The sequence below is a fragment of the Nocardia arseniciresistens genome (assembly GCF_046764875.1).
Lineage (GTDB): Bacteria > Actinomycetota > Actinomycetes > Mycobacteriales > Mycobacteriaceae > Nocardia > Nocardia arseniciresistens.
In genome coordinates, this window is record NZ_JBKORD010000010.1 from 113,867 (window position 1) to 223,280 (window position 109,414).

Here is a 109,414-nt window from a genome sequence, read left to right on the forward strand (position 1 = left end):
TGGTGATATCGGTCAGGTTGTCGCCGCCGCGCAGGCTGTTCTCCATGGTCCGGTTGGCGAGGACCACCGTGGTGGTCGCCGGGCGGCGCTCGGATTCGTATTCGGTGAGCGCAGTCTCGGCGGAGTGTTCCGGCAGTGCCCGCGCGAGTGCCTCGGCGTCCAGGATCGCCTGGGTGGCGCCGTTCGCGCCGACCGGATACATCGGATGCGCGGCGTCGCCGAGCAGGGTGACGCGCCCCCGCCCCCAGCGATCCAGGGGGTCGCGGTCGACCATCGGATGCCGCAGGATCTCCGGTGTCGCGGCGATCAATGCGGCGACATTCAACCAGCTCAGCGACCAGTGCTCGAAATAGCGCAGCACGTCGTCGGAGGACACGAGACTATTGTGAACGTCGGTGGCGGGCAACGGTTGCGGCTCGGCGAGCGGGACCATGGCCACCCAGTTCAACAAGACGCGCCCGTTCGCGCGGCGGCCGATCGGATAGGAGACGAAGCGCCGACCGTGCTCGTCCTTGCCGACGGCCATCGACTGCCCATCGAGGAACGGCTCACCTTCCACCACCCCACGCCAGATCTGCATTCCGGACCAACGCAGCGGATCGGGGCCTTGATGCAGCCGGGCACGGACGACCGAATGGATACCGTCCGCGCCGACGAGAGCATCTGCGGTGACGGTCTCGGTGTCCGCACGAAGGCGATCGTCCAGCTGTACCCGGACCACGTCGTCGGTCTGCTCGAAATTGCTCAGTCGCGCGCCGGTCCGGACCGCGGCGTCGCCGAGCCGGGAGCGGACCGCGGCCAACAGCAGCGACTGCAGTTCACCGCGATGCACGCTGTACTGCGGCAACCGGTGACCGGCCGCGGTCCCGCGCGGCTGCGTCGTTTGCACCGTCCCGTACCGATCGATGTACACGTGTTCGGTGGTCGCGACGGCCAGGTCGGCCAGTTCGTCGGCGAGGCCGAGTTCCGTCAGCACCGCCACCGCCTCCGGTTGCAGGCTGACGCCCACCCCGAGCGGACTGATGGTGCGGGAACTCTCGATCACCGCCACCTCGTGGCCCGCGGCGTGCAGAGTCAGGGCGGCGGTGAGTCCACCTATGCCAGCCCCGGCGATGAGTACAGAACGATTGAGCACGGGATCCTCGGAAGGTGCGTAGACGGTATTCGTTTCGATATCGCCCCGGCGCGTTCGAAATCCGCGCCGCGCAATTGTCGGCCCGTACACCGGGGTGGGCCAGCCTATTCGATTTTGCGGGCTTGCACGATGCTGTCCGGTGTCGCGGTTGGGGATGATGCGCACCGGTTCGAATCCGGTGGCCGCCAGCAGTGCACGGACGCACGGCGAATTCACCTTGCGCGGTCGTCGATACGGTCAACCCGAATGGACAGGTGTTACGGCTTCTGTGTCTGCCCCCGCGGGCATACACGATGTCGGAGCTGCCGCCTACGGTGATACCGAACGCGAGTCAGGAGAACAACATTGGCGAAGCTACATCGGCCTGGGCGTCCTGAGGACCTGCCCGACGCACGACTGCTGTGGGCGCGGTGGGCCGCCGTGGCGGTCGCGACCTACGACGGCGACGGAGAGCTCGAGCCGTCACACCATCGTTCGGGCTACTGGATCGATGACGACGGCTTGCACTGGGACGACTGCGGTTGCACCTGGTGGGTGCTGAAGTGGTTCGGCGACGGTCGCGCTGTGCTCGTCGGGGAGGATGAATCGAGCAAGGTCAAGGGGTACGAGCCCGCGATCGACCTGCTGGCCGGTGCGCCGGAATGGGTGCCACGGCATTACCTGCGAGGACTGATCGATGCCTATATGGTCGGCTGCGTCTACTGGTTCGACGAGGGAGCCTGGCACCGCGCGCCCTACCCGGACGATCTGGCCGACGACGGACTCGACTGCGGCATGTCGGCTTTGACGACCCGGGCGGGCGCGGTCGGTGAGATCGGCGAACGGCTGGAGTTCGACGCCACCGACGCCGGTATGCCCGAGTTGTGTGCGCAACTGCTCGACGACGCAGAGCGTGGAACTGTCACAGAGAACGTCCTTCGCTCCTTCGCCGAGACGATGGTGCGGTTGGCTGCGCAGCATTACCCCGAGAACGATCCAGAACCGCGCACCGGCGACGACCTTGCCGCCATGTTCACACTGTCCAGACGCGCCGGTCTCGACACCCATAACTGGACAGGCGCACTCGGCGCCCGCAGCTGAACCCGACGGGCATCAAGATGCACGGTTTTCGGCTACGTTCCAGCGGTGTTGGTGGCCAACCGGATCCGCGGCTCGCCACCATGGGCTCAGATCGCGCGCCATGCGGCTGGTGCCGATTGTGAGTTCGGCCGGGCACGCCCAGCTGATCTATCAACGTTGACGCCTCCGCGGAACGCCAGTCGATCCTGTACCGGGCGCACGGTATTCGGCAGAAGCGGAGGTTCGTCGATCTCGTAGTAGTCGTCCAGTCTGTCGCGGGTTGTCGACGGTTTCGAACCGGTCAGTGATCGGCACCGCTCCGCTCCATCAGTGGACATGGTCTCGCGATCGCGGAATACCGAGAGATCCAGCTGGTTGCCCCACGAGCTGCCCGGAATGGTCGACGCTCGACCTGCTCCTGTCGGTCCTCGGGCAGCGAAGTCGGAATCGCGGTGGTCGGCTGTCGTGGTGCACAATCCTCTTCATGGCACAGTCTCTGCCCGAGGGCGAATCGCTTCTGCTGCGGACCGACTTCACCGACGACGCGGCGTGGGCCCAGACCCTCGCGGCGGTCATCGCGTCCTACGACGAAGACACAGAGACGGGGCTGACGCCCATCGACGAGGCGGCCTTCGACGGGCTGACACTCGATGAACTGGTCGAGCTGGTCGACGGCCAGACCTACGTGTTCCTCGCCGACGCCACCACGATGACCGACTCCGAGCACCCGATCCTGGCGGTCGACACCAGCGACGAGGACGACCGCGGCGGCTACCCGGTGTTCCGGATCGCGCCGAGCGCGATGGCCGGGGTCGAGGTCAACTTCTTCCTCGCCAACATGGACTTCGGCGACTTCGCTGACAACGTCGACGACGACGGGGTATATCGCGGCTTCGACCAGTAAGCACGGGCACCATTCTCCATAGCGCCCTGACCGCGCAAACCGGCTTGGATGACGGGTAGCTGGCTGATGAGGTCGTGTACTCAGCTGTCACGGCCCCTGGACCCGACGCTCACCTGATGGCCAGGAGCGGCATCGAGCATGCGACCGTTAACGCCGACGGACTCATCACGAGCCCGCGCGCCCCACTGAAGGGGCTGTTGCCGCCAGAGCCCGCGACCGCACGTTGTCGGCCTATGTCTGTTGTCGGCCTATGTCTATGGCAATGCCCTCGCTCTCGCCTCTGTCGGCGATCGCGACGACCGCCACTATCAGCGACGGCACCGCCGCCGCACTCGGGACGATGTGACGGTTCGCGGTGAATCCTGGCTGTTGGCAAGCGAACCCGACGCTCAGGGTCATCCTGGGAAGGGCGCTATACCGCTACCAGCGCGGGTAGCGGCAGCGTCCCTATCGCAACGAGCGGGGCATTGGGGATGCCGAAGTACGTTAGCTCCCATCTATAGGCGGGGATTTCTCAGCCGGTGGTGTCAGATGCACCAGACCACGCTGCCGAGGGGGAAGCATAAGGCCAACGATCCCTGGACCGGCGTGACCGTAGCCGATGTCGAAACTGCAGACGTCGGAACCGAACTAGCCGAAGCCACCGGAGTTGCGATAATTCCCAGGGGCAAGGCAATGGCGGTGGCGGCTACGATCTTGATCATTGTGTGGGACATGTCTTGTTCCTTAATCGACGTAACTCGGTCGACGCGCGTCGAATAAGCCAACCCGTCTTCGCTGATCTATCGTCGGGCTGATTGCCGCCGAGCCGCAGATGAGCGGGTCGGTGCGAATCGTTATCCGGCAGGATGTGTCCACCGCTGCCGAGCGATTCGCCGACCCTGATGCGGCCCGTGACGTGCCTCGTTTTCGACCCTGACCCAGTTGTCTGGTTCTGATGCGTGGCGAGCTATGGCCACGCTGCGAGATTGCCGGACCAGATCCTGTCGCGAATTGATCCGGCGCCAGGCCCTGTCGCGGATGCGCCGACCTGGCAGCTCCGGCACCTATGCCTCGACCGAAGCGAGCCTTCTTCGCAGCGCTGGGAAAAAGGTGCCACACAGTTTACTACCGGCTACCAGAACCAGGGCCGAATTCGCCGCTGCGAACTTCGCCGGTGCGCGATGGCAGACGACCTAACCGATCTGCCGGATTACAGCCGCTGGCACGCCGGCCACCAAAGTTCCCGCAGGTACATCGCGGGTGACCACGGCTCCGGCGGCGACAACCGCGTTCGCACCAACGGTCACGCCCTGCATGATCATCGCAGAGGCCCCGATCCAGACGTTGCGCTCGATCCGGATCGGCGCCGAGGTTATCCCGGTACGGCGCTGCGCCGGTTCGACCGGGTGGCCCGAACTGATCAGGCTGACGCTGGGCCCGATCATTACGTCGTCGCCGATCTCTATCCCACCGATGTCATTGAATCGGCAGCCCTGGTTGACGAAGACGTTGCGGCCGATCCGGATGTTGATTCCGTGGTCGGAGTAGACCGGCGGGATGAGATGGAAAGTCTTTTCGACAGCTTGGCCGGTGAGCTCGCTCCAGCCTTCTTGGATCGCCTTTTGATCGGCGTACCGAAGCATGTTGAGCTCCTCGGTCAGTCGGATCGCACGCTGCACTTTCTCCACGAAACTCAATTTCTCCCTCTCGTCGAACAACCTTCTTCCAGAGGAGGAAATCAGTAACAGGTAGCGCTGGGCAAACAACCACAACAGCGTGAGCCACAACCCGCTGTTGTCCTGGGCGGTGACCTGCTCATCGGCCAACTCTGAACGCTCACACCAGAACTCGGCCGACCGATCAGCGACCCTGCCGCCTCGCGACCGGCGACAACTTCATCAACACCGGGGGTCGACGCACCCTCCTCCAGTGACCAGCAGATACGCGAACTTCGTTGTTTCTTGCGCCATTACCGCCATTTGTAGCTGACCTGACGTTTCATCGCGTCCTCCTGGTGGGCTTCATCGCGGCGGCCAGGGAGAAGCTGGTGTGGCTGAGTTCACGGTGTTCGCGTCGTGTTGGTGAGTAGCGTCTCGAGTATGGAAAATGAGGAACCCAGCCGGACAGCGCTCGTCACTGCCTACGCCCGTGCCTATCATCAAATTGTCGACCGGCCAAGGATTCTCACCGATCCACTGGCGGCACGTCTGCTGGGTGTCACTGTGGATGAGCTGACCGAATTGGGCCGGCCCGCAGCGGATCATCCCGGTAGCGGTGTCGGCTCGGGAATCCTGCGGCTGGGTGTCGGTGATCGGCCGCGCCGCCTGTTCCTCGCTGCTCGTGCCCGTTACGCCGAGGATCGTGTGGCCGAGGCCGCCGCTGCCGGCGTGCGACAGGTCGTGATCCTCGGTGCGGGGCTGGATACCTTCGCCTACCGCAACCCTCATCCTGGCCTGCGTGTATTCGAGGTCGACCATCCCGCTACCCAAGCGTGGAAACACCAACGCCTCGCCGCATCCGGTATCGACCTGCCCGAGCGGTTGACTTTCGTGCCGGTCGACTTCGAAACCGACACACTGGCAACACGATTGGAGGCCGCCGGGTTCAGCCGGACCGATCCGGCTGTGTTCGTTTGGCTCGGTGTCGTCTTCTATCTGACCCCGGACGCCGCCCGCAGCACCCTCGAATACATTGCTCGTCAATCCGAGCCGGTCGAGGTGATCTTCGACTACCTGCAGTCGGCAGACACCGACGAGGATCGTGCGCGGCTGCAGGCGCGCGCAAATCGAGCGGCAGCTGTCGGTGAACCCTGGTTAAGCTACTTCACTCCTGACGACATCGCCGCACAGTTGCGCGCGCTCGGCTTCACCGACATCGAAGACCGCTCCGCTGCGGACCTCATCGCTGGGTACCTCGATGGATCCGCGGAATTCGAGGGCGAACCACCCCAGGCACTGCGCCCGGTCCGCATACTGCGGGCGAGCCGCTGAGGATTCCCCTCGAGTTCCTTGCCAGCGCAGGCCCAGCCGCGGCCGGTCTCCGGTGATTCCGGAGGCCCCAAGTCGGTCGCGCATGCTTATTCGTCGTCGGCGGTGTCGCGCACCGGTCTGCGGATCCGCCGAAGTCGGGTAGGTGGGCGCTGTAGTGCCCGTCGACGCCGGTATGGGCGCGCACGAACGCCGACAAGCGCTCAGGAATACCGACTACTCGATCAATGGAGGTGCCAGTCCGGACCCCTTGTCGAACGGACGCCGCACGATCGGCCTCCTGCTGCTGCGCGCTGACGGGGCAAGCCCGGTCAGGGCTCCTTTCGATCTGTCGGCGACCGCCGACCCGGGTGATAGGACGACTCGATCTCCTTGGACACGATCCCTTCGAGGTGATGCTCGCCCGCCACCGCGATCATCCGATCCGCCGGAACGTCCAGCCGACACGGGGGCGTGCTCACCGCCGGCGCCGAGCGGAATCAGCATCGCTGACGGGATCGACACATCGCATACGTAGCTCATCGGTATGCGATCACCGCTTCATGATTCGCCATCGCATCTCTAGATCACGATGAACCCCGCTGGGGACCGATTTCAACCTGCAAACGTCGGCGTAATTCCCGATTCGGGCGCGTGCTCGCGTGCATGTCGCACCAGGTACCTACGTGTGTATTCACAAAGTATAGGAACATACTGATGCACCCGCGCCACCGAGGCGATAAGAATCGGAAAATCGGCAGATAGGCGAGAACACCCTCGTCGCGACACACAAACACCATCCCACCTGTCGGTCGCGATTCCCTGTGGCATACAACGAGGTAGCCGAGGTCGAGCAATGACGCTCGGTGGGGTCGGAGAAGTTTTGTGGCATCGCTGACGGAGCGTGGCCGCTGATCCTCAGTGTGCCATGTCCGTGTCCGCTCACGCACTATCCTGAAACGCGACGGCCGGTCGAGTCTCTTGGTAGCCGACTGGCCAGAACCGACAATTCGAATGACTACACTGTTACCTCTTGCCTACGGGTATATCCGCGAAGGTCTACTCCATGATCTCAACCAGCGCATGAGTGAAGACCAACTGCGAAAAATTATCAGCTCGCTCGGGTACGAGTTGGGCACCGTGTTCCGCGAACCCGCGCCAGAGAACGGCTTACTGCCTCCGGCGTTCGTCGATCTTGTCCAGGAATGTCTGCGGGCTGAAGTGCACGCCGTCATCACACCGCATGGACATATGCCAGATATGTCGGTATGTCGGATGGTTCTCGAAGTCCGTGCGCATGCCGCAGTGCATGAAGTGGAATTCTGAACGATTGGATTGCTCGCGGTACGCGGGCGCCGATTCAGATCGTATTTCCGAATCTGGATTGTATTCACATAATCCCCACGTATCCCGATGTCAAAAGATCAAAATGACCCTGTCCTACTTCGAACTGAATCAACGTCTTCGAAGGAGTTCGGGTGCATTTCGGACCAGACGCGAAACTACGCGTTGTCGCCGCACATCTGGATACGATGTTCAGTGACGCCACCGCGCATACCAGTGCATCTTGGCGGCATCTCGGCGATGAAGTCGCCAAAGGTGGCGAACGAATAGCGTGCTCCGATAAAAGCTTCCAACGGGGTTTTCCTCGCGATGGACAATTTCAATGGTTTCGCCCCACCGAAATCGAAACTTCGAACGAATCTGCCCGCAAGTCCTTTCGGACCGTCTCAATGCAACCCAAATATGTGGGGGAGCATCTTTCAGGTAATGCGGTCTTTCCTGGTAGGAAGGTCAAGTACGTAACCGATGTTGAGCAGCGGAAGAAATTTCAACTTCAAATAATTGATGGGAAGCTCTGTGATGCCAAGGGTAATCTATTCGATACCGGTGGCCGTGAAGCAATTTTCGTAATGGACAAATGGGGACGGATCTTCGCTTCAAAAATGAGCATGTCCGGTAAGTTTCATCATTCGAGCCTTATGGCTGGTGGACCGGTTGCCGGTGCGGGCGCCATGCGAGTCATACAGGGAAAACTGCAACGCTTGACCGATGAAAGTGGGCACTACCGTCCGCCGCGGTATTTTACACGCCAGGTTATCGAGTATTTGCGTGACCAGGGCATTGAAATGGATCGTGTGTCCGTCTTTCTGGCGGCTGAGAAATAATGTGAGGATCGATGAACGAAGATCGGCGCGCGGTTGTAAATGCCGTCCTCCATGAAGTGCAATTCGCAGCGAATCTGGATAAGCAGGAGGCGGAACGGGTAGCTTCGTCCTTGCTGGCCAACCCGCTTTGGTCGCTTACGCCGGAACAGGAGTATCTGGCGCTTGTCGAGGCGCTCGAAGTGGGTGCAGAACTCGGAGTGATCGATATACCCGGGCATGCCGAGGCTATCGTGCGAAATTTTCTGCAGCAGGTTGTCAGCAGCCTGGATGAACGCCGGCCGTGGCCACCCCTTCCGTTTCGGGAGCTACCGGACACTCGGTGGAGGGAATTTGCTGAGGCGCCGGTGATAGCGCGAGTGGAGGTGGACTGGCCGGAAATCGAGGCGAGAGTGGGGAGGATATTTACCGAATCTGTTCCGGATTCGCGGCAATTCCTATTGGTGCAACTCCGCTCGGGCGCGGAAATCGGATTCGTCTGGTCCGAACAGAATCACTATTCCCATACTCTGATAACAGTACCCGACACTCTCTTTTCGAGACGGCAGATTGTGCAAGAAATCGTGAGCATTACCGATCTGAGTTCGGAAGAGTTCGTTATCTTCGAAGAGCCTGTCGGGCACGATTCGAAAATCTGATCGGGAGAAATCACCTAGGAGACCAGCTGAAATACAGCGCCGCTTCGAACCCGCGGAATATGCTGTCGTACGACCGTCCGCATCAGGTGGGCGACGCTGCGTCACCTGTTTGCTGCTCGATACCCAGTAGGTGATCGACGGCGTTACGGGCGCGGGTCAAGGCGTCCTTGCGGCCGAGAAGCTGGCGATCGTGATTCGCCTGAAGCACCATGGCATGCAGTTCGAAGACGAGCTGCTCGACGTCCGTGTCCGACGGAAGCTCGCGGAGGCGCCGGGCAAGTTCGACGTCTCGTTGAAGCAGGGCGTCGGCCCGGGCGACGGCGTCCGCGACGGCGTCTCGGACGGGTCCGGACCGGCCGTCGAGTTCGCTTGCGGCAGCAACGAAAAGGCATCCGCCCTCAAATGTCTCCAGGTAGTCGATCCACAACGACATCAGCGCCCGCAGTCGCGGGAGTCCGGCGGGCTGCTGCTCGGCGGGCAGCAGAACATCGCGCTCGAAGACCCGCGATGCGGCAGCGACGATCGAGAGCTGGAGTTCCTGCTTGGTGCCGAAGAGGGTCTGGATGCCGCTCTTGCTGGTGCGCAGAACTTCCGCGAGGCGTCCGAGCGTCAGACCCTCGAGCCCTTCGACCGATGCGACGTGCATCGCGCGATCCACGATCGCGGTGCGGCGTGCGTCACCTGTACGAGTCATACGTACGATCATATCTAACTATACGACCATACGTATTGAAACGTACGATCGTATCCCTTAGTGTGGTGTATCCGACCTGAGGAGAGCCATGACAACCCCATCGACAGCCGAGGATCTCGCCGCGATCGCGAAGCCATATTTCGCCGCTTGGGAGGCGCACGACATTGATGCGATCGTTGCTCTGCATACCCCCGACTCGCAGTTCCAGGCCCATGGTCGCGGTGCCGCAGTCCATGGCCGTGAAGCTCTGCGCCGCGAGTTCGCGCATGTCTTCGATCTTTACCCGGGCTTCGGCTTCGAACAGCGGCGTCTGCTGTTCGGTAGCGGCCATTGGGTTCTGGACTGGACGCTGACTTTCCAGCGGCCGGGCGAAAATCGTCGGGGTGTTCATTGCCTCGACGTCGTCGAGGTGGCGTCCGACGGTCTCGTCGCGCGCAAGGACACTTTCTTCGACTTCGCCGAGTTGAAGGCCGCGTTCGGGGGTGCCTCGTGAGCGCCGTCGGCCCGACCACGCCATTGTTCGATCGGGCATTGCTCGATGTGTTGCCGGTCGAGCATCTTTGCGATCTCAGCATCGACCTGGAGCCCGCCCAGATAATCTCGACCCCGCTCGGCACCCGAATGGTCTTCGTGACCAAAGGCGGTCGATTCCAAGGGCCGGGCTTCCGGGGCGAAATGCTGCCCGGAGGTGGCGACTGGGTGTGGCTGGGAGCCGACGGGATCAGTCGTATGGACGTTCGCGCGACCCTGCGCACACATGACGGTGTCCTCATCAACTACGAGTCGAACGGAGTACTCCGGTTCCCGCCCGATGGTCGACAGCGTCTGGCCGCCGGGGAGCGACTGTCGGTCGATGAGAGCTATGTGCGACCAACGCCGAGGTTCGAGACCTCCGACGAGCGCTACTCGTGGCTGTGCGGACTCGTCGTGGTCGGCTACGGCGAATACGGTCAAGGCCGCATCGACCACCGGATGTATCGGATTCTGTAGCAGCAAGTTTGTTCGCGGCCGCCGACCATGAAGTGGAGCGTCATTTTCGGCGGCGCTGTGACCCGATCATAGATTCCTGATAGATGTCGGCGTAGGTCCGTGAATCTTTTACCAGGTCATCGCAGAAAGCCGCGACATCATTGCCGATGAGTTCTATGACTCCTTTGTTGGATGCGACCCCTTCCTCGAAGAAATCGACAATCCCCGAGAGCAAGCTCCCATCGACCAGTTCGACCGGCCCGATCTTGAAAAGATACTTTTGAATCTCCTTGTAGACAATCTGATAATCGGGTGGGAGCGCGTCGACCCGCGCTATGTGCGCACGCCACTCCCTCTTACCTTCGATGATGTCGCGGATGCCCACCCTATCCTCCTAGCCGGCTCAGTTTCCTTGCGACGTTCTTGTTCAACTGTTCACGCCACCTGTCCCGATAACTCTTGGCCCCATCTGCGCCGGCAATCGCGGCACAGAAGCCTTTAATGTCGCTGCCTAGTGCCTCATGGACACTCTGACCCTCCGACGCTGTTACCTCTATAAATCCTAGAGTGCCGTCAAGAATTGGCATCAAGTTGCGACCGGTGAAGCCCGAGTAGGGGGAGAGATGGATATTGATCTGTTCCCACGCCGCTTGATACTCGGTCGGAAGTGCCTTGGCTCTAGTTTCGAAGGCTTTGTATTCCCTGGTGAGATCGCTGCCTGTGATTGTCTCCCAGAAGTTCATTTCTTGGTTTCCTCGAGCTTATTGATGCGTGATGAGACGTAATTCCATTTCGTCCAGAATGTCGCGAGTTCTTTGCGTCCCGCGTCGTTGAGTGCGTAAAATTTGCGCGGCGGGCCGAATTCGGAAGGTCGTTTTGAAACTTCGACCAGTCCGTTTTTCTCCAATCGAAGCAGGATGGCGTAGACCGTCCCTTCGATGACGTCTGTGAAACCGAGTTCATTCAGCCGACGCGTGATGGCATAGCCATATGTCTCCTCGGTGTCGATGATCTGGAGGACGCAGCCTTCAAGCGTGCCTTTCAGTATCTCCGTCAAATTTTCCGTAGCAGCCTCCTTCGGTCGACATGTGCTATTCAGTGCTACTGACTACCACTAGACTGTAACACAGAGTAGTGGTGGAGATAGGGAGAGGTATGAGGGTCGAGGAGTTCAGCGACGGCATGGTCGACGTCAGCGGTTCTGCGGAGGAGTTCGAAGGGCTGGCCGTCGTGGTGGCCCGGGGCGAGGGGAGGTTCGAGACCGAGGATCTCGCGGCTGTCGAAGTCCGCTCGGACGCTGGTCCTCGGCTGCTTGTTCAGGTCGTTGAGCAGCGCAGCGTCCTGCTTCTGGTGAGGGACCGGGAGAGCCGAGCGCTCCTCGCGGAGGACCTCCGCAGTATGGGGTCCATGACGGACGGCGGGCATCAGCACATCGAGTACAACGAGGACTTCGGCTATCTGCGGAAGGGCTCGGCCCCTCTGGTGCTCAACAGTCCGCACGGGGGCATGCCACAGCCGTAGAGCCGATCCTCAGAGTCGGTCGGGGCGGTGGGTGGGTTTGCCGCGTTTCTGGGCGAGGTGCAGCAGGCCGGGGTCGTGGGCGTTGACGAGCAGTAGGTCAGGGTCGGCCGCATGCCATAGTTCGGTGAGTCGACGGTGATTGGCCCGAACCTGCTTCCAGTCGTCAGCGATGAAGCGTTCCATCGCGGTGAGAGCCGTCGGTGCTTTACCGGTTCCGTCGATCTGACCGCGGTGGTAGAAGGAGTCGCCGACGTGGAGGACCCAGTGGTCGCCGGCGTCGACGGCGATGGCGGCGTGGCCGCGTGAGTGTCCGGGCAGGCTGATGAGAACGATGCCGGGGGCGACGTCTGTGAGCTCCTTGGCTCTGGGGAAGCCACGCCAGGGCTCGCTCTGTGCAGGCGTGTGCTCGACGATGCTCGGGCCGTGCGCGCGGTGCGATGACAGGTACCGCCCGCGTTCGACGACTCCCCGGGGGTGCACAGCGGCGACGTTCTCGGCTGCGGTCAGGTGAACCATGGCCCAGGGGAAGTCTGCCAGCCCTCCGGTGTGGTCGGCGTCGAAGTGGGTGAGCACGACGTGGCGAACGTCGCGCGGGTCGAAGCCGAGTCGGGTCAGCTGGGTGATGGCCGCTTCCGCCTCGTCGAAGACCGGCCGGACGTAGAACCGTGCTGGGCCGAATCGGCCGGCCGGGTCGGCAGTGTCCTGCAAGCCAAGGCCGGTGTCGACCAGGACGAGGCCGTTCGGGGTCTCGACGAGTAGGACGTGGCAGACGAGCCCCGCGGGGGTCGCCAAGGGGTGCATGGTGCCGCAGTTGAGATGGTGAATTTTCATCCGAGCGCCTCGAGCATGGCGGCCTGCGCGGCGGGATCGCCGCCGATGAGGCCGGCGTCGATCTGCTGGATCGGGTTGCTTCCGTCCCAGTTGGCGGCGGCGATTTTGATGAGGTCGAAGATGAACTTCTTGGAGCCGCCGAGATCGGAGATCTCGATGACGGTGCCGGGGTGGTGCTCGGTCTGCAGGTAGGCGAACCGGCCGTCGGCACCCCCGATCTGGCCTTCCTGGCAGACGGTGAAGCCGACGGCCAGTGCTCGGTCGTAGAGCTGTTGGTAGTTCTCGGACCAGTAGGCGACATGCTGCACGCCCTCGTGGCCGGCTTCGAGGAAGTCGCGGTACATCGACGGGGCATCGTTGACGGGGGTGATGAGCTCGATCTGGATGTCTCCGCTGTTGGCGACCGCGACATCCATCGCCATGTCGGAAGGCTCACCCCGGTAGGTAAAGTTCGTCGGCTCGAGGCCCTCGAGGTAGAACCAGGGGCCGATGCCGCAGGCGGCGAAGTGCCGCATCGAGGATTCGATGTCACGGACGACGTAGCCGATCTGGGCGATGCTTCCCCACATGTTCGCGGTGGTGCTCGGCGTGGGCGGGGTGCCGGTGTGGGCGTCGGCGAAGGACAGGACGATTTTGCCGGTGGCTGCGTTCGCCCGAAGTCGGTCGGCTGCGGCCTTGGCCTCAGCGGCAGTGTGGACGCAATCGAGATGTGGGGTGATTCGACCGTCCTGAACTGCCGGGAGAACCTCGGGGATCAGCGCCTGGACAACGTCGCCGAGCTCTGCCCGGGTGCGGATGCTGAAGGTGGTGCCGATGAGTTTCTGTCGGCGGAAGGCGGCGGTGTCCAGGTTCATCTCGATCGCCGAGCCGGCGAGGCGCCCGATACTGACGATCCGTCCGGCGATGGCAGTCGCGGCGGGCAACTGGCTGAACAGGTCGCCGCCGACATGGTCGAGGGTGATGTTCGCTCCGTGACCGTTCGTCGCCTCGAGGACGGCGTCGGTGAGGTTGCCGGTCGCGGTGTTGACGGTGACGTCTGCGCCGACGGCCACCAGGGCAGCACGCTTGTCCTCGGTCGTGGTGGTGGCGATCACGGTGCCCGCGCCGAGCGCTTTGGCGAGCTGGATGCCGACGAGCCCGATCGAGCTGGTGCCGCCGACGATGAGAACGGTGTCGCCGGGAGTGAAGCCGGCCTGGGTAACAAGCGCGTCGTGCTCGGTGATGAGCCCGACCGGCAAGGTCGCGGCCTCCTCGAAGCTGAGATGATCGGGGATCGGGACGAGCATCCGCGGGTGACACAGCGCGTAGTCGGCGAATGCGCCCGCGGTGATGCCCATGACTCGGGTCCCCACCGCAAGATCGGGAGCGAGCAGGCTCGACCGTTCGACGATCCCGGCAACCTCCATGCCCGCGGTGAACGTGCCGTCGCTCTGACCGGCAGCGGTGTAGGTGCCGTCGAGTGCGTACAGGTCCGCACGATTGACACCGGCGGCCATCACCTGGATCCGGATCGCCCCCAGCTGCTCCGGACGTTCGATCTCCGCAACAGTCCATTCGGGGCCGTTGCCGCCGATCAGCGCGCGCATGGTCATGGTTGTGTTTCTCCTGGGTCGGTCAGATGTCGAGATCGGGGGCGACGGTGTCGGTCAGGCGCGGGTCCGGTTCGGCGCCTGCCATGGCGAGCGCGCCGGTCACGACGCGGGCGAGCGTGAGCAGGTCTGCCGGGTTCTTTTTGTCGAGACCGGCGACAAGTTGTTTGAGGATGGTGAGCTGGTCGAAGTAGATGCGCTCGACGACGAGGTTCTCGTCGGCATCGAAAAGGAAGTACGCGGTCATCCGGGTGCGGTGCCGGGAACCTGTCGGCGGGATCTTTCCCAGTGGACCCAGATGCGTGCCGAGCAACCAGAACTCGACGATCACCGCATCGCTGGTGTGGCGGAAGGCGATGATCTCGTGGTCCTGATCGGGGAAGGCCACGCGCGTGTCCTGGTAGTACTCGCGCACTTCGGCATCACCGTCGTGGACGGTCATCTGGGCGATGAGTTCGTAGTGTGGATGCGGAAACGTCGACAACGTCGCGTCCCAATCCTGGCGGACCTCGTCGTGGAAGTGATCCAGGACGAGCTTCTCGCGAGCGCGCAGAACGTCTTCGGGCGGCAGGATGAATCGTGACATGGCGGAACTCCTTCAGCCGTGGGTGATGTGGCGGTGCGCGAAGGTGGGTTTCGTGCCCGGATTGGTGCAGGAGCCGGTGAGTTCGCTGGAAGGGAAGAACTGCAGGAACTGCGCATCCCGCTGGCTGTGATCGACGAGGGTCTTCTCGAGGATGATCGAGTTGTATTGGTCGGCAGTGGTTTCGATGGTGTTGGCGTTGAGCACGACCTCCTGCTGCCAGGACCGGGCCCACTTCGCCAGGCTGGGAAGCGCCGAATGCTCGGGTGTGAGCGCCTCGGCGGCGATAACGTTCTCGCTGCTCACCCACCCGTCGACGGGAACTCGCGCCGAAACGCCAGTCCCTGGTCTCGGGCCACGCGTAACCGTGCCCCCGGCCCGCCGACCACGTCGGTCAGGGTGTTCAACGTATCGATCGAGTCGCCGATGCCAGGCAGATCCACCACTTCGGTCGAACTCCACGGAAAGCGCATCGCCAGCTCCTTTATCCACAGTGTGGGTTTATTTTGGATAGGCTATACCCACGGTGTGGATTTATGCAACGGTGTTCCGGCATGATGAGATTCATGACCGCCGACACCCCACGCAGAGGACGTCCACCCAAGAATGAGAGGCAGCTCTCCCGCGCGGCGATCGTCGAGGCGACACTGAAGGTCATCGACGCCGACGGCGTCAGTGCGGTCAGCATGCGTGCGGTCGGGCGGGTGCTCGGAGTCGACGCCAAGAGCCTCTATAACCACGTCGAAGGCAAAGACGGTCTACTCGACGCGGTAGCCGAGCATCTCCTGGGCTCCATCGCTCTGCCGGACATCACCGGCGACTTACGAGCCGATCTGTCGGCAATCGCCACGGCGTTTCGTGAGAGTGCGTTGGCCCACCCGGAAGCGGCGTCCCTCGTCCTCACGCGTCAGCTCGCTTCGTTCGAGGGCCTCGCCCCCATCGAGGCGGTCCTGGATGTCCTCCACAATGCCGGGTGCACTCCCGATGAGTCCGTCCACCTCCTTCGAACGTTCGTCGCCATGCTCATCGGCACTCTGCTCCGCGAAGTCAACGCCGGGCCCACCTATGGCACCATCGACACCGCCGTGATCGCCCAACGCCAGGCGACACTGGAGCGCAGTGGGCTCCCATCGGTCGCCGCCGCCGCGCGGCATCTCGCCCGATTCGAGGGCGCTGAAGAGTACGAATTCGCGATGAATTTCGCGATGAATGCGCTCCTCGCACGACTCGCCGATCAGTCGTGAAATGAGTGCGACTGCTCGCGCCGCGCTGAGCGGAGCCCCCTTGCTCGGCCGCTCATCAATGGAGCGGATAAATCCGACTGCAATCGCATCGACGACGATCCGCGCGGCCACTTGACCTCCGCGTGCTCTGTGCTGGCCGGTTGGGGCAGCACGATCCTGCGGTAGATCTAACAACGCTAGACAAGCTAGCGGATGAATGTTACTATCGCTCCAGTTTCTAGCGCTGCTAGAATTTAGGAAGGGAAGCTGACATCGAGATCGGCGGAGGTGGCCATCCTCCGCGACGTCGCGGTCCCGCTGAACCGTCGACGCAAGACGCACTTCCGGCTGATCGCCGGGGGCACACCTGATATCGAATTCGCTGAGGGAGTAATCGACATGACCTTCACCATCAATGAACAGCAGTTCCTTGCGGAGGCCGGGATCGGTCGGCTGGCCACGGTCTCGCCCGACGGCGTTGTGCAGAATAACCCGACCAGCTATCGGGTGAACGCCGACGGCACTATCGACATCGGGGGCATGCGGATGCGTGCCAGTCGAAAGTATCGCAATGTCGAGGCGGGCAGCCGGGTGTCGTTCGTCATCGACCAACAGGTTTCATTGGAGCCGTACGTGATTCGCGGCATCGAGGTACGCGGCACGGCCGAGGCGCTCGATGACGAGGAGCCACCGTTTCAACCCCAGGAGCGCGCGGTCATCCGAATTCACCCCGAACGGATCATCTCCTGGGGCATCGACGGCGGATCCTTCGACTTCGCCAGTCGCGGCGCCGAGTAGTCGGGTACCCAACTCGGACACACGGTGAGCTCGAAATTATCGACCGCAAGATCAAAGCCGCCGACAAGGAACTGCTGCGGTTGGTCTGCGACCGCGGCTCCACCTTGGCCGACCTGCACGGCATCGGATCCTCCAGTGCCGCAAGGCTTCTCGCCGACACCGGTGACATCCACCGGTGTCGTGACCGGGGTGAGCCCGGCTGGGCGTCTCCCCGCGACCTACTCCGTTCCTCCGATAATGCGCTCGAGGATCACCAGCGGGATATCCCGATCCGTTTGATCCCGGTACGTGTCGTAGAGCGGAAAGATCGACGTCATTCGTTTCCACAGCAACCGCTTCTCCTCGGCGGTGGCGGTGCGTGCTCGCGCGGTGAACTTGTCGCTGCCGACCTGGACGGCGACATCCGGGCTTGCGAGCAGGTTGAGATACCACCCGGGGTGCCGTGGCGACCCCGCGTTCGAGCCCACCACCAGGTAGCGATCACCGTCCTGGCCATAGATCAACGCGGTGCGCCTCAGCACGCCCGATTTCCGGCCACGGGTGGTCAGTAACAGTGACGGCCAGCCCTGGTACAGGTGGCCGTTCTCGCCATCGGATTCGAGGTAGGCGCGGACGTGGTCGGCTACCCAACCTGTCGGGCTGTCGCGGATCTCATCCACCTCCGATGGTGCCGGTGCCGCGGAAAGGCTGCCCAGCATGCTGTATCGCCGGAATCCACCGCTTTTCACGCCAGGGAAGTCCCTGACCCGCTCCCATCCGGATGCGGACCCCACCATGCCCTTGTCGGATCTTTCGAGGGCGTCGCGATGCGCCTGTTCGTCGGTCCACTCCGCGTAGGGGAGCACTCGGGTGCCGTCGGTGCTCACGTGGAAGTGGCCCGAGATACCCCCCGGCGCCGGCTCGGCTTCTTCCGCCATCGCCTCGAACACGGTGTCGACCCACCGTTGTTGCCGCTGGTGATCGGGTCCGTCGAACTCGACATCGAGGATGACCGTGCATCCTGGAACCGGCCGATCCGGCCCTACCTGGCTGCGATACAGCCGATACTCGATCGGCTCGGCGTCGGTGAATCCGGCCACGAACTCATGGCCGGATTCACCGCTCGCCCACTGCGTGTAGGTGAGCACCATCTCGCCGTCGTTACTCGAGAACGCGCTGAACGAGATCAGCCCTTTCGGCCACGGACCGTGCTCCAGCTCGGCGAGCAGCTCCTCCACCGCGACGCGCTGGTGCGCGGGCGATTCGGTGACCAGGACGGTGCTGGCATCCGGGCGAGTAATGTCGGGCAGCCGACTACGGCTGGCGATCATGTCTTTCTCCTCTGTCACGGGTCGTAATCAGGCGGCGTATGGGTGCTCGGCGCGCGCCGATCTCAGGGCGCGTCCCCACCAAATGAGCTGGGCGAGCAGTCGATCGGCGGCCTCCGCGGGCGCGGACGGATCTGTCAGGCGGCCCATGGAATCGAACTGTTGTTGGGCTCCATGAAAACCACGATCACCGCGAGTTGGATGGGGCTTCCCGACATGCCGATTCCTCTCAGGATGTTGATCAGTGCTACACCTGAAAGCATCAAACTTAAACATGTGTTCAAGTCAAGTTACTGTGATCCGCATGGCATCTTTACCGGCGGAGAACACCAAGATCACGATCGGTGAACTGGCCGATCGCAGCGGCGTTCCGGCTTCGGCATTGCGGTTCTACGAGCGACAAGGCTTGATCCACAGCAGTCGCACGACCGGGAACCAGCGCCGCTACGCTCGCGCGACGCTTCGCCAGGTCGCGTTCATCCGCGCCTCACATCACCTCGGCATCCCACTAACAGTGATCGGCGACGTCCTCGCTCTGCTGCCCGAGGCGGCAGAGCCCACTCGCGAGTTCTGGGTCAGGGCGTCGGAATGCTGGAGTGCCGAGATCAATGACCGAATCGAGCGGCTGGAACGGATGCGGGATCGATTCACCCAGTGCATCGGCTGCGGCTGCCTGTCCTTCGAGCAGTGCGCATTGGTCAACCCGAACGACAAGCTCGGTCACGAAGGCGCAGGCCCGCGGCGGCTGTTCAACTCCCCCGATTAGCTCGTGGCAATCGTCGCGGTGACGACCAGCCCGCCGATCACCCCGAGCACACCTGGCAGCTCATGGGTTGAAACTCGGGCTTCATGGGGTGCTGCCGCGGGATCCGGCCCATGCAACCGAATGGTCTGCTGCTTCTTCCTCCGCATCAGGGATCTGCAAATTATCGCCAGTGAGGATGGCGGCGGCGGCCAGGTCTCTGATGAGGTCGGTTTCGGCGGATCGGCGCCAGATCAGGGCCCAACGGGCGGGTGGTACATCGGGCATGGGGATGTAGGTGACGTCGGGTCTGGAGTAGTAGCGGGCGGCGTGGGCGTGCACCGGGGTGATGGCCTTGCCCGCCGCTACGAGCAGTATCAGGTCTTGGAAGTTGGCGGCGTGGGCGGTGCGGAGGATGGGGCGGCCGCTTGGGGTGAAGTAGGGAACGGCGGCGGCGGTCCAGTAGTCGGGGGGCAGGTTGACCGGGTCGGACGGGGGCACTCCGAAGACGCCGTAGTCGGCCAGATCCTCGTAGGAGGCCGATTCACGTTGTGCCAGTGGGTGATCCGCACCAACGAGCAGCATGAACGGTTCCTCATAGAGAGTCGGGCCCACCACCAGATCGGGCTCCTCGATGGGAAGCCAGCTCACCAGTGCGTCGATGTCGTCGCCACGCAGAGCGCCGAAGGGGTTGCCGAAGTGGACGTGCTCGATGTGCACGGTGCAGTGGGGATGCTGGGATTGGAAGGTGTTCAGCAGCGGGCGGACGTTGCCGAGGTTGCTACTGGTGATTCCCAGCCGCAGTATGCCGGCGTCGCCGTAGCGGGCTGAGCGGGCCGCCCGGCCCAGGCTGGCCCGCAGATCACGATAGTTGGTCTGCAAGTCGTCACGCAGCCGTCGTCCGATCGGTGTCAATGTCACTGTGCGACTGGATCGTTCGAAGAGTTTGCCGCCGATGCGGCGTTCCAGTTTCCCGATCACCTGACTGACCCGCGCTTGTGAGAGGTGCAACCGCTCGGCGGTCCGCCCGAAATGCAACTCGGCGGACAACATCAGAAAGATCTCGATGTCGCGCAGATCCAGATCGCGCAGGTCCATGCGGTTTTCCTATCAATCACGTTGGCTTATAGCATTATACGTAGTTCGCCGTTGACGAATTCCCACCGCGAACCGAGGCTGAATACCGACAACCTTTGAGAAGACGGCAGTTCGTCGCCGCTCTCCTGATCGAAAAGAGCAGCCAATGCCAACGCTTCCGTGGAAGTCGGTCGGTAACCCCACCACCCCCGAGGTCCAATGCATGGCTTCGCGCCTCGAGGTCAAGTCGTTGGTAAACGCCCCCGGCTTCCTCATCGCATCACTGACGTTGTGGTGGCAGGCCCGCCGTTCCGAGGGAGCGCTGGGTGTGGCCTTGAAAGCGGAAATGCTCAAAGGCATCTTCTGGACGTATTCCGCTTGGGACGACAAGGCGGCAATCTACGCCTATGCGGGCTCCGAGCCCCATAAGTCGACTGTCGCGCGCAAGCGAAGGGTCATGCGGGAGGCGACCTTCGTGTTCTTCAACGCACCGGCGCACGAGTTACCCCTGTCGTGGGGCGAGGTCAGCCGCCGAATCGCCGAGAAACGCGAGTCGGCCGCACCGGATTGCGAAACTGGGCCGACCGCCTCGCCGGCGTGAAACCCGAGGTGCAATACGCCAACTCCGCCGCAAGCGGAAAATTCGCTGGACAGGTCCTTGAAGGGAGCTCGCCGGTGACCGTCGAATTCCGCAATTCCCTGAAGATCGCCCGTGACTTCGGCCGCCATCCCGGCACCTGGTTCCCGCCACTGTTCGTAATGCTGATCCTGGCAATGGCTCTGCCTGCGGTCTATCTCGGCGGTACCCTCGACCCGATCGGAAGCCTGCGCGGGCTTCCCGTCGCCATGGTCGTCGAGCCGCAGACCGCCAGCGGTATCGGAGCCGCCGATCAGGTCAGTGCGGCTATCACACAAGGCGTCGACCATGAGGCAATCGAGCTCATTTCGATGACTGCCGAGCAGGAACGCGAGCAGATGGATGGCGGCAAGATCTTCGGAGCCGTCCGTGTACCAGCCGATTTCGATGCCGAGATCGCCCGGCTCGCCAGCGGCGCGCCAGGCCCTGCCACGCACGCGGTGATCCATCTCGACACCAATCCGGCTGCCGCGACGATGAGCACTGGATTGTTCACCGGGTACCTCGCGCCAGTAGTCGCCGCAGTAAACGCGGGCTTGGGTGCCGAGTTGCCGCAGAACGCGCCGACCGCTGCCGCCACAACTGCGCTGGCCAAACCGTTCTCGGTCGCGACCGCACCTCTGACACCGCTACCGGCGCACACCGGGTCCGGGACCAGTGTCTTCTATTACGCGGTGGTCTTGGTTCTTCTCGGCTTCGTCGGCGCTTCGGTGATCCACCCGGTGGTGGACTCCGCCAGCGGGTTTCAGCCCACTGAGTTCGGACCGAAAGTACGACGTCGCGGCTACACCCACCTGTCCCGGCTACACATGCTGGTTGTCAAATGGTGCGTGGCGCTGATCGCGGCACCGCTGAGCGCTGGATTGATCCAGCTCCTGGCGACCAAAACACTGCACATGCCTGTCGCCTCGCCGTGGCAGCTATATCTGTTCTCCGCCAGCACGATCGCCGCCGTTGCCCTCGGCGCCCTGACGATCTTCGCGATCTTCGGGTCTCTCGCTCCGTTGCTAAACATGTTCTTCTTCGTTGCCATGGCCATGACATCCTCGGCGGGCACAATTCCCGTCGAAGCGACTCCCGCGTTTTTTCGCGTGATCGCGAAATTTGAACCGATGCGGCCGATCGTGGCCGGCCTGCGCTCGATTCTCTATTTCCACTCGACAGCACTGTCGGGACTGCACAGGGCGTGGATCCATGTCGTTATCGGTGGCCTACTGGCTGTCGTTGTCGGTGTGCTGATTACCGGCCTCTACGACCGGAAACCGTCCTTCACCCGGCAACCGGTCCTCGTCACTGAATGAGCCTGGACCGATGTTTCGGTCGTAGCGGGCGAAGTTCGGTTCACCGCGCAGCTGTGGGCCCGGTTGCCGCTGCCGGACCGGTCGCGGTTCCTCTCGGAGGACCTGCGGTCGTGGGAGGTGCACCGGCACCGCATGCCCGGCGTCACCGCCAGCGCGCTGGTGCGCATGCGCCGGGCGGGCACGGCGCGGGGATCACCGACGTGCGGCCGTCGGGTGACCGGGTCGAGCTGCGGCTCGGCGACGGCAACGTGCTGACGGGAACCGTGATCAACTGCGCGGGCGCGCGGTACGACGCGCGGCGGAGCGCCGATCCGCTGATCACCGACCTGCTCGCGAGCGGGGCCGCCGCGCCCGGTCCGCTCGGCCTCGGGTTCGACACGGGCCCCGACGGCAGGCTGTGCGGTGGAAGTCCGCTGTGGACGCTCGGTGCGCTGCGCCGCGGGAACCTCTCGGAGACGACGGCCTTCCCGGAGGTTCGCGGCCAGGCGAGCACCGTGGCGAAGTCCGTTCTCACCTCACTGGAGGAGCTCACGTGCCAGCGCTAGCCGAGCACGCCCAGGGGATCGTCGAGCACCGGCTGCCAGGCGAGTTCCGCCGCACCGACGAGACTGCCGTGCGCCAGGGTCGATCCCATCAGCGGCACGCCGCGGCCGCGCCCCCACAGGCTCCGGTCGGCGACGAGCGCGGTCAACCGGTCCGCGTCAAGGTCGAGCAGGTGGCGGTGCAGGCCGCCGAGCACGACGCGGTCGGGGTTGAGCACGTTCACCAGGCCCGCGAGCCCCGTGGCCAGCCGATCGACGACGGTGTGCGCGGCGGCGCGCACCAGCGGGTCCGTCGCGTGCTCGTCGCGCAGCAGGTCGATCGCCTGGCGCAGCAGCGGGACGTCCGGGTCCGGCACGCGTCCCGCCGCCTCCAGGAGCGCGGGCGGGTCGGCCTCGACGTCGAGGCAGCCCCGGTTGCCGCAGTGGCACGGCCTGCCCTCCGGGTTGACGGTGAGGTGGCCGACCTCCATCGACAGGCCCGAACTCCCGGTGTACAGCTTGCCGTCGACCACGAACGCGCCGCCGACGCCGCGGTGCCCGGTGGCGATGACCAGCAGGTGGGTGGCGCCACGACCGGCACCGTGCCGGTGCTCGGCGAGCGCGCCGAGGTTGACGTCGTTGCCGACGAAGCAGGGCGCGTTGAGCCCGGCGCGCGCGATCTGCTCGGTGAAGACGGCCCGGACCGGCGCGCCCGCCCGCCACGCGACGTGCAGCGGGTTGAGCGCCGTGCCGTCCGGTTCCGCGACGGCCGACGGCACCGCGAGCCCGGCGCCCGCACAGCGGCGTCCGCTCGCCCGCAACAGGTCGTTCCCGGTGTCGACGGCCGCCCCGAGCACGTCCGACGGGTCGGCGGGCACGTACCGGCGACCCGCCGTCGTCGCGACGACCTCTCCTCCGAGGCCCACGATCGCCACCCGGAACCCGTCGACGTGCACCTGGACGGCGAGGACCACCGGTCCGTCCGGATCGATCGCCAGCCGGTGCGACGGCCTGCCCGGGGTCGCGGCCGGATCACCTGATCGGGTGTCGATGCTGATCAGCCCGAGCGCAGCGAGCTCAGCCGTGACCGCGCCCGTCGTCGCACGGGTGACGCCGAGTTCTGCGGTCAGGCGGGATCGTGTGCGCGCTTGACCGAGGTGTACCGCGGTCAACGCCCGTCCGAGGACGGCGTGCCCGCGCGTCAACTTCTGCCGACTCTCCATCACGGCCCCTACACTGGGTTTGTGCCACCGATAAACAAATTATCCACCACGGAGAATCCGACGGCACCAGCGGTACTGGTCCGGCTGCGGATCGCGATCACGCTGTTCTTCGCCTTGGGCGGTTTCCTTTTCGCGGGCTGGGCGGTGCGCATCCCCGCGATCAAGGAGCAGACCGACGCCTCGCCGGGCGCCCTCGGCCTCGCGCTGTTCGCGATGACGGGGTCCGCGGTCGCCGCGATGAGCTTCGCGGGCGGCCTCTGCCAGCGCTTCGGCAGCAAGCAGGTCACCATCGCGACCGCCGCGCTGCTCTCGGTCAGTGTCGTGCTGCCGACGTTCACCCACTCGGCGCCCACGCTCGGCCTGTCGCTGCTGCTGTTCGGCGTCGCGTACGGCGGCATCGACGTGGCGGTCAACAGCGTGGCCATCGACCTGGTCGCCGCGATGAACCGCCCGGTCATGCCGAGCCTGCACGCGGCGAACAGCCTCGGCAGCCTCGCCGGAGCGGGCCTCGGTGGCCTGCTGGCGTCACACCTGTCTCCCACGTCGCACATGCTGCTCCTCGCCCCGATCGGGCTTGTGGTCACGGTGGTCGCGGGCCAGATGCTGCTCGCGGACCCGCTGCCCGGATCGCACGGGACCGACGACGACTCCCCGGTGCGCCGGATGCTGCCCCGGTTCAGCACGGGCGTGCTGCTGTTCGGCCTGATCGGCCTGTGCGCCGCCTACAGCCAGGGCGCGCTGGACAGCTGGGTGCCGCTGCACATCAGCGAGGACCTGGGCGGCAGCCAGGGCGTCGCCGCGGCGGGCTACGCGGTCGTGCAGGGCACCATGACCGTCGGCAGGGTTTTCGGCGCGCGGTTGCTGGAACGCCTCGGCCAGACCAAGGTCGTCGTCGGCGGCGGCGCGCTCGCCTGCGTGGGCACGCTCGTCGCGCGCCGGACCTGCCGCTGGTGTTCGCGGGCTTGGCCGCCACCGGCATCGGGCTGGCCAACATCTTCCCGGTCGCCATCGCGCGAGCGGGTGCGCTGGGCGGTCCGAACGGCGTCGCGGTGGCCTCGACCCTGGGCTACGGCGGCATTCTGCTGGCGCCGCCCACCATCGGCCTGCTGGCGAACGGGGTCGGTCTGCCGCTGGCGCTCAGCCTGATCTCCATCATGGTCGCGGCGGCCGCCACCATCGGTTTCGTCGTGCGCCGCCGCTGACCCGCACGACTCCGTCGGTACGCGACGGGGTCGTGTCGGCTCACGACTCCGCGCCCGCCTCCCGCACGGCGGCGAGGATCGGCTCGCTGTGCTCGGGCGCGCAGATCAGCAGATCGGGCAGGTACCGGTCGCCCGCGCGCGTACTACTCAGCGAATAGTGCCTGCGCCTGGAATCAGCGGGAGATCGAGCGGGGTGACCCAACCGGGGGGCAACTCATTGACCGCGGGTACGGCATTGAGGGCCCGTAGGCCGGTGGCCAAGCAGCCTGCGACGGCGGGGGTGCGACCGGAGCCGTCGGTGAACCGGAACGAGGTTTCCTGCGAAATCGACGGTGAGCCGACGATATCCACGCGGTAGACGTCGTCGCGGGTGCCCGAAGGCCATTCGGGTGCGGCGTCGAGTCCGATCCGGTTGACGTGTTCGAGGGTGATCACCTCGCGGCCGCGATAGATGCCGTTGATGCTGAAGCGGATCGCGGCGACGTTGCCCGCCTTGATGATTCCCTTCACGGTCGGCCGGTCCTCCGGTGTGACCCATTTTTCCCAGGTGGTGGTGATCTCGTCGAGTTCGATACCGACGGCGCTGGCGATCATCGGGACGGTGGCGCCCCACGCCATGATCAGCAGATCCGGCAACTCCAGCATGGCCTTGAACTCGGGCGGATGTCCGATGCCCATCTCGAATTCGTAATCGCCTTCGTAGTCGGTGTAGTCGAGCAGTTCCGAGGCTCGCACCGACTCCACTTCGCCGCACAGACCCATCAGGGTCATCGGGAACAGGTCGTTGGCGAAACCGGGGTCGATACCGGTGGTGAAACAGGAGGCGTTTCCCTCCGCGCAGGCGGTGGTGATCGGGTCGCGCCACACGCTGGGGGTCTGCACCATAGTCGGCCATACCCATGGCGTCATGGCGGTTGAGCACACGTCGATGCCCGCGCGCAGGAAAGAGCTGATAACACGGATATTCTCATCGGCGAACTTAGCGGTCGGACCGTAATGCACTACGGCGTCCGGTCGCAGGGCGATCAGCTCGTCGATCGAATCGGTGGCCAGTACGCCGGTTTCGGCGGCACCGCACAGCTTTCCGGCATCTCGGCCGACCTTCTCGGAGTTACTCACCCCGACGCCGACGAGTTCGAACCTGGGATGCCGGATGATCTCGGCCAAAACCATGGATCCGACGACTCCGGTCCCCCACAGGACGATTCGCTTCTTCTCGGATGACACCGATGCCTCCTGAATTGATGTGACTTCGCGGGTGACTCGGCTCAGCTGTGGTATTCGCCGCAGTCGACGGTGAGGGTCTGCCCGGTGACCGCGGAGGCCAGATCGCTGGCGAGGAAGAGCGTCGCGCGCGCGACCTCCTCGGGGCCCGCCAGCCGCTGGAGGTCGGTCGGGGCGGCCTTCTGCCGGTAGATTTCTTCGTGTGTGACACCCGCCTGCGAGGCGAGCCAGTCGAAGTACGCCTTGTTCAGGTCCTCGTAGATATAGGACGGCGCGACACTGTTCACTCGGATACCGCGTGGACCCAGTTCCGTGGCCAGCGATGAAGCCAGGTGCGCCAGCGTCCCTTTGGACAGTTTGTAGCCCGAATACACCGGTTCCGAATCGAACTGGACACATGAGTTCAGCATGATGATCGAGCCATGAGATGCGGCGAGAGCATCGGCGAATAGGGTCGAAAGGCGCAGTGGTGCAAATACATTCGTCTCATTGACGGTGCGCAGTGCGGCCAGGTCGATTTGGCTGATCGGGTTCATCGGCGGAATGGCGAAGGCGTTGTTGATCAGGCAGTCGACTCGGCCGAATTCGGCAACCGCTCGCTCGACCAAGGCCAGGCGCGCTTCCTCGTCGGTGATGTCGGTCGGCACGGTCAGCGCTTTGCGGCCGTGTAGGCGCACCAGTTCGGCCATCGTTTCCAGCCGCTGCGGGGTGCGGCTGACCAAGACGAGATCCGCCCCCATCCGGGCCGCCTCCTCGACGAGCGATCGGCCGAGGCCGGGACCGACACCTGAGACGACGATGACTTTGTCTTGCAGCAACGGCACCGGTCGATATGTATCGACGAATGCGCTCACCTGTGCGGCAGCGGACACGGCTCCTCCTCGAATCCTTAGTAGTTACACTTTGTAACGACTTAGGTGTGACAAACTGTAACGACTGCTGACCGTGATGACAAGGACAAGGACGGAATTCCGTGAGCACACGCCATCGGCTCGGCCCGCACCGCGACCCCGCGGTGGATCAGGCGGTGCTGGAGGCGGCGCGCCACCTGCTCACCGAACGCGGTTATGCCGCAGCGTCAATCGATGCGATCGCGACCCGAGCGGGTGTCAGCCGCCCGGCGATCTACCGCCGCTGGCCCTCGAAAGCGCATCTCATCGCACAAGCGGTATTCCCCGATGTCGGCGCCGACGTGGTCGCCGACGACATCTACGCGGAGATCCGAAAAGTTGTTCGCGGCACCATCCAATTATTCAGCGCTCCAGCGGCTCGCGAAGCTATGCCGGGACTGATGGCCGATATGCGCGCAGATTCGAGCCTCTACCGAAAACTCTCGGCCCGAATGGATACCCCGACCCGGCACGAGCTGGCCGACTACCTGCAAGCCGACGACGAAGCCACCCCCCACACCGACCCGAACACCCTGCTGGACACCATCGCGGGCGCCGCCCTCTTCGCGCTGTGCATCCGCAATATCGACGACCTCGACAGCTTCGCTGATTCCCTCGAAAACCTGCTGCTCTACGGGCTCGTAGGCAAGCCCGCCGACCAGCCCCCGGTCTGACGATATCTGCGGCGCGGACCTCGGGATCGCCGTCAGCGGCGGATGCCCACAATCCCTTGCCGTTCGGGCAAGATGCCGCGTATGAAAGTAATCCTCTTCGGCGCGACCGGCATGATCGGGCAGGGTGTTCTCAACGAGTGCCTCCGCGACGAGCGGGTCGAGCAGGTCCTCGCCGTCGGGCGCAGCTCGCTGCGGGTCGAGAACCCGAAGCTGCGTGAGCTGGTCCAGCCCGATCCGACCGATCTCTCCGTGATCGCCGGCGAGTTGCCGGAGTTCGACGCCTGTTTCTTCTGCCTCGGTATCTCCTCTGTCGGCATGAAAGAGCAGGACTACCGCCGGATCACCTACGACCTCACCTTGAAGGTCGGTCGCACGCTGGCGGCCGCGAATCCCGAGCTGACGTTCATCTATGTCTCCGGGCAGGGCACCGACAGCAGCGAGAATGGCCGGTCGATGTGGGGGCGGGTGAAGGGGAAGACCGAGAACGATCTGCTCGCGCTTCCCTTCCAGGCGTACATGTTTCGGCCCGGAATCGTACAGCCGATGGACGGTGCGGTCTCCAGGACCCGGTTGTATCGCGCCGCCTACGCAGTCACCGGGCCGCTGATCTCGCTGGTCAAGCGGCTGGCGCCGAACGCGGTCAACGACAATCGGGAGATCGGTCGCGCCATGATCGCCGTCGCGGTTTCTGGGGCGGACGCTCGCGTGCTCACGCCTCGGGAGATCACCGCGCGAGCTACGCCCTAGCGGGCAGTGGAGCGTTCGCCATGGCGAGGACAGTGATGGCGGTGACCGAGCGCTAAAACACCGCAATCGCGGTGATTACATGGACGACGCACGCAAACAAAGGCCCAGCAACCATTTGCACTTCTCTACGCTGGGCGCCGATCGCCGCATCTCCTGCCTGAGCGAGCGCGGCGACGACCAGGACGAGAGCGCTGACGGCGCCGTGTGAGAAGAAAGGCACCGCGCCGGCGAGGAGCCCCAGGGGGACCGCTCTCGCCGCGTACGCCCTCGCGTAGAAACGTTCTCCCGCAGTGGGGTCCGCCTCGTGACTCGAGACCGAAGGACGTAGTGCCGCAGTCACTCCGAATCCGATGCCTATCGCGGAGACCACGCCGTTGAGCACGGTAAGCACGATCATCCCGGCGCTCATGCGTTCCTCCTGAGTGTCGTCCTGGGAACCAAGCGACCTGGAGAGACCAATTTCTGAGTCCGGCCGCGATCGTTGGCCACTGTAGTGCTCTGAACAGGGTTGTTCGGGGGCTTCGGAGGCGGGCGCGCCGCAGAGGCCACTCAGCCTCCGACGGGCTGGACAGGGCCGCAGCGGGGTGTCGCGGCTCGGGTGGTCGGCCGATTTTGACACTGCCGTCTGACGTGCCCGCTGAACGGCAATCGCTTGGCATCGCGTAGGGGGGATCGAGAAGTCGAGTCAAACTAGCGTCGCGATGCCGATAGATGCCCTTAAGGGGCGCTGCACGGCCCCGTTGGGTAGTATGGAGAAGTAATCAGCGGCGAACCCTTCGGCGCGTTGCGCGCAGCACGCGCGAGGACCCGTATCTCTCGACCACACCGACTCGGGCCATCTGTGTGTCGTCGCGCTGCGTCGGGAGCAAGTAAGGAGACCTACCGAGCAGTGGCTGCCAATAAGAAGCGCACCGCGAGTAAGAAGGCGACCGAGCAGGACTACGGTGCCTCCTCGATTACGGTCCTGGAGGGCCTGGACGCGGTTCGCAAGCGTCCGAGCATGTACATCGGCTCGACCGGTGAGCGCGGATTACATCATCTGATCTGGGAGGTCGTCGACAATTCGATCGATGAGGTGATGGCGGGCGCGGCCACGCGGGTGGATGTCACGGTACTCGCCGACGGCGGCATCGAGGTGGCCGATGACGGCCGCGGCATCCCAGTGGCGATGCACGAGAAGGGCATTCCGACCGTCGAGGTCGTCATGACCCAACTGCACGCGGGCGGCAAGTTCGACTCCGACTCCTATGCGGTCTCCGGTGGTCTGCACGGCGTCGGTATCTCCGTGGTCAACGCGCTCTCGACCCGAGTGGAGTTGGAGATCGACCGCGACGGCCACCACTGGACCCAGAACTACCGCTATGCGAAGCCCGAGAAACTGGTCCGCGGTGCGCCGACCGAGCGGACGGGCAATACCACTCGATTCTGGCCCGACGCAGCGATTTTCGAGACCATCGACTTCGATTTCGAGACGATCGCGCGCCGCTTGCAGGAGATGGCGTTCCTGAACAAGGGCGTCACCATCGTCCTCAACGATGAACGCGTCACCGATGCCGAGATCACCGATGAAATGGTCAGTCCAACCGCCGAAGCGCCGGCGTCGGGTGCGTCGGTCGAGCACAAGGTCAAGACGCGGACCTACCACTATCCCGGTGGGCTGGTGGATTTCGTCCGGCACATCAACCGCACCAAGCAGGCGATCCACAATTCGGTCGTCGGTTTCACCGGCAAGGGCACCGGGCACGAGCTCGAGGTTGCCATGCAGTGGAACTCCGGCTATTCCGAGTCGGTACATACCTTCGCGAACGCCATCAACACCCACGAGGGCGGCACGCACGAAGAGGGCTTCCGTGCGGCGCTGACCACGGTGGTCAACAAGTACGCCAAGGACAAGAGGCTGCTCAAGGACAAAGACGGCAATCTGACCGGTGATGACATTCGCGAGGGTTTGGCCGCCATCGTGAGCGTGAAGATCGGTGAGCCGCAGTTCGAGGGCCAGACCAAGACCAAGCTCGGCAATACCGAAGTGAAGTCGTTCGTCCAGCGCACCTGCAACGAACATTTGGCGAGCTGGTTCGAGGCCAATCCGGCCGACGCCAAAACCATTGTCAACAAGGCGGTTTCCTCAGCATATGCGCGTCTTGCCGCCCGCAAAGCGCGAGAGTTGGTGCGGCGTAAGAGCGCCAATGATCTGGGTGGTTTGCCTGGCAAGTTGGCTGATTGCCGGTCGAAGGATCCGAGTAAGTCCGAGATCTACATCGTGGAGGGCGACTCCGCCGGCGGCTCGGCGAAATCCGGGCGCGACTCGATGTATCAGGCGATCCTGCCGTTGCGCGGAAAGATCATCAATGTCGAGAAGGCGCGTATCGACCGTGTGCTGAAGAACAACGAGGTCCAGTCGATCATCACCGCCTTCGGTACCGGCATCCACGACGAGTTCGATATCGCCAAACTGCGGTATCACAAGATCGTGCTGATGGCCGACGCCGACGTGGATGGTCAGCACATCTCGACGTTGCTGCTGACGTTGTTGTTCCGGTTCATGCGGCCGTTGGTCGAGCACGGACATGTGTATCTGGCGCAGCCGCCGTTGTACAAGCTCAAGTGGCAGCGCTCGGAGCCGGAGTTCGCTTACTCCGACAAGGAGCGTGACGGTTTGATGGAGGCGGGTCTCGCCTCGGGTAAGAAGATCAACAGGGAAGACGGTGTTCAGCGCTACAAGGGTCTTGGTGAGATGAATGCCAAGGAGTTGTGGGAGACCACGATGGATCCCTCGGTGCGTGTGCTGAAGCTGGTCACTTTGGACGATGCGGCGGCGGCCGATGAGCTGTTCTCCATTCTGATGGGTGAGGACGTCGAGGCGCGTCGCAGCTTTATCACCCGCAATGCCAAGGATGTTCGCTTCCTCGACGTGTAATCCCCGGGGCCGCCATCGACAATCTCTGAAGACAGAACCACGCGGGCCTCGACCCGAGACCGCCGGTCACGCACACACCTGGAAAGGGCCGTCGACATGGCCGTTGCCGAAGACCTTGACAGCGCCACCGACTCGCAGTGGGACTGGGTCGCCGAACAAACCCGCACCTACCTGGCCTCGGGCGGCACCGAGGGCCACGAGAACAACGGGTTGCACACGCTCGTGCTCGCCACGACCGGACGCAAGACCGGGCAGCCGCGACGCACCTGCCTGATCTACGGCCGCTCGGGCGACGAGTTCGTCGTCGTCGCCTCCAAAGCCGGCGCCGACGACGACCCGGCATGGTTCAAGAATCTCCTGGCAGACCCGAGCGTCGGAGTGCAGGCCGGTACCCACCGATTCACCGCCAACGCCCGGGTCGCGTCCGCAGCCGAGCGCGAGTCCCTCTGGACCCAGATGGCACAGATCTTCCCCCTCTACGACGAGTACGCGCAGAAGACCGACCGCACGATCCCAATCGTCCTGCTCACCCCGCAGACTTAATCGGACAGCGAAAACCATTGAGCGGCAGGTGATCTCGCGGCAAACCGAACCCGCGAGTTCAGGGTGTTCGCAGGAGCGTGCACATGATCTCGGCGGCACCGATGAGTTTCGGGTGCATCCGTCGTCAATACCTCTGGATGTACCGAAGGAGATGATCACGGGCCCCCAAATGTGGCCGGCAAGCGATCTCGCCTACCGCAGAGAGGAATTCAGGCATGACGAGACCGTTTCGATTCGGGGTCGTTGCCCCGATCAGAACTGACCTGCCGACGTGGCTGGACCGGGTGCGCCGCATCGCCGACAGCGGCTACTCGACGCTGCTGATGCCCGACGTCCCGCAATGGCAACCGGCGCCCGGCCCAACGCTGGCCACCGCCGCGGCCCTTACCGATCTGCGCGTGGGCACCTGGGTGTATGCCTCCCCGCTACGCCCGGCTTGGATGACGGCATGGGAGGCGCACTCGTTGTCACTACTGACCGACGGTCGTTTCGAGTTGGGTATCGGCACCGGCAGGCCAGGAATGGAGGACGAGCTCCGTGAAAAGGGGCTGCCCGTCGTCCCGCCGACCGAGCGGTTGGCGCAGATCGGTGAGACCGTCAAGGCGCTGCGCGATCTCGATGGTCCCGAGCTGTACACGCCGGTGGCGATGGCCGTACGCGGTCCGAAGGCCCAGGCGTTGGCGGCCGAGGTCGCAGACACGGTCACCTTCGCACTGATGCCGGATGAGTCTCGGGTCGAAGTCGCGCGGCTGGCAAGTGACTTTCGCGCCATCGGTGACCTCGAACTCGCGCTGCACGTGCCGGTTATCGGCGACACTGTCGCGCCGTTCATGGCGCCTCCGGACACCGACCCTGCTGTGCTTCGCGCGGCGGACTCGCTGGCCATACTTCCGGATGACCCGGCGGCCGCCATCGAGGAAATCCAACGGCGACGGGAGGAGATCGGCTTCTCCTATTTCGTCTTCGGCGCCGACTGCGCCGAAAGGTTCGCTCCGGTCGTCGCCGAGCTCGCCGGACGTTAGTCGGGCAGCCGAGCGAGACACGGTGCGGCTCAGTACAAATGGCTGTCCGACCAACGGGTGAGCGTAACGGTCAGCGGACCCACTTTCGGGTCTACTGCTCAGCGGGCGGAGTCGGTGCCACGGTTTTCAATTGTCGGCACCCGGGCTAGGGATATCGCCTCCCGCCCGCACCGGGCGACGAGGTTGGGCGGCGGCGCGAGTGAATCGGGCCGCCACCCTTGGCGCCGGCCGAACGGGGATGTCCGCTCGGCCTTCACGCTCGCGGGCTAGTTCGATGGTCTCCGAAAGAGTGGCTCCCGCTCGTAGAAGCGCGATGGAGCGTTCGGTGAGGGCCTCGAGTCGCTGGTCGAGCGCGTTGAGCGAGTGGCTGACATCGTGAAGTTCTCGAACGGCCGTGATCGCGGCCTTTACGTCCGGGATTCGGTAGCCGCCTGCGCGAAGAACTGTGGTGATGCGGGCCTCGCGGATCGCCGTGAGGTGGTAGCGCCGCGCTGTGCCTGCGCGAGTGGCGGTCCGCTCAGGTGCCACCAGGCCGACCTTCTCCCAGAAGCGGAGTGCGGAGGCATTGACGCCCAGCGCCTGTGACAACTCTGTGATGGTCATGGAATCGGCCTCGACGGGCTCTGCATCGGTCGTTGCTTCGGCGCGGATGGCTTCCAACGCCGCACGAGCTACGAGTGTTTGCTCGCGCTCGCTGTTGAGGCGCACATGGAATGAGCAGACCAGCGATGCCGCCTGACCCGACGGGAGCGATCGAATCTCTCGCATCGCCCGACGTGCGTCGACCGGTCCCACAGCTGAAGCCAGGTCTCTGTAGGCGCGAAGGTTGCGGACGTGTACTTCGGAGAACTGTCGATAGCCGTTGGGCTTTCGCTGCGCGGTGGGGATGACTCCCAGGCTCTCTAGGTCACGGATCTGCTGTGCCGAGTAGCCGGTCGACGCGACAATAGCGGCGATGTTCATAGGGAACCCTCCATAAGCGGTTCAAGTACACGCTTGAACCATGAGTATGGAACAAATCCTCGAGACAGTCCGCACGTTCGACGGGGTTCTCGAACTCGCGCCCGCCGTTGGCAGCGAGTTCCCGGAGATTGCCTGGGGAGACCACTTCTTCTACTACGCACCCGATGGGCTGGTGCCGGAGCGCGAGCAGCCCTACGCGACCATCGTGACGAAGAACTACCCTGACGACACCCTTTGCGACCTCGACATCCCTGATCGATGGAGACTGAACATCCACGTCGGGAGAAGCGCGTTCATCGAGCTCATTGGCGAGGATCCCCGATCCGAACCAGCCTCGTGCGACTACGCAGCCACCGACATCGTCCTGCCTCATCCGGTCTACCGAGCACAGGGCTGGGTTTCGATCATCAATCCTGGGGAGAGCGCCTGCCGACAGGCGTTTCGCCTGTTGCGTGCGGCGCATGAGGACGCCAGGCGGCGCACCCTCAACAGGCGTGGCGCACAGACTGGTGACGCAGATTCGGGCCGAGACCGATGACCCACCAAAACGCGCCCGTTTCGATCGAAGGCCACCGTGTCGTCACCGACAACGGAACTGGAGCCGCGCGGCTTGTCAGGCCCACGCCGATGGAGGAACGTAGCCGACGGCGGCACCGGTTCGGCTCAGTAGCCGCCCCATGCGTTTGAGTGGGCGCAGCGTGACGTTCCGTTCATTGATTCGTAGCTCGGGAAAATTCTGCGTGAGGCGGGCTTCCGCGGGAACACAATCCTGGAGTGCGGACAGCCATTCGATCAGCAGGATGTTGTTTTCCGTGTCGGATATCGCTGTACACAGACGGATCTCCGGATGTTCCATCAGCGCGGCGCCCAAGGCGGCTACCCGCGCTGCGGGAAGCTGCGCACGGAAGCTGACCGAAACGGGCCAACCAGCGGCTGACTGTGCGAAATCGCAGCGAAGACGCAAACGGCCGGAACGGGTCAGCTCTGTAATCCTGCGCCGTACCGCAGTCTCGCTGAGGCCGGTGTCCATGGCGAGGTCGGCTGCCGTTCGACGAGCGTCCATCGCGAGTGCGTTCACCAGATTGTCGTCGGTGGCGCGACGTGGGCCGGGCGAAGGATGCACGCGGGTTGTGTCGTCGGTGAGCAAGGCGCGTTGCGCATGATCGAGTGCTTGCGGCTGCCATCGGCTGCCCTCCGCGTAGAGATGCAGACCGACGGCCATGCGCAGTTCCACCGCGCCGGGAAGGCTACCCAGCCATTGGGTGGCGAAGTCATCCAGAGCCGATTGATCTCGAGCACCGATCGAGAGTTGGAATTGGTATCGGCCACTGACGCGTTCGGCGCTGAAGATGGACGGGCACTGACACACGAGCTCGGAGATCGTCGCGACCGATGATGGTCGGCAGCGCAGTTGCGCATATCCGATGGTGGCGTCCTCCGGGGCATATGCGGTGGTCCAAGCAAGACCTGATTGCGTCAGATGGTGCCAGCGGCGAGCGGCTGTCGTCGCGTCGACGCCGATCGAGGGTCCGATGCGTGTCCATGGTGCGCGTGGGTTGATTTGTATCGCATTCACCAGATCCAAGTCACGTTCGTTGAACAGTTCGGATGTGGCGGATATCGGCGCAAAGGTGGCTGATTCGCCGGTATCCGGCGTTTCGGGGATGCGTCGTTCCATGGCTTCATTCTGGCATTCGACACGAAGGCGCAGGTGAGGGCCGGGCTACTACGGCATTGCCCAACCCGGTCGTCGGTGTTGCTGCTAAGAGGTAGACCGGTCTAGTGAGGAGATGTCGATGTCCGACAGCATCGTGTTCGGCGCAGCGGGTTTCATCGGCCGCGCCGTGGTTGCTCGCCTACTGAAACAGCAACGTGCGGTTACCGCCGCCGTCCGTCCCGGCACTGGGAAGCGGTTGACAAGCTGGTTGGACGAAAGCGCCATCGACCGCCATGGCCTCGAGGTCGTGGAATGCGACATCACAGCAAAGAACCTCGGCCTGCCCGAGGAACTCGATTCGTTCGGCATACAGGACGTGTACAACTGTGCCGCCCGCTTCGCTTTCGGCCTCGACCACGATTCGGCGTATGCGGTGAATGTCACCGGAGCGCTCAACGTCCTCGATTGGGCTACCGCGTGCCCGAAACTTCGGCGTGTCGTCCACATCACCGGTTACCGCATCGGCGTCGACGAACAGGACGAGAACTACCGCGCGAATGGCGCGTACGGAGCATCGAAGGTCGAGTCGGATGCGCTGTTGAGGCAGCACGCGGCCGGACGCCACATTCCCTTGACGATTGCAAACCCCAGCAGCGTGATAGGTCCCGGCCAATACCTCGGTCTTGCCCCGACGGTCGAAGATCTGTGGAATGGCAAACTCGCCGCGATTCCGGGCGGCAGCAAGACATTCGTCCCAATCGTCGATCTCGATTACTTCGCCGAATTCCTGACCAGCCTGCCCGCGCAGGACGGAACCGCGGGACAGTCGATCACGGTTCTAGACCAGCGAACACCGGTGCTACCGGATCTGATTCGCCTGCTGGCGACCCATATGAATGTTCGAGCACCCAAATTCTCGATCCCGGTTGGTGTGATCGAAAAACTTCCTCGTGCACTCACCGGAGCCGATCGGGAATCGTTGCGGTTCCTGGCTGAGGATCGGTACGACACCTCCGCTGCGAACGAAGTCGCACGAATCGCGGATATCACGATGCCGCCTACCGAATCCACATTACGTAGATGGACCGATCACCTCGTATCCAGCCGATTCGGCACGGTCGCTGCCGATCCGTCGGCCGGGTTTGTCGATGGGATGTGGGTTTCCGGGGACCGCAAGTCACCTAGTTATCTGTTTCTGCACGGCCTGCCACTCAACAGCGATTCCTGGGACGAGGTTCGCGGCCTGCTCGGTGCCCCGAGCCTGGCGGTCGACTTGCCGGGTCTCGGAAGATCCGCACCGGGTGAGATCGACGCCCTGCTCCCGCAGCTGATGAGCTCGGTCGACACTCGCCCGGTACTGGTCGGTAATTCCCTCGGCTGCGGACCCGTGTTGCGCTACGCCGCCGCACATCTCCACCGCATTTCTGGTGTTGTCCTGATCTCACCTCCGTTCCTCCAACAGCGAGCCGGTCTGTTGAAGAGGTCGCCACTCGCTACCGTGGCGCTGCATCGACTGTCCGCCAATGCATTGGCAGCCCAGCTCGGCGTGCCCGAGGGATCGTCGATATCCAGCGCCGCCACGGACCTGCGGCGAGGCCGGGTGGCAAACCGAACAATAGAAGCGTTGCGCCGAGCCAGTTCGCTCGAACGACGCGCCGAGTTGCGCGAGTTGCTCGAGCAGACCGAGGTGCCGGTGCGGATAATCGTCGGTTCCGACGACCCCCTGACGTTTGAAACTTTCCACAAGCAGACGGTGATTGATGGTGCGGGGCACTTTCCACAATTGACTCACGCCAGCCAGGTGGCCGCCGAACTCACCGCCTCGCATGAGTGACCACTGGCAGCAGATCTATCGGCATCTGCACGCCAATCCCGAGCTGTCGGGAGCCGAATACGCGACCGCCGCGTTGGTCGCGCAGGAACTGCGGTCGATGCCAGGCTGGGAGGTGACCGACCACGTCGGCGGCACCGGGGTAGTGGCCGTCTTGCACGGTGCACCAGGACCGGTGATCTGGCTGCGTGCCGACATGGATGCGTTGCCGGTCCAGGAACAGACCGACCTCGACTACGCCTCAACCGTTTCCGGAGTGATGCACGCATGCGGGCACGACCTCCATGTTGTCGCGTTGCTCGCCGCCTGCGCGGAATTGGCCACCACCGACAACGTGGCGGGGACAGTCGTAGCGATCTTTCAGCCCGCAGAGGAGACCGGTGCGGGTGCACGAGGGATGCTTCACGACGGCCTACTCGAGCGATTTCCGCCACCCGGCATTTGCCTGGGCCAGCATGTGACGCCGTTGCCCGCCGGCCTGATCACCACGCGCGGCGGACCACTGATGGCAGCTTCCGACAGCATCAGAGTTCAGCTGTCGGGAGTAGGTGGGCACGCCTCGAATCCGCATCTGGCCATCGATCCACTCTTGATGGCGGCGTCGCTGGTACTCCGCCTTCAAACGTTGACCGCGCAGCAGGCCGCCATACCCGCGTCGGCAGTGCTGACCGCAGGTTCTTTGCGGGCCGGCACCAGAGCGAACATCATCGCGGAAACAGCAGAGGTACTGCTGAGCCTGCGCACCTTCACACCGGATTCACGCCGACGGATGCTGGCTGGGATCGAGCGGATGGCCGCAGCGGAGGCTCAGGCCGCTGGTGCGCCCCAGGCTCCGGTGGTCGAGGTATACAACAGCTTCCCGCTGACGATCAACACGCCGGACGATACCGAACGAGTCATGGCGGAGCTCGTCGCCGGAGGTCTGTCGGTACTGGCGCTGCCCAATCCCGTCACCGCCAGCGAGGACTTCGGTCTATTGGCTACAGCCGCGGGCTGCCCGTCTGTCTTCTGGCATATCGGTGGCGCCGATCCCGCCCTTTATCGCACCGAGGATCAGTCGGCGGTGCTCGTCGGTGGCACGCTCCCACCCTGGATCCCAACGAACCATTCACCGCGTTTCGCACCTGATCCAACAGCGGCACTACCGCGAGCTGTGACCGCTCTCGTCAGCGCGGCGCGCGCTGAGCTCGAATTCGGCACCGTACACCCCGCCGACAACGGCCACCCTACCGTCCGCCACCTCGACAACGCCATCACGAGTACCGCGACTACATCGAGCCAATTCGCCCGATAGCGGGCCGCGTAGCCCGCGCGATCGGGATCATGTGTAGGTCATCTCAGGACCTCGGGTTCGGAGATCGTTGTTGGGATGTGACACCCGGAATGTCGAAACATGGTTTCGCGAGGCGACGGATGGCTATCCCCCGGAAACGCCGGTGCCCGCCACCGACAGCGATGATCACCGTGTTGGAGCTCGCCCTGCGTGCAACAGACGGTCCGCCATCACCCGGCTGACTGTCCCGACAGCGGGAAGGAACAGGCACATGCTGATGATCACTCCCACCGCCATCGAGGTCGTTCGCATTATCACCTCGGGGGACGGCGTACCGGAGGATGCCGGGCTGCGAATCTCCACGACGGACGGCGCCGCGACATTGCAGCTCGAGGTCGCTGCGGCACCGGCCGAGCAGGATCAGGTCCTGGATGCCGAAGGATCGCGCATCTTCATGAACCAGCAGGCCGCCGTTTTCCTCGACGACAAGATCCTCGACACCGGACTCGACTCCGCCGGCGAAGGCGGCTTCGTCATTTCCCCGCAGGGGCTGGACGCCTCGCCCTTCTGAACTGGGGCTCGATCGGCCGGGAGCATCCCCGTGGGTCTTGCGGGGGAGTGCAGATTATCTGCAACAAAACTATAGTTGGTGGTATGACTGCACTGGCGCCCAAGCGTGATGAGCCCGACCTGTCGTTTCTGCTCGATCACACGAGCCATGTGCTGCGCACGCGGATGGCGGCGGCGCTGGCCGAGATCGGGCTGACCGCTCGCATGCATTGCGTGCTGGTGCATGCCCTCGAGCAGGAGCGGACGCAGATTCAGCTCGCGGAGATCGGGGATATGGATAAGACCACCATGGTGGTCACTGTCGACGCGCTCGAGAAGGCTGGGTTGGCGGAGCGGCGGCCATCCACAACGGATCGGCGGGCTCGGATTATCGCGGTTACCCCGGAGGGGGAGAAGGTCGCCGAGCGGAGTCAGGAGATTGTCGATGGGGTGCATCGGGATGCCCTGGATGCCCTGTCGAAGGAGGATCGCGAAAACCTGTTGCGCGCCTTGAATTCCCTGACGGAAGGGCATCTCGCGGCACCGGTGGAGGTGTCGGCGGCGCGACGCGCCAGGCAATAGTCCGCTTCAGTATTGTCTGCAACGGAACTATCTAGTACGGTCTCTCTTGTTGGTTTCGAACGGGAGATGACCCATGACAATGTCCAAGCGCCTCGCCCTCGCCGTACTGTCGGCGGCGACGTTGATGACCATCCTCGACGGCAGCATCGTGACCGTCGCGATGCCCGCGATCCAGAACGATCTGGGCTTCACTGCGGCCGGACTGAGCTGGACCGTGAACGCCTACCTCATCGCCTTCGGTGGATTGCTGCTGCTGGCCGGGCGGCTCGGTGATCTGATCGGTCGAAAGACCATGTTCCTCACCGGAAATGCGGTATTCACTGTCGCCTCGCTGCTCGCCGGCGCGGCCACTACGCCGGAAATGCTGATCGCCGCGCGTTTCCTACAGGGCGTGGGCAGTGCTATCGCCTCGTCGGTGGTGCTGGGAATCCTGGTCACTTTGTTCACCGAGAATCGTGAACGGGCAAAGGCCATCGGGATTTTCAGCTTCACCGGTGCGGCAGGCGCCTCCATCGGCCAGGTGCTCGGCGGGGTGCTGACCGACACGCTGAACTGGCACTGGATCTTCCTCATCAATGTGCCGATCGGGGTGGTGACCGTCGCGCTGGCGGTGAAGGCCTTGCCCGCCGATCGTGGTATCGGGTTGTCCGCGGGAGCGGATGCCCTCGGTGCGCTGCTGGTGACCGGTGGACTCATGCTGGGGATCTACACGGTGGTGAAGATCGAGGCGTACGGCTGGACTTCCGCGCACACGCTGGGGCTCGGGGCGGTCGCGGTCGGCATGCTCGCCGCCTTCGTCGCGCGTCAGTTGACCACGCGTACGCCGCTGCTTCCGCTGCGAATCTTCCGTTCCCGCAATGTATCCGGCGCAAATCTGGTGCAGATGCTGACACTGTCGGCCATGTTCGCCTTCCAGATCATTGTCGCGCTGTACATGCAGAAGGTCCTCGGCTACAGCGCACTGGCCACCGGGCTGGCCATGCTGCCCGCGGCCGTCGCCATCGGCGGGGTGTCGCTGTTCGCCTCGGCTCGATTGATCACCCGCTTCGGTGAACGTGCGGTGCTGGTTACCGGATTGGTATTGCTGCTGGCCGGAATGAGTTGGCTGACAAGGCTTCCGGTGGATGCCACCTATGTCGTCGATCTGCTGCCGATGATGGTGCTGATCGCCGGTGGTGGGCTGGTGCTGCCCGCGCTGGCCACGCTGGGTATGTCCGATGCGGATGCCGAGGATGCCGGGTTGGCCTCCGGATTGTTCAACACCACGCAGCAGGTCGGCATGGCGCTGGGTATTGCCGTGCTGTCCACGCTCGCCGCCTCTCGCGCTGGGAGCCAGTTGGTTTCGGGTGCTTCCGAGGCCGCGGCATTGACCAGCGGTTACCGCTTGGCCTTCACCGTCGCGGCCGGGCTGTTGGCCGCCGCGCTGGTGGTCAGCCTGACGGTGTTGCGTCGGCCCGCCATCACCGCTGCCGTCCCTGCGGAATTCGCGACTCCCGCTCTCTGATCCATCCGGAATTCCTGCTGAACGGACTTCGTCATGCGTTTTCTTCGGGCCTTGGTGGTCGGCCTCTTCCTGCTCGCGGCCGCTGTAACCGCGCATGCTGCGCCGCTGGAGGGGGCCGGGTGGACCGCAGTGTGGGCGACTTCGGCACAAATGCCCAGTAAGACAATGGGAACCAACTGGTCCGAGGAGGGTTTCTCGGATCACACTCTGCGGCAGATAATCCGGGTGAGCCAGGGGGGTGTCGCCACCCGGGTACGGCTGACCAATCGATATGGCACCGAGCCACTGGCAATCGCCGGGGCCACGATCGCGGTGACCGACACCGGCGCAAATATTCGCCGGGATACCCTGCGGCCCTTGACCTTCGGCCTTGCCTCGGAATTCCGAATTCCGGCCGGGGCCGATCTCACCACCGATCCGGTGCCGCTGCCGGTCGAGCCCTTCCAGTCACTGACCATCACGCTCCACCTCGCCGGGCCGACCGGTCCGGCGACCCACCATGCACAGGCCCACGCGACCACCTACCGCGCCACTGGCGACCACCGCGCGGACGGCGTCGGCACCGCCTTCACCGAGACCACCCAATCCTGGTATTACCTGTCGGGCGTCGAGGTCTTCGATGTGCTCCCGCACCACTCCGGTGTGGTCACCTTCGGTGATTCCATTACCGAAGGCGTCCGCTCGACTCCCGACGCCGACAACCGGTATCCCGACGAGCTGGCCGAACGCCTTGCCTCCGAAGGCAATCCACGCGCGGTCATCGACCAGGGCATCGGGGGCAACCGGGTCACCGTCGACTCGTCCTGGCTGGGGGACAGTGCGCGACGCCGATTCCGCACCGATGTACTCGACCAACCGGGTGTCGGCACCGTCATCATCCTCGCGGGCATCAACGACATCGGGCTCAGCACCGACGGTCCGGGCGCTGCCGACACTGTCGTCCCCGTCTCCACCGACCAACTGGTAGCCGGGCATCTCGATCTGATCCGCCAGGCCCGAGCCAAGGGCTTGCGAGTAATCGGCGCGACCCTGACCCCCGTCTACGGCTCGCCCTACTTCTCACCTGCCGCAGAGTCCGCCCGCCAGGCACTCAACGAATGGATCCGCACCGCAGGCGCATACGACGCCGTGGTCGATTTCGATGCCGCCCTACGCGATCCGGTCGATCCCCAGCGCTTCGCCCCGGAATTCGACAGCGGCGATCACATCCACCCCGGCGATGCGGGCTATGCCGCGATGGCAGCCGCGGTCAACCCCGCCGAGTTCGGCTGACCAGCGGAGGCGATGGGGTAGCGCCGCCGAGTGTCCGGTCGGGTTGCCCCGTGTCGAATTCGAGAAGGGCGGCCTCGGCGATCATGTCTCCCCAGAAGGGGGGAGGACAGCAAGACGGCTCAGGAACTCATCGACTGTTGATTACCCGAATTCAGAAAGTCGGCGAGCAACGGCACCAACGTCGCCGGGCGGTCGAGGGGGATGATGTGGCCGCAGTCCTCGATCAGGTGCCCGGTCAGGGTGTCGGTGATGGGGCGGAGTTGGGTTTCGAGTGTGGTTCCGACCGGGTGGGATCCGATGGCCATCGTCGGCATGGTGAGCCGGGCGGTGTCGACTGCCTGCCGGATCTGATCGGCGCTGGTTGGCATCGCCCGGTAGTAGGAGAACGCGCACCGCAAGGAATCGGCGCCGGTGTAGGCGGCGACGAAGGCATCGCGAGTTTCCGCGGGTATGCCGCGGCCTTGGGTGCCGCTCGCCAGAAACCAGTCGAGGTAATCGGATTCGTTTCCGGCAAGGACCTTTTCGGCAAGGCCAGGGATCGCGTGAAAACCGAACCACCAAGGCGGGCCGCCGGCCAGAAAGGTTTCGGCACCGGGCAGCGTGCCCAGCAGCGATTCCATGAGCACCAGCCGGTTGACTCGTTCGGGCCGCCGCATCGCCAAGAGGAACGCCGGGGGAGCGCCGGCATCGATCGCGACGACGGAGGCGCTGGTTTCACCCAGGGCGTCGAGCAGCCCCTCGGCGTCGGCGGCGAGCGTGCCCGCGTCGTAGCCGTCGTGTGCTCGTGTGCTGGCTCCGAGGCCGCGTAGGTCCGGCGCGATCACCCGATGTCGTTGCGCGAGTGGGCCCATCACCTCGCGCCACAGCTGCCAGGTGTGCGGAAAGCCATGCAGCAGCAGGACCGCCGGTCCGGCGCCGGCGATCGCCACGTTCGCCTCGATGCCGTTGGTTGCCACCATCCGCACTGTGAGATCTGGCAGTTCGTGAGACATCCGATCCTCCGCTATTCGGTTACCGTTGGTTACTAGCTGACCGTAGGTAACCTGGGGTAGCCTGCCAAGACGGCACTTTTGATACAGGTGGTGAGCTCCAGGTGACTACCCGAACCAGCACGGGCCAGCGCGGGGATCTGTTCGCTCCGGGCTGCCCGACCCGCCGGTTGCTCGATCGGCTCGGTACCAAATGGGTGTCCATGGTGGTGAAACTTCTCGCCGAGGCCGCGCCCGGCGAGGTGCGCTTCGCCGAACTGCAGCGTCGGATGCCCGGCGTATCGCAGAAGATGCTGTCGGTCACTCTGCGAAACCTGTCCCACGACGGCCTGGTCGCCCGCCGCGTCGAACCCACCGTTCCGCCGCGCGTGCACTATCGCCTCACCGATCTCGGACTCTCCCTGGAGAATCCGCTGGCCGCACTACGGGAGTGGGCGGAGGAGCACATGGTCGAGATCGACACCGCCGCACACCGTGCTGGCTGACTCCGCATGCGAGAGCATGATGAGCGACACGCGGTGAGCTGAACATCGCTGCGAGGCGCGCCCGTGTTAGTTCTACCGATTGGGTGGACAGTTTCGCGGGCGCGATAGGTCGGCATGCGCGTCGTCGAAAATAGCCCAACCGTCGCGGCATCCGACCGCGCGAGCCTCGGCCAGCCATCCCGCTGCAACGGCGGCGTCGACAAACGCGCGAACCACGCGTGGCTGGTTAAGGTTCACCAGTCGGTCGTCCAGGCAAATATCACCGGCGGCGGACATGCCGCCGTCCGCGACCCAGCGTCCGTCGCCGGGCCCGAAGACCAACGACAGCCCGACCGTCGATCCGACTTGTCGTAGGCGCAGGACTTCCTGGCAGCCGTCTCTGTGCCGGTGGTAATTACTCCAGAGATACCGCTGCGCGCCGATGGTGAGAACGCGGCGGCGGTGCTTGGGCATTGCACCAGGCTAGGTGTGCATTCGCGATTCGGCCATTGCGCCCGTGAGAAGTACCGCCACTGTCTTCTACCGGACGACGAGAGCGCTGCGCTGAGCCCCGAGCGTGACCGGCAGCGCAGTTACAGATTGACAATCAGCGTTGATTTGTAACATGCTGTCGGAGATTTGTCGGTCATGACGAGAGGGTCCACCGATGACCGAGCACGCCCGGGTGGCGCTCGAATTGCTGCGCGACAGTAGTCAATTCAAGTGGTACGTGATTCCGCTGCTGCTGATCGTCGTGTACATCTATGCGACCGAGATCGAGCGGCGGAATTGGAATGTGCTCTTCGCCGGGCTCGCGCTGTGGGGCATGGACCTGTTCAATGAGATCTGGAACTCGCTGGTCTTCCACGCCACCGGACGAGCCCCGGTATGGGGCGCGACGGGGCCGACGGCGTATCAGCTGCTCATCGGCCTGAATATCGAGATCTGCTTCATGTTCGCCATCATGGGCGTGGCGGCCGCGAAGATGCTGCCGCCGAAGCAGACCCGCATCTTCGGTCTCCCGAACCGGCCGGTACTCATCGCGCTCAACTCCGCTGCCGCTGTCGGCGTCGAGGTGCTGCTGAACAAGGCGGGCGTGCTGACCTGGGACTGGTCCTGGTGGCAGCCGGGCTTCCCGTTCCTCATCTTCTGCATCGGCTACGTACCGTTCTTCGTCGCCTGTTTCTGGGTCCACGATCTGCCGACGGTGCGCGCCAAGGCCATCGCGGTCGGCGCGATCCTCGGCGTCAATGCTCTCGCCCTCATCGTCTTCGGAACCCTGGGATGGCTGTAGTGAATCGCACGGCCGAGCGTGCCGCCCTCATCGCGGCCGCTGGACTCGTATTCACCGGGCTCACAGCGCATCCCGGCGTGGTCGCGGATCCGGGTGGTTGCGTGCTCATCGGCACGGTCGGCACACCCCCGAAACCGGCGCTGATCAGAGTGCCGCAGGGCTAGCTGCCCTCCCGCCCGCCTCTGTGGCGCTGCCCGACCAGGTCTACTTCCGCACCTCCGTCGAGACCTTCAATCGCCGCTGGGCGTTCACCGCGCGTGATGGCATGCTCTATGTGAAAGAAGCCGCCGCCCAGGGGGATTGGCATGTCATGTCGCTGCCCGAATGTCTGGTGGGTCAGGTCGTCGGAGCCTCCGCGGACGACGACGAGATGCTGGCGGTGGATCGTGGCGGCCGCTTCTTCACCCTGGACCACGACTTCCGTATCGACGGCCTCGGTGTGACGCTGGCACGCACCCACTAGCCCGCATAATTCCTGGTCATCGGTGCGGCCGAGCAGGTGGTCGCACAGCTCGCGGGCCGTGGCGATCTCCGGACGGGGCGCGTCTACCGCACCGCGACCAGGGTCAGGCAGCTGGCCGGTGGGTCGACCAGGATGCAGAGGGCTGGGCTGCGGGTGGGGCGATAGCCTGCGGGGACACCGCCCTCGTCGACGAGTCGGGTGTAGGTGCCGACCGCGTCGGTGGGGCGGCGAACGAGGGCTGGGTCGGTTCGCACGTCGACGGTGTAGAGACCGAAACGTGGTGTGTAGCTGCCCCATTCGTAGTTGTCGGTGATGCTCCAATAGTTGTAGCCGATGACATTCATGCCGTCGGCCTTGGCGCGCTGGATCCAATAGACGGTGTCGCGCAGATGATCGCTGCGGGAGTAGCCATCGCCGCGGGGGCGACCGTTTTCGGTGGGCATGCCGTTCTCGACGATGTAGAGCGGCTTGCCCGGGAAACGACGCGAATAATATTGCAGCGCATAGTAGATACCCTCTGTGCGCAAGGGCAGGTCCCAGATGTTCTGGCCCGGCATGTTCGGAACCGAGGATCCGATGGCTCTGGTGATGGATCCGAGCAGTGACTGCACCGGGTCGTAGCCGAAGTAGTAGTCGATGCCGACATAGTCGAGCCGGTTCGCGACGCGGTCGAGGAAGCCCCCGTTGACCTCCGCCTCCGCCCCTGCGACGTAGCCGACGTTGCTGGTCACCTGCGCCCCCGGCTGGATCTGGTGGATGTAGTCGTAGATGGCGTTGTGCGCCTGGGCGACTCGATCCTGCATCTCGCCCGCGTCGGCGGCGCCCCTGCGGACCTCGTGCGAGATATACGCGGCAGGCTCGTTCACCGCGACCCACAGCGGATTGCGAGAGGCATAGCGATCGACCACCGCACGCATATTGGTCAGCCAATCCTCGACCATGCCCGGACTGCGCCAGCCACCGCGATCCACCGCCCAGCCCGGGTACACCCAGTGGTCGAGGGTGATCATCGGACGCATCCCCGCCCGCACGATATTCGCGATGACGGCATCATAGAAGCCGAACGCCCGCTCGTCCCAGACGCCCGGCGCGGGCTGCAATCGCGCCCACTCGATCCCGATCCGGAAGACCCGTACGCCGAGCGCGGCCGCCAAGTCGATGTCCGATGCGTTGCGGTCGTAGAAGTCGACCGAATCGTCGAGCGCGTCGTAGTCGTGGTGTGAAGGGATGTACCGCGTCCAATTACTGTCGGGCGCATGGCCTTCGGATTGGAAGCCGGAGGCGGCGACACCCCAGAGGAAGCCGGGGTCCACCGGCGCTATGGCAGCGGCCGATTGAATCGGCGGGGCCGCCTGAGAGTTCGTACACAGCAGCAGAGTCGACGCAGCAACGGCGAGTGCAGCGAGGGCATACCGACGAAACCGGAGTCGCATCACCTCAGGGTAACCAGGGTGTACCGTCGCCGTGCCCTTTGCGCGATAGCCGACATTTGTTCCGCGTGTTCGTCTACAGTGCGCAGATTTGCCAGGGACGTAGGAGGTTTCGTCCGTGGTGTCGATTCGAACCGATGCGGCTCCGCCGCTGCCCGCGAGTCCTGACCAGCCGCTCGACGCGCCGAACCGTCGTCGAGGCCCCGCGCCGGGGCGACGAGTCTTACGTGGCGTGGCGGGCACCAACTGTCAGGTCAGTGCCCGCGCACGTGGCTTGTAGCGTTAGTTCGCGTTGACCGTCGTCTTGTCGTCAGCGATCGAGTAGCTGATCGAGCCATGCTCGAAGTGGCTGATCTTTCCGCCCTCGATGTCCTGCTCGTCGGAAGTCGGGTAGCCCAGTCGGCCGCCCGCGCCGCCCTCGGCCTCCCACGCCCCACGGATAGCGCCGTACACGGTGTAGGTGCCAGTCGGGAGGCTGAAATAGATGACGCCGCCGGTGAATTCCTGGTACTTGCCGCCGTTAGGAGCGTCCTGCTCATCCGAGGTCGGCTCGCCCAGCGGGCTCGACGCACCGCCGGCTTCGTTGTAGTGGTCGCCGATAGTTCCCTTGGCCTCGAACGCCATTCGGTAGTTCCTTCCATCAGATATCAGTTGGCAAATGCCGCCGTCGACGCTATCGCAGGTTCATTGATTCCATGCGGCGACTCACGCGGCGATCAGCAACTGTTCACTCCGGATTCGCTGTGGCTCCGGCATTTCGCGCAATTCGGGCGGTGCGGGGACCGTGTGCCAGAGGCGGTCCAGCGGGATCTTCGCCGATGATGGCGATCGTGTTCGCGTGCAACAAGTTCGGCGACATCGGGACCGATCACTGCCCCTTGATGACGTGGTGCAGGCGGATCGCCGAGATCAGGAAGAAGATGCCGCCCAACGTTGCGTACCCGACGACCTTGCTGAGCGACGCATCGGGCCCGCCGGCCTGCAGAATGAAGCTTCCGCCTGCCAAGACCGAGATCCCGCCACTGAGGATCATCGCCCACTGGCCACCGAGCCGGTAGCGCAAGATCGCGACGACCAACTGCACAATGCCGGCGGTAATCGCCCAGATGCCCCACACCCGGAGGACGTCGGGAATGCCGGAGGTAAACGCGGCGGCCAATCCGGTCGCCGCGAGCAGGCTCAACACCATGTTGATGTACAGCGCGCCCCGTGGACCTTCGGCGCCCGAAGTGCGGTAGTCGATCACGGCCGCGGCAACGTCGAACAACGGATAGATCACCACCAGGGCGGCAACCCCGACCGCGGGGAGCGCCGGAGCCGCCAGCGTGATCAGACCCGCCCAGACGATGGCGAATCCGAAGCGGGCGTAATAGAGGTCGCGCAGCCCCTTGGCGCTACTGCGGTGGGCGGCGACAGTGTCGGTGCCGGTGGCATCGATGGACATAAAGTCTCACTTTCGATTATCAACTGAGATAGAACGATCGGTCTTGCGAAGTCTCGTGCGCGCGGCCCGCAATGTCAAGACAGATCGTTCTATCTACCGTCGTGGTCGATATGGATCTCATCAGCGGCAGCAGACGGAACCGAGCGTTCTATCTCTGTGTGTGTGCAAACCATCAGAGATACCGATCGTTCTATCCGCTAGGCTCGATCGGGTGGTGCACAACACTCGAGGCCAGGTCTCCGAAGCGCGGTCGAGGCTGCTCGCGACGGCCACCCGGCTCTTCTACGCGGAGGGCCTGCACGCTGTGGGGATCGATCGGATCGTCGCGGAGGCGAAGGTCACCCGCGCCACGTTGTATCGGCATTTTCCCAGCAAGGAAGACCTCGTCGTCGCGTATTTGCAGGGCGTTCACGACATGGAGCGCGAAGGCGTCGACAAGGCCGTCACCAGCGGCCTACCGGTCGTTGACGTCCTGCGAGCCGTCGCCGAATCGATCGCCGAGGGTATCCAGTCGGACCACTTCCGCGGATGTGCCTTCCTCAACGCGGCAGCGGAGTATCCGGACCCCGTACATCCTGTGCATCAGATGGTCCTCGCCCACCGCGAATGGTTCCGCGGCCTTATCGCTGACTTGTTCGCCCAGGCCGGTGAGGCGAAGCCGGAGCTAGCGGGCCGACACTTCGTGATGCTGCGAGATGGTGCGCTGGCCTCGGGATGCCTGTCGGGACCGACCGAGGTCTGCGACACATTCCTCCGGGGAGTCGACGGGATCCTGCAGTTCGACATCGACTCCGCGTCGAAGTAGAGCCATCGCAGGACATTGCGTGCGGCGTTGCATGTCGGCGGGCATTGTCCAGCGTTCGCAGTCGTTCGGCGTGTGCACGCGCGAGCGGTTCAGTCGACGGGATACCGGCCGGTGACGTCGCGATAAAGCTTCACCGCCAGCGGCACGCCCTGCTCGCGCGCGTCCCAGTCGGCGACCGCCGCGGCATGTCCGTCCGGGCGGAGGAGAACCAGAGTGTCGCCCGTGATGCCCAGCCGCCTGCGCACCCTATCCGCCGGGTCGAACAGGGCCCGGTCGCGTAATCCACTGTCGTGTGGCGCATCCCATCGACTCACCGCGTAGTGCCGCAGCGCGGGTGAGTGCTGCGGCGGAATTTCGGGGCCGCGACGGGTATCGGTGAAGTACAGCGCTACGAATGAGTCCGCCGCCAGGTCGTGCAGATAGGTTCGCCCACTGTCGCCGAAGAGCGGCAGGTCCGGCAGCCGATCGCCGGCTACCAACGGCCGCGGCGCATCGCCGCCACGGACGATCGATACATCGCCTGCCTCGGCCACCGGCAGCCGCACGCCGAGCAGACCGCGGGTCATCGCGGTTCCCCAGGTGCCGGCTCCGACCGGGCCGCCGGCGCTGGCCTTCTGCATCTGTTCGTATGCGGCCTGCGCCATTTGACCAGAACCCCGCAAGGCCACGGGCAGCTGCTCGGTCTCGTAGCCATCCAAGAGTGTGTCGTCGGCCCAGCCCCGTAGCACCCAGGCCAACCGCCAGGGCAGGTTGGACGCGTCGAGGACTCCCGTGTTGAGACCGAGCGCCCACATGGGGGTGATGAGGTGCGCGGCGTCGCCGAGCAGGAAGGCCCGTCCGGCGCGGTACCGGTCGGCCACCCGATGGTGCACCGAATACACGTTGCTGCCGAGCACCTCGAGTTCGTCCACCGCACCGATGAAGTGGGTCGCCTTCTCTCGAAGCTCCGCAACGGTCGGCTCGGGCTTGCCCGGTGCGAGCGGGAAAACGAAACGCCAACAGTGCGGTTGGCGAACCAGGATCATCCACTCGTCGGGATCGGCGAAGTAGGCGAGATAGGGGTAGTCGCGGGGATTGGAGACATCCAGATCGACCTTCACATCCACCAACGCGCACCGCTCCTCACGCGTATGACCGGGCGCGGGAATCTTCAGCTGCCTGCGGACCGTTGATCGCCCGCCGTCACAGCCGAGCAGGTAGCTCACCCGCTCCGTGCGCTCGCCGGTCGGAGTCTGCAACGTGATTTCCACGTGATCGCCTTCCTCGCGGAAGGCCGTGAGGCGATGCTCATGCCGGAGCGCGCCCGGCGAAAGCGCGTCGAGACGACCGGCCAGTGCCGGCTCCATCGCCTGCTGCGGGACGTTGACGACAAAGGGAAATCGGGTGTCCTCGGTGAGTGAGCCCATTTCCACGCCTGGCTTGGCCGCGTTGGTGGCACGGTCCACCTCGCCGATCTCGTCTATGCGGACCGACTGCCGCAGAACGTCGTCGAGCGCGCCGTACCTGTGCAGCACCTCCAGTGTGCGAGTCAGGGTCGTGCCTGCCTTCGTGTCGTGGGACAACGCGCCGTCCTCCTCGAAGACGACAACGGGCACGCCGTATCGGACCAGGCCCAACGCGGTGATCAGGCCGACCGGCCCGCCCCCGACAATGCCGACCGGCAGCTCACTCGCCATCGGTGCTCTCCCTCATTGTTTGTGGGTAAGCCCGGTCCCGCGTCAGCGTGGACCCGGACATGGTCGCCGCATCGGATAGCAGAAACAGCAGCGGGCCAAGGACATCCGCCGGCGTTCCGATGCCGGTTGTCCGCTGCCAATGCTCGCGTTCGGAGCCGGTGGGGTTGGCACGCTGGAACTGCTCGGTGTCGATGACTCCGGGATAGATCACGTTGACGCGGATGCCGGCCTCGGCAACCTCCGCGGCAAGAGACTTGACGAACGGTTCGATGGCTCCCTTACTGGCCGCGTAGGCCGCCGCCTGCCCCCGCCCGAACCTGGCGAGTCCGGATGAGTAGGCCACGATCGCGCCCGACCGCTGGGTGAGCATTTGGGGTACGACAGCCTGGCAGGCCCAGACAACGCCGTTGAGGTTCACGGCGATGGTCCGCTCCCACAGCTCCGCCGGGGTCTCGACGAGATCGACCCGCGGCTGTATCGCGGCACCGGCGATCAGGCCATCGATGCGACCGAAGGTGTCGACCACGTGGGCTACCGCGGTCACGACCGCGGCACGGTCGCTCACATCCACCGAAAAATGCAGCACCCGTCCGGAATCGAGATCCATATCGGGCAGGGAGTCGACGTCGAACACCACCGCGGTTCCGCCGGCGGCGGCGTAGCCCCTGGCGAGCTCAGCGCCGATACCGGACGCGCCACCGGTAATGATCGCCACCTCGCCGGTGGCGTCAAACTTCGCTCGCATCTGCTGGCTTCCTTCCGAATTTCGCAAGCCTCGGATTTCCCCCGACGACCACCGCGCCGATAGCCAGCACGGCTCCGGCGATCAGGAAGCCGGTGACGCCGGGGCCGTCCGGCAGCAGGCCGTCGATGAGCAGGGCCCCGAGGAGCTGCCCCCCATTGATGGCGAGCGCGACCAGGAATACGTCCAGCGCGCGCACACAGATCGCCAGGGCTGCGATGAACACCACCCCGATCGCGCCACCGCTGTACAACCACCAGTCCGTCGGCCAACTATGCGGCGAGAAACCTCCGAAGGCGGCGGAGCACGCGAGCAGCAGGACGATTGTGACGAGCCCAAGGCCGAAATGCACTGTGGTGGCGGCCATCGCGTCGCCGGCCGCCTTGATCAGGCGCCCGTTGAGGGCCATCTGGAGCGCCACCGCCACATTGACGAAGAAGGCCAGCGCGATGAGCGCTACTTCGATGTCGCCGACCGGTTTGCCCAGCTGGGTCACGACGATGCCGCAGACGGCGAGCGCCGCGGCGGCGGCGCGCATGGCCGTCAGCGGCCGTTTGCCGTTCGGGGAGACACCGAGCCGGTCGACCAGTAATCCGCCGAATATCTGCCCGGTCACCGCCGCCACTGTGAACACCGCGACACCGATGGTCGGCACCACCACGATGAACGTGGTCACCGAGCAGGCGCCGATGACACCCGAGAGGAATTGCCAGGCGGGCAGTCGCGCGGCCCTCAGTCGGCGAAGGCCGTCGCGGCTCGCGGGCCTCGCCGCGACTACCAGCGACAAAACGGTGAGACCGACGGCAAAAGAGATCAACGCGGCGAGCAGGCTCGAGTCCAGGCGCTGCCCGAGCGAGGCGTTGATGCGTATCTGGGAGGCAAGGACACCACCCGCGACCATCCCCAAGACCAAGGCAAGGCCGGTGGGAAGCTGTTTTGTCGCGGCGGTGGTCGAAACAGGGTTCTCTGTCATGTCGATCGACTCCGAACTCGGCCTGTCGAATCGACCGTGGCGAAGACCGGTATGTTTCGCACGGCCGCCAGGTACGGGGTGCCTTCGGTATAGCCGGTGCCGGTGGCGTCGCCGAGCATCCGCACCGCCAGCCGGTAGTGGGCGTTGCGCCAGCGAACCAGAGTGGTGGAGAAATCCGCCATCGCCGCGGCCAGCCGCACCTGGTCTGATTCGGCGAGATCGCCGGAGCGGCACGCTTGCGCGTAGGCGTCGTCGAGGGTCATGTGCTGCCCGGCCATCACTCGGCTGAGTACCTCGGGCACCGAATGGTATGCGGGTGAGTCGACGCGCTCGGCGTCCGGACGTCGGCACAGCGACTCGACGATCTTGTAGTTGCGCGACTGTATCGCGCTCGCGCCCTCGGTGAACTGGCGAAAGGTCCGGAATGACTCGACCTGCATCGTCGCAAGCATCGAGAACAGCGGCGCCGCCTCGCGCAGTGCCGTCTCGGAACTGGTGACGAAGTACATGGCTCGGTCCACTTCGCCGGCTGTCAGACTCGCTACGGCCCCGCGCAGGTGTATGGCCAGCAGCGCGAACGTAGTTTCGAACGCTTGCAACACTCGCAGGAACAAGTACTCGTCGTGCACCGTGTGCACTGGCAGGATACTGAGCTGCAAGGTGCGCCGCTCCGTTAACGACATGTCGGCGTACACCACCGCACAGGCCTGGCGTGCCTGGTCTGCATGCTCGATGGCCGTCAGCCCACCGTCCAGCGCCATTCGCGCCAGCGCTGGCTGGATCGACCGCAGCCCGTGCCAGACGCGCTTTGCGACCAGCCCCGGTACCGGTCGCATCTTCGGCAGCAGCGTGGTCTGTTCGTCGAGCGCGGCCAGCTCGAAGGCCAGTGCGTCGGCGACGAGTTGCGCTGTGAGCCGGTCGCATCGGGAGCGTGCGAAGGACGCCTGCTCCAATTGGTCATCGGCCGTTGGTAGTTCCAGTAGTGAGAGGGCTAGGTAGGTCGGATAGTCGTAGCGGTTGTCCGACTTGTCCAGCGCGATGTCGAGAAATGCCGCGAGCGTTCGTAAACGGGGCCACGGTCCATGCAATCCCGGTAGCACAGCGCGGGCCTCGCCGAGCAGTTTCAGCACATCGGTGGGCACGAAGTGCTTACCGACGCTGTGATAGGCGCGGATGACGGCCTCGTATGGGAATCGCTGGGAGTTCGGTTCGTGTAACCACGATGTCAACTCAGCCGTGCACATGGAGCCTGCCTCTTGGTTCGGGACGGCATGGATCAGGGCAAGCGCCCTCGCGAGAGCCGATCGTCGCGCAGGGCCGCGCAGAGTGCAGCGACGTCCTCGGCATCGCTGTAGTAGTGGAACGACAATCGGACGACGTTGCCGCGGGGGCTGACCGCGATGCCTCGTTCGGCCAGTCGGCGGCCGAGCCCGACGGGGTCGGGGTCGACAAGTCCGATGTGGGCGCCCCGCTGTGCGGGCGGCAAGGTACGCACCTGCTCGCCCTGCTCGGTCAGCTGCTTGCGCGCGAGCTCGCCGAGATGACTCACGTGGTCACGGACCGCGGAAAGATTCAGCTCGCCGATCAGGCGTAGCCCGGCGTTGGCGGCGTAGCAGGCGGGCACCCCCGGCGTGCCGGTCTCGAACCGCGTGGCAGACGCCGCGAAATCCAGCCGAAGTGGGTCGAAGTCGAACGGATCGACCCGGCCGAACCAGCCGGTGAGACGTGGTGTGTGGTCGGCACGCTCGGGTGTGCGGGCGTAGAGAAAGGCGAGGCCGGGTAGTCCCAACAGATACTTCGCGGTCCCGGCGACGAGGAAATCGCAGCCGAGGCGTGTGACGTCGACCGGTTCCACGCCCACCGCCTGATAGGCATCGACGAAGACCTCGGCCCCGGCCGCCTGCGCGGCCTGCACCACCTCGGCGACCGGCAGCCGGGCCGCGTCCTGGTAGCTGATCAGCGGCACCGACACCAGCCTGGTCTTGCGGTCGATCAGCGCGGTATAGCTGTCCACGGAGTGAGCGGCGTGCACGACCTCGGCACCGCACGGGCGCTGGGCGAGCCAGACGTGAGCAATGGACGGGAACTCCGTCGTGGTGGTGACGATTCGCGGGCGAGCCTGCCAGTCCCGAGTGGAAGCGACCTGGTAGGCGCCGACCGAAGCGTTGGGCACCACGGCCACCTGGTCGGGCCGGGCCCCGATCAGCGCGGCGAACCGATGACGGGCCTCGCTCACCTGACGTTCGAACACCTCCCACGGCGCACCGCCGAGGGTCATCTCGTCCAGCATCCGCGCCATCGCCTGGTCGAGCTCCACCGAACGGGCTCCCAGGCTGCAGCTGGCCAGGTGCACAGTCCGCCGGAGCATCGGGAAGCGCGCGCGGAACGCCTCCGGGCTCACCGCGGGAAGGACGTTCATGGGGAACTGGTTTGCATGGGTTCGCCCTGCGGCTCAGCCATTGGCCCGGTGTCGGTCAGATGGGTGCGAACCTCCCACAGTTCGGGAAAGAACTTGTGCGCGATCAGCTTGGTCAGCATCTCCACCGGGGTACCCTGCGTGCCGCTGACCTGGTGACCGATGATGCGAGTGGTGACTTTGTAGTGCCGCACTCGCCACAGCGAGACCCGCTCGTCCCATTCGATCATCGCTTCGGCCAGCCGGTAGATCTCCCCCTTCCGCTCGGCGCGGTACGTCTCGGCCAGGTCGATCCCGCGCTTCGCGACAAGCGCCGCGAAGGCTTGGCCGAGAGCGCGACTGTCCCGCCGCACCGACAGCCAGCCGGGCGAGTCGGCCCCCGAACCGTGTCCGAGCACCGTGCGAATGGTCTGGAAGTCCCACGGTGACAGGTAACGCATCATCTCCAGCTGATCGGTCACCAGTTCAACTGCGAGCGAGGCTCGAGCAAGCAGCGCGGTAGCGCTGTCCAGCTCACCGCGCTGGATGTCTGCGGTCGCCTCGCGTAGTTCCGAGCAGGCCAGTTTCAGCCACAACTCGGTCGATTGGTGGACGATCTGGAACAGCAACTCGTCGCGGTGCAGCACCTCCTCTGGGTGCCGCTGGAGTGCGAGCAAGGCGTCGGTTCTCATGTAGCGGGCGTAATCGTTGCTGCCCTCGCCGCTCAGCACCTGCTGCGAGTAGTCCCTCACGATGCGTCTCCTCCGGCACGCGAACTGCACCACGGACAACGTCAGCCGAATCTGCGGTTATTCGAACCGCGCACCTGAAAAGTCAGGGCAGGTTCGGCGTCATCGCCACGGAACGGACCGGACGCCCGTTCATCTGAGTGAAGATAGTCACACGGTCCGGGTCTTCTCGCCCATGAGAAGCTCCGGTCTGTTCACGCTGCCTAAGCCGAGTGCGTCCACGCGACGGATAGCGGTTGTCTTGACAAGTAGCAGGTTGATCGTTCAACATCTCAGCGCCCTTGCCGGATTTGCCGGTGGGGGCCGCTGTTTCGTCGTTGGCTTCTTGCTCGTCTCGCTTACTCACCCGGGAGATCGATATGCGTCGTGGACGGTTTTTGTCGGCTTGTGTTGCCGTGCTGATGGCCGCGGCCGTCGGCGGGGCGGGTGAGGCCACCGCTGGAGTGGATTCCGAGTGTGGCGGGGCGGCATTCGCCGAGGACATGCTCAATGCCCACAACCAGTACCGGGCAAAACACGGTGCGCCGAAAATGGTGCTCGACCCGGCGGTGTCGGCTTCGGCCCAGAAATGGGCCGACAATCTGGCCGGTACGGAGAATTTCGAGCACTCGAAGGGGTCGGGCAACGGCGAGAACCTCGCTGCTATGTGGGGCGGTAGGCACACCGGCTCCTCGGCGACGAAAGCGTGGTACGACGAGATCAAGGACTACGACTTCAACAAACCCGGGTTCTCCAGCCAGACAGGGCATTTCACGCAGGTGGTCTGGAAGGCGAGCACGAAGCTCGGTGTCGGGGTCGCCTGCAACACCGGCGGAGAAGGCGGGCAATACGTTGTCGCCCAATACAACCCGCCCGGCAACATGATGGGAAACAACAACCAGTACTTCCGGGAGAACGTGCAGCACGGGTAGCCGCATATCGCACGGGCGGGGCCAGAGCGCTGGACCGGCGCGATGGGGTTGGATGTCGCGTCTATTCGCCGCGGTAGCAGGTTTTCGGAAGCGCGAGCATTGCGTCGAGTGTGAGGATCGCGGGACATCGATCCCAGGAGAATCATGCGACGACATGCCGGGCGGGCCTTGTTGGCCATCGCGGGGTTGCTCAATACCGTGCCTGCCATCGGTGCGGTCGCACCGCAGGGAATGTACGCGGCCTACGGCATAGCTCCGGCGGGCCGCGATCTCGAGGTGGTGTTGCGGCATCGGGCCGTGCTGTTCGCCGTTGTCGGCATCGGTTTACTGGTGGCGGTCTTCCGTCCCGCGTTGCGACCGATCGCGGTGTGCGCCAATGCGATCAGCTTCGGCGGCTTTCTCGTTCTGGTGATCGTCGGAGGTCCGGTCGGGCCGGGACCGGTGCGTGTGGCGGCATTCGACGTCGCGGGACTGGTGGCGCTCGGGGGCGGAGTCGCGCTGCTCCGGGATGAGCGCGCTGTCGAGCAGGGGCACTTGGTTGCGGGGCTGCGATGAGAACCGCTGTGCTCGCCCTAGTCGGTGTGTTGTTCGCGGGGATGGGACTGTACGCGCTGGCCGCCCCCGCCGCGCTGGCACGGCCATTCGGGTTGTCGGTGCCAACTGCGGTGAGCCGGTCGGAGATTCGCGCGGTGTACGGCGGTTTCGGCGTGGCCGTCGCGAGCGTGTTGTTCTGGTCGGCATTCGGCGCCGGTGAGTTGCGTACCGGGGCGGCGCTGACAGTGGGGTTCGCGTTGGCGGGCATGGCGGGCGGCCGCATCGTGTCGCGGCTGGTCGAGAGCGGGATGCGTTTCTATCCGATCTGGTTCTACTGCTTGGTCGAGGTCATGGGCGCGGCGCTCGTGCTCGGTGTCGCCTGACATGCCCGTTCCCGACATATCCAGTGCGATGATGACGACTATGACGGTCGAGTCGGGCACCTCCCGCCGCGTCGGCGAGCGCACACTCTGGCTCTGGCAGGGGCAGGCGGCGTACCTGGGCAAGTCGTTCCAACTGGATACCCATTCGACGCCGGTGCAGTGCTTCGTGCTCGGCGTCGACGCCGCGGTCACGGTCCGCACTCCGGACGGTGGACGATGGCAGCGGCGCAGTGTGCTGATTCCAGCGCGCACGACACACAAACTCGAATCCAGCGGACGGGTGCTCTTCTACTATCTCGATCCCCGCTCGGTGGCCGCCGCCCACTTGCGAGCCGCGATGAGCGAGCCGGCCACGCCCGTGGCGGCGAAGCACCGGGACGAGCAGACGCTGATCGCCCACCTGAATCAGTCCGGCCTTCCGGACCCTCGGGAACTGCGCCGGATCATCGTCGGCGACGAGGCGCGAGCGGCGATCGACGAACGGATCCGAGCCGTGCTGAACACGATCGTCGACCAGCCCGCTGGGCGACTCGCGGCCGCCGACCTGGCCGCCGACCTCGGGATCTCCACTTCCCGTTTCCTGCACCTGTTTTCGGCCAACACCGGGACCAGTTTCCGACGCTACCGCTTGTGGGCACGGCTGTTATCGGTCGCAGGCGCCGTCGCCGACGGCGTCGACCTCACCCGCGCCGCGGTCGACGCGGGCTTCGCTTCCGCCAGCCATTTCAGCGACACCTTCCGAACGCTGTTCGGGCTCACCGCGACCGAGGTGCTCGCCAACGGCACCGACATCGTCATCGTCCCGGCGCAGACCTGACACCGCGACCCCGGCCGCCGCCGTCGCGGTGCACCGGTAGGGTGAGCGGCCGTATTATGTTACCGGGCAACGAGATACAGCTGAGACTAGAGCGATTGGGTGGTCGCCATGCGCTGGTACGGCATTCCCGCGAACAATCCTGACTCATGGACGGAGCTCGCCAACGGTTTCGTTCCCATGGATCATCAATACCGCGATCCCGAGATCTGGACCGCGGCGTTGACTGCTCAGGAGACGGCGGTGTATCGGCTGCTGCGGTGGGATCAGCGTGGACTCAGGACGTGTAATCGGACGCGGACGCATGTCCGTGATGTCCCTGGCGACGACTTCTATTGGATCGTCGTCCCTCAGCAAGGCGTGTACTCGATGCGGTTCGGCGACGATGTCATGCGGGTTCCACCCGGTACCGCGACGGTAGCCGGACTGGATGTGGCCTGCCGACTGCATATCCCCGAATCGACGGCGTTCGCTTTCCAGGTGCCGCGCACGGAGATCGATCATCGGCTCGAGCCGCGCGGACCAATGCGCGTCGTGGTCGATATGACTCGCGGCCTCGGCCGGATCGCCAACGACATGATCCTGAGTACACACGCCGAACAGGCAGATCTGTCGGATCGGGATTTCAACGCGGTTTGTGATCGGATCACCGAGCTGTTGTGCATGGTGGCCGTCGGTGACACGCAGCCGATGCGGGCCGATCACGCCGAGGTGGCGGAGAGCATTCGGCGGTATGTGCGCGAAACCATCGGGCGCGGTGATGTGCGGTTGCCCGCGGTCGCGCACGCACTCGGCTGGTCGCCTCGACAGCTGCGTGCGGTATTGCAGGAGTCCGGGACCACGTTTCGCGATGTGCGCCGCGACGAGGCGCTGCGGACCGCGCGCGAACTGCTGGAGGACCCGCGCGCGACCTCGAGTATCGGAGACTTGGCGACCCGCTGCGGATTTACACCCAGCTGGTTTTCCGCCGCGTTCAAGGAGCGATTCGGCCAGGCGCCGAGGGATTTTCGGCGCCGCAGGCTCGCGGAGATCGCCGACCAGCGGCCGTGACCGGCATGCGCTGATCGGCGATGGTCTCCGCCGCTACAACGCCGGCTTCAGCCGCACTGGCAGCTGGACAGGACCGACCGTGCTGATTTGCGTGAAGTACTCGATGTCGGCCGGATCGACGGCCAGGGTCAGATCGGGGTATCGGTTGAACAGCGCGGAAAGGGCTATCCGGCTTTCCAATCGGGCAAGCGGCGCGCCGAGGCAGAAGTGCGGTCCGTGTCCGAAAGCGAGTTGGTCGCGGTGCTCGTGATCGATATCGAAGGCGTCGGCGTCGGGGTAGCGCTGGGAGTCGCGGCCGACGCCGCCGTGCCAGAGCGTCATGCTGCCCGCCGGGATCTCGACTCCGGCGACCGTCACATCCTCGCGTGCGTAGCGCATGAGCGCGCCGACCACCGATGAGCGGTAGCGCAGTACCTCCTCCACCACGTCGCCCCAGCGATTCTCGGCCTGGGCGAGAGCGAGCTGTTCGGGGAATTCCCGTAGCGCGACCACGGCGTTGCCGAGCAGGTGCACGGTGGTCTCGTGTCCGGCCACGATTACCAGCCACAGCATGTTGACGAGCTCCTCGTCGGTGAGCTCGTTCTCCTCGTTGGCCTCGAGCAGCGCGGAGGTGAGGTCGTCGCCGGGGTCGCGCCGTTTGCGTTCGAGCAGCTCGGTGAAGTAACCGATCATGGCCGCCATCGCCGCGTGCGCTTGTTCGCCGGTGCTGGTGGCCGACACGATCGTCAGCGTCCAACCCTTCAGCTGCGGCTGCTCGTTTTCGGGTACACCGAACAGCTCGCAGATCACCCGAACCGGTAGCGGGGTGGTGTAGGTCGAGATCAGATCGACCTCGTCGCTATCAGGGAAGTTGTCGATGAGCTCGGCCGCGATCTGCTCGATGCGCGGCTCCAGCGCCGCGATCCTGGCCGGGGTGAACGCCTTGTTGATCGTCTTGCGCAGCCGCCGGTGTGCCACACCGTCCTGGTTGAGCATGTGCGTCATGTCGGTCAGCGCACGCAAGGGCCAGTCGGCGGGAATGGTGCCGTCGCGAAGGGCGGGGCAGTGCCCGGCGTTCTTCGCGAACAGCTTGTCGTCGAGCACCTCGGACACGGCCCGATGGCTGACCGCTATGAACGCGGGGACATTGCCCGGTAGTTCGATGGGAACGATCTCACCGGCACTACGAATGCGATCGTGTGTGTCGAGAATGGACTCGCCAGCGGTCGGCAGCTGGATGACGGATTCGGTCATGTTGTCTCCCAAGGCATTCGGGGCAATACCGAGCCAGTGTCCGACGTGGACCTCGGGAGGCACAACCGTTGTGGCATCTTCTGCCCGGTTCCGATAGTCGCCGACACGGAAACGTAAGTTCCGCTCCTCGTCGCCTGCGAGTGCCGGGTCCGCGGCCCATACTCGGTGGCCACACAAACGAGAAAGGCCCCGCACCTCGATGGTGCGGAGCCTCTGCAAGTCACGCTGAATCAGATAGCGCGGACGTCCTGTGCCTGCGGACCCTTCTGGCCCTGGCCTACCTCGAACTCCACACGCTGGCCCTCTTCGAGGGACTTGAAACCAGCCCCGCCGATAGCCGAGTAATGCACGAAGACGTCAGGGCCGCCTCCGTCTTGGGCGATAAAGCCGAAGCCCTTTTCACCGTTGAACCACTTCACACTGCCTTGAGCCATGTTATTTACAACTTCTTCTCTGTAGGTGAGCCGTGCAGATCACTGTGATTCGCCCGGTCTCAATAGACAACTATGCCATGAATCGCGGAATCCGGCCGTCCGGGACCAGTCGAAGCACATTGGATGCCACCCGATTCGGCCTCGCCGGGCGCCTGTGGTGGTCAACTGCCATGTCAACAAGCGAGCGTTGTCGCGACCAGTTCAGGCCAGCTCGCCTGCGCACCCTCCCTTGTCGCCTCGGCGAAGCGCGCTTCGCCGAGGCGAAGTCGTGCTGCCTGCTCGATCCGGTCGACATCCGGTTGGGAAAGATCGGGCAGTCCGCGTACTCCGGCACTCGCCGCGAGCAGCCGCACGGCCTGCTCGATTTGGTCGGAACGCAGTGCCAGGTCAGCGATTCCGACAAGTACCTGGGCAATAAGTGGCGCGTATCCCGCCTCGGATGCTGCCCGGAAGGCCACGGTGTGTTGTTCGCGGGCCTCGTCGAGACCGTCTGCGAGGTATCCGAGCAGGTCGTGGATCACCGCGCTGATGTGGGCCTGCTCCGCATCGCTGCCAAGCACGGTTGTCGCGACGTCGATCTGCCGGTATGCCTGCTCGGTGTCGCCGCTCCAGCGGGCCAGCTCCGCCTTCGCCAAGGCCAATTCGGACAGTGCGTACGGCCAGGCGGCTCGATCCGCATACCGCTGCGCCTCGGCCATGGCGGCCGCGCTCGCCTCCGCGTCACCCAACAGCCAATACAGTTGCGCCTGCCGCGACCGCATTCGGACAACATCCTCGATCGCGCCGACCTCGGTGACCACCGCGATCGCCTGATCGAAGAGGTCGCACGCACCGGCGAACTTGCCGCGCATGGCGATTCGATCCGCCAACTCGGTCAGCGCGAACGAAATCCCCCAGCGTTCGCCGATGGCCCGGAACTCGGCGAGCGCTGTCTCGAGATACTCGTCCACATCCCGCCCCGCCTGGCCGAGCACGATCCGCATCTTGCCCAGCTGTAGCCGGGCCAGCGCGCGCACCCAGGGGTCATCGTCGGTGAGCAGTGGGTCGAACGCGGTCAGCAACTCGTCCGGCCCCTGCAACATGCGTTCCAGCGCGCCGACGAACGCCAGCAGTGGGTAGCGGGCCCGACTGTGCCGACTGAACCGGTATGCCTTGTGGATCCAATCCTCCACCTGGTACGCGTCATTCCGCCCGGAGGATACGAAATGCACGACCAGCCCATAAACCATGGCCCGGGTCTCATCGTCCACTTCGCCGGGCAGGTCGGCGGCGGCGGTGATCAGCTCCATGCCTTCGGCCTTGTGCCCGCTGAGCCACCAGTACCAGCCCGCGGCCGCCGCGAGCCGCATCGCACCGGTCGTGTCGTCGGCGGTGAGCGCGCCACGCATCGCGACAGCGATGTTGTCGTGCTCGACCTCGAGCGTGGCGAGCCACTCCAACTGCTCGGCGCGGCGCAGGTGCGGTTCCGCGGTGTCGGCGAGTCCGGTGAAGTACGCGAGATGCGCTCGGCGCGCGGGATCCGATTCCCCCGACTCCACGAGCCGGTCCCGGGCGTACTGCTTGATCGTGTCGAGCATCCGATAGCGCGGTCCGCTGTCCCCGGTGGTGAGCAGCAGCGACTTCTCGGTCAGCGCGGTCAGCAGCTCGAACACCTCCCACTGCTCGACCGCATCGTTCTTACCGCCCTCCTGCCCTGTGCTTTTCCCGCCCTCCTGCCCTTCGTGTCCACCCCCGGTGCCCGCGCAGACCTGCTCGGCCGCCTCGAGACTCGCGCCGCCGGAGAACACCGCGAGCCTGCGCAAGACCATCCGTTCGGTGTCGGTGAGCAGCTCCCAGCTCCAGTCGACCACCGCTCGCAAAGTGCGGTGCTGCGGCAAGGCGGTACGGCTGCCGCCGGTCAGCAGGCGGAACCGATCGTCGAGGCGGTCGGCGAGCTGATCGAGGGACATGGTGCGCAATCTGGCCGCGGCCAGCTCGATGGCCAGTGGTATCCCGTCCAGCGCCCGGCACACGCGCGCCATGGTCGACAGTGCCCGGGCATCGGTCGCGAGATCCTTGCGTACCGCGCCCGCCCGGTCCCGCAACAGCTGAACGGCAGGGGAGGACTCGACCGCGCCGGGGTCCGCGTCCTCGGTAGGCAAAGCCAGCGGCTCGACCTGCCATAACGCCTCACCCGTGATGCCGAGCGGTTCCCTGCTCGTCGCAAGGATCCGCAGCCGCTGACACTCCCCGAGCAGCCGATGGGAGAACGTCGCCGCGGACTCGATGACGTGCTCACAGTTGTCCAGGATCAACAGCGTTTCGCGTTCGCGGATCGCGGCGATGAGCCGGTCCATCGGTTCCACATTCGATGCGCCGCCGAGCAGCGCATCCCGGAGCCCGAGCGCGGCGAGCGCCGATTGTGCGATGTCGCCACTTGCGCCGACGGATGCCAGTTCCACCAACCAGGCCCCGTCCGGCAGGTCCTCGAGTAGCGTCCGCGCGGTCTCCAGGGCCAGCCGGGTTTTCCCCGAGCCACCGGGCCCGGTCAACGTGGTGAGCCGATGCTCCGAGATGAGTTCGCGCACGGCGGCGATGTCGCCATATTTGCCGACGAAGGTGGTCAACTCGGCCCGCAGGTTCGTCTTGCGGCCTTCATCCCTGACACCGAATTCGCCGCGCAGCAGCGCGACGTGCAGTGCGGACAGCTCCGGTGAGGGGTCCACGCCCAGTTCGTCGGCGAGTGCCTCGCGTGCACGCTCATACACGATCAGTGCCTCGTTGCTACGACCTGCGGCGCCGAGCGCACGCATCAGCGCGGCGACGAGCCGTTCCCGCGTGGGATGCCGGGCCAACAGTTCGGTCAGCTCGGTAACCAGCTCCATACCCCGGCCCAGACGGATCTCCGCCTCGTATCGATCCTCCATGGCGGCGAGGCGCAGCCCATCGAGCCGGGCGATCATCGTCTCGAAAGCTGGGCTGTCCTGCACACCGACGTCCTGCATCAGCGCACCGCGCCACAGTTCGAGGGCTTCGCGCAGCAGCTGGGCCTGTTGCGCGTCGTCACCGCCGCGGGCCTGGTCGAGAAGCAGTTCGAACCGCACGGCGTCGACAGCGCGGGGTTCCACGGTCAGCCGGTATCCGCCCGCCTGCCCGTCGAGCGACCCGTCCGGCAGCACCCTCCGCAACCGGGAAACCAATGCCTGCAAGGAATTCGCCGCGTCGGCGGGCGGCTGCTCACCCCAAATCCAGTCGACCAGCGTCGTTTTCGGGACCATGCGACCGGGTTCGAGTGCGAGGGCGACCAATAACGCCCGTAATCGTGCACCCGGTACCTCGATCAATCCGCCGTCATCTAGTCGGATCTCCAACGGTCCAAGCATCCCGATCTGCACCCGGACCATTCTGCCGTGGGCGGTTGTCCGGTGGCTATTCGTCGCCCCTTGCCCGCTGTGAACAGGCCGAACACCGTGTCAGCCGGCATGTCAGGGCGGTGTCAGGTCCGTATCAGCTGGGCTGGCGACAGTAGTCACATGAACAACACAGCAAGCGCTGCTTCCGGGCTGAAGAGTGACCCCGCCGCCCATTCCGCACACCAGCCGATTCACCCGCTGAGGAGTACAACCATGCCCACATTTCAGACACCCGAACCGATCGCAGTCACCGTCGACGTGCTCTCCGGTGACGTCAGGGTTATCGCCTCCGACCGTGCCGACACCGTGGTCGTAGTCCGACCGGCCGATGAGTCCAAGAAGGGTGACGTGCGCGCCGCCGAGCAGACCAAGGTCGATTTCGTCGCAGGCACCCTCACCGTGCAAATGTCGAAAGACTGGCGGACCTACACCCCGTTCGGCGGCAACCCGTCGATCGAGGTGACCATCGAGGTGCCTACCGGCTCCCGGCTCCAGAGCACCGCCGGTGTCGGCCGATTGCTCGCCGCCGGCGAACTCGGTCAGTGCGACCTCGAGATAGCCGCGGGCGACATCATCGTCGAGCGCCCGCTCGGTTCGGTGACCGCGAAAACCGCCAAAGGCAACATCCGGATCGGCGAGGCCTCGCGCGGCGTGCTTCGACTGGAGACAGCCATGGGCGAGCTCGAGGTGGGTATCCACCCGGGCAGCGCGGCGCGGGTGGAAACGAATGCCCAGCACGGCACCGTGCAGAACCGGATGCGACCGGTCGACCGGTCGGAGCAGAACGAGGACACCGTGCAGGTCTACGCGCGTAATTCGTTCGGCAACATCATCATCCGGCACACCACCGCCGCCTAGCGCACCAAGCTCCGTCGACATAACAGCCTGTGAGGAGTGGTAAGTGATGGAACTCGGAGTGAACCGGGAGCGCTGCATCGGCGCCGGCATGTGCGTACTGACCGCTCCCGGAGTGTTCGACCAGGACGCCGAGGACGGCCGGGTGGTGCCGCTGGACCTCACACCCCCGCCCGAGCTCGGGCCGGTCGTCCGCGAGGCCGTCCAGGTATGCCCTTCCGGCGCGATCACCATCGTCTCCGGCGACTAGACCATGTCTCCGGCTCAACAACCGCCACGAAAGGCAAACCCGATGAGTCAACCAGTTCCTGTCCCGCACGGCCTGCCCACCGAACGTAATGCGGGCCCTTTCGACCCGCCCCGCGAAATAACGCGGCTGCGCGAGGCTCGCCCGGTCAGCCCCATGGTCTTCCCTGACGGTCATGAGGGCTGGATCGTCACCGGTTACGACGCGGTCCGCCAGCTCATGGCCGACACCCGGTTCAGCTCCCGCCAGGACATCGGCATTCTCCACACTCTGGAGGATCTCCCTGACATGCCCGCTCAGACCGAACCGTCCCCGCAGATTCCGGGCTTGTTCATCGCCATGGACCCGCCGGACCACACCCGGTTGCGGCGCTTGCTCACCGGCACCTTCACCGTCAAGCGCATGAAGCAGCTCGAAGAGCACATCATCGACATCACCGAGCGGCAACTGGACGAGATGGCGCGCCTGACCCCGCCGGTCGACCTGGTCAAGGAATTCGCGCTGCCGGTGCCCTCGCTGGTGATCTGCGAAATGCTCGGTGTCCCCTACGAGGATCGGGCGACCTTCCAGGTCAACTCGGCCAAGTTCCTGGTCAAGGAACAACCGCTCGAGGAGAAGATGGCCGCGTACGGCGCGATGACCTCGTACCTGGCCGAGCTGGTCATGCGCAAACGCACCGAACCCGGCGACGACATACTGTCCGACCTGGCCCGCAATGACGACCTCACCATCGAGGAGCTGACCGGCATCGCCTTCCTGCTGCTGCTCGCGGGCCACGAGACCACCGCGAACATGCTGGGCCTCGGCACCTTCGCGCTCTTGGAGCACCCCGAGCAGCTGGCCGAACTGAGTGCCGATCCTGATCTGGTGCCCGACGCCGTCGAGGAGCTCATGCGCTACCTGTCGGTAGCCGACATCTTCTATCGCTACGCCACCGAGGACCTCGAGCTCGGCGGCGAAACAATCGGAAAGGGATCGACCGTCGTCGTCTCGCTGCTGGCCGCCAACCACGACCCCAAGCGCTTCGACAACCCCGACACCCTGGACCTGCACCGCAAGGCCCGCGGGCACCTGTCCTTCGGCCACGGCGTCCACACATGTCTCGGCCAGCAATTGGCCCGCATCGAGATGCGCGCCGGTTTCGACGGACTGCTGCGTCGCTTCCCGACCCTCGAGCTCGCCATCCCCGCCGACGAGGTGAAACTCAGGACCGACATGAATATCTACGGCGTCCACGAACTGCCGGTCACCTGGACGGAAACGGCCCGGTAAACCGTCGGCCGAGCGTGTCACCCGTTTGAGCTACCCGCGTCCGGCCCGTGTGAAGCACGGCCGCGCGGGTACGCGGTCGGTGACCATCGAAGGAGTGCGCAATGAGCCAGCGAGACGTGGTGAATGTATTGCTCGACCGGGCAGGGACCGGCTACGCCGAGGAGGCGGGTATCACGCTCGCCGACAAACCCGCGCCGCTGTTCCAACTCCTGATGCTGGCCGAGTTGCTGAGCACTCGCATCTCCGCCGATATCGCCGTTGCGGCGGCCCGAGAGCTGATCACCACCGGATACCGCACACCGCGGCGAGTAGCAGATGCGGGCTGGCAAGAGCTCGTCGACGCACTCGGCCGGGGCCACTACAAACGTTACGACGAAAGCACCGCAACTCGCCTGGGCGCGAACGCCTGCCTGGTTCTCGACAAATACGACGGCGACCTACGCAACCTGGCCGAGGCCGCGGACCGAGACCCCAAGCGAGCGGCGCAACTGCTGCAAGAATTCCAGGGCATCGGACCGATCGGTAGCGACATTTTCCTGCGTGAGATCCAGGACGTATGGAGTTGGGTCCGACCGCATTTCGACGAGCGCGCCCGCCGAGGTGCGCAACGAGTCCACTTGCCTGCCGATACCGACAGCCTCGCCCGTCTCGCCCCCGACAATCGCGCGGCGGCGCTGGCCGCGGCGCTGGTCCGCGTCACCTTGCATGACGAGATCGCCGAACAGGTTCTCGCCGAAACCCGCTGATGTCGTTGGTGATCATGGGCTCGGCTGTCGTTTGGGTCGTACCCTCCCGGGTACGTCCCAGGTGTTTGTTGCCAACGAAGAAGGGATGCTATGCCTGACCAGTTGAGCGACGTGCGCGTGCTGTTCATTACCTCCAATACCGGTGTCGAGCGGGACGAGTTGCTGATGCCGGTCGGCTGGCTGCGTGAACGTGGCGCGGATGTCACTCATGCGGCGCGCGAACTCGCGGATGTCCAGACTGTCCTGCACGACGTCGATAAGGACGTCATTGTGCAGCCGGACAAAGCCCTCGACGAGGTCGAGGTCGAGGACTACGACATCCTCGTCGTGCCAGGCGGCACCGTGAATGCGGACAAACTGCGAGTATCCGATCGGGCGGTACAACTGGCGCAGAATTTCGCAGGTCTTGGTAAGCCCATCGCGGCAATTTGCCACGGCCCATGGCTACTCGTCGAAGCCGACCTGCTGCCAGGAAAGACCCTGACGTCATATCACTCGCTGCGCACCGATGTGATCAACGCGGACGGCTCCTGGGTTGATCGCCCGGTAGTCATCTCGCCGGCGAAAGGGTGGCCCCTGATCACCTCCCGTAGCCCCGCGGACCTGAACGACTTCGTAGCGGCAATCGCCGACGCCGTGGTCTAGTCGGGGTCGCCCACCGATCTCCGGTGGTGTCGCGCTCGGTGCGACACCACCGCCGGGGCCATGGACGGCCTTACTCCCCGTCGTTACCAGGAACTTCGGGGCTGTCCGGTCGTTTGCCGGACACCCTGCGCCGAATGATGACGGCGACAAAGATGAGCAGTATGACGATCAGCAGTAATTCCATGTCGTTCGTCTACCCGATCCCACGAGTTCTATCAGTCACAGCAAATCAATGGCAACCAAACGGCATGCCGGGTCCGGCGCCATGGTTACCGAGCCACTCCGCTTGCGCAGTCATAGAACTCGCTCACCTTGATCACGGGCAGCGGCCAGTCTTTCCCGCAGAGCCTGAACCGAGTCAGCTTCCTTGCCCGATGCCCGCTCCAGGTCGGGAAGGAGCCGCTCGTACAGATCGATGGCCTCGGCCGTGCGCCCGGCCGCGGCGTACGCGTCGGCGAGACTGTGGCGGGCGGTCATGGTTTCGGGGTGTCGGGCTCCCATGACGCGCTCGCATTCGGGTACGAGCTGCTCATACACGTCGATGGCATCGGCTATGCGCTCGGCTTTCTCGTAGATCTGGGCGAGGCCGCGGCGAGCCTTCAGGGTGTGGCGGTGTTCGGATCCCAGGGCGCGTTCGGAGTCTGCGAGAAGCTGCCGGTGCGAGTCGATGGCGTTGGCCATGCGCCCGGCCGCCTGGTAGGCGTAAGCGAGGTTGCGGCGAGTCGTGAGGGTGTGCGGGTGTTCGGCTCCGAGGATGCGCTCGCAGTCGGGTATCAGCTGTTCGTATAGGGCGATGGCATCGGCCCTGCGCCCGGCCTTCTCGTAGGTGTAAGCGAGGTTGCGGCGAGTCGTGAGGGTATGGGGGTGTTCGGCTCCGAGGATGCGCTCGCAGTCGGGCACGAGCTCCTCGTATAGGGCGATGGCTTGGGTCTTACGCCCGGCGTTCTGGTAGGTGTAAGCGAGGTTGCGTCGAGTGATCAGGGTTTCGGGGTGGTCGGCCCCGAGGATGCGCTCGTAGTCGGGGAGAAGCTGTTGGTAGAGCTCGATGGCCTCGGCCATGCGCCGGGCCCCCTGGTAGGTGGAGGCGAGGTTGCGTCTAGTGAGCAAGGTGTGGGGGTGCTCGGCCCCGAAGACGCGCTCGTAATCGGGGAGAAGCTGTTGGTAAAGGTCGATGGCCTCGGATTTGCGACCGGCCCCCTCGTAGGAATAAGCGAGGTTGCGGCGGGCGATCAGGGTTTCGGGGTGGTCGGCCCCGAGGATGCGCTCGTAATCGGGGAGAAGTTGTTGGTACAGGTCTATGGCCTCGGCCGTGCGCCCGGCCGCGTGGTAGCTGGAGGCGAGGTTGCGGCGAGTGATCAGCGTGCGAGGGGATTCGGCCCCCAGGATGCGTTCGCAGTCGAGCAGGAGCTGCTCGTAGAGATCGATGGCCTCCGCCACCCGCCCTGCGGCGTGATGGGCGAAAGCGAGATTGTGGCGGGCGGTCAGGGCCTGCGGATGCTCGCCGCCGAGGTGGTTCTCGATATCGGCCAGTGTTCGGTGAATGTGGTCGAGTCCTCGGGCGAGGTCGGCGGCTGCGATCAGCTGCCTGGCGGCCTGGTGTCGTGCTTCGAACAGACGCCGGATGTTGTCGAGGACGCGGTCGGTGGGTTGAGCGGCGGTGATGGCGTCGATGTGATCGATGATCCTGGCGGCTGCGAGCCACCGCATCCCGGCTGGGCTGGTATCGAACAGGTGGGGTGCGATCAGGTCGAGAGCTTTGTCGAGCAGCCGGGCTACGTCATCGTCGGTATCGGCGCGTTCGCGCAGTACGCGCGCGACCAGGCGGTGCATGACGACCGCGGTCCGGTCGGCCGAGCGGGTGAGCAGGCTGGCTTGCACGCAGCGGCCGACAACCTCGTCGCGGCGGCCACCATAATCGGGCAGCAGTTCGCGGGCCACACCCGTGGGCGACAGCATCGCCACCAACTCGAGCAGGTCACGCACGACGGTGTCGAGGTCACGATCGCCGGTCGGGGTCTCGGCGGTATCGATCGACAACAGGATCGCCCGATGCACCTGGCTCGGGTATTCGTGCCCCTGCATCCGGGTGAAGGCCTGGCGTCCGGGTTCGGCGAGCAGGGCGAGGTACGCGGGGTAGTCGATACCGAGATGGTTGATGGTGGCCGCGGCCTGCGTCAGAGCCAGCGGCAGATCACCCAGCTCCTCGGCAACCTGCCCGGCTCCGGCATCGTCGGTGAGCTGGGCGGCTTTTCGCAGGTAGCGTACGGATTCGCGACGGGTGTAGACACCGAGGTCGAGCGGGTCACCCAGGGCGGCGCAGTCACGCTGCGTGCTGGTGATCACGACCTTGGTGCCGCTCGCCGCCGGAATGAATGGTTTGACCAGTTCGGGTGCCATGGCGTTGTCGAACACCAGCAGCCCCGAATCCGGTCGCCCGGTGAGGAATTCGCGCAACTGCCGGGCCGAGACCTCGGAGTCGCCGTGCGGGTCGTGCACGCCGAGGCGCCGCGCGATCGCGCTCAAGCCGTCCAGCAGGGTGCCGCGAGTTTCGGCATCGACCCAGCCCACCAACCCCGCGGTGCCGTCGGTCAACACATCGCGGGTATAGGCGGCAGCCAGCTCCGTCTTACCCACCCCGCGCATTCCGGTCACCACCACGACAACCTCTGACTGCCGCACCGCGCGCCGCAGTCTGCCGAGCGGTGCCCGGGAGATGAACCCGGCCGGGGGCGGCGGGACCATACCCACCACCCGGGTCGCCGCCGGGGCTATCGGCGGTACCGGTGCCTGGCCGAGGCCGACGATGATGGTTTCGGCAGTCACGTCGGTGAACGTGAAAGCGGTTCCCCCGGATACCGGCTGGGGTGGCGCTGCCGGGGCGGGGATTACCGGCGCGCCGAGGGAGGGTCCGGCGGGTCCTGCCTCCCGGTCCGCACTCTGCCGATCTCGATGTCTCCGGCGAAACTGCCGTCGACCACCCGAACTCCGGTCCCGGTCGAGGAGACCTCGGCGATCCGGAGTGCCGTGGCCTCCACTCGCTCCAGATCCACTCCCGCCGCGGCACCGGCCTGCGCTTCGTGGGCGCGAACCACTGCCAGCAACGCCCGCGCCGCCGCCAGCAACTCGGTATCCCGTTCGGCGCCCGCGGCTGTCAGATCCTCGGCCAGTTCCTGCCTGCGATGCTGCGACGACGGCCGCTGCTCCACCGCCGCCACATCCACTCCGGTGTAGCGGCCGGTAACCACAGCCTTGAATTGCTGGTAGGCATCGGCAATCGCTTGTTCAGCCGTATCGCTCAACCCCGCCGCGGCACCCACCGCCACCGCCTCGGCCACAATCGCCGGCACCGCCTCCAACACGTCGAACCTCCCTGCCCGCACCCGGTTTCCGGGTGGACATCAGTGTCCTGACCGTACGCCCCCAATACTGTCTACTACGCGCGCACCATTTCGCTGTCTCTCTTGCCTGCCTCAGCATCCTGCCGAATGCCGAAGCAGGCGTGGAGTTTACGCAGCGGGCGGATGCCCACCAGGTCCGGCGGCCGCGGAGCTTCATGTAGCAGGAATCCGCGGATGAGGTCCTGAACCGGGTGCGTCCACCAGTTGCGTAGCGGAGCATCGGCATCCCTCGGCCTACCGCAAAGCCGTCCGAGGCCCCACACGGCAACTCGGCTCGTTCGACCGATCCGCCGACGGCTGATCAACCGAGTCTTTCGACTGTTCGCGATCTCCGAGGCGGCCGCCGGGATCGCGGCCTCTCGCACCCAACCGTTGGACGGTGTCAACTACCCGACCCGGATGTAACGCGCCCAGCAATCGATCCGATTTGCAGATTGTCCGCGAAGGGTTGCGGGGCACGGCTATTCGTGAATACGACGAATAGCGTGATATGGGAAATTCAACCAGGGGGGAAGCCATGAACATCAAAACATCGGCGTTTATGGCAATCGCCGTCAGCGTCGTGCTCGGCACCGCTGGGTGTGGCGCGAGTTCGACACCGGCCGCCACCGGTACGCCTGCGCCATCGGCGATTTCGCCGAGCTCCACTGCCGTGTCTCCGCAGGCCAATGGGCCCGCAGTCCGGTCGGAGCCAGTCGCGGGACCGGCACCTGTCGCTACGCCGGATACTGCCGCTCCGGGGCCAGGAGCTGCTCCGGAAGTGACCTTGTCAGCACCCGTGCCGGAAACTACTTCTCCGGCCCCAGCCGCGGAACAAGGTCCCAACGGTAGCGGGCACGGTTTGTGCTTCGATTTGAACTCGGCGCTCGCAGCGTCGGCGCTCGCTCGCCTCGCGCCGCCCCCGGCAGGGGACGGATGGACAATCCAGGGGGCGAGCGGTGACCCGATCGAAGCGGGATGCTCCGGCGTCCTGTCGTGGATGACAGTGGAATGGCAGGGAATTCACCCTGGAACCCACGTCCTATTCTTCACCAATGGCGCATATCTCGGGACCGCGACGGCAAAGCCATACGGCTATACCCAGGTAATCGGAAAAACCAGGGATACGGTCTCGGTGCAGTATCGGTGGCCGAACCCCGAAGACGCATTGTGCTGTCCGCAAGGCGGACCGAGCGTGGTGACATTCACGTTGAATGGAACTTCGATCCAGGCGCAGGGACAATTCCCGCCCGACTGAGACCTCGACCGCGCTGAGTCTGCGTAGCGCGTGCTGGAAATAGAGGTCGGGCCGCGCTAGGTACTGCGGCCCGACCTCTATTCGATCCGACTCACACCTGCGGTGCCAACGGTCAACGAGGAACGGTAACCGGGTCTGTGCAGCTGGCGACGGCGTCGACCAACGAGCAGCTCTTCGGATCGTGGGTGGGGCGGTAGTCGGCACCGACGCCGCCACTCCGGGTGATGGCGGTGTAGGCCGGGACCGCGTCGGTCGGGCGACGGGTGAGCGTCGGGTCGGTCAGCACGTCTACGGTGTAGAGACCGAAACGAGGGCGGTAGGAACCCCATTCGTAGTTGTCGGTGAGGCTCCAGTAGTTGTAGCCGATGAGGTTGATGCCGTCGGCCTTGGCGCGTTGCAGCCAATAGACGGTGTCGCGCAGGTCGTCGGCGCGGGTGTAGCCGTCCGTGCGCGGCATGCCGTTTTCGGTGGGCATGCCGTTCTCGACGATATAGAGCGGCTTGCCCGGGAACGCGCGCGAATAGTGTTGCAGCGCATAGTAGATGCCCTCGGGCTGTAGCGGGTTCTTCCACAGCTCGGTGAGGTTGGTCATCCCGGCGAGGTTGTCGGGGGAGATGCCGTAGTAGTAATCGATGCCGATGTAGTCGAGCTGGGCGGCGATCTTGCTGATGAGCGGCCCGTTCACGATGTCTTCGGCGCCGGGGATGTAGGCGACGTTGCTGGTGACCATGGCGTCGGGCTGCCTGCTGTGGATGTAGTCGTAGATGGTGTTGTGCGCCTGTGCGATTCGGTCCTGCATCGCGGGCACCGACTGCGGTGACAGGCCGCCGTGGCGGAGTTCGTTGAGGATGTAGGCCAACGGTTCGTTGAAGGTGACCCAGAGCGGGTCGGCCTCGGCGTAGCGGTCGACGACCGTACGGGCGTTGGCGAGCCAGTCATCGACGATGGCGGGGTTGTTCCAGCCGCCGCGGTCGACCTCCCAGCCCGGGTAGACCCAGTGGTCGATGGTGAGCATGGGCCGCATTCCGGCCGCGGTGATGGCCTCGATGACGTTGTCGTAGAAGCGAAGTCCGTCCTGGTCCCATACGCCGGGTCGCGGCTGCACGCGCGCCCACTCGATGCCGATCCGGTACACCTTCACACCCAACTGTTTCGCCAGCTGGATATCGGACTGATACCGCGAGAAGAAATCGACCGAGTTCTCGTACCGGTCATCGGTTTTGCCCGCCGCGACATACCGGGACCAGTTGCTGTCGGGCGCATGGCCTTCGGACTGATACCCCGATGCGGCCACACCCCAGAGGAAGTCCGCGCCGAGCGGCGTGACCTGCGTGGGCGGCTCCGGCCGTGCGGAGGCCGGTGCGCCCTGCGCGACCGTGGTGATGGCGGCCAGCACGGCAAGGGCGAGGCCACTGAGGCGGAGTCGCATCGGAGATGCTCCTGTTCGTCGGGTGTGGTGAAAACCGTACAACGCTCGGTTTTAGCTGGCAAGGAATACCCTGTTCGTGCCTACACTGACTCGGTGGCGAAACGCGGCCCCTACGGCAAAGGTATCGAACGACGGGAGCAGATCCTCGATGCCGCGCTGCGGACCATCGCCGAGCGCGGCTACCTGGCGACTTCGGTCGCCGAGCTGGCGGAGGCGGTCGGCTTGAGTCAAGGTGGCCTACTGCACTATTTCGGGTCGAAAGAGGAACTGTTCGTCGCGGTGCTGCGCAGGCGCGACGAGACCGACCTCGCCGGCGTGCATGGTCCCGCGCCCGCCGCATTCGTGGACATCGTCCGGCGAAATGCGACAGTGCCGGGCCTGATCGAGCTGTTCACGCACATGCAGGCGGCCGCGGCGGATCCACGACATCCCGCGCACGACTACATGCTGGAACGCTATCAGCTTGGTACCGAAGGTCTTTCGCTCGCTCTACGCGAAATGCGGCGAACCGGCTCGCTACCCGAGGATCTCGACACCGACGGTGCGGCGACGATGTTCTTCGCCCTCGCCGACGGCCTACAGGCCCGATGGCTGATCGATCCGAGCATCGACATGGCAGCACTGCTCGAGCAATGGTGGGATCGCTACACCACGGCCGGTCAGCGGTAGCCGACTCTCCCGTGTGCTGCTGCCGATTTCGACGGTTGCCGTGTTAGCGTCGCCAGCAATCTCCCACGGCGTCACCGAAAGGAATTCAGAGTGGCAAGGCGAATCATAGAGGCGCTGGTTGATGACATCGACGGTTCACAGGGTGCCGAAACGGTGTCCTTCGCTGTCGACGGCCGCACGTATGAAATAGATCTGTCCACCGCGAACGCCGCGAAGCTCCGGGCCCTCGTCGATCCGTGGGTAGGCAAGGCGCGCAAGGCGGGCCGAGTCGCTTCGAATGGGAACGGTGGCCCGACGCGTGCCGTGGCCGATAGGGAGCAGCTCGCGGCGATCCGCGCATGGGCGAGCGAGAACGGCCATCGAGTGGCCAACCGTGGCCGAATCTCGGCGGATGTGACCGCGGCATACCGTGCGGCGCAGCATGCCCCGCAGGTGCCACCGCCGGTGCCGAGCACGCCGGACATCCCGGATTTTGTGGAACCCGAGAAGAAGCGCGCGAAAGCCGCCAAGGAGGCGGTCGCGGTCGGCGCTTAAGTGTCCCTCAGCACGCGCCTACGCTGACTCTCAGCGCGCAATCTCGTCGAGCATTGCTTCCGGCCCGGTCGAATCCGAGGATCGTGTGAAACCGGGCCGGATGCCGCGACCGACTAGCTCACGTTGAACTCCACGCTACAGTCGCCGTTGGTGTAGTTCTGATCCGATCCGTGATTGAAAACGCCGAGCACCAAAGCGATCCGGCCCGGTTTCGTGGCCATGGCAGGTATCAACAGAATGTTGTCGGGGCCTTGCACTTTGGCGGTAGTGTCTGCCTGCCCGTTGCGACCGGTGTCGATGTTCGCCCAGGTAACGGAAAACTTCTGCTCATATCCGGTCTCCGATCGAGCATCGGTGTGCAGCTTCAGTTCGAGCATCCCGCTGCTATTGGACGTGGCGAACGCATCGCTGGACGCCTGGACCGAAAAGTCGTCCGGCGTCGGGTAGGTGATCGTGCACAGCGGGTCCGAAGCAGCGTCCGGTGTCGCAAACGCGGTAGGTGCGATGCCGACCGTCATCGCGGAAACGCAAGCGGCAATCCCAAGCAGCGAACCCGAGTACATACGCGATTTCATCAATACCGTCCTATCGATCGTAGAGCCGTACGGAGCGAATGTGCATCAGCCGCTGAGCATTTCGAGTGCTGACCGGGGTCCGATGCTAGTGCGGACGGCGAGGTGATCGATGCCCAGTGACGGGGATAGGCGAGGTCGCCTCGAGCATGGTCGCGAAGCTCTGGTCACATGCCGAGAACCGACAGCGACCAGTCGCGCGCAGCGTTCTTGCTGTCGCCCGGCACGGTCCGCGTCGAGTGCGCCGCCGGGGTGATCCAACGAACCGACCGCCAGCCCGTCACCGGGCGCAGCACCCACGCACCCCACTCACGATGGAGGGCGAAGCCACCGCCGTTGTCGCCGGGAGCGCGTCGGCGCGATCGCGCCCACATGGTGGTGTGAACGCGCAACCAGTGCCAGCGATACGCGAGTCCCGCGGCACCGTCGATCTCGGCGTACCGGCCTGTGGTCAGCGGCATATCAGTTTCCCCTCGCGCAGTCGGCGGCGCAAATGAACCGCTCCATGGAGCTATCGCCGAAGTCGAATGATGTACCGCCGATGCTACCGACGGCATGAGCAGAAATACGCCACAAACCAGCTGTGCACTTGGTCTTGATTTCGTACACCCGCCGCGGGTTCGGGATACCCGTGTCGGTGCCCTGTTGCAGCAGCCACCATGACCCGGCGTCGTAGCGCTCCAAACTGAGCGTGAAGGTGCGTTGTCGAGGTGCCGGATTGCAGTCCGCCCAAGCGTTCCCGATGATCGACCCGACTCCCACTGTCGGTTTGATCGGCATGAATCCCAGGTTGCACGCCTGGCCGGGACCAGCGGTTGCGACCGTCGGCACGGTCCCGCCGAGGAGGGCGGCGCTCATCGCGCACACCAACAGCGCGATTCTGATAGCGATCTTCATGTGTTTCTCCATCAGGTCGCGGGTCACTACGGTCCGCTGTTTTGCGCCCAGTACCCTGCGGGCCGGACGACGGTAGGCAAGCTGAACTTGCGGAGGTAGAACGCACACCGCTCCGCCGGGGGCAGGGGGCGATTCGGGTGTTGCCAATGGCCCGGTCACTCGCTTCCGGACGCCGGTTGTCGTCGCTCGGAGTCGCGCTCGATCATCCGGGCCTTGAGTTCGGCGATGCATTCCGCCTGCGGCAGCTGGGCGAGGTGTTCCGCTTCGGTGCTAGTGATCCAGCCCCCGGCCGCCATCAGCGCGAGCAGGGCGGCGACCTCGTCCACTGATGGTGGATGCGCCTCGAACCACAGAATTTTGCCGGTCATCCCGTCGCTGGCGAGCGGCGTAGGTGGTCCAGCTGTCTCGAACTCGGCCAGCATTTCCGCGGGGCCGTAGTGCTGAAGGTGGAACAGCTGCCTGTAGTAAATCTGCTGCGGCGTCGCATTGTCGCCGCCGTCCTCGTCCGACTGACCCACGTCCAGAACCTTTCTGCTCGCCGAGAAAAGGAAGCGCCCAGCGCCGGGGCTTTCGCCACCCTCCGGCAGTTCTGTGAGCCGATGGTGTGCCCTGATGAGAGAAGGGCATCACCCGGCGCTGGGGCTGTTTCGAGCTTGATCGACAAGGCCATTCGTTCCCAGGTCTCAAACCGCACGGAACCGATACGCTTCCGGTACAACGGATTTGCAGGCGGGGATGGGGCGGCAATGATCGTTACCACTTGGACGGGCGTCGAGGTCAAGGCCTTATGGTGCATTGCTCTGAGAGTCACGGCCAGTGCGCGGCAAGTCAGCTCATGATCTGGACACCGCCCTTGCAGGACTGAGCGAGGATCAGGCCGAACGGTTTTCGGTGGCCGTATCGAAAGCCCGGGCGCAGAATCCCAGGCATCCTGGCGTAGACGAGGTTGATGCCGCGACCGGCAGGCCACGCAAAGCGGTTGGCATCTACGCATGGGAAGTTGATAGCGAAGTGAGACGACGTGAGTTCGGGAGGCTGGCAGCGGCGACCGGAGCCGCTGCCATCCTGGATTCGTGGGAAACCAGCGGAAACCGCCTCGGCGCGACGGATCTACGGCGGCTGCTGGACGGCGTCGATGCCCTGGAGTTGGCCGACCAACGGGCCGGAGGCGCGCCGTTGGTGAGTATCGCGGTCGAACAACTGGCCGTCGCCAAGAGTCGGCTGGAAACGTGCGCGTTCGATACGCCGACCGGAAATGCGTTCACCTCGGCGACCGGCGAACTTGCGGTGTTGGCCGGATGGTTGGCTTTCGACGCGGACATGCATCCACTCGCGCGCCGCTGCTACTCCGATGCGATGTCCTTGGCGAGCGAGGCCGACGATCCCGATTTGACGGCCCACACGTGCCTGTACGCCGCGAACCAGTCCATTGCGCTGAGTAAGACCGGAGAGGCAAGTCCGCACCACGCCCTCAAACTGATCGAACGCGCACGCGACCTTATGCGTGGTCGGCCACCCGGCAGGATTCACGCCCTGATCGCGATTCGTCGAGCTCAGGCTGTGGGCTTGCTCGGCGACCGGAAGGCATTCGGGCGTGCGATCGCGACGGCGTGGCGAGAGGCTGATCAAGCTGCCGAACACGAATCACTCGAAGATTGTCCTAGGTGGCTGCGGTTTGTGAACCACACCGAACTCCGCGGACATGAAGCACGTGGCTACGGTCGGGTGGGCGACTTCAGGAAGGCGGTAGAGCTGTTCGAGGCCGCCGCGACCGAGCAAGCTGAAATGCGGAATGCCGTCAACGCGCGGGCCTGGCTGGCGTCAGCGCGCGCAGCAGTCGGTGACCTCGGCGGCGCGCTGCTCGAAGCCGCACCGGTGCTCGAGGAACTTGATAAGGCCGTGTTCTCGCCACGCACCGTAAAGGTTCTTCAACCTGTTCGGCGTGCTGCGGCGAGCTTGCCCGCTGGCGCGGAATTCCGGGAGCGGTTCGACGCCCTGACCCAGAGAGTGATAACCGCGTGAATGATCCTGACGGTATCGAATTCCAGCATCTCGACGCCGAGCAAGCACGCGGTCTGCGCGCGACGGTTGAAGAGATCTACACACGGTCCTACGTCGACGCGATCGCTTCCGGCGATCTATTCAACTCGCCGGAACAGTTCATGCACCGGTTCGACAGCTATACCGATCCTGCCCGCGGCAGCGTGTTCGCGATGGTGGTTGCGCGTATCGCTGGGAAACCGGCCGGGCAGACCTGGGGTTGGACGCTCGGTCCGAATGCGGCGTGGTGGAAGCACTTCCGGCCGGAGGACGGTATCGAGGACCGTGAGGCGTTCGTTGCCGAGGATGGGACGCGAACGTTCGGGCTGTCGGAAATCATGGTGTGCGCCGAGCACACCGGGCATGGTCTGGCACGGGCGCTACACGATGAACTGCTGAAGAGTCGGCCGGAACGACGGTCGACGCTGCTGGTCGAGCCCGACAACGAACGTGCGTATCGCGCCTATCTGAACTGGGGTTGGTCCCGTGTCGGCGTGACGAAGCCGAGTTGGCCGGACGCTCCGACATTCGATGTTCTGATACGCGATCTCGCATCGACTGAGTCCACAACAGTAGAAGGGCGAGGTGATCGCGCGTAGCTGTCGATGTTCGAAGTACTTGTCAACGCTGATGCGGTTTGTGGGGGTGTGAACTGGAGTTCGGAAGTCGGCGTGTTGCGAAGCTGTGGCGCGTAGGTGGTGTAGGCGGTCTGGCAGCTGATGCCGAACTCGCCTGGCCCGCAACGACTTCGGCACCCCCGTCGCCGCCCGCTGGGCGGCCGCCGGCGAATGTGGGCAGTTCCAGGGAGGGGCAGGTCCGAGTGGTCGCCTACGATCCTTGCGGATGACGATCTCGGGGGTGATGTGGTGTCGTCGGGTATTGCACTTCAGGACAGACTGGAAGAGGTTGCGGTGGTGGGTGCTCGGGAGCCTCGAGGCGGGATGGTCGGTGGTGGGACGGGGAAGCGGCGTCGGTGGGTGCGCCGGATGCTCGAGTCGGGCGTTGCGCTGGCGGCAGGGCTGGTTCTGGTCGTAGTCGGGGCGAATGTGCGGCTGTGGATGGTGTCGTCCGGGCATCGGTTCGAAACTGGATCGGCGCCAACTGTTCCGGTGGTGATCGTGCCGGGGGCGAAGGTTGGTCCGGATGGTTCGCCGATGGCTTATTTGCGTGGAAGGCTCGATGTTGCGATCGAGCTGTTGCGGGCGGGGAAGGTTCGCGAGATTTTGGTGTCGGGTGATGCGGCGGGAAATTCGGGGGATGAGATCGCGTCGATGATGAAGTACCTCGTTGAGCACGGGGTCGATCCGGCGCTTGTGCGGTCCGACGGGCTGGGGTTGTCCACGCGAGAGACGTGTGAACGGGCCCAGCGGTTGTTCGGTATCGAGCGAGCGATCATCGTTACCCAATCTCGGCATGTGCCGCGCGCTGTCGCGTTGTGCCGGGCCGAGGGGATCGACGCTGATGGGGTCGGCGCGTACTGCGAGTGCAGGCGGATGACGGTGGTGCGCAACAATATTCGCGAATGGCTCGCTGCGCCCAAGGCCGTGGCCGGACTGATCTGGCGCTAGCCGAATGGTCCGTGCCTCTGGCTGTGATCGAAGCGCGTCTGCGAGCTCGGTGCGGCCGGTGGCATGATCGTCACCTGCTGAGCTGATGACACCACCGGCTGGGTGGTCTGCGCCGAGGACTCAGGCGACGATCGGTCGGGGATACGGGCTGTGCATGGTCAAGAACTTGATGTCGAGGTCTTGTTCGAGGTAGTCCATGCGGTGTTCCCAGAAGTCTTGGAGGTGGGGGAGGGCGAGATGCCGATCCAGGTCTTCCTTCGACCGCCACACTTCGTAGAAGACGAAGGTGCCCGGGTCGGCGTTGTCCTCGTGGAAGTGGTACTCGAGGGCTCCGTCCTCGGTGCGGGTGGGGGTGACGAACGACAGCAGTAGTTCGCGTAGTTCTGCCGCGCGTTCGGGCTTGGGGCGGGCGAAGCCGACCAGGGCGAGTGGGGAGTTAGGTACGATATGTGCCATACCTGAAACGCTAGACGGTGAGATAGGTAAGAAGCAAGTCGTACCTTTGTGGGAGGGAGTTGCGGTGACCGATAGTGGTGAACCGAACCAGGCAGAGATGGAGTTGGGTCCGGTGCTTGCGGCGCTGGCCGATCGGCACCGTAGGCGGGTAGTCCTCACGCTGCTCGCTGAGCCGGATGGGGCCGAGCGGACATGTAGCTCGTTCGGGCTCCCCGTGTCGAAAGCGACTGTTACGCATCACTTTCGGACGCTGCGCGAGGCCGGTCTGATCCGGCAGGTCAACCGGGGAAACAGTAATATGGCCCAGCTCCGCCGAGCCGACCTGGCCGCTCGGTTCCCGGGCCTGATCGAACTGTTACGGGCGGAGATCCAGCGCGACGAAGCTACCCAACGGGACGAGATCGCGACCTGAGTCGAACAGTCGGGCGCGGCTCGAGTCGAGTGGGCGGAGTCCGCGGCGTCAATTGATGCGGTCGGCGTACCCCGGCGGCAGTTTGCTCGGCGGGCAGTCGATGACGGTGTCGTCGTCGGTGGCCTGGGATTCCAGGAAGGTGATGCGCCCCGTCGACGCGACGAGGGTCAGCGGGTACACCGGGCCTCGGTCGCGGGCGGTGAGTATTTCGTCGAGATTGTCCTCGTATCGGACCATGGTGAATTCGGGATAATCGAGCATCCATTGCGGATAGCAGATCGTGGTGTGCACACGGCGTTGGCTCAGCCACGTGATGATGATGACGGTGGTGCCCGTCGGCTCCACCCAGGCCAGCTTGTACTGGTCGCCGCTCAGCTGGACGATCTTCGCCGGTTGCTCCGTGGACCACCGCCCGAAATTCGGTCCCATCAGGCACCGGAACTCCGTCATGTGCGAATTGCGCACGTAGAGTTCGTATTTCCAGCCGTTGTCGTACGCATAGATCAGGTGCTTGCCGACGATGCCTGACAGGTCGCCTCTAAAGGCTCTGGCCCACGTGGCATCGGATTGCTCTGCGGTCATCGGTAACTCCTCCTCGGTCAACCTGTGCTCGTCGAGACCCGGGGTGTCGTCAGTGTCCAATGCGTGTTCGCGCAAGCCTATCTACTTACGAGGCGATGCGCTCGGTTTGCTGCCTCCGTCCGCCTGACTTCTACCTGCGCAAACCTGGATTGCGGCAGCTCACCGCGCGGCCGAAGCGCGCCACGAATCGATCGCTGCGGTGCTGCGTACGACGGTCGGCGATGGCTGCGGAAATGGCGGCGTGCTCGGCGATCCGCGCCGCCGCCGGGTATGAGCGGCCGGTCGATTCGGGCGACGGTGTAATCCGCTCGCCAGGCGAAACGCATTTCAGCACAGAATATTTCGTGCACGAGGGAGTAAAGGGGGAATCGAGGAGTCTAGGTCGAGGTGGTGCGCAGGGCGCGTCGCGCCGCGATCGAGCCGAAGGTCTCGCGGTCGGCGAGGAATCCCTCGAGTGCGAAGGTCGCGGCGCCGAGGCTGGCCGGGTTGTGCGGGAGGGTGGACAGTTGCAGCGTCACCGCCTCGAAGGGATCCGACATCGCGTGGTGTGCGGCGACGCGTCGGGTCACCTCCAGTAGCGGCTCGCCCAAGTGGCTGGCGACCAGGTCGCCGAAGACCATTGTTCGTGGGTTGAAGAGGTTCACCAGGTTGGCGACGGTGACGCCGAGGTAGTGGCCTGTCTTCTCGATGACCTCGCACGCGATCAGGTCGCCACGCGCCGCGGCGGCGGCGATGGCCGCGATGGTGAGGGCGTCGTCGTTGCTGATCAGAGGGCTGGCGGGGGCGAGCTCGCGCAGGGTTTGCACGATGCCGGGCGCGCTCACGTACGCCTCGACGCAGCCGCTGCGGCCGCAGGAGCACGGGCGACCGTCGAGGACGAGGTTGGTGTGTCCCCATTCGCCGGCGCTGTTGGTGACGCCGCGGTAGAGCATGCCGTCGATGACGACGCCGATGCCGACACCCGCGCGCAGCGTGACGACGATCAGGTCGTCGACATCGCGGCCGGCGCCGAACCACAGATGTGCCGCGGTGCTGGCCTTGAGTGGGTTGTCCAGGTAGAGCGGGTAGGGCAGTCGCTGTTCGAGCAGTGCTTTCAGTGGCACGTTGTGCCAGTGCCAGTACGGCGAGAAAACCGAGACGCCGCCCTCGGGTTCGACGAGGCCTGGCACGCTCAGGCCGATGCCGAGCACCCGGTCGGCCTCGCCCGCGGTCAGCTCGCCGATGCCGCGGATGATGAGTTCGGCGACGTCCGCCGGCTCGGTCGCCGTGGGGTCGACCGGGATTTCGACCGAGCGCAGCGCCGTCATGGCCAGGTCGAAAAGGTCGAAATGGATGCTGGTTTCGGCGATGTCGACACCGACGAGGGTGCCGCGGTCGGGATTGATCGCGAGGCGGGCCCGTGGTCGGCCGATGCCGGGCGCGTCGTAGCCGAGTTCGGCGAGCACACCGACATCGAGTAGTTCGGCGATCATGTTGCCGACTGTGGCGAAGGACAGGCCGGTGGCCTGTGCGATCTCCTGTCGGCTGGTGTGGCCCTCGGCGGCATATACCGCCTGAAGTACGCAGAACCTGTTACGGCGCCTGATGTCGCGCGCGGTCAGCTGGTACACGGTCGGGCCCACTCCTTCCGCAGGTGTTCGCAAAGATACCGGACCACTTCGGCCAACAGTATTTACAACAGTTATCCGAAGTCCTAGTGTAACCCGCATCACTTGCGACGCCGAATGTGCGTCAGATCACCTAGGAGTGCTCATGTCCTGGACCCACCGACGCCGTTGGACCAGCGCAGTTCTGTGCGGGGTCGCGCTGGCGCTGGCCGCGACAGCCTGCTCATCGGGCAAGGAGACCAGCTCGCAGACCAGCGGGCCCCAACACAACACGGGCGACATCAGCCTCGTGTACGCCCAGAAGCAGGGCGACCAGGAGTACTTCATCGGTGAGGCCGAGGGTGCGAAGGCGAAGGCCGCCGAACTCGGTATCGAGTTGAAGGTGGTCAACCTGGGCAACGACGCGAACAAGGCGGTCACCGAGGTCAACAACGCGGTCAACCAGAAGGCGAGCGGCGTGATTGTCGTTGTGCCGGATCCTTCGGTCGGGCCGCAGGTCGCGCAGCTGACCAAAGCGGGCGGCGTCGCACTGCTGACCTCCGACGATCAGGTCTGCACGAGCGGGCCGGACCCGTCGAAGTGCGCCAAGGATCAGCTCGTGCCACGGGTCGGCTTCAGCGGCACGCAGATGGGCACCGAGGTCGGCACGAGGGCCGGTCAGGACTTCAAGAAGGCCGGCTGGAAGCCGGAGGAGACCGCGATCGTCGACGCCTGGAAACAGGACGTGACCGTCTGTACCGACCGGGTCGAGGCCAACAAGAAGGCCTTCCGTGCGGCGGCGGGTGTGGACGTGCGGGTGATCGACGTCGGTACCGACAACACTCCGTCGGATGCTCAGAACAAGATCTCCGCCACCGTCGCGGGCAACCGGTCGGTCAAGAACTGGATTGTCATGGGCTGCAACGACGAGAACGTCAGCGGCGGCGTTGCCGCGATCCAGAACTCCGGGTACGCGGCGGACAACGTGCTCGGTGTCGGCCTCGGCGCCTACCTGGCGTGCAAGGAATGGCGCGGCGGCAAGCCGACCGGGTTCAAGGCGGCCCTGTTCATCAATGGCAAGGACGTCGGAGCGCTTGCGGTGCAGACGATCTACGACTACCTGAAGAACGGCAAGCCGATGCCCACCGAGGCGTTCGCGCCGACCACGATGGTGGACTCGCGCAACTGGCAGCAGGCAGGCGTCACATGCAGCTGACCGGGTTGCGAGTCACCGGACTCAGCAAAAGCTTCGCAGGGGTTCCCGCCCTGCGCGAGGTGAGTCTGGACTTTCCGGCAGGCGCGGTGACCGCGCTGATGGGGGAGAACGGCGCGGGCAAATCCACCCTGATCCGTATCCTCGGCGGCGATCACCGGCCCGACAGCGGCAGCCTCGAACTCGATGGTGCGGTGCTCGAACCGGCCACCCCGGCCGCCGCACGCGCGGCCGGGATTCGGGTGATCGCCCAGGAACCGGAGATCGTGCCGCACGTCTCGGTAGGCGAGAACGTCTACCTCGGGTCGTTGCCGCGACGGGCGGGCCGACTTGTCGACCGGGCGGCCCTGCGTGAGCGGATGCGCGCCGACCTGGCCAGGCTCGGCTTCGACCGTGACCTCGATCCCGACACCCTCGGCGCGAAATTGACTGCCGCGCAACGTCAACTGGTCGAGATCATGCGGGCGCTGACCACCGACGCCAAGGTGATCGCGTTCGACGAGCCGACCTCCTCGTTGTCCGAGCACGAGACCGAGTCGCTGTTCGCGCTCATCGGCCGATTGCGGGAACGCGGCCTCGCGGTGATCTATGTGTCGCACCGGATGCAGGAGATCTTCCGGCTGGCCGACCGGGTCGCGGTGCTGCGCGACGGCGCGGTCGCCGGGGTGCGGCCGACCGGCGAGACCACCGACAGGGAGATCGTCAAGATGATGGTCGGCCGCGACCTGTCGACCCTGTTCACGCGCAAGCGCAACGCACCAGGGCGAGTCGTACTCGACGCCGTCGCGGTGACCACCGACGACGTACGGGATATCAGCTTGCAGGTGCGGGCCGGTGAGGTGGTCGCGCTGGCCGGGCTGGTCGGCGCCGGGCGGTCCGAACTGGCCGGAGCGCTCGCCGGTGATCTGCCGATCCGCTCGGGCGAGGTACGGGTGGACGGCAAGCCGCTGCGGCTGCGCCAGCCGCGTGACGCGGTGCGGGCCGGGTTGGGCTATGCGCCGGAGGAGCGCAAAGCTCAAGCGCTGCTGCTGCATCGCGGGGTGCGCGACAACATCACCCTCGCGATGCTCGACCGGCTGCGACGGTGGCGGTTCATCCGGCGCGGCGAGGAGCGACGGCTCGCCGAGCGTTATGTGGCGGCACTGCGGGTGCGGACCCCCTCGATCGAGCAGGAGGTACGCAAGCTTTCCGGCGGCAACCAGCAGAAGGTGGTGCTGGCCCGCTGGCTGGCCCGCAAGCCCAAAGTTCTGATCCTGGACGAGCCGACGCGCGGCGTCGATGTCGGAGCCAAGGTCGAGATCTATCACGTCATCGAGGAACTGGCCGAGTCCGGTGTCGCGGTGCTGGTGATCTCCTCGGAGCTCCCCGAAGTGCTCGGCCTCGCCGACCGGATCGTGGTCATGCAGCACGGCCACGTCACCGGCGAACTCGATCGGAGCGAGGCGAGCGAGGAAGCGATTCTCGCGCTGGCCATGGCCGAAGACCTGACGACATCTCGAGGAAACCAATGACCGAACAGCAACTCGCATTGCCCACGGAGCACGCGGCTACCGGCACTGCCACCCGCCCCGCGCGCTATACCGCCGCGTTTACGCCGCGAAACCTGTTGCGCGCGATAGGGACCGGCAATCTCAGCCTGATCGGCGCGCTGGCGGTGATCGTGGCGATCTTCGGCTGGCTCAACGACGGATATCTGGATCCGAAGAACCTGGCCGGAATCGGTGATGCGGTCACGGTTTTCGGTCTACTCGCCGTGGTGCAGACCGTGGTGATCATCTGTGGTGCGCTGGATATCTCGGTCGGCTCACAGGCCGGTGTCGCCTCGGTGATCAGCGCGATGGCGTTCACCGCGACCGCGAGCAACGCATTGCTCGGCGTTCTCGCCGCGATCGGTGTCGGGCTGGTCCTCGGCCTGGTCAACGGGTTGATCATCGTCTACGGGCGGGTCAACCCGGTGATCGCGACGCTGGCGACGCTGGCCGCGTTCAAGGGGCTGGCCCAGTTGATTTCCGGCGGCAAGGCACAGGGCTTTGTACTGGACAACGACATATTCATCTTCCTCGCCAGAGGTAAGGTCCTCGGCCTGCCGGTGCCGGTCATCATCCTCGCGATCGTCGCGTTGGGTGTGCACATTCTGCTGAAGTACACCGACATCGGCCGAAACCTCTACGCCATCGGCGGAAATGACACCGCCGCACGGCTTTCCGGTATCAACATCAACAAGTACCTGATCGCGGTGTATGTGCTGGCAGGTGTGGTCGCCGCGATCGCCGGGATCATTCTGACCGCGCGCACCGGGTCCGGGCAGCCGGTTTCGGGCAGCGAAGGTCTCGAGCTCAAGGCGATCACCGCCGCGGCGCTCGGTGGCTGCGCGCTCAAGGGCGGCAAGGGCACCGTCGGCGGGACCCTGCTCGCGGTCATCCTGCTCGGTGCGCTGGACAACGGTCTGAATGTGGTTGGTGTCAACACTTTCTGGCAGAACGTCGCCCAAGGGTCGCTACTGGTGGCCGCGGTGGTCATTCAGCAGCGTCGCAGCGGTGAGCGCGCTGTCGGACTGCCGACCTGACCCGCCATGTCCTGCGGACACGCGGTCATCGCCGAGGCCGATCGATACATCTGGAGCCAATAATGAAGACGCTGCGCGCACGCCCCTGTGCCCCGCCGCCAGGGCGGTTGTGTGAAAGTCCGGTGTGGGACAGCCGCACCGAAGAGGTGCTGTGGGTCGACATTCGCGAAGGCCACATCCATCGCGCCAACCTGACCGGCGAACGTGACCTCACCCACCGCTCCACGGTGCGGCTGAACCCTCCTGTCAGCGCCGTAGTGCCATGCGCATCCGGTGGGCTGCTCGCCACGGTGGGTGACACCTTCTATCGGATTGCTGTCGACGGCACGGTCGAATCCGTAGCGGCACTGTCGTTTTCGGACGACGGGATCCGCAGGCGGATGAACGACGCGAAGGCCGACCCACGTGGCCGACTGCTCGCGGGCACCATGTCCGAGGACGGCATCCGAGGTAGCGCGGCCCTCTACCGGCTGGACCCGGACGGCACCCTCGCCGTTCTGCGCGACGGGGTGACGATCTCCAACGGGCTCGGCTGGAGCCCGGACGGCACCACGCTCTACTACGCCGATAGCCCGACCCAGCGCGTCGATGCATTCGAATATGACTTGACCACAGGCACTTTCGGCAACGGTCGGCCGTTCGCTCGATTCGACGACGGCGACCCCGACGGGCTGACGGTTGATGCCGAGGGCTGCGTGTGGGTCGCGGTCTGGGGTGCGGGCCAGGTGCGAGCGTTCGATCCAGCAGGGCGGCCGCGTGCCGTCGTCGACGTCGGCCCGTCACAGGTCTCCAGCTGCGGCTTCGTCGGCCCGGATCTGGACATCCTGATGATCACCACCGCTGCCGAAGGGCAGGCCGCCCACGAACACGACGCGGGCCGCCTATTCCTCTGCACGCCCGGTGTCACCGGACTGCCGACCACTCCCTATGCCGACGCTGGGTTGGTGAGTAGCGATGTCCGATAGTCCCTTGAACCTGAGCACACCGATCATCGCGATACTTCGTGCACCGACGGCCGCGCGGTTCGCACAGGTCGCCGCCGTATTGCACGAATCCGGTATTACGGCAGTGGAATTCACGCTGACCTCCGCAGGCGCGCTCGACGCGCTGCGCGACTACGCCGGATCAGGCCACCCCGTCGGTGCGGGCACGGTGCTGACCGCCGCCGATGCCGCCCGAGCCGTCGACGCGGGCGCGGCCTATCTGATCACCCCGGTCGTCAGTACCGAAGTCATCGCGGAGGCCCGCCGACTCGGCGTACCGGTGATCTCAGGTGCGTTCACCCCCACCGAGATTCACCGAGCGCACGCGGCAGGCAGCACCATGGTCAAGGTCTTCCCCGCTTCGGTGGGTGGACCCGACTACATCCGAGCCATCCGAGACCCACTGCCCGACATCCCACTGGTTCCCACCGGCGGCGTCGCCCGCACCGACGTAAAGGCATACCTGGACGCGGGTGCCACAGCCCTTGGCATGGGCTCACCGCTCATCGGAGACGCGTGTGTCGGTGGCGATCTCGAGGCACTGCGCGAACGGGTCTCGATCGTACGGGAGCAGTTGTCATGAGGAGAAGCTTCCCGGTCCCGTCGTGTGGTGGATCTGCCTGTGCCCTGGGCGATCTCGGTGCGCGACGCGGCCACAGGGGGCTGGTGCGGAGGCGGATGGTCATGAGGGGCGACCTGCCGTCCCGTCCCGCGACCGTATGTTCCGTGGTCCGTCTCGATGTCAGGTGCGCCCGCATGCCGCTCGTGCGTGGACGGGCGGTCGTCGAGGCCGATTTGCTTGGCGGGTTCGTGTGTACCGGGCGGGCTCTCGGTGAGTCCCCGGAACACGTGCTCGTCGTCCAGGAGAGGTTGCCGATGAGGGGCGACTTCCCGGCCGCGCCGTGCATCGGGTTCGCCTGTTCCAGAGGCGAACCCGATGCACGGCGTAACGGCCTGCTCACCGCGCGGGACCAGTTGTCATGAGGGGCAATCTGGTAACGCTCGGCGAGGCAGTCGGGGTCGTCGCCGCGACCGAGCCGGGACCGTTGGCGCCCGGTGCGACCATGCGGATGGATTTCGCCGGTGCGGAAGCGACTGTCGCCATCGGTGTGAGCAGACTCGGACACATCAGTGCGTGGGTGGGCAGCGTCGGCGCCGATGCTGTCGGCACGATGGTGCTGGATCGGTTGCGGGCAGAGGGGGTGGATGTCTCGCGATGCCGCATCGATGCGGAGTTGTCGAGCGGGCTGATGTTGCGTGAGCGGCGCACTGCCGACCGGATTCGGGCCACCTACTACCGCAAGGGATCAGCGGGTTCCCGGCTGTCGGTGGCGGAGATCGACCGTGCGCAGATCGCCTCGGCGCGAGTGCTGCACCTGACCGGTATCACCCCGGCATTGAGCGCGTCCGCGCGCGAGGCGGTGCACACCGCACTGGATTGCGCTGTCGATTCCGGAGTGACGGTGTCGCTGGACATCAACTATCGCCGCGCACTGTGGTCGCGATCGGAAGCGGCGGCGGAGCTGGCAAAGCTGGTGTCCCGAGCCGACATCGTGTTCGCCGGGCTCGATGAAGCGGCGTTGCTGGTTCCCGCGGGGAGTGCGGAAGAGATGGCCGAAGCGCTTGCCGCGCAAGGGCCTTCGCAAGTCGTACTCAAACTCGGAGCCGATGGAGCGCTGGCGCGGCACGACGGCGAACTGATCAGGCAGCAAGCGATCGCCGTCACGAGCGTCGATCCGGTGGGTGCGGGCGATGCGTTCGTCGCCGGGTACCTCGCCGGCGTACTCGACGGCGGGTCCGTGCGGCACAGCATGCAGCTGGCCGCCACCTGCGGTGCGTTCGCCGTATCCGTGCTCGGTGACTGGGAAGGGCTGCCGTTCCGGCGCGAACTCGGCCTGCTCACCGGGGCCGACATCAACCGATGACCACGAAGGGAAGACCATTGAGTCGTCTGGCAGACAGGGTCGCGGTCGTCACCGGGGCCGCGTCGGGCATCGGCGCGGCCACCGCGCAGCGGCTCGCCACCGAGGGAGCCGCGGTCGTCATCGCCGATATCGCCGAATCCGCGGGAGAGGAAGTCGCCGCGAAGATCAGGGCGGCCGGCCACCGTGCCGAATTCGTCCGGTGCGATGTGTCCCGCGAAGCATCGTGGGCCGATCTGCACGCTGCGGTCAACGAGCGATTCGGGCCGCTGGACTTCTTGTGCAGCAACGCATCCATGCAGGCGACCATCCCGGCGCACGCATTGACAGTGCAGCAGTGGGACGAAGGTCTCGCGATCAACCTGACGCCGCTTTTCCTCGGCGTACGCACCTTCATCGACGATCTGCGCGCCCGTCGCGGCAACGTGGTCGCCGTCTCCAGCGTGCACGCCCAATTCGGACTGCCCGGCTACCCGGTCTACGCCGCGGCCAAGGGCGGGCTGACCGCTCTGGTCCGGCAGCTCGCCGTCGAGTACGGACCATCCCGGGTGCGGGTCAATGCCATTCTCCCCGGCCCTGTCCTCACCCCCGTATGGGACAACGTGGATGCGGAGGGGCGGCGCATGTCCGCCCGCGCCACGGTCCTCGACCGCCTCGGCGCGCCGGAGGAGGTCGCCGCCGCGGTCGCCTTCCTCGCCTCCGACGACGCGTCCTTCATCACCGGAACCAACCTGGTCGTCGACGGCGGCTGGAGCGTGCGAAAGGAGTCACGGTGAAAATCACCGCACTGACGACCTATCTGGTGGCGCCGCGCTGGTGTTTCCTGCGTGTCGATACCGACGAGGGCATCACGGGTTGGGGCGAGCCGGTGGTCGAGGGCCGCGCGCACACGGTCGCCGCCGCGGTCGACGAACTGGCCGACTATCTGATCGGCAAAGACCCGATGAGCATCGAAGCCCACTGGCAGGTACTCACCAAGGGTGGCTTCTATCGCGGCGGACCGATCCTGTCGAGCGCGGTCGCCGGAATCGACCAGGCCCTCTGGGACATCACGGGAAAGGCTCTCGGCGTTCCGGTTTGGCAGTTACTCGGCGGCGCGGTCCGCGACCGGATCAGGGTGTACAGCTGGGTCGGCGGCGATCGGCCCGACGATGTCGCGCAGGCCGCTCTCGAACGAAAGCAGCAGGGCTTCACCGCGATCAAGATGAACGGATCGGCCGAACTCGAGCTGATCGATACGCCACGGGCGACCATGGCGATCGTCGAGCGGGTCGCCGCAGTACGGGAGGCGACCGGCGACGAATTCGATATCGCGGTCGACTTCCACGGCCGTTTCTCCATAGCGATGGCGCGGCGCGTGCTGCCGCTGCTCGAGCCGTACCTGCCCTTCTTCGTCGAAGAGCCGCTGGTGCCGGAGGCCAGCAGTCAGATCGGCGAGATCACCCGCGCCACAAGCATTCCCATCGCCACCGGCGAGCGGCTGTATTCCCGCTGGGATTTCGGCACCGTCCTCGATCAGGGTGTCGCGGTGATCCAACCCGACCTCTCGCACGCGGGCGGCATCTCCGAGGTCCGCAGGATCGCCGCCCTCGCCGAGACGCGCGATGTCGCACTCGCCCCGCACTGTCCGCTCGGTCCCATCGCACTCGCGGCCTGCCTGCAGGTCGGCTTCGCCACTCCGAACCTGCTCATCCAGGAACAAAGCCTAGGCATCCACTACAACACCGGTTCCGATCTGCTCGACTACCTCGTCGACCCGGCCGTTTTCGCCTATCGGGACGGCTACGTCGACCTGCTCGAAGGCCCCGGCCTCGGAATCCAGATCGACGAGAAGGCGGTTGCCCGCGCCGCCGAGCACGGCCACCGCTGGCGAAACCCGGTGTGGCACCGCAAAGACGGCTCGTTCGCCGAATGGTGACTCGGCTAAACCGGTTGCGGTTGCACCAGTTCCGGCAACGGTTCCGGCACCAGCTCCGGAATGTCGCCGAGGTCATCGATTCCGAGTTCGGTACGCGTCGCGCTGATGACCGAACGCTCTTCTTCGACCGTGCGCGCGATGGCCTTGGTCCACAGTGTGAGAACGGCCTGCACTTCCTCGCCGGTCGCCTCGTCGTCCAGTTCGATCTTCAACCGCTGCAACGTGATATTGCGTGCCGCGGTCAGGGTGCGCAACAGATCTTCGCACCGATTCGGGATCGTGCGATCCGACAGCACTCGCAATTTGTGGGTGAGTCCGCCTCGCCCCCAAATGGTCTGGTCGATGTCCTCGCCGATGCTGTCGATGTCCTCGACGCTCTGGACATTCCAGCGGTGGCATGCGGACAACTGCTGGCGAACCTCGGTGGCCACGGCGAGCACGGAACTGACGGTGGTGAGAATCGCCTCGCGCCGCCATGTTTCGTGTTCGCGGTGTTCAGCGGCGGAATTGGTTAGCTCCACGTTGCGCTGAGCGGCCGCGAGAATCACCTGGTTCCGTTCGTCGGCGGCGGTAATCGCATCGCGATTGGTGCGGTTGTTGGTCAGAATGCCGATGAGCGCCACACCGGCGACGACCAGCGAGCTGATGAGCGGAAGCCACGGAGTCACCCACGAATCATCGCATCACCGAGTGCGGGGCCTGATCGCAACGTGCAAGCTCCCGGGCCGTCGGTCGCTTTGTTCAGGCCAGCCGCACGGTGGCCGCCGCGCGCCCGAAGATCTTGTGCCCGGCATGCGTTGCGGTGAGAGCGATTGTCGCGGTGTTGTTTTCGGTGTCGATCGACTTGACTATCCCGCCGTACTCGATCTCGCTTCGGCCGTCCGCGTCGACATAGACCGGCCTCGTCATGCGCACGCGATACTGTCGCAGCGCACCGGGGTCGCCGAGCCAGGACGTGACGAAGCCCGCGCCGAGCGCCATGGTCAACATGCCGTGCGCGACCACCCCGCGATCGAGGCCGACGAGGGCGGCCGCATCGCGATGCCAGTGGATCGGATTCGGATCACCCGAGACTCCCGCATAGTTGACCAGGTCGCCGATGGTGAGGCCGACGGTACGTGGGGGCAGCGCGTCTTCCACCGCGACCGTGTCCCGCTTTCGCGCTCGATGATGGGTGGGTGGTTCGGATTCCGGCTCCCGAGGGTTGAACTGGCAGGGTGTGAAACGGGCGGGTCGGCCCAGATCCTGGCGAATGATCTTCGACATTCCCGCCGCGATCCGCGCGGTATCCGCTGTCGGCTCCGAGCGGGCGATCAGGCTGGTCCGCGAGGCGACGACGATTTCCTCGCGCTGGTTGGTCACGGCGTTCTCGATGACGAAGAGGTCACCGCCGAAGGCCTGGCGAAACGATTGCAGCGAGATATTGCTCGCGAGTTCGTCCCCGACCAGCACAGGTTGGTGGAAGTCGAAGATCTGGTCGGTCTGCACCGTGGTCAACAAGCTGATGCCGTCGAGAATTTCGGTCAGCGCCTGCTGCACCGTGCCCGCGAGCAGTGAGAGGAAGGTCGGCGGGGCGAGCAATGCCGGATACCCGCAGGCTGCCGCCGCGTCCTCGTCCCAATGCGCGGGATGGAAATCCTGCACGGCGCGCGCGTATTCGCGAATCTTCTCTCGACCGACCTGGTAGTGATCGGTCACCCGGTAGTGCTGCCCGACAATCGAACGCAGATGAGCGACCATATCGCTCGCGCCGCTCAGATCCCCGCCGACCGCCACTTCGCTTCCTCTCGTTGTCGGTGATTCGCCATCACCGCTCTCTAGGTCGACACTTCCAGGTGCCGCCAGCTCCAGACGGTTTCGACCTCGAGCGGCGTGTCGGGTGTGACGAAGTGTGGCAGTGTGTTGAGGCCGTTGGGTGGACCCGACTGGGGTTCGACGCACACGGCCTCATCCTTCATATCGAAGACGACGACCCATTGTTCAGCGCTCTTGATGTTCAGTGCGAGGAATTCCGGCCACACGACGGTGACATCGACGCCGTCGGGCATGCCGAAGCAATCGTCCCACGGGCCGGGGGCCGGTTCGATGCGCTGTCCCGTCGGCAGGTAGTCGGTTCCACGTTGCTCCTGCCAGCTCGGCGAGAACTCGATCGCGGCGCCCCGGTGACCGGGTATCGGGTTGCGGTTGAACCACGGATGCCAGCCGGCCTGCGCCGGAAAGGCTTCGGTGTAGGCGCTCACGCGCATCGTCAACGAGAGGGTGTCCGGAGCGAGTGCGAAGGACTGCGTCACCTTGCCCGGGTACGGCCACGGGGCCACGAGTTCCTGGGCGAGGACGGCATCGGCGCCGGAAGCCATGGCTACCTCCCACGGCCTGTCGCGGACGGTGCCGTGAATTGCGTGCGGCGCGGCGTTCAGCGGTAGTCGATGGACAACCGACTCGTTCGTGAAGCGCCCATCGCGGATTCGGCCACACCACGGGGCCATGGGAAAACAGCCGAACTTGTCACCCTGGCGCAGCAGTTCGACGCCGCCGATGGCGAGGCTGCCGATCCTGCCGCCATTGGCCGCGGAAACTGTCAGACGAGCGTCGCCTGCGGTGAGCGTGATGTCTTCGACGGCCATCGGGCCAGGTCCTTTCGTATCTGCGTCGTTGGGGATGCTGCGGGGTGGAGACTGTTCGTCGGGCTCCGGTTAAGATTTGATCAGAACAGACGGCCTGTCGAGATAGGGCGCGCTGTCAAGGAGCCAAGTAGGCTCAATGTGTCGAATTGTGTCGCGACAGCGAAAGATTGGTTTTCCGTAAGGGGGAACAGTGGACGCGCTGAAGCTCGACCCGGCGGTGCTTGCCGCCTACACCACGATCGCGAATACGGTCTCGCAACAACTGGCGTCCGCGTCAGCGGTCGCGTCCGGTGCGATGAATCCGGAGCAGTTGGCCACCGATCTCGGGCTGGTCGGCGCCGGTTTCGCGGCGCGGTTCACCGAGGCGGTAGCCGAACACACGCAGGCGCTCTCGACCGCGGGCCAGCTGGTCGCCGCCTACGGGAACGTGCTGCGTAACTACAACGAGGACACCCATACCGTCGACGCGGACTCCGCGGGCGCCATCACCAAAGCAGGGGAGGCGCTGACATGAGAACCATGAGCAGCCTGATGGGCCTGCGCAGGCGGGCGGCGACCACTCCGGTCACCCCGGCCGCCGCGACCCCGACGCCGATCAGCGACTCCGACGTGGACCCGCCGATCGTCGCCGCGCTCGTGCAGCCGCTGCTGTCGCTGCGCGCCTCGCTCGGAACCGGTGTTGCCGTCCCCGACAGGGCCATCACCAGCGCATTGGCCGCGGCTTCCACACAGGCGGCCGATACGGAGGCCCCGCAGCGCGAAGGTCTGCACGCGCTGGAATCCTCATGGGAATCCACCGGCGCCGACGCCGCGGTGCCCGCGCTGCGCACCACCCAAACCCAGATCGGCGAGATCTCCGACCGCGGCCCTGCCTATTTGTCGGTGCTCGGCGACGCGCACGCGACCAGTTCCCGTGCCGCGCAACGGGTAGACCAGATCATCGAGGACTTCCGCAAGGACGCGCGGGTGATCATGGGCAACGCGAGCTCGGCCCCCGACACCGACGCCGTGATCGCCCGGGCGACCCAGGCGCTGCGCGATGCCGTCACCACGGTCACGGCGGCGCAGACGGACATGGACGGGCACACCCGGCGTCTGGACGAGATGGGTCCGCTCACGGTCACCACACCTTCCGGCGTCAGCGCCGGCCAAGGCCAGTACGTGCCGGGCGCTACCACCCCGGGCCAGTTCGTGCCAGGGAGCACCACGGGTGTGGCGGGTACCGCCGGACAGCCACTGGATCCGGCCGCGGCAGCGCAGCTGCAATTGCAGCAGGCGCTGATCTCCGCGGGAGTGCAGCTCGGCACCTCGGCGATCACCGCGGGAGTCGATATCGGCACCCACCTCATCGACAAGATCGTCGAGGTCGGCACCCATGCCATGGACACCGTGGCCGCGTCGGTCGACAAGGCGATTCCGGAGCTCATCCACCCGGGCAGCACCACAGGTGGCGGTGCCTCTGGCGGCACGTCGACGACCCCCGGCGGCTCGTCACTGTTCGATTTCGGTGCGGGAGCACCGAAGCCGACACCGGGGACCGGCGGGGCGCCTGCGCAGAACGGATCGGCCGCCAGCGCGAAACCCGACACCAAACCGGCTCCCGCACCCGCGCCGCCCGCACAGTCGGACTGGCCGAACGCCGCCGCGGACTCGCCGCTGCCGAAACCTCCTGCGCCCTCGGGCCAGCCGGGCGTGACCGGTGGGATGGCATTGCCACCGCCACCGGGATCCGGCGGGCAAGAGCACAAGCCTCGTGATGGTCAGCTCGGCGTCACTGTGCCGACCGGCGCGGTAGCCGTCCCGGCCGCCGTTATCGGCGATTTCGACGACTTCGGCGATGACACGCTCTGATCCCGGCGACTCGAGCAAGGATCAAGGGCAGGCCAACCCGTTCGATACCGGCCTGCCCATGTTGCGCCTGCCCGCCGAGCCGCCATCGAAACGGCGTCGGCAGTCTGCTCGCCGCTCTTCGGGCGCCGCGCTGACCCAGGAGGTGGACGTGCCCGAGCAGCTACCTGACCCGGAGCATGACCCGGGCGAGCCAGCGAGCCCGTCTGACCGGTCCGGCGACTGGAAGCATTGGCTGGACGCGCCGAACCCGACCGAGGAATTCTCGGACGCACTGTCCGTGCGGAGTGGATACCCGATCGACGACGAGGACACCGAGCCCGATCGGTACGACGAGCCCGGCGATCGGGTGCCGACGCTCGTCGATCGATCCGGCGGCAATCCCGGCCCGAGGCTGCGCCACCCCTCGCGCAATCGCGAGCAGGCGAGCGGTGGGGGTAGCCGACTACTGGCGGTGTTTATCGTGTTCGGCATCGTGGTGGCGATCACCGCGGTAGTGCTGCTCGCCGTGCGCGGCTCCGGCAAGCACAAGCCCGCCGTCGTGGCGACGACTCGGATATCGACTTCGGCGCGCGCCGCTGCTGCCGCTTCTGCCTCGGCAACCGCCATTACCTCAGCCACGGCCCCTACCTCCGCCACCGCGCCCACCTCGGCGACCGCCGTGCCCGAGGACGCATCGCCCGCATTCGCGACTCCCGGATGCGAACAGCGCCGCACTCCAGATGTCGTGTCCGGCACCGACCCCGGTGGCACCAGCGACGGCCCCTCCGCCATCCTCGCCTTCGAACGCGCCTACTACGTGCAGCGCTCCGGCTCCGCGGCCCGCGCCGTCGTCGCCGACGACGCCACCGTTCCCGTCGCGGAGCAAATTCAGCGTGGCATCAACCAGATACCCATCGGCACTCTCTACTGCGTGCTGATCACCCGAACCACCGTTGGTGTCGGCGATGGCCAGTCGCACTGGGAAGTCCAGCTGACCCAGCAGCACCCAGGGCAGCAAACGCAGACATTCACCCAGATCATCACCACCCGCACCGCCGCCAACCGAACCTTGATCACCGCGATCGGCGCGGCCTGATTCGACCGCCGGCAGACCCGCACATCGTGGGGGATTGACCGTGGCCCGATCGCGGGGGATGGTGGGCCGATGAGCGGCGAAGAGGTCCGTGCGGGTGTAAAGCTGACCAATCTCGATACCCCGCTGTTCGACGGCGCGGACGCGACGAAGCGGGATCTGATCGACTACCTCGAGGCCGTCGGGGATCGGCTGGTGCGGCAGTTGCGTGATCGGCCGCTCTCGGTGTCGCGGATCCGGCCGGGGCAGCAGCCGTTCATGCAGAAGAACCTGCCGAAATACACTCCGGAGTGGGTGCACCGCGTGACGATGTGGGCGGACAGCTCCAAACGCGAAGTGACCTATGCGCTGTGCGATGACGTGCGCACGCTGTTGTGGTTCGGCAACCAACGCGCGGTCGAATATCACACGACGCTATTGCTCGCCGAGTACGCCAAGGGCCCAACCCATCTCGTGCTCGATCTGGACCCGCCGCCCGGCCGACCATTCGGTCAGGTCGTGCTCGCCGCCGAACTGATCCGTCAGACACTGGAGACCGACGGACTGGCGGGCGCGGTGAAGACCAGCGGCGCCAAGGGCCTTCATGTGTTCGTGCCACTCGAGCAGGGCATCCCGATCGAGGACGTCGCCGCGGCGACCCGTGCGATCGCGGCACGCGCCGAGCGCATCGATCCCGTGCTCGCCACCACGGCGTACATCGTCGAGGACCGTGACGGCAAGGTCTTCCTCGACTCGACGCGCGCTGGTGGCGCGACCGTTGTCGCGGCCTTCAGCCCGCGCGTGCGACCGGGCGCGACGGTGTCGTTCCCACTCGATTGGGCAGACATCGGCGACATCACGCCGCGCGACTTCACCGTCCACACCGCGCCGAAGATCCTCGGCGATCGCGACCCGTGGACGGCGAATATGCCCGCGCCACAAGCATTGCCCGCGGATCTGGTCGAGGAGGGGCACACGATCCCGATCGCCAGGGTCCAGGCGATGCACGAGGGCAAGCGCCGCGCCCGCGCGCGTCGTGCCACGTAGACGGGGCTATCACGGGTGCCTACGGCCGCCAGGTCGGCGTTGCGCCGCCTGGGCTCTCGATGCGGTCGATCAGCTCGACAGTATCGGGGTGGTCTGTGCGGACTCGATCAACCAGCGACCGTCCTTTTCGACCACAACGTAGGTGAGTCGTCCCGACGAGGCAGGGAGGTTGCCTCTGGCGTCCTCACGCCCGTCGAAGACATGTTTGACACAGGCCACGATCGCGACATCGTCGCGCACGAAATGGATGTCGTCGATCTCGATCTCGGTCAGCACGTCCGCCAGTGGCGACGCCAGCGCCGCCTGCATCGCCTTGGACAGCGCGCCGATACCGCTCACCCGGCGTCCGCCGAAGTTGACGATATTCACACTCGCCGTGTGCAACGGTACGAACTGTTCCGGATCGTTCTGAAATTTCACCGCCTCCGCGACCAGGGTGTGGATGGCCGCGGTCGCGATCAACTCTCGGTCGGCGTTGTTCATAGTGTTCGACTCCGCTTCTGTCCTGGCCGTTACCCGAGCAATCCGCCGAGCATGCCGCCGCTCTGTCCGGCCTCCTGGCCGCCGCCGGTGCCGCCGATGAAGCCGCCCGGCGGCAGCTCCGAGGGCTGCACGATGACGAAGCCGCGCCCGGAGAACGACAGCGTCATACCCTCGCCGGTGCTACGACCCATCAGCCTACCGAGGCCGAAGGAGTCGTTGCGTTTGATTCCGCTCTGCAGGCTCGACGACCAGGCCACCGCCGCTTGCGGATCGGCGTAGGTCGGCTGGTCGACGTTGAGGACAACCGGGGTGCCGTGGGTGGTGATGGCAATGCGACCACGTCCGGTGAAGACGCAGTTGAACAGTCCGGCGTTGCTTGCGAATCCGGCGGCGCCCTGGACCCTGCCGATGTTGTAGGACAACGTCGAGTCGAACGCGAGTACGTTCGCGCCGTTGATGGTGAGACCGTCGGTGCCGTCGAGGTCGACGATGTGCACATCGGAGGCGGCGTTCGCGAGGAACAGGTCGCCGCGACCGGTGACCTTCATCAGCGGCACGCCCTCGCCGGTGAGTCGCTGCTGGATGGCCCTTCCGATGCCGCCGGAGCCGAGCGCCTGGAACTTCAGATCGCCCTGGTAGGCGACCATTGATCCGGCCCGCGCCATGACCTCGCCGTTGACGGCGGCCTTGATCATCTTGCCGCCCTGCTTCTGGATGCCGATGCCGGAGACTTCCGCGTGGCTGGGGTTGAACAGATCGCTCTGCATCGGCAGCGCTCCTTGCTGAGGTGATGACATCGGTGGTGCGGGTGGTACCGCGCTGGGAGCTGAGTAGGTGGGGGCGGGCGCCGGTGAGTACTGGGGCGCGCCCGTCGGTGGCTGGTATCCGGGTGCGGCGGCGGGTGGGTACTGCGGTGCTGCTGCCGGAGATTGATACCCGGGTGTCGAAGCAGGCGTGCTCGCGGGCGGGCTCGGCGGTGGTGCCGGGTCATCGTCGATGTTCACCCCGAACGCCGTCGCGATCCCGGCGAGGCCGTTGTCGTATCCCTGACCGACCGCGCGAACCTTCCACGCGTCGCCGCGCCGGTAGATCTCCACGCACACCACGGCGGTCTCGGTGGTCAGCCCGGTCATCGGGAAAGTGATTGTGCCCGAATCGGATCCGATCGTCGCGAGTAGCGAGCTCGCGCCTGCGAAGGTGGCGGGCCCGCTGCCGTCGAGGCTGGCGGTGATGACGACCTTGTCGACATCGGGCGGTAGCGCGGAGGTCTGAACATCCACCATGTCGCCGGCCCCTCGGCCGTGCCGATAGGTGACGCCGGGTCCGGCGGGCTGATTGAAGAATACGAAGTCACCGTCGGACCTGACGCGCCCGCCCGTATCCAGTAGCAGCGCGGATACGTCGACCGCGGCGGAGCAGGTGACGGTGACCGTCATACGGTCGGCGAGCGCGGGCCGGTTCTCGCCGCGGGCAAGTGCGGTCACGACGCACCGTTCCGATCGTCGATATGGCCGTATGGCGTGCGATTCACGGCATCAAGTCTCTCGCGAGTCCGGGCCGCGCGCCACCGATCAGCGATACGCGTCGCCGATCAGGGGATTCGGGCCACACCGCAGAGCATGGAGACGGCTTCGGCCCTTGGGTGGGCGCGCCAGACTTCCGGTCGCCACGTCATGACCGAGGTGATGCCGGGCGCGACGAGCTCGAACCCGGCGAAGAAGCGAGTGAACTCCTCGGTGGAGCGCAGCTGGAAAGGTACGCCGCTGCGCCGATTGGCTTCCTTCGTCTCGGCGAGGTCCTCGGCGGTGAGATGGTCGTTGGTGGCGTGGGTCATTACGAGGTAGCTGCCGGAGGGGAGGGCGTCGCACAACTGCCGCACCAGGTCGTAGGGGCCGCCGTCGTCGGTGATGAAGTGCATGACGGCGACCAGCATCAGCGCCACCGGTTCTTTCAGGTCAAGGATCCCGGTCAGGTCGGGGTGGGCGAGAATGCGTTGGGGCTCACGCAAATCCGCGTCGAGATAGGCGGTCGTGCCCTCGGGGGAACTGTCCAGCAGGCTGCTGGCGTGGGCGAGCACGACCGGGTCGTTGTCCACGTAGACGATCCGCGATTCGGGAGCGATGCCCTGGGCGATCTCGTGGACATTGCCCGCGGTGGGCAGGCCGGCGCCGATGTCGAGGAACTGCCGAATTCCCGCATCGGCCAGGTAGCCGACCGCTCTGCGCAGAAAGTTGCGGTTCTCGACCGCGGCAAGGCGGACGGTCGGGAACGCCTCGGACACCGCGTCCGCCGATTCCCGATCCGCCGGGTAGTTGTCGTTGCCGCCGAGCCAGTAGTCGTAGCGGCGCGCCTGGTGGGGCTTCGTCAGGTCGATCCTTGCCGCTGCCGATTCCGAGTCCACCACGCCCTCAATTCATCTCGACTACGGTCATGTTGTCAGCTCGAGTTGTAACCGGTAGCGATGGTGATGTCGCACCGCCCCGGAAGGGTTTCTGTCATGCAATTGCGTTACAGCCCATACGATTTCGACGTCCACAACGATCCGTACCCTTACTACGCCACGCTGCGTGAGCAGGCCCCGGTGTTCCGCAACGACAGCGACGACTTCTGGGCGCTTTCGCGGCACGCGGACGTGCTCGCGGCATTGCGAGACGCGGATCGGTTCTCCAGCGCGAACGGTCTCCGGATGGAACCGGCCTTCTGGGGGCCACAGGCCGAGCGGTTCTTTTCCTTCGTCGCCATGGACCCGCCCAAGCACACGCGCCTGCGCGGGCTGGTGACGCGAGCGTTCACCCAGCATCGTGTGCGGTCACTCGAGCCTCGACTGCGCGCGATCGCGCATACTTTACTGCAACCGCTGCTCGAACGCGGAAGCTTCGATCTGATGGGCGATTTCGCGGGCCCTTTTCCGACCGAGGTGATCTCCGAATTGGTCGGCGTGCCCGCGGCCGACCGCGACATGGTGCGCAAACTCGGCATGGAGATCATGTACACCGAAGAGGAGTCCACTGATCTGCGCCCGGAGGCGATGCGGGCGATCGGCGCGCTTGTCGGCTACTACACCGAGTTGACCATCGAGCGAAGCAACAAGCGCGGCGACGATCTGCTTTCCGGACTGCTCGACGCCGCGGACGGCGAAGATCGGCTCAGCCCGGAGGAAATCGTCGGTGTGCTGATCCTCTTGGTCGGAGCGGGCATCGAGACCACCATGCTGACCTTCGGCAACCTCTGGCATGCCGGCGCCATGCACCCGCGACAGCGCCGCAAGGCGTTCGACGGCCGGATCGATGACTGGATCGCCGAATCGATGCGATACGACCCGTCGAACCAGACCGTGCTGCGCACGACCACCGAAGAGCTCGAGTTGCACGGCGTGCGGATCCCGGCCGGTGCACGCATGCTGCTGATCGCGGGCTCGGCCAATCGGGACCCCGAGGTCTTCGAAAACCCCGACACCTTCGATCTGGACAGGGACACCAGTGCGACGGTCACCTTCGGCAGTGGCCGTCATCACTGTCTCGGTTCGAATCTGGCGTTGCTGGAACTGCGTATCGCACTACAGGAAATAGTGGCCGCGGTGGCCGACTACGAGGTCGACACCGAGCGGCTGCGACGCATCCACTCCTCCAACAACCGCGGCTTCGCGAGCTTGCCGACCACGGTCATGACACGCTGAACGAAGTCGACTGGACGGTCGTCTTTTTCGTGCATCCGTCACCAGCTGAACCGGCCGTATGCGCGTGTGTCGCGCGCGGCACGCCGGGTTTTCGGCAACACGGCAATTTTACAGTTTCGCTGTCGACCGTGTATCGACTATGAATGGCATGTGCCGTTCCCACGCGTTATCACTTGTCTGCCATCGAATCTCCTCCATCGGGAGTCGAATTGACCATCGAGCACCCCATTGAGGACGAGGTCACGCAGCTCGCGAGGAGGGTGGAGAAGGCTCGCGGCCGACTTGCGTACCAGTTCGATCCTGCGCTGACCGAGGCTCTCTCCGAGGACGAGCTGCAGGCCGAACGTCAGCTAGCCGAAAAGATTCGTGACCAAGATCGTGGTCAGCGCTGGAAGCATGTCCAGGCGGCGGCCGCCGCGGCCGACCGCGCTAGGCACACCACCCAAGCGATCGAGAAGGCCGACATCAGAGATCTCCTGGTAGCCCGCAAGGCAATTGCGGCACAGCGGCGTGAGTCGAGCCCGCATGCCAAGTTGGCATCGCTGTATCGGCACCGGTCATGGTCGCTGAAGGCACTGGCAGGCGTCGTCGCCGCGGGCATGCTCTGGTCCGCGGTCAACGTGCAGCAGAACATCGCGCCCGGCGGGCCGAGTGACCCGCTGTACTGGTTCAGCTACCTGATCGAGTCGATGATCAGTGTGTGTCTGATCATCATCATGGTCGGTACGAACAAAGTTGCCGAGTGGGGCATCCTCGACAACCGTCGACAGGTTGCCATCGCCGAAATCGCGCTGCTGTCACTGACTGTCACCCTCAACACCTACCCGTACATCCGCGACGGCAAGTGGTATGACGCCGCCGTGCACGCGGTCGCGCCGGTCATGATCGGTGTCGCGCTACTCATCCACGATGCCGCGAGCGCGCGTTACGGGCACGCCATCTCGCAGGCCACCGAGCAGGTTCGTGAACTGCCGGACCCCGCGGACCTGATTCGGCATCGACTGCCGACGGTCGCGAGCTACCGTGCGAGTGCACGGGCGGATACGCCGTCGTCGGTAGCGGCTCTGTCCGCTGCGGAACAGCACGACGAACCCGAACCCGAGCCGCGTCCGCGTCCGCGCGCCACCGAAGCATTCGTGGACCATTACGAAGTGATCGTGCCCGAGGCCGACGATGTCACGCCGCCCGCGTTCGTGATGGACATCGAGGACACGGTCCGCCAGGAGGAACGGCCGCAGGCTCCGGTGGCCACCGTGAAGACCGCGAACCGCCGCGCCCCCAGCACTTCCGGGCGCACCGCGGCGAGCATCGACGACTACGACGACGAGCCCAGCAGCGCCGAGAGCAGGCCCACCGCGCCGGTGGCCGCCAAAGAACCTGCCACCCCGACGGTTACGAAGAGCAGGCCCGCCACTGTGTCCAACGGTAAGACCAGGCCACCGGCAAGCGCCGAAAAGCCTGCGCCCGCCAAGATCGACAGCAAGTCCGTCGCGACGGTGAGTGCCGGCTCGAAGGCGAAGGCCGCCGCACGGCCGAGCGCCGAGGAAGCCGCCAAGGCAGCGGGCAAGGCCACTCCGGCGAGCGCCAAGTCCACCGCACCGGCCAAGCCCGCGGAACCAGCGCCGACCACGGCCATCGTTCGCCAAACTTCGGCCGAAGCGAAAGCCGCGTCAGCCGATCCGGACACCGACACGCTCCAGGTCGCCCGGCCGCAGGAAATCTACGACACGGGTCAGTTCCGCGTCGCCGAGATCCTCGAGCAGGAGCTCGCCGAACTGCAAGCCGAGCGGAGGCGTGCCCGCACAAGCAGGCAGCGCTGATCGCGCACTGTCGCGCGGTCGAGTCCACAACAGGGTGGTTTCTTGCGAACGGACTCAGCCCGTGGTGGTGGCGACCGAGGTGCTGACGATGATGGCGATGGTGACGGCTTGGATCTCCTGGACGGCTTTGCGTACCGCGGGGCCGCCCCAATCGCTTTCGCTGATCGCCTTGCCTCGGTTCTTGACTGCTCGCTTGTCCATGTCAGGGAACAGCTTGGGCAGCAGGTCGACGGCGTGCACGATGGAGATCAGGGCGGCGGTTCGGTCGTCGGGCCTTGCTTTGTCGACGACGACCGCACGGACTCGCTTCATGATCGCGGCTTCGACAGCGGGATCCGCGGGGTTCCAGAGCGTGGTCGGAAAGAGGCCGAGGATCTTGCCTTTGGCTTCGGTCAGATAGCCCGCCTCGGCGAGGTCGTCGAGTAGGGCGTCTTGCAGGTTCTTCGCGCGGCTGCGCCAGGAACCGAATCCGATGACCTTGGCGACCGCGTCCTTGGGTTTGCGTCCATCGGCGACGGTGACCAGGTCGGCGAGCCGCGGGTCTGCGGGTTGTCGGCCGGTCGCGACCAGCCTGCCCGGCTTGTGTTCGGGGTCGCCCTCCTCCGTCAGCCGTAGCGCTCCGTCCAGCGTGAGCTCGACGATCGCGGCGCCTGCCAGTGCCGCGCCCATCCGAGTGCTGTCCACCGACTTCCTGCCCGTGTCGTCGTTGAGGGCGAGCAGTAGAAATTCTTCCGCCAGCGTCAGCATCCCGATCTCCTGTCTGTCGCGTCATTACGGTGGCTGGACACGCAGATCTCCGGCCCCGATAACAGTTTGCCAGGATCATCTTCGGGCGCGTCCAACCGCTGGTTGTGTGCTGTTGGCCTCGAGTCGAGTGCGCGCGAATGCTCTTGGCGCAGCGGTCGAATGAGTGCAGCGATCAGGTGGTTGGGCTGGATCGACCGGGTCGCGGCGGCGGTATCGTGACCCGGCCGTCCGCAGATCACGGCGTGGAGAAGCCGATCAGGGCGCCGATGCCCGCGCCGATCGGCACCGTGACGAGGGCGCCCACACCGCCGAGGAAGAAGCCGATCACCCCGCCGATGCCCGCGCCGATGAGGGCGCCGATTCCGGCGTTGTACTGCTTACGTGCGAGTGTGTCTGCTGCCTCGTCGATGAGTTGCGCGTTCTGCTGGGTATCGACTCGCGCGCCGACGGGTGTCAGCGTCAGAGTGCGTCCCGCGTCGCTGATCTGTGGCGCGAGACCGAACTTCGCGTCGGCCGTCCGGAAGGCAAGCGGCAGTGTCGCGACGACATTGCCAGCGCTGTCGGACAGGGTGACGGACTGCGCATTACCGGTCAGCGCGAAGCTGCCCGAGGCAACGGTGGTGATTACCCCGTTGCCGTCCGCGGCAGGCGCTGCCGCGTACTCGATTCCGTGCTCGACGCCGCGCACCGCATTGTCGGTAGCGACCGCAGGCTGGGCATTGACAGTTCCCGCAGTGAGTCCGGTGGCCCCGATCGCGAGCACGGCGGTAGCGGTGAATGCATTGACCTTCATCGTGTTTCCCCACTTCTTGTGTCGGCAACGTCAGCCGGTGCTTCCCCACGAAGCCGGATCTCGGCCGCACTCATTTTCGCCCGTACACGGTGCTCGGCGGGTCGCTTTGCGAATCTCGCTGGCGCATCCGCCCTCATGTCTGCGCGCGCGGACTCCGTTGCGCCACTTCAGATGATCTTCATCAACGGTAACCCCGTTGTAACCGACGGCGAGGCCGAATTTCGCTCCGACATGTGAACATGAGCGAAAGATCTTATCGGAGAAAGGAAATCGCCCTCGTGGGTCAGTTCTGCAGAGCAGTTCTACTCGATGCTGGCCATAAACTGATCGGGTACCTGGAGTCCGGCGTCGAGCCGTCGGGTCGCGCGTGGATCGGCGACGACTTCGTCCAGAGTGTCGAACGACTACTCGCCATACCGACGCGCGTGGTGTGGGCCGGTCGGTACGCCCGACCCGAGGTCGGCGAAACCCTATACGAAACGGTGACATCCGTCGCGCCACTGAGTCCGCCGCACCGCGGCTTCATCGGCCGATATGTGCTCAATCACGACCAATATTCCTACGTGGATAAAGCAACCGTGCTCGAGAACGACGACCGTTGCCGAATCCACCCGCTCCCGGTGCTGACCGCCGAAACCGCGCAGGGGGATCGATGCCTCCGCGACACCCGCACCACCGGGAATCCCCGACTGGTAGGCGCGTGGGCCGAAAACCGCATCTCGACCAGCGACACCATCCCTCCCGGCTTCGACCTACTCGAGTTCAACATCGTCCAGCCGTGATCGGAGCTCGGTCCGGCGGTGAGGCAAGCTGGGCGGGTGCGTGTGTTGATGCCCGCTGCCTGCCGCATCCCGGATCGCGCGGTCGCCGGCGGTGACAAACAGTTCCACTGCTTTCTGTTTTGTGTGTCCCGTCCCGAATGGTCTCTTTTTGCTCTAGCGTGAGCACGGTTGAGGCCGAGAGGGGTCGTGGATGCGGACCGGGATGCTGGGGCTAACGGAGCTGCGCGAGCGTGTCGATGCGGGGACACTCGACACGGTGCTTGTCGCGATGACCGATATGCAAGGCAGATTGCAGGGAAAGCGGTGTGCGGCAAGGTATTTCCTCGATGAGGTTATCGGGCATGCTACCGAGGCCTGCGACTATCTGCTCGCTGTCGATGTGGAGATGAACACGGTCGACGGGTATGCCGTGTCGTCGTGGGAGACCGGGTACGGCGATATCGTGCTGCGGCCGGATCTGAGTACGTTGCGGCTGGTGCCGTGGTTGCCGGGGACGGCGTTGGTGCTCTGCGATGTGGAGCAGGTGCAGCCGAAGAATGTGCCTGTCGCGCCGTCACCGCGGCAGGTGCTGCGGGCGCAGTTGGCGCGGCTCGCGGAGCATGGGCTGCGGGCGTTCGTCGGTACCGAACTGGAGTTCCTGGTTTTCGACGAGAACTTCGAAGCCGCGTGGAATGCCGGGTATCGCGGCCTCACACCGGCCAATCAGTACAACGTCGACTACTCGATGCTCGGTACCTCTCGGATCGAGCCGCTGCTGCGGCGTATTCGCAACGAGATGGGCGCCGCGGGCATGTATGTCGAGTCGGCTAAGGGCGAATGCGCTCCTGGGCAGCACGAGATCACGTTCCGCTATGACGAGGCGCTGGTGAGTTGCGACAACCACAGCATCTACAAGACCGGGGCCAAGGAGATCGCCGCCCAGGAGGGGCGCAGCCTCTCTTTCATGGCGAAATACAATGAGCGCGAGGGCAACTCGTGTCACATCCATATCAGTCTGCGTGGCGAATCGGGCGAGTCGGTATTCGCCGGTGATGGGGACGAACCCTCCGCTCTGATGCGGCATTTCGTCGCGGGGCAGCTGGATTGCCTGCGCGAGTTCACCTACTTGTTTGCGCCGAATATCAACTCCTACAAGCGATTTGTGCCCGGCAGCTTCGCGCCGACCGCACTGGCATGGGGGCGCGACAACCGAACATGTGCGCTGCGCCTGGTCGGCACGGGGCCCTCACTGCGGATGGAGAACCGAGTCCCCGGCGGCGATGTGAACCCTTACCTCGCGGTGGCCGCGTCGATCGCCGCGGGCCTGCACGGCATCGAACGGCGGCTCCCGCTCGAACCCGAGTTCCACGGCAACGCGTATCGGTCCCAACGTCCGAGGGTGCCGCGCACACTGGCCGAGGCGGCACAACTGTTCGGCGACAGCAAGGTCGCGCGCTCGGCCTTCGGTGACGACGTGGTCGACCATTATCGAAATGCGGCACAGGTCGAACTGGACGCCTTCGACGCAGCGGTCACCGATTGGGAGCGAATCCGTGGTTTCGAACGACTATGAGGATTCCGGTTCCGCGCGCCCGCGTCCGGTAATCGGGCTGTCGACCTACAGCGAGCAGGCACGGCACGGTCCGTGGGATGCCGAAAGTGCGCTGTTGCCACGCAGTTACGTCGACATGGTGCATCGAGCGGGCGGGGTGCCGGTTCTCTTGCCGCCCGCGGGTGTCGCACGGCCGGAGGTCATCGCGGGGCTGGACGGACTGGTACTGACCGGTGGCGCCGACATCGATCCGCCGCGTTACGGCGCGATGCCCGGCCCGCATACCCGAGGCATCCGGCCCGACCGCGACGAATTCGAGTTCGGCCTGTTCGCTCTGGCCCGCGCCGCCGGAATTCCGACGTTCGCGATCTG

The 109,414-nt window shown here is 65.2% G+C and carries 118 protein-coding genes (2 of these 118 cut by a window edge); 67 read left to right on the top strand and 51 right to left on the bottom strand.

Annotated features, from left to right (window positions below; translation table 11 throughout):
* Window positions 1–1,135: the 5' portion of an FAD-dependent monooxygenase gene (locus ACLMAJ_RS19510; RefSeq protein ID WP_412015168.1), read on the bottom strand. It extends 59 nt beyond the left edge of the window; 1,135 of the gene's 1,194 nt are visible here — the first part of the coding sequence; it begins with the start codon at window positions 1,133–1,135; its stop codon lies beyond the left edge, outside the window.
* Window positions 1,136–1,480: 345 nt separating this feature from the next.
* Between ACLMAJ_RS19510 and ACLMAJ_RS19515 the strand changes: the two genes are divergently transcribed.
* Window positions 1,481–2,215: a hypothetical protein gene (locus ACLMAJ_RS19515; RefSeq protein ID WP_412015169.1), complete on the top strand. Its 735-nt coding sequence runs from the start codon at window positions 1,481–1,483 to the stop codon at window positions 2,213–2,215.
* 463 nt (window positions 2,216–2,678) lie between these two features.
* Window positions 2,679–3,098, top strand: coding sequence for a DUF6924 domain-containing protein (locus ACLMAJ_RS19520; protein ID WP_412015170.1), 420 nt, complete (start codon window positions 2,679–2,681; stop codon window positions 3,096–3,098).
* Between the two features lie 1,175 nt (window positions 3,099–4,273).
* Here the strand turns inward: ACLMAJ_RS19520 and ACLMAJ_RS19525 are convergent.
* Entirely contained in the window at window positions 4,274–4,906 is a 633-nt protein-coding gene (locus ACLMAJ_RS19525; protein WP_412015171.1) for a DapH/DapD/GlmU-related protein, read from the bottom strand.
* A 273-nt stretch (window positions 4,907–5,179) separates the two neighbouring features.
* Between ACLMAJ_RS19525 and ACLMAJ_RS19530 the strand changes: the two genes are divergently transcribed.
* From ACLMAJ_RS19530 to ACLMAJ_RS19545, 4 genes are all read left to right on the top strand, one after another.
* Window positions 5,180–6,070, top strand: coding sequence for a class I SAM-dependent methyltransferase (locus ACLMAJ_RS19530; RefSeq protein WP_412015172.1), 891 nt, complete (start codon window positions 5,180–5,182; stop codon window positions 6,068–6,070).
* 990 nt (window positions 6,071–7,060) lie between these two features.
* Window positions 7,061–7,372: a hypothetical protein gene (locus ACLMAJ_RS19535; RefSeq protein WP_412015173.1), complete on the top strand. Its 312-nt coding sequence runs from the start codon at window positions 7,061–7,063 to the stop codon at window positions 7,370–7,372.
* A gap of 152 nt (window positions 7,373–7,524) precedes the next feature.
* Window positions 7,525–8,214: a hypothetical protein gene (locus tag ACLMAJ_RS19540; protein WP_412015174.1), complete on the top strand. Its 690-nt coding sequence runs from the start codon at window positions 7,525–7,527 to the stop codon at window positions 8,212–8,214.
* 11 nt (window positions 8,215–8,225) lie between these two features.
* Window positions 8,226–8,849 (top strand): hypothetical protein, encoded by a 624-nt coding sequence (locus ACLMAJ_RS19545; protein WP_412015175.1) that lies wholly within the window; start codon window positions 8,226–8,228, stop codon window positions 8,847–8,849.
* Window positions 8,850–8,931: 82 nt separating this feature from the next.
* Here the strand turns inward: ACLMAJ_RS19545 and ACLMAJ_RS19550 are convergent, their stop codons facing one another.
* Window positions 8,932–9,543, bottom strand: a complete 612-nt coding sequence (locus tag ACLMAJ_RS19550) for a TetR/AcrR family transcriptional regulator (RefSeq protein WP_412015176.1) — start codon at window positions 9,541–9,543, stop codon at window positions 8,932–8,934.
* 88 nt (window positions 9,544–9,631) lie between these two features.
* Between ACLMAJ_RS19550 and ACLMAJ_RS19555 the strand changes: the two genes are divergently transcribed.
* Window positions 9,632–10,036, top strand: coding sequence for a nuclear transport factor 2 family protein (locus ACLMAJ_RS19555; RefSeq protein ID WP_412015177.1), 405 nt, complete (start codon window positions 9,632–9,634; stop codon window positions 10,034–10,036).
* Window positions 10,033–10,533 (top strand): DUF3237 domain-containing protein, encoded by a 501-nt coding sequence (locus tag ACLMAJ_RS19560; protein WP_412015178.1) that lies wholly within the window; start codon window positions 10,033–10,035, stop codon window positions 10,531–10,533. The genes ACLMAJ_RS19555 and ACLMAJ_RS19560 overlap by 4 nt, the downstream gene beginning before the upstream one ends.
* Window positions 10,534–10,573: 40 nt before the next feature.
* Here the strand turns inward: ACLMAJ_RS19560 and ACLMAJ_RS19565 are convergent, their stop codons facing one another.
* Genes ACLMAJ_RS19565 through ACLMAJ_RS19575 form a run of 3 tightly spaced genes read right to left on the bottom strand, consistent with a single transcriptional unit; the run spans window position 10,574 to window position 11,569 of the window.
* A complete protein-coding gene (locus ACLMAJ_RS19565) occupies window positions 10,574–10,897 on the bottom strand; it encodes a DUF1048 domain-containing protein (RefSeq protein ID WP_412015180.1) in 324 nt (107 codons plus the stop codon).
* A 1-nt stretch (window position 10,898) separates the two neighbouring features.
* Entirely contained in the window at window positions 10,899–11,255 is a 357-nt protein-coding gene (locus ACLMAJ_RS19570) for a DUF1048 domain-containing protein (RefSeq protein ID WP_412015181.1), read from the bottom strand.
* Entirely contained in the window at window positions 11,252–11,569 is a 318-nt protein-coding gene (locus ACLMAJ_RS19575; RefSeq protein ID WP_412015182.1) for a PadR family transcriptional regulator, read from the bottom strand. The genes ACLMAJ_RS19570 and ACLMAJ_RS19575 overlap by 4 nt, the downstream gene beginning before the upstream one ends.
* 98 nt (window positions 11,570–11,667) lie before the next feature.
* Between ACLMAJ_RS19575 and ACLMAJ_RS19580 the strand changes: the two genes are divergently transcribed.
* Entirely contained in the window at window positions 11,668–12,033 is a 366-nt protein-coding gene (locus ACLMAJ_RS19580) for an Imm32 family immunity protein (RefSeq protein WP_412015183.1), read from the top strand.
* Between the two features lie 9 nt (window positions 12,034–12,042).
* On the opposite strand, the gene ACLMAJ_RS19585 is transcribed toward ACLMAJ_RS19580, so the two are convergent.
* From ACLMAJ_RS19585 to ACLMAJ_RS19605, 5 genes are read right to left on the bottom strand one after another with little or no spacing between them, the layout of a single operon-like run.
* Entirely contained in the window at window positions 12,043–12,864 is an 822-nt protein-coding gene (locus ACLMAJ_RS19585) for an MBL fold metallo-hydrolase (protein ID WP_412015184.1), read from the bottom strand.
* Window positions 12,861–14,456, bottom strand: a complete 1,596-nt coding sequence (locus tag ACLMAJ_RS19590) for a zinc-binding dehydrogenase (protein ID WP_412015185.1) — start codon at window positions 14,454–14,456, stop codon at window positions 12,861–12,863. The genes ACLMAJ_RS19585 and ACLMAJ_RS19590 overlap by 4 nt, the downstream gene beginning before the upstream one ends.
* A 22-nt stretch (window positions 14,457–14,478) precedes the next feature.
* Window positions 14,479–15,039: an ester cyclase gene (locus ACLMAJ_RS19595; protein WP_412015186.1), complete on the bottom strand. Its 561-nt coding sequence runs from the start codon at window positions 15,037–15,039 to the stop codon at window positions 14,479–14,481.
* Between the two features lie 12 nt (window positions 15,040–15,051).
* A complete protein-coding gene (locus tag ACLMAJ_RS19600; RefSeq protein WP_412015187.1) occupies window positions 15,052–15,342 on the bottom strand; it encodes a hypothetical protein in 291 nt (96 codons plus the stop codon).
* Entirely contained in the window at window positions 15,339–15,509 is a 171-nt protein-coding gene (locus tag ACLMAJ_RS19605) for a hypothetical protein (protein WP_412015188.1), read from the bottom strand. Before ACLMAJ_RS19605 ends, ACLMAJ_RS19600 begins: the two co-directional genes overlap by 4 nt.
* Window positions 15,510–15,602: 93 nt before the next feature.
* Here ACLMAJ_RS19605 and ACLMAJ_RS19610 point away from each other — a divergent pair, with 93 nt between their 5' ends.
* The gene (locus tag ACLMAJ_RS19610; protein ID WP_412015189.1) at window positions 15,603–16,280 is read left to right on the top strand and encodes a TetR/AcrR family transcriptional regulator; all 678 of its coding nucleotides are present in this window, start codon (window positions 15,603–15,605) and stop codon (window positions 16,278–16,280) included.
* A gap of 267 nt (window positions 16,281–16,547) precedes the next feature.
* The gene (locus tag ACLMAJ_RS19615; protein ID WP_412015190.1) at window positions 16,548–17,057 is read left to right on the top strand and encodes a PPOX class F420-dependent oxidoreductase; all 510 of its coding nucleotides are present in this window, start codon (window positions 16,548–16,550) and stop codon (window positions 17,055–17,057) included.
* Window positions 17,058–17,275: 218 nt separating this feature from the next.
* Here ACLMAJ_RS19615 and ACLMAJ_RS19620 read toward each other — a convergent pair whose 3' ends face one another.
* Entirely contained in the window at window positions 17,276–18,367 is a 1,092-nt protein-coding gene (locus tag ACLMAJ_RS19620) for a nitroreductase family deazaflavin-dependent oxidoreductase (RefSeq protein WP_412015191.1), read from the bottom strand.
* 301 nt (window positions 18,368–18,668) lie between these two features.
* On the opposite strand from ACLMAJ_RS19620, the gene soxR reads away from it, so the two are divergent.
* Window positions 18,669–19,130, top strand: coding sequence for a redox-sensitive transcriptional activator SoxR (gene soxR / locus ACLMAJ_RS19625; RefSeq protein ID WP_412015192.1), 462 nt, complete (start codon window positions 18,669–18,671; stop codon window positions 19,128–19,130).
* 81 nt (window positions 19,131–19,211) lie between these two features.
* Here the strand turns inward: soxR and ACLMAJ_RS19630 are convergent, their stop codons facing one another.
* Window positions 19,212–20,204, bottom strand: a complete 993-nt coding sequence (locus ACLMAJ_RS19630; protein WP_412015193.1) for a LysR family transcriptional regulator — start codon at window positions 20,202–20,204, stop codon at window positions 19,212–19,214.
* Window positions 20,205–20,349: 145 nt separating this feature from the next.
* Between ACLMAJ_RS19630 and ACLMAJ_RS19635 the strand changes: the two genes are divergently transcribed.
* From ACLMAJ_RS19635 to ACLMAJ_RS19645, 3 genes are all read left to right on the top strand, one after another.
* Entirely contained in the window at window positions 20,350–20,784 is a 435-nt protein-coding gene (locus tag ACLMAJ_RS19635; protein WP_412015194.1) for a hypothetical protein, read from the top strand.
* Window positions 20,785–20,858: 74 nt separating this feature from the next.
* Entirely contained in the window at window positions 20,859–22,121 is a 1,263-nt protein-coding gene (locus ACLMAJ_RS19640) for an ABC transporter permease (RefSeq protein ID WP_412015195.1), read from the top strand.
* A gap of 110 nt (window positions 22,122–22,231) precedes the next feature.
* A complete protein-coding gene (locus ACLMAJ_RS19645) occupies window positions 22,232–22,666 on the top strand; it encodes an FAD/NAD(P)-binding protein (protein WP_412015196.1) in 435 nt (144 codons plus the stop codon).
* Here the strand turns inward: ACLMAJ_RS19645 and ACLMAJ_RS19650 are convergent.
* Entirely contained in the window at window positions 22,663–23,865 is a 1,203-nt protein-coding gene (locus ACLMAJ_RS19650) for an ROK family protein (protein ID WP_412015399.1), read from the bottom strand. The two genes, ACLMAJ_RS19645 and ACLMAJ_RS19650, sit on opposite strands and share 4 nt — an antisense overlap.
* Window positions 23,866–23,886: 21 nt before the next feature.
* Between ACLMAJ_RS19650 and ACLMAJ_RS19655 the strand changes: the two genes are divergently transcribed.
* Complete coding sequence (locus ACLMAJ_RS19655) at window positions 23,887–25,011, top strand: MFS transporter (protein ID WP_412015197.1); 1,125 nt, start codon at window positions 23,887–23,889, stop codon at window positions 25,009–25,011.
* Window positions 25,012–25,214: 203 nt separating this feature from the next.
* Here the strand turns inward: ACLMAJ_RS19655 and ACLMAJ_RS19660 are convergent, their stop codons facing one another.
* Window positions 25,215–26,294 carry an NAD(P)H-dependent amine dehydrogenase family protein gene (locus ACLMAJ_RS19660; protein ID WP_412015198.1) on the bottom strand — a complete coding sequence of 360 codons (1,080 nt, stop codon included), beginning with the start codon at window positions 26,292–26,294 and terminating at the stop codon, window positions 25,215–25,217.
* A 41-nt stretch (window positions 26,295–26,335) separates the two neighbouring features.
* On the bottom strand, window positions 26,336–27,163 hold the full coding sequence (locus ACLMAJ_RS19665; protein WP_412015199.1) for an SDR family oxidoreductase: 828 nt from the start codon (window positions 27,161–27,163) through the stop codon (window positions 26,336–26,338).
* 101 nt (window positions 27,164–27,264) lie between these two features.
* Between ACLMAJ_RS19665 and ACLMAJ_RS19670 the strand changes: the two genes are divergently transcribed.
* On the top strand, window positions 27,265–27,855 hold the full coding sequence (locus ACLMAJ_RS19670) for a TetR/AcrR family transcriptional regulator (RefSeq protein ID WP_412015200.1): 591 nt from the start codon (window positions 27,265–27,267) through the stop codon (window positions 27,853–27,855).
* Window positions 27,856–27,936: 81 nt separating this feature from the next.
* Complete coding sequence (locus ACLMAJ_RS19675) at window positions 27,937–28,602, top strand: Rossmann-fold NAD(P)-binding domain-containing protein (RefSeq protein ID WP_412015201.1); 666 nt, start codon at window positions 27,937–27,939, stop codon at window positions 28,600–28,602.
* 52 nt (window positions 28,603–28,654) lie between these two features.
* Here ACLMAJ_RS19675 and ACLMAJ_RS19680 read toward each other — a convergent pair whose 3' ends face one another.
* Window positions 28,655–29,011 (bottom strand): hypothetical protein, encoded by a 357-nt coding sequence (locus tag ACLMAJ_RS19680; RefSeq protein ID WP_412015202.1) that lies wholly within the window; start codon window positions 29,009–29,011, stop codon window positions 28,655–28,657.
* A gap of 480 nt (window positions 29,012–29,491) precedes the next feature.
* Between ACLMAJ_RS19680 and gyrB the strand changes: the two genes are divergently transcribed.
* From gyrB to ACLMAJ_RS19695, 3 genes are all read left to right on the top strand, one after another.
* On the top strand, window positions 29,492–31,519 hold the full coding sequence (gyrB, locus tag ACLMAJ_RS19685; RefSeq protein ID WP_412015203.1) for a DNA topoisomerase (ATP-hydrolyzing) subunit B: 2,028 nt from the start codon (window positions 29,492–29,494) through the stop codon (window positions 31,517–31,519).
* A 96-nt stretch (window positions 31,520–31,615) separates the two neighbouring features.
* Window positions 31,616–32,062: a nitroreductase family deazaflavin-dependent oxidoreductase gene (locus ACLMAJ_RS19690; RefSeq protein WP_412015204.1), complete on the top strand. Its 447-nt coding sequence runs from the start codon at window positions 31,616–31,618 to the stop codon at window positions 32,060–32,062.
* A 215-nt stretch (window positions 32,063–32,277) separates the two neighbouring features.
* Window positions 32,278–33,084: an LLM class flavin-dependent oxidoreductase gene (locus tag ACLMAJ_RS19695; protein WP_412015205.1), complete on the top strand. Its 807-nt coding sequence runs from the start codon at window positions 32,278–32,280 to the stop codon at window positions 33,082–33,084.
* Window positions 33,085–33,210: 126 nt separating this feature from the next.
* Here the strand turns inward: ACLMAJ_RS19695 and ACLMAJ_RS19700 are convergent, their stop codons facing one another.
* Window positions 33,211–34,047 (bottom strand): MerR family transcriptional regulator, encoded by an 837-nt coding sequence (locus ACLMAJ_RS19700; RefSeq protein ID WP_412015206.1) that lies wholly within the window; start codon window positions 34,045–34,047, stop codon window positions 33,211–33,213.
* A 40-nt stretch (window positions 34,048–34,087) separates the two neighbouring features.
* On the opposite strand from ACLMAJ_RS19700, the gene ACLMAJ_RS19705 reads away from it, so the two are divergent.
* Complete coding sequence (locus ACLMAJ_RS19705) at window positions 34,088–34,585, top strand: DUF6194 family protein (protein WP_412015207.1); 498 nt, start codon at window positions 34,088–34,090, stop codon at window positions 34,583–34,585.
* A gap of 75 nt (window positions 34,586–34,660) precedes the next feature.
* Here ACLMAJ_RS19705 and ACLMAJ_RS19710 read toward each other — a convergent pair whose 3' ends face one another.
* Window positions 34,661–35,725 carry an Lrp/AsnC family transcriptional regulator gene (locus ACLMAJ_RS19710; RefSeq protein ID WP_412015208.1) on the bottom strand — a complete coding sequence of 355 codons (1,065 nt, stop codon included), beginning with the start codon at window positions 35,723–35,725 and terminating at the stop codon, window positions 34,661–34,663.
* Window positions 35,726–35,843: 118 nt separating this feature from the next.
* On the opposite strand from ACLMAJ_RS19710, the gene ACLMAJ_RS19715 reads away from it, so the two are divergent.
* From ACLMAJ_RS19715 to ACLMAJ_RS19740, 6 genes are all read left to right on the top strand, one after another.
* A complete protein-coding gene (locus ACLMAJ_RS19715) occupies window positions 35,844–37,538 on the top strand; it encodes an alpha/beta fold hydrolase (RefSeq protein WP_412015209.1) in 1,695 nt (564 codons plus the stop codon).
* On the top strand, window positions 37,531–38,829 hold the full coding sequence (locus ACLMAJ_RS19720) for an amidohydrolase (protein WP_412015210.1): 1,299 nt from the start codon (window positions 37,531–37,533) through the stop codon (window positions 38,827–38,829). The genes ACLMAJ_RS19715 and ACLMAJ_RS19720 overlap by 8 nt, the downstream gene beginning before the upstream one ends.
* Window positions 38,830–39,079: 250 nt before the next feature.
* Window positions 39,080–39,379, top strand: a complete 300-nt coding sequence (locus ACLMAJ_RS19725; protein WP_412015211.1) for a hypothetical protein — start codon at window positions 39,080–39,082, stop codon at window positions 39,377–39,379.
* An 83-nt stretch (window positions 39,380–39,462) separates the two neighbouring features.
* Window positions 39,463–39,939: a MarR family winged helix-turn-helix transcriptional regulator gene (locus ACLMAJ_RS19730; protein ID WP_412015212.1), complete on the top strand. Its 477-nt coding sequence runs from the start codon at window positions 39,463–39,465 to the stop codon at window positions 39,937–39,939.
* Window positions 39,940–40,012: 73 nt separating this feature from the next.
* Window positions 40,013–41,443 (top strand): DHA2 family efflux MFS transporter permease subunit, encoded by a 1,431-nt coding sequence (locus ACLMAJ_RS19735; RefSeq protein ID WP_412015213.1) that lies wholly within the window; start codon window positions 40,013–40,015, stop codon window positions 41,441–41,443.
* A gap of 33 nt (window positions 41,444–41,476) precedes the next feature.
* Window positions 41,477–42,715, top strand: a complete 1,239-nt coding sequence (locus ACLMAJ_RS19740) for an SGNH/GDSL hydrolase family protein (RefSeq protein ID WP_412015214.1) — start codon at window positions 41,477–41,479, stop codon at window positions 42,713–42,715.
* A 119-nt stretch (window positions 42,716–42,834) separates the two neighbouring features.
* Here ACLMAJ_RS19740 and ACLMAJ_RS19745 read toward each other — a convergent pair whose 3' ends face one another.
* Complete coding sequence (locus tag ACLMAJ_RS19745) at window positions 42,835–43,707, bottom strand: alpha/beta fold hydrolase (RefSeq protein WP_412015215.1); 873 nt, start codon at window positions 43,705–43,707, stop codon at window positions 42,835–42,837.
* A 101-nt stretch (window positions 43,708–43,808) separates the two neighbouring features.
* Here ACLMAJ_RS19745 and ACLMAJ_RS19750 point away from each other — a divergent pair, with 101 nt between their 5' ends.
* Window positions 43,809–44,189 carry a winged helix-turn-helix transcriptional regulator gene (locus tag ACLMAJ_RS19750; RefSeq protein ID WP_412015216.1) on the top strand — a complete coding sequence of 127 codons (381 nt, stop codon included), beginning with the start codon at window positions 43,809–43,811 and terminating at the stop codon, window positions 44,187–44,189.
* Between the two features lie 72 nt (window positions 44,190–44,261).
* On the opposite strand, the gene ACLMAJ_RS19755 is transcribed toward ACLMAJ_RS19750, so the two are convergent.
* On the bottom strand, window positions 44,262–44,642 hold the full coding sequence (locus tag ACLMAJ_RS19755) for a hypothetical protein (protein ID WP_412015217.1): 381 nt from the start codon (window positions 44,640–44,642) through the stop codon (window positions 44,262–44,264).
* 193 nt (window positions 44,643–44,835) lie between these two features.
* Here ACLMAJ_RS19755 and ACLMAJ_RS19760 point away from each other — a divergent pair, with 193 nt between their 5' ends.
* From ACLMAJ_RS19760 to ACLMAJ_RS19770, 3 genes are read left to right on the top strand one after another with little or no spacing between them, the layout of a single operon-like run.
* Window positions 44,836–45,462: a hypothetical protein gene (locus tag ACLMAJ_RS19760; protein ID WP_412015218.1), complete on the top strand. Its 627-nt coding sequence runs from the start codon at window positions 44,836–44,838 to the stop codon at window positions 45,460–45,462.
* Window positions 45,453–45,626, top strand: a complete 174-nt coding sequence (locus tag ACLMAJ_RS19765) for a hypothetical protein (protein ID WP_412015219.1) — start codon at window positions 45,453–45,455, stop codon at window positions 45,624–45,626. Before ACLMAJ_RS19760 ends, ACLMAJ_RS19765 begins: the two co-directional genes overlap by 10 nt.
* Before the next feature lie 20 nt (window positions 45,627–45,646).
* Window positions 45,647–45,925: a hypothetical protein gene (locus ACLMAJ_RS19770; RefSeq protein WP_412015220.1), complete on the top strand. Its 279-nt coding sequence runs from the start codon at window positions 45,647–45,649 to the stop codon at window positions 45,923–45,925.
* Between the two features lie 83 nt (window positions 45,926–46,008).
* Here ACLMAJ_RS19770 and ACLMAJ_RS19775 read toward each other — a convergent pair whose 3' ends face one another.
* The 3 genes from ACLMAJ_RS19775 to ACLMAJ_RS19785 all read right to left on the bottom strand — a co-directional run bounded on the left by ACLMAJ_RS19775 (window position 46,009) and on the right by ACLMAJ_RS19785 (window position 48,799).
* The gene (locus ACLMAJ_RS19775) at window positions 46,009–47,358 is read right to left on the bottom strand and encodes a family 1 glycosylhydrolase (protein WP_412015221.1); all 1,350 of its coding nucleotides are present in this window, start codon (window positions 47,356–47,358) and stop codon (window positions 46,009–46,011) included.
* Between the two features lie 279 nt (window positions 47,359–47,637).
* Window positions 47,638–47,979, bottom strand: a complete 342-nt coding sequence (locus ACLMAJ_RS19780; protein ID WP_412015222.1) for an LGFP repeat-containing protein — start codon at window positions 47,977–47,979, stop codon at window positions 47,638–47,640.
* Between the two features lie 244 nt (window positions 47,980–48,223).
* Window positions 48,224–48,799 (bottom strand): hypothetical protein, encoded by a 576-nt coding sequence (locus ACLMAJ_RS19785; protein ID WP_412015223.1) that lies wholly within the window; start codon window positions 48,797–48,799, stop codon window positions 48,224–48,226.
* 211 nt (window positions 48,800–49,010) lie between these two features.
* Between ACLMAJ_RS19785 and ACLMAJ_RS19790 the strand changes: the two genes are divergently transcribed.
* On the top strand, window positions 49,011–49,604 hold the full coding sequence (locus ACLMAJ_RS19790) for a TetR/AcrR family transcriptional regulator (protein WP_412015224.1): 594 nt from the start codon (window positions 49,011–49,013) through the stop codon (window positions 49,602–49,604).
* Window positions 49,605–49,693: 89 nt separating this feature from the next.
* On the opposite strand, the gene ACLMAJ_RS19795 is transcribed toward ACLMAJ_RS19790, so the two are convergent.
* Genes ACLMAJ_RS19795 through ACLMAJ_RS19820 form a run of 6 tightly spaced genes read right to left on the bottom strand, consistent with a single transcriptional unit; the run spans window position 49,694 to window position 56,142 of the window.
* Window positions 49,694–51,280, bottom strand: a complete 1,587-nt coding sequence (locus ACLMAJ_RS19795; protein WP_412015225.1) for an FAD-dependent monooxygenase — start codon at window positions 51,278–51,280, stop codon at window positions 49,694–49,696.
* Window positions 51,270–52,025 (bottom strand): SDR family NAD(P)-dependent oxidoreductase, encoded by a 756-nt coding sequence (locus ACLMAJ_RS19800; protein WP_412015226.1) that lies wholly within the window; start codon window positions 52,023–52,025, stop codon window positions 51,270–51,272. The genes ACLMAJ_RS19795 and ACLMAJ_RS19800 overlap by 11 nt, the downstream gene beginning before the upstream one ends.
* Complete coding sequence (locus tag ACLMAJ_RS19805; RefSeq protein WP_412015227.1) at window positions 52,009–52,995, bottom strand: DMT family transporter; 987 nt, start codon at window positions 52,993–52,995, stop codon at window positions 52,009–52,011. Before ACLMAJ_RS19805 ends, ACLMAJ_RS19800 begins: the two co-directional genes overlap by 17 nt.
* Complete coding sequence (locus ACLMAJ_RS19810; protein WP_412015228.1) at window positions 52,992–54,239, bottom strand: tryptophan 2,3-dioxygenase; 1,248 nt, start codon at window positions 54,237–54,239, stop codon at window positions 52,992–52,994. Before ACLMAJ_RS19810 ends, ACLMAJ_RS19805 begins: the two co-directional genes overlap by 4 nt.
* A gap of 32 nt (window positions 54,240–54,271) precedes the next feature.
* Entirely contained in the window at window positions 54,272–55,414 is a 1,143-nt protein-coding gene (locus ACLMAJ_RS19815) for an aminotransferase class V-fold PLP-dependent enzyme (protein ID WP_412015229.1), read from the bottom strand.
* Complete coding sequence (locus tag ACLMAJ_RS19820; protein WP_412015231.1) at window positions 55,411–56,142, bottom strand: tryptophan 2,3-dioxygenase family protein; 732 nt, start codon at window positions 56,140–56,142, stop codon at window positions 55,411–55,413. Before ACLMAJ_RS19820 ends, ACLMAJ_RS19815 begins: the two co-directional genes overlap by 4 nt.
* A gap of 356 nt (window positions 56,143–56,498) precedes the next feature.
* Between ACLMAJ_RS19820 and ACLMAJ_RS19825 the strand changes: the two genes are divergently transcribed.
* The 5 genes from ACLMAJ_RS19825 (at window position 56,499) to ACLMAJ_RS19845 (ending at window position 59,831) form a co-directional block, all read left to right on the top strand.
* The gene (locus ACLMAJ_RS19825; protein WP_412015232.1) at window positions 56,499–57,050 is read left to right on the top strand and encodes a CAP family protein; all 552 of its coding nucleotides are present in this window, start codon (window positions 56,499–56,501) and stop codon (window positions 57,048–57,050) included.
* 144 nt (window positions 57,051–57,194) lie between these two features.
* Entirely contained in the window at window positions 57,195–57,605 is a 411-nt protein-coding gene (locus ACLMAJ_RS19830) for a hypothetical protein (RefSeq protein WP_412015233.1), read from the top strand.
* Window positions 57,602–57,967 carry a DUF4345 family protein gene (locus ACLMAJ_RS19835; protein ID WP_412015234.1) on the top strand — a complete coding sequence of 122 codons (366 nt, stop codon included), beginning with the start codon at window positions 57,602–57,604 and terminating at the stop codon, window positions 57,965–57,967. Before ACLMAJ_RS19830 ends, ACLMAJ_RS19835 begins: the two co-directional genes overlap by 4 nt.
* A 40-nt stretch (window positions 57,968–58,007) precedes the next feature.
* Window positions 58,008–58,784, top strand: a complete 777-nt coding sequence (locus tag ACLMAJ_RS19840) for a helix-turn-helix domain-containing protein (RefSeq protein WP_412015235.1) — start codon at window positions 58,008–58,010, stop codon at window positions 58,782–58,784.
* A gap of 108 nt (window positions 58,785–58,892) precedes the next feature.
* The gene (locus ACLMAJ_RS19845; RefSeq protein ID WP_412015400.1) at window positions 58,893–59,831 is read left to right on the top strand and encodes a helix-turn-helix transcriptional regulator; all 939 of its coding nucleotides are present in this window, start codon (window positions 58,893–58,895) and stop codon (window positions 59,829–59,831) included.
* A gap of 33 nt (window positions 59,832–59,864) precedes the next feature.
* On the opposite strand, the gene ACLMAJ_RS19850 is transcribed toward ACLMAJ_RS19845, so the two are convergent.
* The 3 genes from ACLMAJ_RS19850 to ACLMAJ_RS19860 form a co-directional block, all read right to left on the bottom strand.
* The gene (locus ACLMAJ_RS19850; RefSeq protein ID WP_412015236.1) at window positions 59,865–61,064 is read right to left on the bottom strand and encodes a cytochrome P450 family protein; all 1,200 of its coding nucleotides are present in this window, start codon (window positions 61,062–61,064) and stop codon (window positions 59,865–59,867) included.
* Between the two features lie 230 nt (window positions 61,065–61,294).
* Window positions 61,295–61,498 (bottom strand): cold-shock protein, encoded by a 204-nt coding sequence (locus tag ACLMAJ_RS19855; protein WP_328404798.1) that lies wholly within the window; start codon window positions 61,496–61,498, stop codon window positions 61,295–61,297.
* 173 nt (window positions 61,499–61,671) lie between these two features.
* Complete coding sequence (locus tag ACLMAJ_RS19860; RefSeq protein ID WP_479725039.1) at window positions 61,672–64,872, bottom strand: ATP-binding protein; 3,201 nt, start codon at window positions 64,870–64,872, stop codon at window positions 61,672–61,674.
* A gap of 231 nt (window positions 64,873–65,103) precedes the next feature.
* Between ACLMAJ_RS19860 and ACLMAJ_RS19865 the strand changes: the two genes are divergently transcribed.
* From ACLMAJ_RS19865 to ACLMAJ_RS19885, 5 genes are all read left to right on the top strand, one after another.
* Window positions 65,104–65,748, top strand: a complete 645-nt coding sequence (locus ACLMAJ_RS19865) for a DUF4097 family beta strand repeat-containing protein (RefSeq protein ID WP_412015238.1) — start codon at window positions 65,104–65,106, stop codon at window positions 65,746–65,748.
* 46 nt (window positions 65,749–65,794) lie between these two features.
* Complete coding sequence (locus ACLMAJ_RS19870) at window positions 65,795–65,995, top strand: ferredoxin (RefSeq protein WP_412015401.1); 201 nt, start codon at window positions 65,795–65,797, stop codon at window positions 65,993–65,995.
* 42 nt (window positions 65,996–66,037) lie between these two features.
* Window positions 66,038–67,264, top strand: a complete 1,227-nt coding sequence (locus ACLMAJ_RS19875; protein WP_412015239.1) for a cytochrome P450 — start codon at window positions 66,038–66,040, stop codon at window positions 67,262–67,264.
* A 101-nt stretch (window positions 67,265–67,365) separates the two neighbouring features.
* Window positions 67,366–68,010 (top strand): endonuclease, encoded by a 645-nt coding sequence (locus ACLMAJ_RS19880; protein ID WP_412015240.1) that lies wholly within the window; start codon window positions 67,366–67,368, stop codon window positions 68,008–68,010.
* A gap of 90 nt (window positions 68,011–68,100) precedes the next feature.
* Window positions 68,101–68,655, top strand: a complete 555-nt coding sequence (locus ACLMAJ_RS19885; protein ID WP_412015241.1) for a DJ-1/PfpI/YhbO family deglycase/protease — start codon at window positions 68,101–68,103, stop codon at window positions 68,653–68,655.
* A 294-nt stretch (window positions 68,656–68,949) separates the two neighbouring features.
* On the opposite strand, the gene ACLMAJ_RS19890 is transcribed toward ACLMAJ_RS19885, so the two are convergent.
* A complete protein-coding gene (locus ACLMAJ_RS19890) occupies window positions 68,950–71,478 on the bottom strand; it encodes a tetratricopeptide repeat protein (protein ID WP_412015242.1) in 2,529 nt (842 codons plus the stop codon).
* Window positions 71,479–71,540: 62 nt separating this feature from the next.
* Entirely contained in the window at window positions 71,541–72,014 is a 474-nt protein-coding gene (locus ACLMAJ_RS19895) for a hypothetical protein (RefSeq protein ID WP_412015243.1), read from the bottom strand.
* A 1,018-nt stretch (window positions 72,015–73,032) separates the two neighbouring features.
* Between ACLMAJ_RS19895 and ACLMAJ_RS19900 the strand changes: the two genes are divergently transcribed.
* Window positions 73,033–73,290, top strand: a complete 258-nt coding sequence (locus ACLMAJ_RS19900) for an LppP/LprE family lipoprotein (RefSeq protein WP_412015244.1) — start codon at window positions 73,033–73,035, stop codon at window positions 73,288–73,290.
* A 112-nt stretch (window positions 73,291–73,402) separates the two neighbouring features.
* Here the strand turns inward: ACLMAJ_RS19900 and ACLMAJ_RS19905 are convergent, their stop codons facing one another.
* Window positions 73,403–74,719: a family 1 glycosylhydrolase gene (locus ACLMAJ_RS19905; protein WP_412015245.1), complete on the bottom strand. Its 1,317-nt coding sequence runs from the start codon at window positions 74,717–74,719 to the stop codon at window positions 73,403–73,405.
* A 93-nt stretch (window positions 74,720–74,812) separates the two neighbouring features.
* Between ACLMAJ_RS19905 and ACLMAJ_RS19910 the strand changes: the two genes are divergently transcribed.
* Together ACLMAJ_RS19910 and ACLMAJ_RS19915 are read left to right on the top strand one after the other, a co-directional pair.
* On the top strand, window positions 74,813–75,388 hold the full coding sequence (locus tag ACLMAJ_RS19910; RefSeq protein ID WP_412015246.1) for a TetR/AcrR family transcriptional regulator: 576 nt from the start codon (window positions 74,813–74,815) through the stop codon (window positions 75,386–75,388).
* Between the two features lie 90 nt (window positions 75,389–75,478).
* A complete protein-coding gene (locus ACLMAJ_RS19915) occupies window positions 75,479–75,922 on the top strand; it encodes a histone-like nucleoid-structuring protein Lsr2 (protein WP_412015247.1) in 444 nt (147 codons plus the stop codon).
* 113 nt (window positions 75,923–76,035) lie between these two features.
* On the opposite strand, the gene ACLMAJ_RS19920 is transcribed toward ACLMAJ_RS19915, so the two are convergent.
* The 4 genes from ACLMAJ_RS19920 to ACLMAJ_RS19935 all read right to left on the bottom strand — a co-directional run bounded on the left by ACLMAJ_RS19920 (window position 76,036) and on the right by ACLMAJ_RS19935 (window position 77,909).
* A complete protein-coding gene (locus tag ACLMAJ_RS19920) occupies window positions 76,036–76,440 on the bottom strand; it encodes a hypothetical protein (protein WP_412015248.1) in 405 nt (134 codons plus the stop codon).
* Between the two features lie 221 nt (window positions 76,441–76,661).
* Entirely contained in the window at window positions 76,662–76,955 is a 294-nt protein-coding gene (locus tag ACLMAJ_RS19925; RefSeq protein ID WP_412015249.1) for a hypothetical protein, read from the bottom strand.
* Window position 76,956: 1 nt separating this feature from the next.
* Entirely contained in the window at window positions 76,957–77,391 is a 435-nt protein-coding gene (locus tag ACLMAJ_RS19930; RefSeq protein ID WP_412015250.1) for a hypothetical protein, read from the bottom strand.
* Window positions 77,392–77,546: 155 nt separating this feature from the next.
* On the bottom strand, window positions 77,547–77,909 hold the full coding sequence (locus tag ACLMAJ_RS19935; protein WP_412015251.1) for a hypothetical protein: 363 nt from the start codon (window positions 77,907–77,909) through the stop codon (window positions 77,547–77,549).
* Window positions 77,910–78,207: 298 nt separating this feature from the next.
* On the opposite strand from ACLMAJ_RS19935, the gene ACLMAJ_RS19940 reads away from it, so the two are divergent.
* The 3 genes from ACLMAJ_RS19940 (at window position 78,208) to ACLMAJ_RS19950 (ending at window position 80,999) form a co-directional block, all read left to right on the top strand.
* On the top strand, window positions 78,208–79,413 hold the full coding sequence (locus ACLMAJ_RS19940; RefSeq protein ID WP_412015252.1) for an NsdA family TPR-like regulatory protein: 1,206 nt from the start codon (window positions 78,208–78,210) through the stop codon (window positions 79,411–79,413).
* The gene (locus ACLMAJ_RS19945; RefSeq protein ID WP_412015253.1) at window positions 79,410–80,030 is read left to right on the top strand and encodes a GNAT family N-acetyltransferase; all 621 of its coding nucleotides are present in this window, start codon (window positions 79,410–79,412) and stop codon (window positions 80,028–80,030) included. The genes ACLMAJ_RS19940 and ACLMAJ_RS19945 overlap by 4 nt, the downstream gene beginning before the upstream one ends.
* A gap of 387 nt (window positions 80,031–80,417) precedes the next feature.
* Entirely contained in the window at window positions 80,418–80,999 is a 582-nt protein-coding gene (locus ACLMAJ_RS19950) for a SanA/YdcF family protein (protein WP_412015254.1), read from the top strand.
* A 120-nt stretch (window positions 81,000–81,119) separates the two neighbouring features.
* Here the strand turns inward: ACLMAJ_RS19950 and ACLMAJ_RS19955 are convergent, their stop codons facing one another.
* Window positions 81,120–81,455: a putative quinol monooxygenase gene (locus tag ACLMAJ_RS19955; RefSeq protein ID WP_412015255.1), complete on the bottom strand. Its 336-nt coding sequence runs from the start codon at window positions 81,453–81,455 to the stop codon at window positions 81,120–81,122.
* 64 nt (window positions 81,456–81,519) lie between these two features.
* Here ACLMAJ_RS19955 and ACLMAJ_RS19960 point away from each other — a divergent pair, with 64 nt between their 5' ends.
* Entirely contained in the window at window positions 81,520–81,867 is a 348-nt protein-coding gene (locus tag ACLMAJ_RS19960; protein WP_412015256.1) for an ArsR/SmtB family transcription factor, read from the top strand.
* Between the two features lie 48 nt (window positions 81,868–81,915).
* Here the strand turns inward: ACLMAJ_RS19960 and ACLMAJ_RS19965 are convergent, their stop codons facing one another.
* Both ACLMAJ_RS19965 and ACLMAJ_RS19970 read right to left on the bottom strand, forming a co-directional pair.
* Window positions 81,916–82,449 (bottom strand): phenolic acid decarboxylase, encoded by a 534-nt coding sequence (locus tag ACLMAJ_RS19965; protein ID WP_412015257.1) that lies wholly within the window; start codon window positions 82,447–82,449, stop codon window positions 81,916–81,918.
* Between the two features lie 377 nt (window positions 82,450–82,826).
* Window positions 82,827–84,059 (bottom strand): ROK family protein, encoded by a 1,233-nt coding sequence (locus ACLMAJ_RS19970; RefSeq protein ID WP_412015258.1) that lies wholly within the window; start codon window positions 84,057–84,059, stop codon window positions 82,827–82,829.
* Between the two features lie 142 nt (window positions 84,060–84,201).
* Here ACLMAJ_RS19970 and ACLMAJ_RS19975 point away from each other — a divergent pair, with 142 nt between their 5' ends.
* The 8 genes from ACLMAJ_RS19975 to dgoD all read left to right on the top strand — a co-directional run bounded on the left by ACLMAJ_RS19975 (window position 84,202) and on the right by dgoD (window position 92,637).
* A complete protein-coding gene (locus ACLMAJ_RS19975) occupies window positions 84,202–85,251 on the top strand; it encodes a substrate-binding domain-containing protein (RefSeq protein ID WP_412015259.1) in 1,050 nt (349 codons plus the stop codon).
* A complete protein-coding gene (locus ACLMAJ_RS19980) occupies window positions 85,242–86,759 on the top strand; it encodes a sugar ABC transporter ATP-binding protein (protein WP_412015260.1) in 1,518 nt (505 codons plus the stop codon). The genes ACLMAJ_RS19975 and ACLMAJ_RS19980 overlap by 10 nt, the downstream gene beginning before the upstream one ends.
* On the top strand, window positions 86,756–87,814 hold the full coding sequence (locus ACLMAJ_RS19985) for an ABC transporter permease (protein ID WP_412015261.1): 1,059 nt from the start codon (window positions 86,756–86,758) through the stop codon (window positions 87,812–87,814). Before ACLMAJ_RS19980 ends, ACLMAJ_RS19985 begins: the two co-directional genes overlap by 4 nt.
* A gap of 62 nt (window positions 87,815–87,876) precedes the next feature.
* The gene (locus tag ACLMAJ_RS19990; RefSeq protein ID WP_412015262.1) at window positions 87,877–88,779 is read left to right on the top strand and encodes an SMP-30/gluconolactonase/LRE family protein; all 903 of its coding nucleotides are present in this window, start codon (window positions 87,877–87,879) and stop codon (window positions 88,777–88,779) included.
* The gene (locus ACLMAJ_RS19995) at window positions 88,769–89,380 is read left to right on the top strand and encodes a bifunctional 4-hydroxy-2-oxoglutarate aldolase/2-dehydro-3-deoxy-phosphogluconate aldolase (protein WP_412015263.1); all 612 of its coding nucleotides are present in this window, start codon (window positions 88,769–88,771) and stop codon (window positions 89,378–89,380) included. The genes ACLMAJ_RS19990 and ACLMAJ_RS19995 overlap by 11 nt, the downstream gene beginning before the upstream one ends.
* A 397-nt stretch (window positions 89,381–89,777) precedes the next feature.
* A complete protein-coding gene (locus tag ACLMAJ_RS20000) occupies window positions 89,778–90,722 on the top strand; it encodes a sugar kinase (protein WP_412015264.1) in 945 nt (314 codons plus the stop codon).
* Between the two features lie 17 nt (window positions 90,723–90,739).
* The gene (locus tag ACLMAJ_RS20005) at window positions 90,740–91,495 is read left to right on the top strand and encodes an SDR family NAD(P)-dependent oxidoreductase (RefSeq protein WP_412015266.1); all 756 of its coding nucleotides are present in this window, start codon (window positions 90,740–90,742) and stop codon (window positions 91,493–91,495) included.
* Window positions 91,492–92,637 (top strand): galactonate dehydratase, encoded by a 1,146-nt coding sequence (gene dgoD / locus ACLMAJ_RS20010; protein ID WP_412015267.1) that lies wholly within the window; start codon window positions 91,492–91,494, stop codon window positions 92,635–92,637. The genes ACLMAJ_RS20005 and dgoD overlap by 4 nt, the downstream gene beginning before the upstream one ends.
* 5 nt (window positions 92,638–92,642) lie before the next feature.
* Here the strand turns inward: dgoD and ACLMAJ_RS20015 are convergent, their stop codons facing one another.
* The 3 genes from ACLMAJ_RS20015 to ACLMAJ_RS20025 form a co-directional block, all read right to left on the bottom strand.
* Window positions 92,643–93,305, bottom strand: a complete 663-nt coding sequence (locus ACLMAJ_RS20015) for a hypothetical protein (RefSeq protein WP_412015268.1) — start codon at window positions 93,303–93,305, stop codon at window positions 92,643–92,645.
* 73 nt (window positions 93,306–93,378) lie between these two features.
* Window positions 93,379–94,413, bottom strand: coding sequence for a fused (3R)-hydroxyacyl-ACP dehydratase subunits HadA/HadB (locus tag ACLMAJ_RS20020; protein WP_412015269.1), 1,035 nt, complete (start codon window positions 94,411–94,413; stop codon window positions 93,379–93,381).
* 41 nt (window positions 94,414–94,454) lie between these two features.
* Window positions 94,455–95,261 carry an aldose epimerase family protein gene (locus ACLMAJ_RS20025; protein WP_412015270.1) on the bottom strand — a complete coding sequence of 269 codons (807 nt, stop codon included), beginning with the start codon at window positions 95,259–95,261 and terminating at the stop codon, window positions 94,455–94,457.
* 190 nt (window positions 95,262–95,451) lie between these two features.
* Here ACLMAJ_RS20025 and ACLMAJ_RS20030 point away from each other — a divergent pair, with 190 nt between their 5' ends.
* The 4 genes from ACLMAJ_RS20030 to ACLMAJ_RS20045 all read left to right on the top strand — a co-directional run bounded on the left by ACLMAJ_RS20030 (window position 95,452) and on the right by ACLMAJ_RS20045 (window position 99,210).
* Entirely contained in the window at window positions 95,452–95,775 is a 324-nt protein-coding gene (locus ACLMAJ_RS20030) for a hypothetical protein (protein WP_412015271.1), read from the top strand.
* The gene (locus ACLMAJ_RS20035; protein ID WP_412015272.1) at window positions 95,772–97,112 is read left to right on the top strand and encodes a hypothetical protein; all 1,341 of its coding nucleotides are present in this window, start codon (window positions 95,772–95,774) and stop codon (window positions 97,110–97,112) included. The genes ACLMAJ_RS20030 and ACLMAJ_RS20035 overlap by 4 nt, the downstream gene beginning before the upstream one ends.
* Complete coding sequence (locus ACLMAJ_RS20040) at window positions 97,099–98,187, top strand: DUF8176 domain-containing protein (protein ID WP_412015273.1); 1,089 nt, start codon at window positions 97,099–97,101, stop codon at window positions 98,185–98,187. The genes ACLMAJ_RS20035 and ACLMAJ_RS20040 overlap by 14 nt, the downstream gene beginning before the upstream one ends.
* A 69-nt stretch (window positions 98,188–98,256) precedes the next feature.
* On the top strand, window positions 98,257–99,210 hold the full coding sequence (locus tag ACLMAJ_RS20045; protein WP_412015274.1) for a DNA polymerase domain-containing protein: 954 nt from the start codon (window positions 98,257–98,259) through the stop codon (window positions 99,208–99,210).
* A gap of 69 nt (window positions 99,211–99,279) precedes the next feature.
* Here ACLMAJ_RS20045 and ACLMAJ_RS20050 read toward each other — a convergent pair whose 3' ends face one another.
* From ACLMAJ_RS20050 to ACLMAJ_RS20060, 3 genes are all read right to left on the bottom strand, one after another.
* The gene (locus ACLMAJ_RS20050; RefSeq protein ID WP_412015275.1) at window positions 99,280–99,693 is read right to left on the bottom strand and encodes an SgcJ/EcaC family oxidoreductase; all 414 of its coding nucleotides are present in this window, start codon (window positions 99,691–99,693) and stop codon (window positions 99,280–99,282) included.
* A gap of 29 nt (window positions 99,694–99,722) precedes the next feature.
* Complete coding sequence (locus ACLMAJ_RS20055) at window positions 99,723–101,177, bottom strand: AIM24 family protein (RefSeq protein WP_412015276.1); 1,455 nt, start codon at window positions 101,175–101,177, stop codon at window positions 99,723–99,725.
* 107 nt (window positions 101,178–101,284) lie between these two features.
* Window positions 101,285–102,094, bottom strand: coding sequence for an SAM-dependent methyltransferase (locus tag ACLMAJ_RS20060; RefSeq protein ID WP_412015277.1), 810 nt, complete (start codon window positions 102,092–102,094; stop codon window positions 101,285–101,287).
* A gap of 96 nt (window positions 102,095–102,190) precedes the next feature.
* On the opposite strand from ACLMAJ_RS20060, the gene ACLMAJ_RS20065 reads away from it, so the two are divergent.
* Both ACLMAJ_RS20065 and ACLMAJ_RS20070 read left to right on the top strand, forming a co-directional pair.
* Window positions 102,191–103,369 carry a cytochrome P450 gene (locus tag ACLMAJ_RS20065; protein WP_412015278.1) on the top strand — a complete coding sequence of 393 codons (1,179 nt, stop codon included), beginning with the start codon at window positions 102,191–102,193 and terminating at the stop codon, window positions 103,367–103,369.
* A gap of 209 nt (window positions 103,370–103,578) precedes the next feature.
* The gene (locus ACLMAJ_RS20070) at window positions 103,579–105,189 is read left to right on the top strand and encodes a hypothetical protein (RefSeq protein WP_412015279.1); all 1,611 of its coding nucleotides are present in this window, start codon (window positions 103,579–103,581) and stop codon (window positions 105,187–105,189) included.
* 54 nt (window positions 105,190–105,243) lie between these two features.
* Here the strand turns inward: ACLMAJ_RS20070 and ACLMAJ_RS20075 are convergent, their stop codons facing one another.
* Both ACLMAJ_RS20075 and ACLMAJ_RS20080 read right to left on the bottom strand, forming a co-directional pair.
* Window positions 105,244–105,936 (bottom strand): GOLPH3/VPS74 family protein, encoded by a 693-nt coding sequence (locus ACLMAJ_RS20075; RefSeq protein WP_412015280.1) that lies wholly within the window; start codon window positions 105,934–105,936, stop codon window positions 105,244–105,246.
* 235 nt (window positions 105,937–106,171) lie between these two features.
* On the bottom strand, window positions 106,172–106,729 hold the full coding sequence (locus tag ACLMAJ_RS20080) for a DUF8020 domain-containing protein (RefSeq protein ID WP_412015281.1): 558 nt from the start codon (window positions 106,727–106,729) through the stop codon (window positions 106,172–106,174).
* Window positions 106,730–107,007: 278 nt separating this feature from the next.
* Here ACLMAJ_RS20080 and ACLMAJ_RS20085 point away from each other — a divergent pair, with 278 nt between their 5' ends.
* The 3 genes from ACLMAJ_RS20085 to ACLMAJ_RS20095 all read left to right on the top strand — a co-directional run.
* On the top strand, window positions 107,008–107,511 hold the full coding sequence (locus ACLMAJ_RS20085) for a hypothetical protein (protein ID WP_412015282.1): 504 nt from the start codon (window positions 107,008–107,010) through the stop codon (window positions 107,509–107,511).
* A 202-nt stretch (window positions 107,512–107,713) separates the two neighbouring features.
* Window positions 107,714–109,063 carry a glutamine synthetase family protein gene (locus ACLMAJ_RS20090; RefSeq protein WP_412015283.1) on the top strand — a complete coding sequence of 450 codons (1,350 nt, stop codon included), beginning with the start codon at window positions 107,714–107,716 and terminating at the stop codon, window positions 109,061–109,063.
* Window positions 109,044–109,414 carry the 5' portion of a gamma-glutamyl-gamma-aminobutyrate hydrolase family protein gene (locus ACLMAJ_RS20095; RefSeq protein ID WP_412015284.1) on the top strand. Its footprint extends 385 nt past the window's final position, so the window shows 371 of its 756 coding nt (coding positions 1–371); it begins with the start codon at window positions 109,044–109,046; its stop codon lies off the right edge, out of view. The genes ACLMAJ_RS20090 and ACLMAJ_RS20095 overlap by 20 nt, the downstream gene beginning before the upstream one ends.

What these genes read in the sequence shown, in the direction of transcription:
- ACLMAJ_RS19520 (WP_412015170.1), top strand. Translation starts at nt 2,679, where the DNA reads ATGGCACAGTCTCTGCCCGAGGGCGAATCGCTTCTGCTGCGGACCGAC.
- ACLMAJ_RS19530 (WP_412015172.1), top strand. Translation starts at nt 5,180, where the DNA reads ATGGAAAATGAGGAACCCAGCCGGACAGCGCTCGTCACTGCCTACGCC.
- ACLMAJ_RS19535 (WP_412015173.1), top strand. Translation starts at nt 7,061, where the DNA reads ATGACTACACTGTTACCTCTTGCCTACGGGTATATCCGCGAAGGTCTA.
- ACLMAJ_RS19545 (WP_412015175.1), top strand. Translation starts at nt 8,226, where the DNA reads ATGAACGAAGATCGGCGCGCGGTTGTAAATGCCGTCCTCCATGAAGTG.
- ACLMAJ_RS19550 (WP_412015176.1), bottom strand. Translation starts at nt 9,543, where the DNA reads ATGACTCGTACAGGTGACGCACGCCGCACCGCGATCGTGGATCGCGCG.
- ACLMAJ_RS19555 (WP_412015177.1), top strand. Translation starts at nt 9,632, where the DNA reads ATGACAACCCCATCGACAGCCGAGGATCTCGCCGCGATCGCGAAGCCA.
- ACLMAJ_RS19570 (WP_412015181.1), bottom strand. Translation starts at nt 11,255, where the DNA reads ATGAACTTCTGGGAGACAATCACAGGCAGCGATCTCACCAGGGAATAC.
- ACLMAJ_RS19580 (WP_412015183.1), top strand. Translation starts at nt 11,668, where the DNA reads ATGAGGGTCGAGGAGTTCAGCGACGGCATGGTCGACGTCAGCGGTTCT.
- ACLMAJ_RS19585 (WP_412015184.1), bottom strand. Translation starts at nt 12,864, where the DNA reads ATGAAAATTCACCATCTCAACTGCGGCACCATGCACCCCTTGGCGACC.
- ACLMAJ_RS19590 (WP_412015185.1), bottom strand. Translation starts at nt 14,456, where the DNA reads ATGACCATGCGCGCGCTGATCGGCGGCAACGGCCCCGAATGGACTGTT.
- ACLMAJ_RS19595 (WP_412015186.1), bottom strand. Translation starts at nt 15,039, where the DNA reads ATGTCACGATTCATCCTGCCGCCCGAAGACGTTCTGCGCGCTCGCGAG.
- ACLMAJ_RS19605 (WP_412015188.1), bottom strand. Translation starts at nt 15,509, where the DNA reads ATGCGCTTTCCGTGGAGTTCGACCGAAGTGGTGGATCTGCCTGGCATC.
- ACLMAJ_RS19610 (WP_412015189.1), top strand. Translation starts at nt 15,603, where the DNA reads ATGACCGCCGACACCCCACGCAGAGGACGTCCACCCAAGAATGAGAGG.
- ACLMAJ_RS19620 (WP_412015191.1), bottom strand. Translation starts at nt 18,367, where the DNA reads ATGATCGCCAGCCGTAGTCGGCTGCCCGACATTACTCGCCCGGATGCC.
- soxR (WP_412015192.1), top strand. Translation starts at nt 18,669, where the DNA reads ATGGCATCTTTACCGGCGGAGAACACCAAGATCACGATCGGTGAACTG.
- ACLMAJ_RS19630 (WP_412015193.1), bottom strand. Translation starts at nt 20,204, where the DNA reads ATGGACCTGCGCGATCTGGATCTGCGCGACATCGAGATCTTTCTGATG.
- ACLMAJ_RS19635 (WP_412015194.1), top strand. Translation starts at nt 20,350, where the DNA reads ATGCCAACGCTTCCGTGGAAGTCGGTCGGTAACCCCACCACCCCCGAG.
- ACLMAJ_RS19650 (WP_412015399.1), bottom strand. Translation starts at nt 23,865, where the DNA reads ATGGAGAGTCGGCAGAAGTTGACGCGCGGGCACGCCGTCCTCGGACGG.
- ACLMAJ_RS19675 (WP_412015201.1), top strand. Translation starts at nt 27,937, where the DNA reads ATGAAAGTAATCCTCTTCGGCGCGACCGGCATGATCGGGCAGGGTGTT.
- ACLMAJ_RS19680 (WP_412015202.1), bottom strand. Translation starts at nt 29,011, where the DNA reads ATGAGCGCCGGGATGATCGTGCTTACCGTGCTCAACGGCGTGGTCTCC.
- ACLMAJ_RS19690 (WP_412015204.1), top strand. Translation starts at nt 31,616, where the DNA reads ATGGCCGTTGCCGAAGACCTTGACAGCGCCACCGACTCGCAGTGGGAC.
- ACLMAJ_RS19695 (WP_412015205.1), top strand. Translation starts at nt 32,278, where the DNA reads ATGACGAGACCGTTTCGATTCGGGGTCGTTGCCCCGATCAGAACTGAC.
- ACLMAJ_RS19700 (WP_412015206.1), bottom strand. Translation starts at nt 34,047, where the DNA reads ATGAACATCGCCGCTATTGTCGCGTCGACCGGCTACTCGGCACAGCAG.
- ACLMAJ_RS19705 (WP_412015207.1), top strand. Translation starts at nt 34,088, where the DNA reads ATGAGTATGGAACAAATCCTCGAGACAGTCCGCACGTTCGACGGGGTT.
- ACLMAJ_RS19710 (WP_412015208.1), bottom strand. Translation starts at nt 35,725, where the DNA reads ATGGAACGACGCATCCCCGAAACGCCGGATACCGGCGAATCAGCCACC.
- ACLMAJ_RS19715 (WP_412015209.1), top strand. Translation starts at nt 35,844, where the DNA reads ATGTCCGACAGCATCGTGTTCGGCGCAGCGGGTTTCATCGGCCGCGCC.
- ACLMAJ_RS19720 (WP_412015210.1), top strand. Translation starts at nt 37,531, where the DNA reads ATGAGTGACCACTGGCAGCAGATCTATCGGCATCTGCACGCCAATCCC.
- ACLMAJ_RS19725 (WP_412015211.1), top strand. Translation starts at nt 39,080, where the DNA reads ATGCTGATGATCACTCCCACCGCCATCGAGGTCGTTCGCATTATCACC.
- ACLMAJ_RS19730 (WP_412015212.1), top strand. Translation starts at nt 39,463, where the DNA reads ATGACTGCACTGGCGCCCAAGCGTGATGAGCCCGACCTGTCGTTTCTG.
- ACLMAJ_RS19735 (WP_412015213.1), top strand. Translation starts at nt 40,013, where the DNA reads ATGACAATGTCCAAGCGCCTCGCCCTCGCCGTACTGTCGGCGGCGACG.
- ACLMAJ_RS19740 (WP_412015214.1), top strand. Translation starts at nt 41,477, where the DNA reads ATGCGTTTTCTTCGGGCCTTGGTGGTCGGCCTCTTCCTGCTCGCGGCC.
- ACLMAJ_RS19745 (WP_412015215.1), bottom strand. Translation starts at nt 43,707, where the DNA reads ATGTCTCACGAACTGCCAGATCTCACAGTGCGGATGGTGGCAACCAAC.
- ACLMAJ_RS19755 (WP_412015217.1), bottom strand. Translation starts at nt 44,642, where the DNA reads ATGCCCAAGCACCGCCGCCGCGTTCTCACCATCGGCGCGCAGCGGTAT.
- ACLMAJ_RS19760 (WP_412015218.1), top strand. Translation starts at nt 44,836, where the DNA reads ATGACCGAGCACGCCCGGGTGGCGCTCGAATTGCTGCGCGACAGTAGT.
- ACLMAJ_RS19765 (WP_412015219.1), top strand. Translation starts at nt 45,453, where the DNA reads ATGGCTGTAGTGAATCGCACGGCCGAGCGTGCCGCCCTCATCGCGGCC.
- ACLMAJ_RS19775 (WP_412015221.1), bottom strand. Translation starts at nt 47,358, where the DNA reads ATGCGACTCCGGTTTCGTCGGTATGCCCTCGCTGCACTCGCCGTTGCT.
- ACLMAJ_RS19780 (WP_412015222.1), bottom strand. Translation starts at nt 47,979, where the DNA reads ATGGCGTTCGAGGCCAAGGGAACTATCGGCGACCACTACAACGAAGCC.
- ACLMAJ_RS19785 (WP_412015223.1), bottom strand. Translation starts at nt 48,799, where the DNA reads ATGTCCATCGATGCCACCGGCACCGACACTGTCGCCGCCCACCGCAGT.
- ACLMAJ_RS19795 (WP_412015225.1), bottom strand. Translation starts at nt 51,280, where the DNA reads ATGGCGAGTGAGCTGCCGGTCGGCATTGTCGGGGGCGGGCCGGTCGGC.
- ACLMAJ_RS19800 (WP_412015226.1), bottom strand. Translation starts at nt 52,025, where the DNA reads ATGCGAGCGAAGTTTGACGCCACCGGCGAGGTGGCGATCATTACCGGT.
- ACLMAJ_RS19805 (WP_412015227.1), bottom strand. Translation starts at nt 52,995, where the DNA reads ATGACAGAGAACCCTGTTTCGACCACCGCCGCGACAAAACAGCTTCCC.
- ACLMAJ_RS19810 (WP_412015228.1), bottom strand. Translation starts at nt 54,239, where the DNA reads ATGTGCACGGCTGAGTTGACATCGTGGTTACACGAACCGAACTCCCAG.
- ACLMAJ_RS19815 (WP_412015229.1), bottom strand. Translation starts at nt 55,414, where the DNA reads ATGAACGTCCTTCCCGCGGTGAGCCCGGAGGCGTTCCGCGCGCGCTTC.
- ACLMAJ_RS19825 (WP_412015232.1), top strand. Translation starts at nt 56,499, where the DNA reads ATGCGTCGTGGACGGTTTTTGTCGGCTTGTGTTGCCGTGCTGATGGCC.
- ACLMAJ_RS19830 (WP_412015233.1), top strand. Translation starts at nt 57,195, where the DNA reads ATGCGACGACATGCCGGGCGGGCCTTGTTGGCCATCGCGGGGTTGCTC.
- ACLMAJ_RS19835 (WP_412015234.1), top strand. Translation starts at nt 57,602, where the DNA reads ATGAGAACCGCTGTGCTCGCCCTAGTCGGTGTGTTGTTCGCGGGGATG.
- ACLMAJ_RS19840 (WP_412015235.1), top strand. Translation starts at nt 58,008, where the DNA reads ATGACGGTCGAGTCGGGCACCTCCCGCCGCGTCGGCGAGCGCACACTC.
- ACLMAJ_RS19845 (WP_412015400.1), top strand. Translation starts at nt 58,893, where the DNA reads ATGCGCTGGTACGGCATTCCCGCGAACAATCCTGACTCATGGACGGAG.
- ACLMAJ_RS19850 (WP_412015236.1), bottom strand. Translation starts at nt 61,064, where the DNA reads ATGACCGAATCCGTCATCCAGCTGCCGACCGCTGGCGAGTCCATTCTC.
- ACLMAJ_RS19855 (WP_328404798.1), bottom strand. Translation starts at nt 61,498, where the DNA reads ATGGCTCAAGGCAGTGTGAAGTGGTTCAACGGTGAAAAGGGCTTCGGC.
- ACLMAJ_RS19865 (WP_412015238.1), top strand. Translation starts at nt 65,104, where the DNA reads ATGCCCACATTTCAGACACCCGAACCGATCGCAGTCACCGTCGACGTG.
- ACLMAJ_RS19870 (WP_412015401.1), top strand. Translation starts at nt 65,795, where the DNA reads ATGGAACTCGGAGTGAACCGGGAGCGCTGCATCGGCGCCGGCATGTGC.
- ACLMAJ_RS19875 (WP_412015239.1), top strand. Translation starts at nt 66,038, where the DNA reads ATGAGTCAACCAGTTCCTGTCCCGCACGGCCTGCCCACCGAACGTAAT.
- ACLMAJ_RS19880 (WP_412015240.1), top strand. Translation starts at nt 67,366, where the DNA reads ATGAGCCAGCGAGACGTGGTGAATGTATTGCTCGACCGGGCAGGGACC.
- ACLMAJ_RS19885 (WP_412015241.1), top strand. Translation starts at nt 68,101, where the DNA reads ATGCCTGACCAGTTGAGCGACGTGCGCGTGCTGTTCATTACCTCCAAT.
- ACLMAJ_RS19900 (WP_412015244.1), top strand. Translation starts at nt 73,033, where the DNA reads ATGACAGTGGAATGGCAGGGAATTCACCCTGGAACCCACGTCCTATTC.
- ACLMAJ_RS19905 (WP_412015245.1), bottom strand. Translation starts at nt 74,719, where the DNA reads ATGCGACTCCGCCTCAGTGGCCTCGCCCTTGCCGTGCTGGCCGCCATC.
- ACLMAJ_RS19920 (WP_412015248.1), bottom strand. Translation starts at nt 76,440, where the DNA reads ATGACGGTCGGCATCGCACCTACCGCGTTTGCGACACCGGACGCTGCT.
- ACLMAJ_RS19925 (WP_412015249.1), bottom strand. Translation starts at nt 76,955, where the DNA reads ATGCCGCTGACCACAGGCCGGTACGCCGAGATCGACGGTGCCGCGGGA.
- ACLMAJ_RS19930 (WP_412015250.1), bottom strand. Translation starts at nt 77,391, where the DNA reads ATGAAGATCGCTATCAGAATCGCGCTGTTGGTGTGCGCGATGAGCGCC.
- ACLMAJ_RS19950 (WP_412015254.1), top strand. Translation starts at nt 80,418, where the DNA reads ATGCTCGAGTCGGGCGTTGCGCTGGCGGCAGGGCTGGTTCTGGTCGTA.
- ACLMAJ_RS19955 (WP_412015255.1), bottom strand. Translation starts at nt 81,455, where the DNA reads ATGGCACATATCGTACCTAACTCCCCACTCGCCCTGGTCGGCTTCGCC.
- ACLMAJ_RS19965 (WP_412015257.1), bottom strand. Translation starts at nt 82,449, where the DNA reads ATGACCGCAGAGCAATCCGATGCCACGTGGGCCAGAGCCTTTAGAGGC.
- ACLMAJ_RS19975 (WP_412015259.1), top strand. Translation starts at nt 84,202, where the DNA reads ATGTCCTGGACCCACCGACGCCGTTGGACCAGCGCAGTTCTGTGCGGG.
- ACLMAJ_RS19980 (WP_412015260.1), top strand. Translation starts at nt 85,242, where the DNA reads ATGCAGCTGACCGGGTTGCGAGTCACCGGACTCAGCAAAAGCTTCGCA.
- ACLMAJ_RS19985 (WP_412015261.1), top strand. Translation starts at nt 86,756, where the DNA reads ATGACCGAACAGCAACTCGCATTGCCCACGGAGCACGCGGCTACCGGC.
- ACLMAJ_RS19990 (WP_412015262.1), top strand. Translation starts at nt 87,877, where the DNA reads ATGAAGACGCTGCGCGCACGCCCCTGTGCCCCGCCGCCAGGGCGGTTG.
- ACLMAJ_RS19995 (WP_412015263.1), top strand. Translation starts at nt 88,769, where the DNA reads ATGTCCGATAGTCCCTTGAACCTGAGCACACCGATCATCGCGATACTT.
- ACLMAJ_RS20000 (WP_412015264.1), top strand. Translation starts at nt 89,778, where the DNA reads ATGAGGGGCAATCTGGTAACGCTCGGCGAGGCAGTCGGGGTCGTCGCC.
- ACLMAJ_RS20025 (WP_412015270.1), bottom strand. Translation starts at nt 95,261, where the DNA reads ATGGCCGTCGAAGACATCACGCTCACCGCAGGCGACGCTCGTCTGACA.
- ACLMAJ_RS20035 (WP_412015272.1), top strand. Translation starts at nt 95,772, where the DNA reads ATGAGAACCATGAGCAGCCTGATGGGCCTGCGCAGGCGGGCGGCGACC.
- ACLMAJ_RS20040 (WP_412015273.1), top strand. Translation starts at nt 97,099, where the DNA reads ATGACACGCTCTGATCCCGGCGACTCGAGCAAGGATCAAGGGCAGGCC.
- ACLMAJ_RS20045 (WP_412015274.1), top strand. Translation starts at nt 98,257, where the DNA reads ATGAGCGGCGAAGAGGTCCGTGCGGGTGTAAAGCTGACCAATCTCGAT.
- ACLMAJ_RS20050 (WP_412015275.1), bottom strand. Translation starts at nt 99,693, where the DNA reads ATGAACAACGCCGACCGAGAGTTGATCGCGACCGCGGCCATCCACACC.
- ACLMAJ_RS20065 (WP_412015278.1), top strand. Translation starts at nt 102,191, where the DNA reads ATGCAATTGCGTTACAGCCCATACGATTTCGACGTCCACAACGATCCG.
- ACLMAJ_RS20075 (WP_412015280.1), bottom strand. Translation starts at nt 105,936, where the DNA reads ATGCTGACGCTGGCGGAAGAATTTCTACTGCTCGCCCTCAACGACGAC.
- ACLMAJ_RS20080 (WP_412015281.1), bottom strand. Translation starts at nt 106,729, where the DNA reads ATGAAGGTCAATGCATTCACCGCTACCGCCGTGCTCGCGATCGGGGCC.
- ACLMAJ_RS20090 (WP_412015283.1), top strand. Translation starts at nt 107,714, where the DNA reads ATGCTGGGGCTAACGGAGCTGCGCGAGCGTGTCGATGCGGGGACACTC.